This window comes from Fischerella major NIES-592, from assembly GCF_001904645.1.
Taxonomy (GTDB): Bacteria; Cyanobacteriota; Cyanobacteriia; order Cyanobacteriales; family Nostocaceae; genus Fischerella; species Fischerella thermalis.
In genome coordinates, this window is record NZ_MRCA01000008.1 from 115,344 (window position 1) to 223,808 (window position 108,465).

The 108,465-nt window shown below is 41.1% G+C and carries 87 protein-coding genes, 3 tRNA genes and 1 pseudogene (1 of these 91 cut by a window edge); 51 read left to right on the forward strand and 40 right to left on the reverse strand.

The features are described from left to right. Together NIES592_RS15665 and murG are read right to left on the reverse strand one after the other, a co-directional pair. Positions 1 to 440 carry the 5' portion of a hypothetical protein gene (locus NIES592_RS15665; protein WP_062246983.1) on the reverse strand. The gene continues 4 nt to the left of window position 1, outside the view, so only the first 440 of its 444 coding nucleotides appear in the window; it begins with the start codon at positions 438 to 440; the stop codon falls past the left edge of the window. Positions 441 to 500: 60 nt separating this feature from the next. Further along, the gene (murG, locus tag NIES592_RS15670) at positions 501 to 1,574 is read right to left on the reverse strand and encodes an undecaprenyldiphospho-muramoylpentapeptide beta-N-acetylglucosaminyltransferase (protein WP_073556232.1); all 1,074 of its coding nucleotides are present in this window, start codon (positions 1,572 to 1,574) and stop codon (positions 501 to 503) included. A gap of 159 nt (positions 1,575 to 1,733) precedes the next feature. On the opposite strand from murG, the gene NIES592_RS15675 reads away from it, so the two are divergent. From NIES592_RS15675 to NIES592_RS15720, 9 genes are all read left to right on the forward strand, one after another. Further along, positions 1,734 to 2,546, forward strand: coding sequence for a hypothetical protein (locus NIES592_RS15675; protein ID WP_062246986.1), 813 nt, complete (start codon positions 1,734 to 1,736; stop codon positions 2,544 to 2,546). A 378-nt stretch (positions 2,547 to 2,924) separates the two neighbouring features. Further along, on the forward strand, positions 2,925 to 3,707 hold the full coding sequence (locus tag NIES592_RS15680) for an SDR family oxidoreductase (RefSeq protein WP_062246988.1): 783 nt from the start codon (positions 2,925 to 2,927) through the stop codon (positions 3,705 to 3,707). Positions 3,708 to 3,922: 215 nt separating this feature from the next. Next, positions 3,923 to 4,579 carry a DUF1295 domain-containing protein gene (locus NIES592_RS15685; protein ID WP_062246990.1) on the forward strand — a complete coding sequence of 219 codons (657 nt, stop codon included), beginning with the start codon at positions 3,923 to 3,925 and terminating at the stop codon, positions 4,577 to 4,579. A gap of 366 nt (positions 4,580 to 4,945) precedes the next feature. After that, a complete protein-coding gene (locus NIES592_RS15695) occupies positions 4,946 to 5,977 on the forward strand; it encodes a 2-hydroxyacid dehydrogenase (RefSeq protein ID WP_073556233.1) in 1,032 nt (343 codons plus the stop codon). A gap of 181 nt (positions 5,978 to 6,158) precedes the next feature. Next, the gene (gene gatB, locus NIES592_RS15700) at positions 6,159 to 7,634 is read left to right on the forward strand and encodes an Asp-tRNA(Asn)/Glu-tRNA(Gln) amidotransferase subunit GatB (RefSeq protein WP_073556234.1); all 1,476 of its coding nucleotides are present in this window, start codon (positions 6,159 to 6,161) and stop codon (positions 7,632 to 7,634) included. An 837-nt stretch (positions 7,635 to 8,471) separates the two neighbouring features. Then, entirely contained in the window at positions 8,472 to 9,713 is a 1,242-nt protein-coding gene (gene argJ / locus NIES592_RS15710; protein WP_062246996.1) for a bifunctional ornithine acetyltransferase/N-acetylglutamate synthase, read from the forward strand. Positions 9,714 to 10,248: 535 nt separating this feature from the next. Further along, the gene (locus NIES592_RS15715; RefSeq protein ID WP_073556236.1) at positions 10,249 to 10,428 is read left to right on the forward strand and encodes a hypothetical protein; all 180 of its coding nucleotides are present in this window, start codon (positions 10,249 to 10,251) and stop codon (positions 10,426 to 10,428) included. A gap of 435 nt (positions 10,429 to 10,863) precedes the next feature. Next, positions 10,864 to 11,028, forward strand: a complete 165-nt coding sequence (locus NIES592_RS25270) for a hypothetical protein (protein ID WP_178379560.1) — start codon at positions 10,864 to 10,866, stop codon at positions 11,026 to 11,028. A gap of 536 nt (positions 11,029 to 11,564) precedes the next feature. Continuing rightward, positions 11,565 to 13,322 (forward strand): WD40 repeat domain-containing protein, encoded by a 1,758-nt coding sequence (locus NIES592_RS15720; RefSeq protein ID WP_073556237.1) that lies wholly within the window; start codon positions 11,565 to 11,567, stop codon positions 13,320 to 13,322. Between the two features lie 60 nt (positions 13,323 to 13,382). On the opposite strand, the gene NIES592_RS25945 is transcribed toward NIES592_RS15720, so the two are convergent. Continuing rightward, positions 13,383 to 13,517, reverse strand: coding sequence for a hypothetical protein (locus NIES592_RS25945; RefSeq protein WP_256678148.1), 135 nt, complete (start codon positions 13,515 to 13,517; stop codon positions 13,383 to 13,385). Between the two features lie 95 nt (positions 13,518 to 13,612). After that, positions 13,613 to 13,867 (reverse strand): hypothetical protein, encoded by a 255-nt coding sequence (locus tag NIES592_RS15725; protein ID WP_009459160.1) that lies wholly within the window; start codon positions 13,865 to 13,867, stop codon positions 13,613 to 13,615. Between the two features lie 139 nt (positions 13,868 to 14,006). On the opposite strand from NIES592_RS15725, the gene NIES592_RS15730 reads away from it, so the two are divergent. The 3 genes from NIES592_RS15730 to NIES592_RS15740 all read left to right on the forward strand — a co-directional run bounded on the left by NIES592_RS15730 (position 14,007) and on the right by NIES592_RS15740 (position 19,063). Continuing rightward, complete coding sequence (locus tag NIES592_RS15730; protein ID WP_062247002.1) at positions 14,007 to 15,017, forward strand: hypothetical protein; 1,011 nt, start codon at positions 14,007 to 14,009, stop codon at positions 15,015 to 15,017. Between the two features lie 755 nt (positions 15,018 to 15,772). Beyond that, positions 15,773 to 17,041, forward strand: a complete 1,269-nt coding sequence (locus tag NIES592_RS15735; protein ID WP_062247004.1) for a hypothetical protein — start codon at positions 15,773 to 15,775, stop codon at positions 17,039 to 17,041. Between the two features lie 393 nt (positions 17,042 to 17,434). Continuing rightward, positions 17,435 to 19,063 (forward strand): FAD-dependent thymidylate synthase, encoded by a 1,629-nt coding sequence (locus NIES592_RS15740; protein WP_073556282.1) that lies wholly within the window; start codon positions 17,435 to 17,437, stop codon positions 19,061 to 19,063. 105 nt (positions 19,064 to 19,168) lie between these two features. Here NIES592_RS15740 and NIES592_RS15745 read toward each other — a convergent pair whose 3' ends face one another. Together NIES592_RS15745 and NIES592_RS15750 are read right to left on the reverse strand one after the other, a co-directional pair. Next, positions 19,169 to 19,921, reverse strand: a complete 753-nt coding sequence (locus NIES592_RS15745) for an alpha/beta fold hydrolase (RefSeq protein WP_009459156.1) — start codon at positions 19,919 to 19,921, stop codon at positions 19,169 to 19,171. Positions 19,922 to 20,493: 572 nt separating this feature from the next. Then, entirely contained in the window at positions 20,494 to 20,733 is a 240-nt protein-coding gene (locus NIES592_RS15750; protein ID WP_371915104.1) for a hypothetical protein, read from the reverse strand. A 166-nt stretch (positions 20,734 to 20,899) separates the two neighbouring features. On the opposite strand from NIES592_RS15750, the gene NIES592_RS15755 reads away from it, so the two are divergent. Next, positions 20,900 to 22,126, forward strand: a complete 1,227-nt coding sequence (locus NIES592_RS15755) for a damage-control phosphatase ARMT1 family protein (RefSeq protein ID WP_073556238.1) — start codon at positions 20,900 to 20,902, stop codon at positions 22,124 to 22,126. Between the two features lie 288 nt (positions 22,127 to 22,414). After that, on the forward strand, positions 22,415 to 23,752 hold the full coding sequence (locus NIES592_RS15760) for an NAD(P)/FAD-dependent oxidoreductase (protein WP_073556239.1): 1,338 nt from the start codon (positions 22,415 to 22,417) through the stop codon (positions 23,750 to 23,752). 259 nt (positions 23,753 to 24,011) lie between these two features. On the opposite strand, the gene NIES592_RS15765 is transcribed toward NIES592_RS15760, so the two are convergent. Further along, on the reverse strand, positions 24,012 to 24,722 hold the full coding sequence (locus NIES592_RS15765) for a molybdopterin-dependent oxidoreductase (protein WP_073556240.1): 711 nt from the start codon (positions 24,720 to 24,722) through the stop codon (positions 24,012 to 24,014). Positions 24,723 to 24,851: 129 nt separating this feature from the next. Continuing rightward, positions 24,852 to 25,451 (reverse strand): cytochrome b/b6 domain-containing protein, encoded by a 600-nt coding sequence (locus tag NIES592_RS15770; protein WP_073556241.1) that lies wholly within the window; start codon positions 25,449 to 25,451, stop codon positions 24,852 to 24,854. A gap of 443 nt (positions 25,452 to 25,894) precedes the next feature. Between NIES592_RS15770 and NIES592_RS15775 the strand changes: the two genes are divergently transcribed. Next, positions 25,895 to 27,880, forward strand: a complete 1,986-nt coding sequence (locus tag NIES592_RS15775) for an AAA-like domain-containing protein (protein WP_062247013.1) — start codon at positions 25,895 to 25,897, stop codon at positions 27,878 to 27,880. On the opposite strand, the gene NIES592_RS15780 is transcribed toward NIES592_RS15775, so the two are convergent. Together NIES592_RS15780 and NIES592_RS15785 are read right to left on the reverse strand one after the other, a co-directional pair. Beyond that, entirely contained in the window at positions 27,877 to 28,074 is a 198-nt protein-coding gene (locus NIES592_RS15780) for a hypothetical protein (RefSeq protein ID WP_062247015.1), read from the reverse strand. The genes NIES592_RS15775 and NIES592_RS15780 overlap by 4 nt on opposite strands. A 143-nt stretch (positions 28,075 to 28,217) precedes the next feature. Continuing rightward, positions 28,218 to 28,922: an ROK family protein gene (locus NIES592_RS15785; protein WP_073556242.1), complete on the reverse strand. Its 705-nt coding sequence runs from the start codon at positions 28,920 to 28,922 to the stop codon at positions 28,218 to 28,220. Between the two features lie 427 nt (positions 28,923 to 29,349). Between NIES592_RS15785 and NIES592_RS15790 the strand changes: the two genes are divergently transcribed. Further along, positions 29,350 to 30,828 (forward strand): CoA-acylating methylmalonate-semialdehyde dehydrogenase, encoded by a 1,479-nt coding sequence (locus NIES592_RS15790; protein ID WP_073556243.1) that lies wholly within the window; start codon positions 29,350 to 29,352, stop codon positions 30,826 to 30,828. Between the two features lie 99 nt (positions 30,829 to 30,927). Here NIES592_RS15790 and NIES592_RS15795 read toward each other — a convergent pair whose 3' ends face one another. Then, positions 30,928 to 31,419, reverse strand: a complete 492-nt coding sequence (locus NIES592_RS15795) for a hypothetical protein (protein ID WP_009459150.1) — start codon at positions 31,417 to 31,419, stop codon at positions 30,928 to 30,930. Between the two features lie 169 nt (positions 31,420 to 31,588). Between NIES592_RS15795 and NIES592_RS15800 the strand changes: the two genes are divergently transcribed. After that, positions 31,589 to 33,466, forward strand: a complete 1,878-nt coding sequence (locus NIES592_RS15800; protein WP_062247021.1) for a serine/threonine-protein kinase — start codon at positions 31,589 to 31,591, stop codon at positions 33,464 to 33,466. 16 nt (positions 33,467 to 33,482) lie between these two features. Here the strand turns inward: NIES592_RS15800 and NIES592_RS15805 are convergent, their stop codons facing one another. Next, the gene (locus NIES592_RS15805) at positions 33,483 to 34,487 is read right to left on the reverse strand and encodes a sodium:calcium antiporter (protein ID WP_073556244.1); all 1,005 of its coding nucleotides are present in this window, start codon (positions 34,485 to 34,487) and stop codon (positions 33,483 to 33,485) included. Positions 34,488 to 34,904: 417 nt separating this feature from the next. On the opposite strand from NIES592_RS15805, the gene argZ reads away from it, so the two are divergent. Together argZ and NIES592_RS15815 are read left to right on the forward strand one after the other, a co-directional pair. Continuing rightward, entirely contained in the window at positions 34,905 to 37,016 is a 2,112-nt protein-coding gene (gene argZ, locus NIES592_RS15810; RefSeq protein ID WP_073556245.1) for a bifunctional arginine dihydrolase/ornithine cyclodeaminase, read from the forward strand. A gap of 159 nt (positions 37,017 to 37,175) precedes the next feature. Further along, a complete protein-coding gene (locus NIES592_RS15815) occupies positions 37,176 to 37,691 on the forward strand; it encodes a DUF2085 domain-containing protein (protein ID WP_073556246.1) in 516 nt (171 codons plus the stop codon). Between the two features lie 21 nt (positions 37,692 to 37,712). On the opposite strand, the gene NIES592_RS15820 is transcribed toward NIES592_RS15815, so the two are convergent. Both NIES592_RS15820 and NIES592_RS15825 read right to left on the reverse strand, forming a co-directional pair. Beyond that, entirely contained in the window at positions 37,713 to 38,828 is a 1,116-nt protein-coding gene (locus tag NIES592_RS15820) for an ABC transporter permease (protein WP_073556247.1), read from the reverse strand. 54 nt (positions 38,829 to 38,882) lie between these two features. Continuing rightward, positions 38,883 to 39,782: an Npun_R2479 family HD domain-containing metalloprotein gene (locus NIES592_RS15825; RefSeq protein ID WP_009459144.1), complete on the reverse strand. Its 900-nt coding sequence runs from the start codon at positions 39,780 to 39,782 to the stop codon at positions 38,883 to 38,885. A gap of 553 nt (positions 39,783 to 40,335) precedes the next feature. Here NIES592_RS15825 and NIES592_RS15830 point away from each other — a divergent pair. The 5 genes from NIES592_RS15830 (at position 40,336) to NIES592_RS15850 (ending at position 46,210) form a co-directional block, all read left to right on the forward strand. Continuing rightward, positions 40,336 to 41,793 (forward strand): efflux RND transporter periplasmic adaptor subunit, encoded by a 1,458-nt coding sequence (locus NIES592_RS15830; RefSeq protein ID WP_073556248.1) that lies wholly within the window; start codon positions 40,336 to 40,338, stop codon positions 41,791 to 41,793. 152 nt (positions 41,794 to 41,945) lie between these two features. Then, positions 41,946 to 45,149: an efflux RND transporter permease subunit gene (locus tag NIES592_RS15835; protein ID WP_073556249.1), complete on the forward strand. Its 3,204-nt coding sequence runs from the start codon at positions 41,946 to 41,948 to the stop codon at positions 45,147 to 45,149. A gap of 42 nt (positions 45,150 to 45,191) precedes the next feature. Then, a tRNA-Gly gene (locus tag NIES592_RS15840) sits at positions 45,192 to 45,263 on the forward strand. 131 nt (positions 45,264 to 45,394) lie between these two features. Beyond that, on the forward strand, positions 45,395 to 45,865 hold the full coding sequence (locus NIES592_RS15845; protein WP_256678149.1) for a hypothetical protein: 471 nt from the start codon (positions 45,395 to 45,397) through the stop codon (positions 45,863 to 45,865). An 87-nt stretch (positions 45,866 to 45,952) separates the two neighbouring features. Then, a complete protein-coding gene (locus NIES592_RS15850; protein WP_256678150.1) occupies positions 45,953 to 46,210 on the forward strand; it encodes a hypothetical protein in 258 nt (85 codons plus the stop codon). A gap of 180 nt (positions 46,211 to 46,390) precedes the next feature. Here NIES592_RS15850 and NIES592_RS15855 read toward each other — a convergent pair whose 3' ends face one another. Beyond that, the gene (locus tag NIES592_RS15855; protein ID WP_073556250.1) at positions 46,391 to 47,725 is read right to left on the reverse strand and encodes a hypothetical protein; all 1,335 of its coding nucleotides are present in this window, start codon (positions 47,723 to 47,725) and stop codon (positions 46,391 to 46,393) included. A gap of 558 nt (positions 47,726 to 48,283) precedes the next feature. Between NIES592_RS15855 and NIES592_RS15860 the strand changes: the two genes are divergently transcribed. Together NIES592_RS15860 and NIES592_RS15865 are read left to right on the forward strand one after the other, a co-directional pair. After that, entirely contained in the window at positions 48,284 to 49,186 is a 903-nt protein-coding gene (locus tag NIES592_RS15860) for a hypothetical protein (protein WP_073556251.1), read from the forward strand. 195 nt (positions 49,187 to 49,381) lie between these two features. Continuing rightward, positions 49,382 to 50,542, forward strand: a complete 1,161-nt coding sequence (locus NIES592_RS15865) for an NAD(P)/FAD-dependent oxidoreductase (RefSeq protein ID WP_073556252.1) — start codon at positions 49,382 to 49,384, stop codon at positions 50,540 to 50,542. On the opposite strand, the gene NIES592_RS15870 is transcribed toward NIES592_RS15865, so the two are convergent. Then, the gene (locus NIES592_RS15870; protein WP_073556253.1) at positions 50,511 to 50,978 is read right to left on the reverse strand and encodes a hypothetical protein; all 468 of its coding nucleotides are present in this window, start codon (positions 50,976 to 50,978) and stop codon (positions 50,511 to 50,513) included. The genes NIES592_RS15865 and NIES592_RS15870 overlap by 32 nt on opposite strands. Before the next feature lie 266 nt (positions 50,979 to 51,244). Here NIES592_RS15870 and NIES592_RS15875 point away from each other — a divergent pair, with 266 nt between their 5' ends. Beyond that, positions 51,245 to 51,565: a hypothetical protein gene (locus tag NIES592_RS15875; protein ID WP_178379563.1), complete on the forward strand. Its 321-nt coding sequence runs from the start codon at positions 51,245 to 51,247 to the stop codon at positions 51,563 to 51,565. Then, positions 51,547 to 51,915, forward strand: coding sequence for a pentapeptide repeat-containing protein (locus tag NIES592_RS15880; RefSeq protein WP_062247055.1), 369 nt, complete (start codon positions 51,547 to 51,549; stop codon positions 51,913 to 51,915). Before NIES592_RS15875 ends, NIES592_RS15880 begins: the two co-directional genes overlap by 19 nt. 15 nt (positions 51,916 to 51,930) lie before the next feature. On the opposite strand, the gene NIES592_RS25275 is transcribed toward NIES592_RS15880, so the two are convergent. Continuing rightward, positions 51,931 to 52,080, reverse strand: a complete 150-nt coding sequence (locus NIES592_RS25275) for a hypothetical protein (RefSeq protein ID WP_178379561.1) — start codon at positions 52,078 to 52,080, stop codon at positions 51,931 to 51,933. A 359-nt stretch (positions 52,081 to 52,439) separates the two neighbouring features. Here NIES592_RS25275 and NIES592_RS15885 point away from each other — a divergent pair, with 359 nt between their 5' ends. The 4 genes from NIES592_RS15885 (at position 52,440) to NIES592_RS15900 (ending at position 57,906) form a co-directional block, all read left to right on the forward strand. Continuing rightward, positions 52,440 to 54,269, forward strand: coding sequence for an aspartate kinase (locus NIES592_RS15885; protein ID WP_073556255.1), 1,830 nt, complete (start codon positions 52,440 to 52,442; stop codon positions 54,267 to 54,269). A gap of 109 nt (positions 54,270 to 54,378) precedes the next feature. Next, on the forward strand, positions 54,379 to 54,738 hold the full coding sequence (locus tag NIES592_RS15890; RefSeq protein ID WP_062247059.1) for a VOC family protein: 360 nt from the start codon (positions 54,379 to 54,381) through the stop codon (positions 54,736 to 54,738). Positions 54,739 to 54,853: 115 nt separating this feature from the next. Next, positions 54,854 to 56,152 carry a recombinase family protein gene (locus tag NIES592_RS15895; RefSeq protein ID WP_073556256.1) on the forward strand — a complete coding sequence of 433 codons (1,299 nt, stop codon included), beginning with the start codon at positions 54,854 to 54,856 and terminating at the stop codon, positions 56,150 to 56,152. 713 nt (positions 56,153 to 56,865) lie between these two features. Continuing rightward, a complete protein-coding gene (locus NIES592_RS15900) occupies positions 56,866 to 57,906 on the forward strand; it encodes a hypothetical protein (RefSeq protein WP_062247063.1) in 1,041 nt (346 codons plus the stop codon). A 4-nt stretch (positions 57,907 to 57,910) separates the two neighbouring features. On the opposite strand, the gene NIES592_RS15905 is transcribed toward NIES592_RS15900, so the two are convergent. The 4 genes from NIES592_RS15905 to NIES592_RS15920 all read right to left on the reverse strand — a co-directional run bounded on the left by NIES592_RS15905 (position 57,911) and on the right by NIES592_RS15920 (position 61,531). Further along, complete coding sequence (locus NIES592_RS15905; protein WP_073556257.1) at positions 57,911 to 59,077, reverse strand: tyrosine-type recombinase/integrase; 1,167 nt, start codon at positions 59,075 to 59,077, stop codon at positions 57,911 to 57,913. Between the two features lie 168 nt (positions 59,078 to 59,245). Then, positions 59,246 to 59,317, reverse strand: a tRNA-Thr gene (locus NIES592_RS15910). A 64-nt stretch (positions 59,318 to 59,381) separates the two neighbouring features. After that, positions 59,382 to 59,464, reverse strand: a tRNA-Tyr gene (locus NIES592_RS15915). Positions 59,465 to 59,713: 249 nt separating this feature from the next. After that, complete coding sequence (locus tag NIES592_RS15920; RefSeq protein WP_073556258.1) at positions 59,714 to 61,531, reverse strand: ABC transporter ATP-binding protein; 1,818 nt, start codon at positions 61,529 to 61,531, stop codon at positions 59,714 to 59,716. A 307-nt stretch (positions 61,532 to 61,838) separates the two neighbouring features. Between NIES592_RS15920 and NIES592_RS24615 the strand changes: the two are divergent. Continuing rightward, positions 61,839 to 61,970, forward strand: a pseudogene (locus NIES592_RS24615) (DUF2243 domain-containing protein); the annotation flags it as partial. Here the strand turns inward: NIES592_RS24615 and NIES592_RS15930 are convergent. Beyond that, positions 61,971 to 62,708 (reverse strand): DUF6816 family protein, encoded by a 738-nt coding sequence (locus NIES592_RS15930; RefSeq protein WP_084552335.1) that lies wholly within the window; start codon positions 62,706 to 62,708, stop codon positions 61,971 to 61,973. A 773-nt stretch (positions 62,709 to 63,481) separates the two neighbouring features. On the opposite strand from NIES592_RS15930, the gene NIES592_RS15935 reads away from it, so the two are divergent. The 5 genes from NIES592_RS15935 to NIES592_RS15955 all read left to right on the forward strand — a co-directional run bounded on the left by NIES592_RS15935 (position 63,482) and on the right by NIES592_RS15955 (position 66,830). After that, complete coding sequence (locus tag NIES592_RS15935; protein WP_073556259.1) at positions 63,482 to 64,354, forward strand: DUF4388 domain-containing protein; 873 nt, start codon at positions 63,482 to 63,484, stop codon at positions 64,352 to 64,354. Then, positions 64,354 to 64,902 (forward strand): GTP-binding protein, encoded by a 549-nt coding sequence (locus tag NIES592_RS15940; RefSeq protein ID WP_009459117.1) that lies wholly within the window; start codon positions 64,354 to 64,356, stop codon positions 64,900 to 64,902. Before NIES592_RS15935 ends, NIES592_RS15940 begins: the two co-directional genes overlap by 1 nt. A 187-nt stretch (positions 64,903 to 65,089) precedes the next feature. Further along, positions 65,090 to 65,677 (forward strand): roadblock/LC7 domain-containing protein, encoded by a 588-nt coding sequence (locus NIES592_RS15945; protein ID WP_073556260.1) that lies wholly within the window; start codon positions 65,090 to 65,092, stop codon positions 65,675 to 65,677. 100 nt (positions 65,678 to 65,777) lie between these two features. Next, positions 65,778 to 66,254, forward strand: a complete 477-nt coding sequence (locus tag NIES592_RS15950) for a hydrocarbon-binding protein (protein WP_073556261.1) — start codon at positions 65,778 to 65,780, stop codon at positions 66,252 to 66,254. 21 nt (positions 66,255 to 66,275) lie between these two features. Next, the gene (locus tag NIES592_RS15955; protein WP_073556262.1) at positions 66,276 to 66,830 is read left to right on the forward strand and encodes a protoglobin domain-containing protein; all 555 of its coding nucleotides are present in this window, start codon (positions 66,276 to 66,278) and stop codon (positions 66,828 to 66,830) included. 221 nt (positions 66,831 to 67,051) lie between these two features. Here the strand turns inward: NIES592_RS15955 and NIES592_RS15960 are convergent, their stop codons facing one another. The 6 genes from NIES592_RS15960 to ffh all read right to left on the reverse strand — a co-directional run bounded on the left by NIES592_RS15960 (position 67,052) and on the right by ffh (position 72,036). Beyond that, entirely contained in the window at positions 67,052 to 67,462 is a 411-nt protein-coding gene (locus tag NIES592_RS15960; RefSeq protein WP_073556284.1) for a ChuX/HutX family heme-like substrate-binding protein, read from the reverse strand. 82 nt (positions 67,463 to 67,544) lie between these two features. Next, positions 67,545 to 68,498, reverse strand: coding sequence for a PhoH family protein (locus NIES592_RS15965; protein ID WP_016868526.1), 954 nt, complete (start codon positions 68,496 to 68,498; stop codon positions 67,545 to 67,547). A gap of 532 nt (positions 68,499 to 69,030) precedes the next feature. Beyond that, positions 69,031 to 69,207, reverse strand: a complete 177-nt coding sequence (rpsU, locus tag NIES592_RS15970) for a 30S ribosomal protein S21 (RefSeq protein ID WP_009455158.1) — start codon at positions 69,205 to 69,207, stop codon at positions 69,031 to 69,033. Between the two features lie 263 nt (positions 69,208 to 69,470). Further along, a complete protein-coding gene (locus NIES592_RS15975) occupies positions 69,471 to 69,899 on the reverse strand; it encodes a KH domain-containing protein (protein ID WP_199332298.1) in 429 nt (142 codons plus the stop codon). Beyond that, positions 69,862 to 70,122, reverse strand: a complete 261-nt coding sequence (gene rpsP, locus NIES592_RS15980) for a 30S ribosomal protein S16 (RefSeq protein ID WP_009455154.1) — start codon at positions 70,120 to 70,122, stop codon at positions 69,862 to 69,864. The genes NIES592_RS15975 and rpsP overlap by 38 nt, the downstream gene beginning before the upstream one ends. A gap of 453 nt (positions 70,123 to 70,575) precedes the next feature. Beyond that, on the reverse strand, positions 70,576 to 72,036 hold the full coding sequence (gene ffh / locus NIES592_RS15985) for a signal recognition particle protein (RefSeq protein ID WP_062247077.1): 1,461 nt from the start codon (positions 72,034 to 72,036) through the stop codon (positions 70,576 to 70,578). Positions 72,037 to 73,286: 1,250 nt separating this feature from the next. Between ffh and NIES592_RS15990 the strand changes: the two genes are divergently transcribed. After that, positions 73,287 to 74,582: a pentapeptide repeat-containing protein gene (locus tag NIES592_RS15990; RefSeq protein WP_073556263.1), complete on the forward strand. Its 1,296-nt coding sequence runs from the start codon at positions 73,287 to 73,289 to the stop codon at positions 74,580 to 74,582. Between the two features lie 451 nt (positions 74,583 to 75,033). Here the strand turns inward: NIES592_RS15990 and NIES592_RS15995 are convergent, their stop codons facing one another. From NIES592_RS15995 to NIES592_RS16025, 7 genes are all read right to left on the reverse strand, one after another. Next, a complete protein-coding gene (locus NIES592_RS15995; protein ID WP_073556264.1) occupies positions 75,034 to 77,289 on the reverse strand; it encodes a molybdopterin oxidoreductase family protein in 2,256 nt (751 codons plus the stop codon). 503 nt (positions 77,290 to 77,792) lie between these two features. Beyond that, on the reverse strand, positions 77,793 to 79,295 hold the full coding sequence (locus NIES592_RS16000) for a NarK family nitrate/nitrite MFS transporter (RefSeq protein WP_073556265.1): 1,503 nt from the start codon (positions 79,293 to 79,295) through the stop codon (positions 77,793 to 77,795). A gap of 118 nt (positions 79,296 to 79,413) precedes the next feature. Then, a complete protein-coding gene (locus NIES592_RS16005; protein WP_073556266.1) occupies positions 79,414 to 80,262 on the reverse strand; it encodes a nitrate ABC transporter ATP-binding protein in 849 nt (282 codons plus the stop codon). Positions 80,263 to 80,345: 83 nt separating this feature from the next. Further along, the gene (locus tag NIES592_RS16010) at positions 80,346 to 82,331 is read right to left on the reverse strand and encodes an ABC transporter ATP-binding/substrate-binding protein (protein ID WP_073556267.1); all 1,986 of its coding nucleotides are present in this window, start codon (positions 82,329 to 82,331) and stop codon (positions 80,346 to 80,348) included. A 75-nt stretch (positions 82,332 to 82,406) separates the two neighbouring features. Next, positions 82,407 to 83,249, reverse strand: coding sequence for a nitrate ABC transporter permease (ntrB, locus tag NIES592_RS16015; protein WP_073556268.1), 843 nt, complete (start codon positions 83,247 to 83,249; stop codon positions 82,407 to 82,409). Positions 83,250 to 83,637: 388 nt separating this feature from the next. Further along, positions 83,638 to 84,963, reverse strand: coding sequence for a CmpA/NrtA family ABC transporter substrate-binding protein (locus NIES592_RS16020; protein ID WP_073556269.1), 1,326 nt, complete (start codon positions 84,961 to 84,963; stop codon positions 83,638 to 83,640). A 93-nt stretch (positions 84,964 to 85,056) separates the two neighbouring features. Continuing rightward, on the reverse strand, positions 85,057 to 86,658 hold the full coding sequence (locus NIES592_RS16025; protein ID WP_062247088.1) for a ferredoxin--nitrite reductase: 1,602 nt from the start codon (positions 86,656 to 86,658) through the stop codon (positions 85,057 to 85,059). Positions 86,659 to 87,191: 533 nt separating this feature from the next. On the opposite strand from NIES592_RS16025, the gene NIES592_RS16030 reads away from it, so the two are divergent. The 3 genes from NIES592_RS16030 to NIES592_RS16040 all read left to right on the forward strand — a co-directional run bounded on the left by NIES592_RS16030 (position 87,192) and on the right by NIES592_RS16040 (position 90,932). Next, positions 87,192 to 88,406 carry a HEAT repeat domain-containing protein gene (locus tag NIES592_RS16030; protein WP_062247089.1) on the forward strand — a complete coding sequence of 405 codons (1,215 nt, stop codon included), beginning with the start codon at positions 87,192 to 87,194 and terminating at the stop codon, positions 88,404 to 88,406. 337 nt (positions 88,407 to 88,743) lie between these two features. Further along, the gene (locus tag NIES592_RS16035) at positions 88,744 to 89,682 is read left to right on the forward strand and encodes a LysR family transcriptional regulator (RefSeq protein WP_073556270.1); all 939 of its coding nucleotides are present in this window, start codon (positions 88,744 to 88,746) and stop codon (positions 89,680 to 89,682) included. Positions 89,683 to 89,837: 155 nt separating this feature from the next. Next, complete coding sequence (locus tag NIES592_RS16040) at positions 89,838 to 90,932, forward strand: anthranilate phosphoribosyltransferase family protein (RefSeq protein WP_073556271.1); 1,095 nt, start codon at positions 89,838 to 89,840, stop codon at positions 90,930 to 90,932. A 94-nt stretch (positions 90,933 to 91,026) separates the two neighbouring features. Here the strand turns inward: NIES592_RS16040 and NIES592_RS16045 are convergent, their stop codons facing one another. From NIES592_RS16045 to NIES592_RS16055, 3 genes are all read right to left on the reverse strand, one after another. Then, positions 91,027 to 91,926 (reverse strand): MBL fold metallo-hydrolase, encoded by a 900-nt coding sequence (locus NIES592_RS16045; RefSeq protein ID WP_062247092.1) that lies wholly within the window; start codon positions 91,924 to 91,926, stop codon positions 91,027 to 91,029. 11 nt (positions 91,927 to 91,937) lie between these two features. After that, complete coding sequence (gene panD / locus NIES592_RS16050; protein ID WP_073556272.1) at positions 91,938 to 92,321, reverse strand: aspartate 1-decarboxylase; 384 nt, start codon at positions 92,319 to 92,321, stop codon at positions 91,938 to 91,940. A gap of 118 nt (positions 92,322 to 92,439) precedes the next feature. Then, a complete protein-coding gene (locus NIES592_RS16055; RefSeq protein WP_009455110.1) occupies positions 92,440 to 92,952 on the reverse strand; it encodes an inorganic diphosphatase in 513 nt (170 codons plus the stop codon). A gap of 1,281 nt (positions 92,953 to 94,233) precedes the next feature. Here NIES592_RS16055 and NIES592_RS16060 point away from each other — a divergent pair. The 4 genes from NIES592_RS16060 to NIES592_RS16075 all read left to right on the forward strand — a co-directional run bounded on the left by NIES592_RS16060 (position 94,234) and on the right by NIES592_RS16075 (position 98,385). Continuing rightward, entirely contained in the window at positions 94,234 to 94,752 is a 519-nt protein-coding gene (locus NIES592_RS16060; protein ID WP_073556273.1) for a universal stress protein, read from the forward strand. Positions 94,753 to 95,728: 976 nt separating this feature from the next. Further along, positions 95,729 to 96,418 (forward strand): LabA-like NYN domain-containing protein, encoded by a 690-nt coding sequence (locus tag NIES592_RS16065; RefSeq protein ID WP_073556274.1) that lies wholly within the window; start codon positions 95,729 to 95,731, stop codon positions 96,416 to 96,418. A gap of 115 nt (positions 96,419 to 96,533) precedes the next feature. Next, positions 96,534 to 97,244, forward strand: a complete 711-nt coding sequence (locus NIES592_RS16070) for a response regulator transcription factor (RefSeq protein WP_009455104.1) — start codon at positions 96,534 to 96,536, stop codon at positions 97,242 to 97,244. A 7-nt stretch (positions 97,245 to 97,251) separates the two neighbouring features. Beyond that, a complete protein-coding gene (locus tag NIES592_RS16075; RefSeq protein ID WP_073556275.1) occupies positions 97,252 to 98,385 on the forward strand; it encodes a sensor histidine kinase in 1,134 nt (377 codons plus the stop codon). Positions 98,386 to 98,676: 291 nt separating this feature from the next. Here the strand turns inward: NIES592_RS16075 and pdxR are convergent, their stop codons facing one another. Continuing rightward, positions 98,677 to 100,140 (reverse strand): MocR-like pyridoxine biosynthesis transcription factor PdxR, encoded by a 1,464-nt coding sequence (gene pdxR / locus NIES592_RS16080; protein ID WP_073556276.1) that lies wholly within the window; start codon positions 100,138 to 100,140, stop codon positions 98,677 to 98,679. A gap of 224 nt (positions 100,141 to 100,364) precedes the next feature. Between pdxR and NIES592_RS16085 the strand changes: the two genes are divergently transcribed. The 3 genes from NIES592_RS16085 to NIES592_RS16095 all read left to right on the forward strand — a co-directional run bounded on the left by NIES592_RS16085 (position 100,365) and on the right by NIES592_RS16095 (position 102,994). Beyond that, entirely contained in the window at positions 100,365 to 101,042 is a 678-nt protein-coding gene (locus tag NIES592_RS16085; protein WP_073556277.1) for a pyridoxamine 5'-phosphate oxidase family protein, read from the forward strand. A 122-nt stretch (positions 101,043 to 101,164) separates the two neighbouring features. Next, positions 101,165 to 102,193, forward strand: a complete 1,029-nt coding sequence (locus NIES592_RS16090; protein ID WP_073556278.1) for a zinc-dependent alcohol dehydrogenase — start codon at positions 101,165 to 101,167, stop codon at positions 102,191 to 102,193. 189 nt (positions 102,194 to 102,382) lie between these two features. After that, positions 102,383 to 102,994, forward strand: coding sequence for a hypothetical protein (locus tag NIES592_RS16095; protein ID WP_062250583.1), 612 nt, complete (start codon positions 102,383 to 102,385; stop codon positions 102,992 to 102,994). 66 nt (positions 102,995 to 103,060) lie between these two features. Here NIES592_RS16095 and NIES592_RS16100 read toward each other — a convergent pair whose 3' ends face one another. After that, positions 103,061 to 103,408, reverse strand: a complete 348-nt coding sequence (locus tag NIES592_RS16100; RefSeq protein ID WP_009455095.1) for a hypothetical protein — start codon at positions 103,406 to 103,408, stop codon at positions 103,061 to 103,063. A gap of 339 nt (positions 103,409 to 103,747) precedes the next feature. Between NIES592_RS16100 and NIES592_RS16105 the strand changes: the two genes are divergently transcribed. Both NIES592_RS16105 and NIES592_RS16110 read left to right on the forward strand, forming a co-directional pair. Next, positions 103,748 to 107,848: a response regulator gene (locus NIES592_RS16105; RefSeq protein ID WP_073556279.1), complete on the forward strand. Its 4,101-nt coding sequence runs from the start codon at positions 103,748 to 103,750 to the stop codon at positions 107,846 to 107,848. Between the two features lie 112 nt (positions 107,849 to 107,960). Further along, positions 107,961 to 108,341 carry a response regulator gene (locus NIES592_RS16110; RefSeq protein ID WP_073556280.1) on the forward strand — a complete coding sequence of 127 codons (381 nt, stop codon included), beginning with the start codon at positions 107,961 to 107,963 and terminating at the stop codon, positions 108,339 to 108,341. The last annotated feature ends 124 nt before the right edge of the window (positions 108,342 to 108,465 follow it).

The window sequence follows — 108,465 nt, forward strand, 5'->3', positions numbered from 1 at the left end:
TTGGGTTTCCATTTTTCTAAGGATACGTATTCATTCTGGATGATATCTAAAACTTGGATATCACCACTCGGACTTAAGACACGAAACCAATAAATCGTGTCAATGTAATCTACATGATTTTCATATACTTGAACTGTGTAGTAAGGTGCTTCTGGAGTCGGAGAACCATCAACCATCGCTGCAACACGTATTTTTCCCTTTGATAGTCTTTCGATTTCTCTGGCTTTACGTTGTACTTGTGGCAGTTTCCAAACTAAATTGAGGGCTGTTTTTTCGTCAATGGCTTGAGTAGCCTGAGAAATCTTGATAGGTTGAGGGGGTTTTTGCTTAATCTGAAAATGTTTACTGTGATTCTGAGCAATGGTTGAATTACACGTTAACCCGATGAGCAAGGAAGCCATAAAAGGATAACATAGCGATCGCTTGATGAAGCTACCCATAAGCACAGTTGTTTGCTGTTGTTAAAAGTTGGTTTTAATTCGTAACATTTCTATTTTCCTCTATTTTTCTACTATTTCCCGCACTAACTGGGCTAATTTCTCTGCACTATCAGCAGGTGCAATAGTTTTAGCTTTTTCTCCCATTGCTTTTAACTCTTGTGGTGACTGTAACAATCGCAAAACTTCTGTTTGCAATTTCTCAGCTGTCAATTCTTTTTGTTGAAACATCAATGCTGCACCCACTGAAGTGAATACTTGGGCATTATAGGTTTGATGATCTTCCGCTGCAAACGGATAAGGAATTAAAATTGCAGGTGTGCCGCACACTGCTAATTCTGTTAAACTACCTGCACCAGAACGACTGATGGCTAAATTTGCCCGTTGCAGTAACGCCGCCATGTTGTTATGAAAGGGCAGAGAAATATACTGCGGATGTTTTAAATTTTCTGCATCTGGATCTTTATCTCCAGTCAAATGCACAACCCAAGCACCAGCATCAAACCAAGCTGTTGCACACTCACGCACCAACTTGTTAACAGCGACTGCGCCTTGACTACCACCAAAGACGACGATGACAGGTACATTCTCTGGAATACCTAAATCTAGTGATGAGGCGACACCCGGTTCTAAAAATTCCGAACGTACCGGAGTACTAGTGTAAATCGTCTGGGCGCGGGGTAAATACTTCGCAGCAACTGCAAATCCTAATGCTACTGCATTGCACCAAGGTCCGAAAAAGCGGGTGACTTTTCCTGGGAAAGCATTTGCTTCGTGGAGAATCACGGGTATCCCTAGCGATCGCGCCGCAATCACCGCCGGTCCAGCAATATATCCTCCTGTGGTAAATACTCCCTGAAATTGACCATTTTGTAAAATCTTTCTAACTTTAAGAACGGAACCGACAAGTTTACCTAACGTCAGTAGCGATGATATACCAAAACCTTTTTGAAATCCTTCAACAGAAATAGTATTCAATTTATACTGTTGGGGGACAAGCTGAGTTTCTAGCCGATTGGGTACACCTAACCATTCGATTTGATAATCTGGCAATTTTTGCGCCAATGCGATCGCTGGAAATAAGTGTCCACCAGTTCCACTTGCTGCTATCAATAACTTTGTTGCTGCGTCTACCATCTACCCACTACCATGTCAACGCTTAGTTTCACTAAGATAAAACAATTTCCCTACCTTGTTGTAAACTGTTTCGGAAATTAATCTGCAACAGCTTTACATTCATGGGTTTGATTTTAAGATGGAAATTTCTTTTGTAATCAAACTACCAACCTAATACCAATGCGTAGACTGATTCTCCTACTCTCCAAACGCCAATCACGCTTTGCATCCAGCCGTTGGCTAATTTTGCTCCTACTCACTCTCGGTTTTACTGCTGGTTGGAAATGCGCCCAAGCCAGTGCGCCAACAAACGCACCCCCTGAACTCAAAAACCTCTTGACGCAAATTGATACAGCAGCAAACCAGCGTAATGTCAAAGCGGTAATGCAATTCTACAGCCCCAGTTTCAAGCATGGGGATGGATTAAACTATCAAACCATGGAACAAGCTTTGAATGCGCTTTGGAAACAATATCCCCAGCTGAGATACAGTACACAATTGCAATCGTGGAAACCTCAAGGTAATGTGATCATCGCCGACACAGTCACAAAAATAACCAGCCTACCTTCCCCAAACAATAATAACATGGCTCTATCAGCCACAATTACCTCACGACAGCAAGTTTCTGGGGGAAAAATCCTTCGTCAAGACATTTTGTCCGAACGTACCCAAGTTACTTCTGGCAGTAAACCACCCCAAATTGATTTTAAATTGCCACAACAGGTAACAATCGGTCAGCAATATAACTTTGATGCGATCGTCCAAGAACCCTTAGGTGAAGATTATATTTTGGGAACAGCTTTGGAAGAACCAATCCAAGCAAACAAATATCTCAGCCCTACACCCGTAGATTTAGAATTACTTTCATCTGGTGGACTTTTCAAAATTGGTAAAGCACCCATGACTCCTGGTAGTCAATGGGTATCGGCGGTGATTATGCGCGGAGATGGTATGACAATGATCACTCAACGAATGCAAGTGGTGAAAAAATAATTAGTCCATTGTCAATGGTCAATTGTCCAGAGTTTTTACCAATGACCATTGACACATGACACCAGTCCTTTCAACGTGGATAAAAAATCTGGCGTTGCTCAATCTGGTCATGAATTATGTTTGTATACATTTTTGTAGAGACGTAGCATTGCTACGTCTCTACATATCCGTGAATTGTAAATTCATATCTTGATTCAGCAATGCCAAAAATCTGCTTTCATTACCCAGTTTTTCCAGATTCGACTTGGTGTCTTAGTGTCTTGGTGGTTAATAAAGATTTATTTTTTCACCACAAAGACACCAAGACACGAAGAAAACTTATTGCTTAGGTTTACAAAACCAAAGAACTAACCCTTGACCCTTGACAATTGACCAAAAATGCTTTCTCTACAAAATCAAATCGTTCTGATTACCGGCGCCAGTAGTGGTATTGGTGCTGCTTGTGCGACAGTATTCGCTAGTGCTGGGGCAAAATTGATTTTAGCAGCGCGACGTCAGGAACGTTTGCAAGAGTTGGCAGATAGTCTTGTCGAAAAGTACCACAGCACATCTGAACAGATACATTTATTACAGTTAGATGTACGCGATCGCTCTGCTGTAGAATCTGCTATTTCTAGTCTTCCCCCTGCTTGGTCAGAGATTGATATTCTCATCAATAATGCTGGTTTAAGTCGTGGTTTAGATAAACTGCATGAGGGCGAATTTGCAGATTGGGAAGAGATGATTGATACCAATATCAAGGGTTTACTTTACCTCACCCGCTATGTTGTACCTGGGATGGTAAGTCGCGATCGCGGTCATGTGATCAATATTGGTTCGATCGCTGGCTATCAAACTTATCCTGGTGGTAATGTTTACTGTGGTACAAAAGCCGCAGTCAGAGCGATTTCTGAAGGTTTAAAACAAGATTTGTTGGGAACTTCGGTGAAAGTCAGTTCTGTTGATCCCGGTATGGTAGAAACGGAATTTAGCGAAGTGCGCTTTCATGGTAATACAGAACGTGCCAACCAAGTTTACCAAGGAGTAACTCCCCTCACCGCCGCAGATGTCGCTGATGTAGTGTTTTTCTGTGCCACCCGACCATCCCATGTCAATATTAATCAAGTAATCTTGATGCCTGTTGACCAAGCTAGCACAATACTTGTAAATCGTCGTAGATGATCAAAAGGAATCGGGGATCGAGACTGACTTGAAAGTAACCTCACCCCATCCTATCGGACACCCCTCTCCTTACCAAGGAGAGGGGAACTCGGGGTCCCCACTCCCTTGGGGGAGTGGGGATTAGGGGTAGGGGGTGAGGTTTTTCATGACAAAGCTCGTGAAGCTTGTTTCATCGAGACTGCCTTCTGAATTAAGATAACTGGATTGTTATACTCATGGAAAATACTGCTAACGCGGAAAAATCAGGATTGACAGCATTGACGGCGATTAACATAGCCAAGGTTTTGACTATTGTCTTGTTACTAATTTATAGCTTTGTTTTTGGTATCCAAGACTTCCGACAAGTAATATATCTGTGTCTGCATGTCAGCTACTGTCTCTGGTGGTTGCTGGAACAGTGGCTTTTCCCCCAACGGCGACAGATATTTAGTGAACCTGTAGGGATTGGTGGGTTAATCTTGTCCCTCTTATTTGTCGGTGCTTTTTATTCATTACCAGGATACCTAGCATTTACTAATCCTGTTCCCTTATCAGCGATCGCTACTGCTGTCGCATTACCTTTATACATCTTTGGCACTCTTATCAACGCCACCGCCGATATCCAAAAACTGACAGCCAAGCAATACGGTGCAGAATTAGTTCGTGACGAAATCTGGCGCTTTTCCCGCAACATCAATTACTTTGGTGATTTGTTGCGGTATCTGAGTTTTGCAGTTGTAGCTGGTTCTGTTTGGGCTTATTTAGTTCCAGCAGTGATATTAATTATTTATTTGCAGCGTATTTCTCAAAAAGAACAGTCTATGTCTGTCAAGTATACAAACTATGCTGATTATCAGAAATCTAGTAGTCGTTTAATTCCGTTTGTTTGGTAATAATGACCAACCATATCATGTCCGTTTGAAGACTTATTATATCTGTGAAGGTCGGTAATTGGTAATGGGTAATTAGGTAATGGGAAAAACCAAGTAGTTGGAAGTGAGAATTTTTGAGTTTCAAACGAGAATGTTGAGGTTTGAAGGGAGAATATTGAGGATTTGCGGGTGTAATTGCAGCCAAAAATTGTTCCAGTCGATGATTATGGGGATTTGTATGAGTGTTTGGGAAGCGATCGCTCAAAATTTCCCAATCAAAAATCTAAAATGGTATTAATTGGTTTATTTGCTCTTGTGTACACTCTCGTAATAGTAGAGAATCATTGCAGCTGAAAATTTAGGTATTGAGTTCGTCCGATAATTTTTATGAGAGTTGCAGTTTTCAGCACCAAGTCTTATGACCGCGAATTTTTGGATGCAGCAAATGCAACAGCCCAAGCAAATCATGAGTTGGTTTACTTTGACACTAGACTCAACCCGAAAACAGCTTCTCTGGCGGCTGATTTTCCAGCAGTTTGCGCTTTTGTCAATGATGATGTGGGTACTGAAACCTTAAAAATTTTGGCTGCACAGGGTACTCGTTTTATAGCACTACGTTCTACTGGTTTCAACAATGTAGACCTAAAAACAGCCGCAGAATTGGGAATTAAGGTAGCACGAGTCACGGTTTACTCTCCCTTTTCTGTGGCGGAACATGCTGTTGGTTTGGTTTTGATGTTGAATCGCCGCCTGTATCGCGCTTACAACCGAGTGCGGGATGATAATTTTTCCCTAGAAGGGCTACTAGGCTTCGATTTGCATGGTAGCACCGTCGGCATTATTGGTACAGGCAAAATCGGGATGATTTTTGCTCAAATTATGCAGGGATTTGGCTGTCATTTGCTGGGGTATGATGTATATCCCAATCCCAAATTTGAGGCGATCGCTAATGCGCGTTATGTAGAATTACCAGAGTTATTCGCCAAAGCAGATATTATTTCCTTACACTGTCCTCTTACACCCGAAACCTATCATTTAATTGATGCAAATGCGATCGCTCAAATGAAACCTGGTATGATGCTGATTAACACTAGTCGAGGTGGGCTAATAGATACCACAGCAGTAATTGAGGGTATCAAATCTGGCCAGATTGGTCACTTGGGTATTGATGTTTACGAACAAGAAGATGAACTCTTTTTTAGAGATTTATCTGATACTGTGATTCAGGACGACGCTTTTCAACTGTTGCAATCATTTTCTAATGTTGTAATTACAGCCCATCAAGCATTTTTTACCCGTAATGCTTTAACTGATATCTCCACTACCACAATCTCCAACATCACGGATTTTGAGCAGGGTCATCCCCTAAAAAATGAAATTTCCTATCAGCCTCTAGTTTCTACCGCTACTTCTAGTTAAGCCAATTAGATCAACCTTTACCTGTTTATTAATACACAAATTTAGTCTTGCCATGCCAGTAGGGTGCGTTATTGCTTCAGCCTTACACACCCTACACCTATCTAAATAACCGTATTCAAGCACTGTCCATCCCAGTCTAAAATAGTAGCCTGAACAAGAATTAACCATAATTTGTGTTTTTATGACTGCTGCTACAACAGTAAAAACAGAGTACGAAGCAATAATTGGTCTAGAAACCCATTGTCAGCTGAATACCAAAACAAAAATTTTCTCTAGTAGTTCCACAAAATTCGGAGCTGACCCCAATACTAATATTGACCCTGTTTGCATGGGTTTGCCAGGGGTTTTACCTGTACTCAACGAAAAAGTTTTAGAATACGCCGTCAAAGCCGGTTTAGCACTCAACTGTCAAATTGCCAAATACAGCAAGTTTGATCGCAAACAATATTTTTATCCTGACCTTCCCAAAAATTACCAAATTTCTCAATATGATCTACCCATTGCCGAACACGGTTGGTTAGAAATTGAGTTAGTAGACCAAGATGGAAACCCCATCCGTAAAAAAATTGGTATCACCCGTCTGCACATGGAAGAAGATGCAGGAAAATTAGTACACGCCGGTAGCGATCGCCTGTCTGGTTCTTCCTATTCTTTGGTAGACTACAACCGTGCTGGTGTCCCTTTGGTAGAAATTGTCTCAGAACCAGATTTACGTTCTGGACAAGAAGCTGCGGAATACGCCCAAGAATTACGCCGGATCATGCGTTATCTCGGTGTCAGTGATGGCAATATGCAAGAAGGTTCACTGCGTTGTGATGTAAATATTTCTGTGCGTCCCGTCGGTCAACAAAAGTTTGGCACGAAAGTAGAAATTAAAAACATGAACTCGTTCAACGCCATCCAAAAGGCGATTGAATATGAAATTGAACGACAAATCGCAGCCATAGAAGCCGGTGAACGCATTATTCAAGAAACACGCTTGTGGGAAGAAAGCACTCAACGCACAATTAGTATGCGAACTAAAGAAGGTTCTAGCGATTACCGCTACTTCCCAGAACCAGATTTAGCACCCATTGAAGTCTCAGAAGAACAATTACTACAATGGCGAAATGAATTACCGGAACTACCAGCCGAAAAACGCCGTCGCTACGAAGATGAGTTGGGACTTTCAACTTATGATGCGCGAGTTTTGACAGAGGAACGTGCTACTGCTGAGTATTTTGAAGCGGCGATCGCTAGCGGTGCAAACCCCAAAGCAGCTGCAAACTGGATTACTCAAGATATCGCTGCTTACCTCAACAAAAATAAACTCAGTATTACCGAAATTGCTCTTACACCTACCAATCTCGCTGATGTCATCAGTCGGATTGAAAAAGGCAAAATTAGCAACGCCCAAGCTAAAGAAAAATTGCCCGATTTACTAAGTGGTGTTGCTCCCGAAAAAGCTTTTGCAGGTCAAGAGTTAATCACTGACCCCAATGTTTTAGAACCCATCATTGATGAAGTGATTGCTGCAAACCCCAAAGAATTAGAGAAGTACCGCAACGGTAACGTCAATCTCAAAGGTTTCTTTGTCGGACAAGTCCTGAAAAAGACCAACAAACGCGCTGACCCCAAGCTGACTAACCAATTGGTAGAGAAGAAGTTGAATGCTTAGGGATTGGGGAGATGGGAAGATGGGGAGATGGGGAGATGGGGAGATGGGGAGTAATGTAGAGACGCGCCATGGCGCGTCTGGGAGTGTGAGGAGTGTGAGGAGTGTAATATTTCCCTTGTCTCCCTTGTCTCCCGTGTCCCCCTTGTCTCCCGTGTCCCCGATCCCTTTCCTCCAGATACTTTTACAATTTTTTAATAAATCAATTCAAAAAGGGGTGTCACCCCTCATGCCTATAATGCTATACTGTGCTAGTTAGATGCACCCTGATGATCTGGAGAGCTGCCCAAGTGGCTCTCTCTTTTTTTTATGATTAATTTTTACTCAGGTTATTTACTGGGTATCTTTGAAGAATTAAAATGGCAAAACAAACTGTTGTTCTCCCCAATAGTGCATTTACGGAGATTTTTCAGGAAATTTTGATAAAAAACTCAGTAGGGGGTGTTGCCCCACATCCCAGATATGATATATTGTGATAAGTAGATGCACCCTGATGATCTGGAGAGCTGCCCAAAAGGCTCTCTTTTTTTATTTGTTGCGATCGCAGTACGATTTAGCAACCATCAACACAAAATATTTTTCCTTATTACCTTTGCTACATCCAGTCGTTTAACTAGAAACAAAACAAGTTTATTGAGGTGTATTGCCCCTCACCCCAAACATGGTATACTATGCTATATAGATGCACCCTGATGATCTGGAGAGCTGCCCAAGTGGCTCTCTCTTTTTTTTGGTTAGTTGTTGGTGGTTGGTGGTTGTTTGCAATAAGTAACAACCAACAAACAACAAAAGCTTGATATAATCGCCAGTCAACCGGGTAATAGTTGCAAGGGGAAAATCATGGCAGACTGGCATGAAATTACTGGTGGTGTGACTGCACCGAGAGGATATCAGGCAGCTGGGATTAAGGCAGGATTAAAATCTTCGGGGTTGCCAGATTTGGCATTGATTGTATCAGATGTAGAAGCGATCGCCGCCGGAGTATTCACAACCTCTCAAGTGAGGGCGGCGTGTGTAGATTATTGTCGCCAACGTCTACAAGTTAAGCACAGCGCCCGTGCTATTCTCTGCAACGCCGGACAAGCAAATGCTGCTACAGGTGAGCAAGGCTGGCTAGATACCTTAGAATCTGCAATGGCGATCGCTCAAGCCTTGAATATCTCCAGTGACTCTGTGCTACTGGCTTCGACTGGGGTAATTGGTCAGCGCATACCGATGAATAAACTCAAAGCCGCAATTCCCCAACTAGTCGCAGCACTATCAGAAACTGGTTCCGATGCTGCCGCAGGTGCAATTATTACTACAGACTTAGTGCCAAAATCAATCGCCCTAGAAACAACTATCAGCGATCGCCCAGTCAGAATTGGTGGTATTGCCAAAGGTTCTGGCATGATCCATCCAAATATGGCCACAATGCTAGCATTTGTCACCTGTGATGCCGCCGTTTCTCCTCATCTTTGGCAGCAAATGTTAACTAGAGCAGCAGATAAAAGTTTTAATGCGATTACTGTTGATGGCGATACGAGTACTAATGATAGTTTAATCGCCCTTGCCAATGGTGAATCCCGCACCCCAGCAATTACCGAAATGGGACACGAAGCCGAAAAATTAGAAGCGATGTTAACAGCAGTATGCCAGCATTTAGCAAAAGCGATCGCTCGTGATGGTGAAGGTGCAACTTGTTTGATAGAAGTACAAGTCACTGGCACACAGGATGAACAAGCAGCACGTCAAATTGCCAAAACTATTGCAGGCTCATCTTTAGTCAAATCTGCGATTTTTGGCCGTGATCCTAACTGGGGACGCATTGCTGCTGCTGCGGGACGTGCAGGTGTGCCTTTTGAACAAGAGAACCTTAAAATTCAGTTAGGGAATTTTTTAATGATGGAAAATGGTCAACCCCTAGCTTTTGATCGCAAAGCAGCAAGTGAATATCTACAAAAAGCAGCTGCGGGTGCGTATCTCCAGGAAGATACTGTGTTAATTTCTGTAAGTGTTGGTAACGGTCATGCTTCCAGTAAAGCTTGGGGTTGTGATTTAAGTTATGACTATGTGAAAATTAACGCTGAATATACTACTTGAAGATTGGGATTTGTTTCAGTTGCAACCCTCATTGTGGTAAAATTGGAGGATATTTTTATGTTTCAATTCTGATGTTAATTTTAAGCGCGAAGTTTATTTCAGCGCTTAACAAGTGTGGAATTCGTTTTAATTCTTGGCGTTGCACATATTAGGGATAAAGATTGAACCACTAAGTCACGAAGACACCAAGAATAAAATTTTATTTTGTAATAGTAAATACATTCATCCCGTAAATATGCAACGCCCAATCCCTAATAGGGATTTGTGTTAGTTGCAACGGCAGATTGTAATATTTTCTTTTGAGCGATCGCAGTGTCAAGGGTGGGCCGGAAAAATCATCTCAAAAGCTTGACTGGTGAGAGTTTTAGACATTGCGCCAATCTCTGATGAGATGTGAGGAGTTCAAACCCAGAACTGACAAAGCTTTCAAGTATAAAATGTTCCTCTGTGTGTCAAACACCTACAGGTTGGCGCAATTACAGAAACTCAATATTTCCCATTGATGATCATTAATTACGCCTGATGTGAATTGAATATGGAGACGCAATATTCCTTGCGCCTGGTAAAAAACGTTTTTTTAGAAATCGACCACCGATACACACCGATAAACACAGATAACACAGATGGATCTTTCATGGGTGGTTGGATGGTTATTGGTTTGTTGAGTATTTCCCATGATCTATTAGCGCCTTTGTTAATTCACATTAGACGTTAATTATTATCTGATTAAAAAAGCTTTGAAGTTCGCTTTCTGCCAAAATGCCAATTGCTAGGTCAGTGATCCTGTTATTTTCACTCGTTTTTGTAGATGATATTAGATAGATCATTAGGGAGCATCTTATGAAAATTCAAGCGTTTGGGCAGTATGTGGCTAATATCGATAGTGATGGCCGTGGCAGTGGCAGATAAAAAGACTATCAATAATTGGGATGATTTTAAGGCGTTGCATAATTTTGGGATGATAGCGGATAAAATCGCACCCCATCGATTTTGTGGAGACGTTGCAGTGCAATGTCTCTACATATTTTGACAAATTACTGTTGATGATTTTCGTCCCTTCGAGGCTGTAACCCCATTTTAAGAAATTTTTTGTTAACAACTCGATTATATAAGTTCTGAGGCTAATTGCTTACAATATTATGCTTCGCTGTTGGTTATTGGGCATTGGAAAATTATCAGTATCTTAATTACTCATTACCAATTACCCATTACCTACATGGTCGAGATTGCTTTTCATAATCTCAATCGCAAAATGCGATCGCACACCTTTTTTAGCAATATGACGTTTGAGGTAAATATATGCGATCGCGTCTAACTCGCCATTTTCCTCAGCAACTGCTTCTGCGCGAACAGTATTTTCTTTTCCTGGTTCGTTAGAATAAACTGCTATCAGCTAATTTATTCAGTCTGAATTTGTCACCTACGATATCAATATCTGGTGAGTAGTTGTGTCTGTCCATGCATTCCAATAATATGATTGACTAGTTGTTGAACTGTTGGATCTGTATAGCCTAACGTAAATATGCAGTAGCTTTTTGATGAATTATCAGGAAGATGTCTGTGTCCAAATTGACAGATTAAAATTTAACCTTTAAGGGGTGCTATATACCAAGCTTGAATTAAGTTACCTGGAGATACAAATCGTGATTATTTCGGCGGGGAAAATTAACTTGATTGATAAAATCAAGTTATTAGATTCATGGAAAAATAACAAAAAATCTATTTTAAATTCCATAGCTTTACTTATGGAACTTGCTCATTTATGACTTATTCTTCCTTCTAATTTTATTAAATTCTCTGCACAACTAATTGCTGGCGCTATAAGGTTGCAGTACCCTTGCGAGGTTTTCGATGGATTGGATTAGCTTACTCAAAGCTCAACAAGCTGATTTCCTTCAACGGGTGAAAAAAACCAGGACTCATAATGTATCTTTGCTGGAAACTCAAGTCAGAGGTTGCCACACTGAAATCATGGCATTTTCAGGCGAAGCACTGGAAAAAATGTTGACAGTTGCTTGTCAACAAGCAGAAATTCTTGGTAAAAATCCACCTCCTACACCACCTGATTATCCAGAATTTTCCGATTGGAATATACCCTTTTCAGCATACTTTCAGCAGCAAGTAGAAGACTATATCTTGCGAGAGCAAATTGTGGATCAAGTCATGTCTCAACGCTTGGGTAAGTCTGTGAAAAAATTACCACAAGATGCTGTAAAAAGTATGGTTTTAGATGATGAAGGAAATTTACGTGGTGAAAGTAAATTTCCTTATTTATTGGTAGATAATCCCAGAAAGAAAATTCTGGTTTGTGTGGCTGATGGAGAAAGTTTTAATGGTATAAAAAAAGATAAAATTAAATGGTCAGTCACTCAAGAAGATTTAAGAGATTACAGTGTATTAATTTTTGTCTGTTTGTTTTATCCATTTCATGGTGAAAGAGGTTACGAGAAACAAGCGATAGTTACTGGTTTTTTACCAACAAATCAAATTGAATTTAGTGAACCAAAAATTTATGTATCTCCCAGTCACTTGTTGTATGCGGGTGGATTGAGTTGGTATTTAGCAACAGGAATTAGCAAACAAGATACGCCGTCGTTATTTGATGAAATGTTTGTGGTAGAAAAAACTCAAACTGTGCCACCCGAACATCCTCTCAAAGGCGTAATCGGTGATTGGGAATGTTGGCAAACACTCAAAGGGCATAGTAGAGGCATAAACTGTCTTGCCTTCTATCCAGGAAGTGAAAAAAGTGGCAATTCTACTTTAGTAGCCAGTGGAAGTCGCGGAGAAACAAAATTATGGGATTTGACAAAGGGAGAACTAGTAGGTACCTTATCTGAGCATCCCTGGATGTTATCTGGACTAGTAGATGAAGTAAATGCCCTTGCTTTCAGTCCAGACGGTCATACTTTGGTAAGTGCAGGTGCAGATTCCACGATCAAAATGTGGCATGTCGGCGCTAGGGATTTGATCGATATTCTGCACAAACACAATGGCATGGTGCGCTGCGTTACTTTTACTCCAGATGGACGCCTGTTAGCAACAGGAGGAGACGACAGAACAATTTGCTTTTGGGACTTAATGCAACGCCGCGTTATAGTTGCCCTCTCTTTAGATGATACTGCTGCTCATTCTCTAGCTTTGAGCCCAGACGGAGAAATTTTAGTTACAGGCAGTTACCGCAAAATTAAGGTATGGCGAGTTTGCCAACAAGAGGGTAAGACTCCCAATGCTCAATTGTTAAATACTCTGACAGGCCATAGTCATATTGTTTGTTCTTTAGCGATGAGTAGCGATCGCCAAATTCTTGTCAGTGGGAGTCGGGATAAAACCATTAAAGTTTGGCAACTAGAGACAGGGGAATTGTTGCATACTCTCAAAGGACATAGAGATGGAGTTTATGCGATCGCCCTTAGTCCCGATGGACAAATTATTGCCAGTGGTAGTGCTGACAAAACGATTAAACTATGGCACTTACAAACGGGTGAATTACTAGGTACCTTTACTGGGCATCTGCACACAGTAACGGCAGTAGCATTTACTACTTCTGGAGAAATTTTAGTAAGTGGGAGTTTGGATAAGACGATTAAAATTTGGCAACGAAGTTGAACGAGAAGGGGGAAATTAGACAGATGCATCAGCCTTGGAATTTATTCCAAGGCTGGTCTATTATGCCCTGACGGATTGAGCAGATGTTGGCATCATGGATGAATTAATCGGAATCCCTAAGCCTTCTGCCACACGACGACCGTAATTTATAATAGTCGCCGCCCGCGATCGCTTCAAACAAATCGCGGGTTCCATGCATGGTCTGGGTCTTTTCTTTTAACCCGAAGTGCGATCACCCGCTGCCTCAAAATTTGGCTTAGATTTGAGCCTGGGAGATTCAGCCTGTTCTCTCAGGCGGCTAATTCCCCCAATCGCTTATCCACCTCACCTTTGACCTGGGAAATCGCCGCTTCTACTTCCTGTCTCACCATCTCTCTGATATCTACACTCGTAGACACTGTAGACGCAGGTGTGGACGTGCCAAGAATACCCCTGAGCAACCTAGCCGCAGTTTGGTTTAGTGACTCATCCTCGGAAATTTGCAACGCTGACAGTGCTTGAATTTCGAGTTCACTTAGCCGAAACGAGATTACTTTACTAGCCATTGTGTAGACTTATGTATACGTAATTGTATACATAGTAAAGTCTTGTCTACAAAATGTCTACGTTTTTGTAGACAATGTTGTAGACAATTTGTAGACAATAAAATAGAATAATTAGCGATTTCACAAAAGAACAACTATTATGGCTATGGCATTTGCCGAACCCAACCCTAATGAGCCTAATAATCCTGAGTTGCATTCCTCAGCGGATTTTGGGCAAGCAGGGCAACAGGAAAAAACTTCCCTAAGCTCCCCAGATCAATCTCTACAAAATTCCCCGACTTCAGATGAGGCTGCTTCTTTGCTGCAAAGCCTATCTGAGGATGAGCCAGTTAATCAGGATGCTGAGTCACAAATAGATATTGAAGATCCAGGAGCGATATTTCAAGCTGTTGGGATAATTACTGGGGAAGTTAACTTAACTGAGGACGGTAAAAGCACTGTTACTATCGGTCGTTCTCAATACCCACTTTTCTATGTTCCCCGCAAACGCAAAGTATTTGAAGCTCTTCAAAAAGAAATAGAAGCAACAGGAAACCGCAATCAACGTTTAGTTGTTTATCCAAAAGCAATTCATTTTCCACGCAAAGAGCAACCGCATCGCATCGCTTTTCAGCTAGTTGGCTTTGACAGAGGGCGAGTTGAAGAAGCAGTTTCAGGAGAGCTACTAGACCTAGAGTTTAAATTCTCAGGACTATGGCAGTTTATTCCTGTTTGTTCTACTCCTTGCATTTCCGTGTTCCGCAACTTTACTCACGAAAGACTGGAATATATTAAGCAAGCCGAACCTGCCCAAAAAGTAAAATTTATGAAGGCTAGCCATTTACCCTTGCTTTGGAAAGATGCGCCAGTCAGACCCTTTAGATTTAATCCCAAAGCTGCTAAAGAAGACCAAGGCCACCCGGCCTTTGTCACCCTCAAAGCGAAATTTCTGCCAGGGCGTGATGTCTTCGGTTTTGTAGCACTATTAGCTCCACCCCAAGAAACTCCACCCAAATTTCTCAAAGCATCCAAGAAGGATAAAGCTACAGTTCAGCAAGCATCTAAGAAAGACAGACCTAGAGTACAGCAAGCACCTAAACCTAAAAAGGATAATTTCGAGCGCAGCCATCCTCAGCAAAAACCAATTTTGAAGAAAAAACTAGAGTTGTGAAAAAATCTTTATCAAAGTTTCGCTCGTTGACTGATACTTCTTTGATGGAACAAGAAAATCAAATGACTGCGAGATGTAAAGGTATAAACAAGTTCTAGAATGTCACCAAAAAGTAACTTAACTACCCATTTAATGAGCGATGATAGACCGATGAATATAATGCCCAGAATTTTGCCTCAGGAACATTAGTATTCATCACTTATAGATTAAATAGCAACTAAATACCAATTGGAAAAATGATTGCGACAGATGGATAACTCCAAAGCTTATCCAGTAAATGTTTCACAATCTAAAATCCAATTTAGGGTATAACCACTGTCGTCATTGCAATTTCAAAGTTTTAGACAATTAGTAATGACCGACAAATACGACCTACTTTGCCAACGCAAGCTTAGAGCGCGTAGCTATGGCTAGTGTTGATGTTGTTTCGTGTATAGTAGAAAGATTTTATCCCTTTCTCCTTTGAGCTTTTTGCGACTTCTACAAAAAGTTTGATCGGCGATCGCTGATCATTATTCCCTCATAGCGGATGGAGGGGCAATTCCCCTCAAACAGCCTCAAAAACTATCGTTTAGGATTTTATAGAGTATAATTTGATTTTTTAGGAGAAAATCATTGCAGATAAATTTAGAAACAGGTTCAACATGTCCAGTAGTTAAGTATTTTTATACACATAACTAATAAGTATTTATTTATCTACGATCCGTTTCAAGCTGTTTGGTTTATAGGCGAAACAGGAGATTAGGGATATTATTATGACACATAAAATCTCTTTAAGACAGCCCAGGAATATTATTAACGCGCTCGCAGGTTGTTTAACCTTCTTAGCTGCTGTAACAGCGGTCAAAAGCGAAAATCCTAATGCAAAAACACTTGCTTGGATAGTAGCTGTCAGCAGTGCTGCGATCGGCATAGTCAATGAAGCCAGTTCTCATTTCTATGAAGACAATGCCAACAATCAGATAGAAGCTTTTATTAAACCCAAAGATGAGAAAATTGCTGAATTAACCAAGGAAGTAGAGATCAAACTCGGAATTGAGAACCGATTACGGCTAGAGCAGTCAGTTAACAAAAAATTGTTAGATACAGTTGCCAATCTCAAGGCAGAGTTAGAAGTTTATCAAGGTAAAGCAGAAGAAGAAAAGTTATTTGCCGATGCTGTTATAGACAAATTTTTATTCAATATCAAAGAAATTTTAAATTCCCATATAGAACAGTGTATTGAAAAGTTGAAAAAATCAATAGATACCAAACTGAGGCAAATTAAGGATGAAAGAATTATCACTAGATTAAATAAATTTAAGAGCGATCTTGACGTGAAATCTATTCACTATAAAAACTTGATTACACAAATAGAACGCGATGAAAACCTTGGTTTCGTGAATGATACTATCGAAATTTATAGTCGAATTCACGAAGACTTAGCATCTTTGAAAGTTAAATTTATCAGAACATTGAATATTAGCGATCGCTTGAAACTTTACAATGCTGTCAATCAGGAACAAGCCAAAAGCGGGTTAGCTAACATAAGAAATCCAAAGCCTAGCTACGCCCAGGTCTTAGCAAAACTAGAAGAGTCGGAGCGAGTAGCCGCTAAGAATGAGCAATATATAAAAAACGTGATTGCAGAGTTAGAAAAGGCTATGGAGCGGCTAGCTCAGAAAGAAGAGGAAATTAAAGCTCTCAAACGTCCTCAGTATTGGTCTACACCGACTCGTGACGATCAATGGTTAGCAAACATTATTATTGGTTATTTTGAACAGTTAGGAATTATTCTAGACCGCGCTTACAATGATTACGAGCAATGGCAAGCAACTCTATATTTTCACATTGATAGAAATAGACGTTTAATCACAGCAAAAGACCTCAACGAACACTCGCAAAATATAGAACAGCTAGGCTATACACTCAACAGACCCGAATTCAAATTTGATAGTGAATCAGGATTGATGAGTGTTTGGGTACAAATAGCTAGTGATCCTGCTCAGAAAATCATTCCATTCATCAGAATTGCGAGGGATTGATACTCCTTTGGCTAAAATCTTACCGTGGCAGGAACGCGGATTCTCGGTAAGATTCGCATTGTTTACTTATTGAAAGAACTCACCTGCGCCAATGATAAGACCTCTTGCACAAATATTTGAAATACCCCCCTTAGTCCCCCCTTGTTAAGGCAGAAAACAATATATTCACTCCCTCCCCTCAGTAAGGGGAGGGTTGGGGTGGGGTTTTGAGGATTCATGCAAGAGGTTTATTGCATAGTTATTTGACTTCTAAGATGCGATCGCTCATCACCCCACAATCCCGATCTGTTTTAATACGGTCAAAGGTGATCTGGCACTGAACTCAATCGTTAATAATAGTGAAGTGTCCAACAGCGACTAATAGCTGACAGCACTAAACTAAGGTGGTAAATGATGCAAGAATTTTTGGAAGAGTCGCTCACTGAAGAGGAGAGCTTATTACTACAGCCTTTTATCACAAATTCGGATCGTGCTGTCTTTGGTTTGCGGAATTTACCTGAGGTTGTCAAGGGTGCATTGTTCTCCCGCTATAGCCGTAGTGATAAAAGTTTACGGCGTATTCTACTGGATGAGTTTATCAAAGCACCAGAAGCTAGTTTTACTCGCATTGTCGGTGGAGGATCTGACAATAGTGCTGATCAATTAGTGGCGATTCAACAAGCAGAGGCTTTTTACGATCGCGTGTTGATTGGTTATGGTGATGACTCAGTAGCAGAACTAGGAGGCGCACACATTGCTTGTGAAGGAATTAGTAATATTGCAGCAAAAGCTCTTGAAGACAGCCGTTTAGGAATTTCTCCATTAGAAAAGTCAACAAGATATGTTCCTTTTAATCGCAAAATCAACGGACGCTACCGCTACTATCGCGAACCGTCAATTATGGCATCAAGTCATGCACAGCGTTATGAGGCAACATTAGATCATTTATTCGACACTTACACCAATTTAATTGAGCCTTTGTTGAGTTGGGTACAAGAGCGTACCCCTAAAGATAGGACTACTTCCGAGCGAGCATATAACAATGCAACAAAAGCTAAAACTTTGGACTTGTTGCGTGGTTTACTACCAATGGCAACTCTAACTAATGTTGGATTGTTTGGTAACGGACGGGCATTTGAGTATTTGCTAGTCAAGCTTGCTGCTTCACCTCATCCAGAAGTGCGTATTCTTGGGGCTTCTATGCAACAAGAACTAGATCAAATCATACCTTCATTTGTCAAGCGCGCTAAAACTGAACGAGGCGCTCAATATTCCCGTTACATATCAACAAATTGGAACCGTACAAAATATTTGGTACAACAACATTTAGGGCAAATTCAGCCAGCAGCAAGCTCAACTGTGCAGTTAGTCGAGTACGATCCAGATGCTGAGGTCAAGATTGTTGCAGCCATCCTTTATCCTCACACTGATTTGACATGGGAGCAAATTCAAGAATATGTTATTGGTTTATCTACCCAAGAGCGAGTAGAAATTATCAACACCTATGTAGGCGATCGCGAGTCGCGATTTCATCGACCGGGACGTGCTTTTGAGCAGACCTACTACACATTTGATGTACTAGCTGATATTGGTGCGTACCGTGATCTACATCGACATCGTGTTCTCACCCAAGAACGTCAACACTACTGTGTTCGTCATGGGTACGTAATACCAACAGAACTGGAAGAAGCAAACCTTGCCCAAACCTATCGCAAAGCTTTGGAATACGCAGCCGAAACAACCGAGTTGATTAGTCAAGACTTACCAGACGCAGCACAATATGTTGTACCTTTCGCCTATCGAGTGCGCTGGCGAATTAAGTTGAATCTCCGGGAAGTTTATCATCTTGTGGAATTACGAAGTTCGCGACAAGGACATCCTTCCTACCGTACAGTTGCCCAAGAAATATATCAGCAAATAAATGCTGTTCACCCAACATTGGTAGCTAATATGCATTTTGTAGACCTCAATGACTATGCTTTGGAACGATTAGCAGCAGAGCAAAGAATTGATACAAAATTGCAGCAATTAAATCAAAACTAAGCTTCAAGTAGCTAAGTGGATTGGGGGTGGAGTGTGAGGAGAATAAGATAGTAACTAATTCCCCTTTTTTCCCTTGTTCTTGTTGTCTTCCTTTTCCTGTTGTCCCTATTCCACCGATAGGCTCAGTTCGGAATTTTGAGTAGTTTCTGAATTCTGGGTGAAGCGTTGCCAAAAACTCAACATTTGCTCGCCTACCTGTTGCGGATAGAAGTAGTGAAAGAAATGATATCCTTTAGGACATTCCCAGAGTATATCTTCTGGCTTCAACCAGTTCTGCCAGTCTTGCAACTCTGGTGGGCTGACAACTGGATCATTGTTGCTACCACATACGAACATTGGCATAGAAACCCCACCCTTGGGTAAGTGAATCAATCGAAACAGAGAATGGGGTGTGGGAGATTCGTCTAAATCTCTGATCAGAGCAGTCAGTAGCTTTTTGGTATTTGCTGGAGATTGATTGCCAAACAGAGTCCGCACACTGTTTACTAAAACTTGTTCACGACTGAGAGGAAACAAGAGGCGTTGTTGATAATAGTGTGCTTGCCAGGTGTTTGCGCTTTGAGATGCAACAGCCAACAACGATAGCGATCGCACTTTTTGCGGATAGCGACGGGCAAATAATAAAGCGATCGCCCCACTCATACCATGACCAGCCAAATGCACTGGGCGATCATGCGATTTTAAAAAATCGTACAGCAGTGCTACTGCTGCATCTAGGGAACAAGCTTCGTCTTTAGTTTGAAAGTATTCCCATCGTGCCACCACAACATACTTAGATAGGTATTGAAGTAATGGTTTGTCTAAACCCTTCAAACTTGGACTAGCATTTAACCAAAGAACATTACAGAACTCAGACATAAATACCTATTTAGATTTCATCTTAAGAGTTTTGAATTTTGATTTTTTAGTAATACAAATGCGTATTTAAAAAATTTTGGTTGACCAATTTAATTAGGAGTTATGAATTCATTATCAAGATTTTTGTGTATTCTTTCCTGAAATTGAAGTAAAAATATAAAGAAAATATATTTTTATCCTCAACTCTTCGATTGAATTAGATAAGCTCATAATTCTATCTTCGCAATGATTAATCATGAATTAAATTTATATATCTAAATAAATCAACTCATAATTCTGTGTTTAATATTATTCTAAGTCTTAAATTCTGAATTCTGGTTTTCTTACTCAAAATTTAAACTTTTGTACAAATAAAAGTTTCATATTTTGAGACGAATTTAGCTATAAAACACATTTATAAGCAAAAATATTTATATAATTTATTTAATCACGCTTTTACTCGTTATGGCGTGGATTAACTTTCATTATCTTTATTTATTGGTAGTGCAATAGCCTCACTATTTCTCTGTAAAGTTCATCAAGATTCCAAGTTGGACAACCAATGGTTAAATAACCATACCCGTTCAAAACACTCATATAGGAATCCGATTTGATTCATGAACAACTCGTGAGGGTAGGGAATAGGTACTCTTACAACCGATCCTTTGAGCAGTTAAAGCCAATTGCAAATAGGCGATCGCTAAATCACATTTTGCACCTATTTTCTCTAAAATACGAATAACTTCTGAGTGATTAGCAAGAGCTAATTCATATTCTGTTTGCTGTCGATGGATTTTTGCTAAACCATTGAGCATTTTAGCTTTAACTTGCATTTAATGGCTTTCTTCAAAACAATTCGGGAATGGGGAGGCGGGGTGATGGGGAGTAGTAAACAACCACTAACTACTAACTAATTTACAGACCTGCCATGGCACGTCTGGTACAACCACTAACAACTAACAACTATAATACTTTATCAGAAAGAGAAATTTTTTAGTGATGAAATTGCAAATTCCCAAGTTACCACTGCCAGCATCACTCATAGGCTCAGAGGTCGGCACCTTTACTGAGTTTACAGTAACTCAAAGGATGCCTGATATTGCTCGTCGAGTCATCGCGGAAAACAATTTTTCACTCAATATTAATGAAAGTTTAGAAAACTTAGCTAATCAGCTGCCATCAGGATATTTATTACCTTTTGAAGATGATTCTGGAGTTGATGTCGGAGACTGGAAAAAATATTTAGAACCCTACAAAGAACAGCGTTGGATAGATATTCCTTGGTTTTTTGCTGAAACTTATTTTTACAGATTAATTCTCAATATTACCAATTATTTTCAATCTAGTGAATGGCAAGGTGTAGATCCGTTCCATTTACAGAAATCTCAAGGTTTAAAAACATCCCTAGATGCGATAAATACTCTGTGCTATCAAGTAACCCAATGGTTGCAAGAGAGTGAAAAATCAGGAAAAACTAATCAAGGTGTTCTGACTACACTATTATATTTCGCACTTTGGGGCAATCGAGTAGACTTGAGTTTATGGTCAGCATTTGAGAGCGATCGCAGTAATTTTGATATTGAAAATCAAAAAGCTCATATATTAGTAGATGATGCTGGTCTAGTTACAGAATTATTAGTTACTAGTGCGTGTCAACGTGTTGATTTTGTAGTTGATAATGCTGGCTTTGAGTTAATTTGTGATTTATGTTTAGTAGATTTTTTATTAGGTAGTGGTGTCATTGACCAAATCAAGCTGCACTTAAAACCTCACCCTACTTTTGTATCTGACGCCATGATTAAAGATGTGTATGATACAGTCGAGTTTTTAGCAGCATCTAGCCATCAACAAGTAACAAATTTTGCACAAAGGTTACAAGCTTATATTGCATCCGGGAAGTTAATTCTGGGTGACGATTATTTTTGGACATCGCCTCTAGCTTTTTGGGAAATACCCGAATCACTCAAACAAGAGTTAGCTGATGCTGATTTATTGCTAATTAAAGGTGATGCCAATTATCGTAGATTATTGGGAGATAGGCACTGGGATTTTACAACCAATATTGCAGATATTGTGTGTTATTTACCAGTGCCAATTGTGGCTTTACGTACCCTCAAATCAGAAGTAGCAGCAGGTTTACAACCAGAAGTAATTGAAAAAGTATCAAAATCTGATTCTGATTGGTTGACAAATGGACAGTGGGGTGTGGTGCAGTTTATAGAGTAATCAATTAGATTTTTTGGTGTCTTGAAACCTAATTTACGAATCAGAGAATCTCTTCCCTGATCCCCAATCTCTATTTAAAGCTATTTTCAGCTTACTACCTGTCCCTTTCCCTATGCCGAACTCAGGTTAGCTATCTCAATCTAAAGGTAGTTTTGACTACTTTAAACTTGTATAATTAGTTACTTTTACAAAAATTAATATGTAATTAAAAAACAGAATCAAGTGAACAAATTTATAAAAATTTGTTAAGAATAGTGGCAGTACTATCAACCAAAGTAAGTAAATCTTATGGCGAACACAACAGAGACCCAACCACCCCACCAGGTAGTGATTATTGGCGGCGGTTTTGGCGGACTTTATGCCGCAAAATCACTGAATAATGACAATGTTAATGTTACCCTCATCGATAGACGCAATTTTCACCTGTTTCAACCACTTTTGTATCAAGTTGCAACAGGTGCGATATCACCTGCTGATATTTCCTCACCACTGCGTTCAGTGCTAAACAAGAGTAAAAATACAAAAGTGCTATTGGGAGAAGTGAATGATATCGATCCCCAAGGGCAAAAAGTTTTGATGGGTGATGAAACCATACCCTACGATACATTAATTGTGGCTACAGGTGCGAAACATTCCTATTTTGGTAAGGATGAATGGGAATCATTTGCCCCTGGTTTAAAAACAGTAGAAGATGCAATAGAAATGCGTCATCGTATATTTATGGCGTTTGAAGCTGCGGAAAAAGAAACCGATCCGCAACTACGCCGTGCTTGGTTAACATTTGTCATTGTCGGTGGTGGTCCTACAGGCGTGGAATTGGCAGGTGCGATCGCAGAATTAGCCTATCACACAATGAAAGAAGACTTCCGCAACATCGACACCACCGAAGCCCAAGTTATTTTACTTGAAGGTTTAGATCGCATATTGCCACCATTTGCCCCAGAATTATCAGTACAAGCAGAAACATCCCTCCAGAAATTGGGTGTAACAGTACAGACAAAAACCTTAGTGACGAACATCGAAAATGATTTTGTCACCATTAAACAAGGTGAACAAGTATCGCAAATTGCTGCCAAAACAGTATTATGGGCAGCAGGAGTCAAAGCTTCACCACTCGGTCAAGTCTTAGCGCAAAGAACAGGAATAGAATGCGATCGCGCTGGACGAGTTATAGTTGAACCAGATTTGAGTATTAAAGGCTATCCAAATATTTTTGTAATTGGTGACTTAGCTCATTTTGCTCATCAAAACAGTAAACCCTTACCTGGCGTCGCACCCGTAGCAATGCAACAAGGAGAATACGTCGCTTCACTCATCAAACAAAAACTTCAAGGTCAAACATCATTGTCACGATTTTATTATGTTGACAGAGGCAGCTTAGCAGTAATCGGGCAAAACTCAGCCGTTGTAGATTTAGGATTTATCAAATTTACAGGATTTGTAGCTTGGCTATTTTGGTTATTAGTTCATATTTACTTCTTAATTGAATTTGACAACAAACTGATAGTAATGATTCAGTGGGGTTGGAACTACTTCACTCGTAACCGTGGCGCAAGATTGATAACAGGAAAAGAACCCTTAGATAAGTACACACCAGAAAAAACAAGAGAGATGGTGAATGTCTAATATTTAGTGGTTGTAGAGACTTGCCATGGCACGTTTCTACATTTGTTAGTAGTTGGTTGTTGGTTATTTCCAATAACCAATACCCACTCCTAAAACTGTCTTCCTATTTTTTTTAGAATGAAACTTTCAAACTAAAAACTCAACAATAAGTGTTTTTAAATGCAGAGGATACCTGAGAAAAGCAGAGTTTTTACACATTATAATTGACTACAGTTTTATACTCGTTAGTTGGGGATTTAGGTCTATTAATTTTAAGTTTTTAAAGTCCAGCAAACCATTCATAACCTTGATCTTCCCAATAGCCTTTTAAGGGAAATAAATTACTAACTAGAGTAATTTTAGTGATCCATTTACTTTGCTTGTAACCAAGTTTAATAGGTGAAGCTAAACGCAAGGGCGCACCATTCTCTTTTGGTAGAGTTTCACCATTTTTTTGGTACGCTAATAATGTTTGGGGATGCAATGCGGAAGCAATATCCCAACTAGAATAATAGCCATCTGCTGATTGAAAGTAGACATATTTGACATTATTTTGGGGTTGGACAAGGGCTACAATTTCTTGCAGACGTACACCACCCCATTGCACGATCGCCGCCCAACCCTCTACGCACACATGACGAATAATCATCTCAGTCATAGGCAAAGCCTGAATCTCGGCTATGCTCAGGCTAAGGGGATTATTTACCTCACCATCGACAACCAAACGATACTTACTTGGATCAATAACGGGAGTACCTCTAAAGCTATTAATGATCAAAGCTTCTGGTTGAATTTGACTCTTAGAGAATTCTGGTACAGGCTGGTGTGATTTAAATAATAAAGTTTCTACTTTCTGGTTTAACGGTTCAGAAACTTCACCAACAACATCTTCTAATATTGGCACACCACAGCCACTAAGAAGAAAACTGATACCAGATAGTCCAGAAATTTGTAACAACTGACGACGTGATAATTTATGAATTAAAGGCATAATTTATTGATTGTTGATTGTTGATTGTTGGTTGTTAATAGGTAGAGACGCGATTAATCGTGTCTGTACAATAGTGGTTAGTGGTTGGTTTTTCTTCCTTGTCCCCCGTGTCCCCCACCTCCCACTGCGTCACCAAAACATTGAATCTGTTAACTCCGAACCACCTGCTTTTTTTCCCAACCACCCATGAACAATCACGAAAATAATCACGAGTGGTACTGAAGAAAAGTGCATAATTCTCAATCCTTGCCAACTACCAAACATATCAACAATCCAAGGAAATTGAGCAGGTTTATACATACCTATACCTGTAAATATAGCTAAAAGCAGAATAGGAATTATACTTGTATAAACTATGCGATGCCAAGCATAAATAAGGCGTTTAGAATTTTGGGTTTTTTGTAATGCTTTGATGTCATTAGCACCTACAAATCGGTGTCGCCAACGACGGGTGATGAAAACATAAAATCCATACCACAAAAGGTTAATTGAAAATAACCACATCGCTGCAAAATGCCAATGTCTCCCTCCTGCTAGCCAACCACCCAAAGTAAATATCGGTGGAATATGCAAACCTGAACGTCCACCGAAAACAGGGTTAGCATTGTAAATTTGCAGTCCGCTAGTGAGCATAATAAATAGGCTAATGATATTAACCCAATGGAAAATCTTGGCTCCCGTTGCTTGAGTTGGTAACTTTCGATGCTTAGGAGTAACACTTAAAGTCATAAATATTCAGTAATGATGCAGCAAGGAACAAAAAAGAAAGAAAAATAGACTTTTGATAAAGTAACTAAGAGTGCGAAGTGGGTAATGGTTCAAGAATCAAGAGACTTTTAACCGTTCTTCGATACTATTTATCCTTTTTTGTCAGTTTAATTTTTATGCATGTTTGTATATATAGTTTATGACTAGCTAGCTGGAAAAAGCAGAGTCAGAAAAGGCAGGAGTATAAAAAATTTCTTAATTAGCCTGTATACCTTAATTTCATGAGTTATTTTCAAAACATTATTGCTATCTTTGCTGGTAAGAGATTTTTCAATTTGCATAGCTGCTGGTACGATGATAAAAATATCCTCTTGTTTCTAGTAAATTGTAAAATGTTTTAGCACTCCGATAAATATAAAGAAATAATTTTAAGCAAATTTATATACAGTAAGAGTCGATGGCTGATGACTATAGATGAAGTAATACTTCTACTAAAAGCAACCTTGCCCAATGCATTGACACCACTCCAAGAATTAGTATTACGTTCTTCTTGGGAAGAAAAAACTTACACTAACATAGCGTTAGAAGCACACTACGGAGAAGAACGAGTTAGGAAAGTTGCCTCTCATTTATGGCAATTAATGAGTGATTTTTGGAAAGAACCAATTAACAAATCAAACTTTCGCCAAACTCTGGAGCCACGTCAACTCAGTAGAATGCAGCACCAGTTTATTAGAGAATACAATCGTGCTGCTACAGCAATATCCTTAGAATTTCCCACAGGACCAGTATCTCTCGATTCTAGATTTTACATTCCTCGCCCACCAATTGAGGAATTAGCGTACACAGAAATTGCTGAGCCAGGAAGTGTTATCTGCATCAAAGCCCCTAAAAAAATGGGTAAAAGCTCCCTCGTTTTAAGGATTTTGGCTCATGCAACCAATCTTGGCTATAAAATTGTGAGCCTGGACTTTCAACAATCAGATAAAGCAGTATTTGTCAACCTTGATAAATTTTTGCGCTGGTTTTGTGCCAATCTGAGTAGAGAGTTACAGCTAGAACCGAAACTCAATGAGTTTTGGGATGAAGATATGGGTAGTAAAATTAGCTGTTCTTCGTATGTCCAGACATACTTACTACAGTCAATCAAAACTCCCCTAGTTTTGGTATTGAATCAAGTAGATTGGGTGTTTGAGTATCCAGATATTGCCTCAGAATTTTTACCATTATTGCGTTCTTGGTATGAACAGGCAAAACGAGTAGAGATTTGGCAAAAACTCCGCATGGTAATGGTTTACTCTACAGAAATTTTTTTGCCTTTCAAGGTGACTCAATCTCCATTTAATATTGGTTTACCATTGCGGTTACCACCGTTTACAAAAGAGCAAGTGCAGAATTTAGCCCAGTGTCACGGACTAGAGTGGACAGATAACTCTGATGCTGACAAATTAATGGCAATGGTGGGGGGACATCCTTACCTAGTTAGGTTGGCATTGTATCATCTGGTTGGTAAGGGGGGCTTAGAAAACGATTTAGGACAGATATTACAACAAGCACCCACAGACACAGGAATTTATAGAGACTATTTGCATCAGTACATGCTCATGCTGCAACAGGAAACACAACTGGCAAATGCGTTTCGGGAAGTAGTTACAGTTACAGAGCCTGTCAAAATAGAACCGAGGCTGGCATATCAATTACATAGTATGGGGCTTGTGAAATTGGAGGGCGATCGCGTTAGTGTAGCATGTGAATTATTTCGCCTATATTTTCGAGAAAAACTCAATACAAGTAATAGTGACAGTAATTGGCGCGTGGCAGAATTGGAAAAAGAAAACCAAAAATTACGTATTCTTTATAGTATAGATGAATTAACCCAGTTAGCTAATCGCCGTTATTTTCATACATATTTGCAACTTGAATGGCAACGCTCGAAGCGTGAACTTACTCCCCTATCAATGATTTTATGTGATATAGATTATTTCAAAATTTACAATAAAACCTACGGAAATAACGCTGGGGATATTTGTTTGCAGCAAATTGCTCGCACTATCCACGAGAGTATTAAGCATTTTTTGGTAAATAATCATCTCTCCTATGTCAGCACAGCTTTAGGTGCAGAAAATTCTCGCAATCCGAATATAGGTAGCGAAAATAACTCATTATTAGTGGCTCGTTATGGAGGAGAAGAATTTGCGATTTTGCTGGATGTGGATGCAGTTACTGCTGTATACATTGCAGAAAAGATTCGCGAACAAATCAAAGCTTTAGCTATCACCTGTGAATATCCTGGTATTGGTGGTTTGCCAGCTAACGTTTTAACCGTGAGTTTAGGTGTTGCTAGCATGATTCCTGAAGGGAAAAGCGAACCTGAGATTTTAGTTAATACAGCCGAAAAAGCACTTTACCAAGCCAAAAGAAAGGGACGCGATCGCGTTATTCTCGGTTAATCAATTACCCGAAATTCATGACAAGTCAACGACACCAAAATATTTTCATCATCTACTTTAATCAGCCAGCGATCGCTTGGTTTATCATCAGAAAGTTGTTCAGGACAAAAAACAACTCCCATTTTGCCAGCCACATAGGCTGGTTCGAGAATTAATACTCTGGCTCCTACTTGAACATTCTCTGAGTTATGCAATAGCCCTGTTAGTTATGTAAGTAAAATCCGATGTTAATCATAACCTAAAATTAACCTTTTCTTAATCGAAAAGATCTGCTTTTTCTGTTTTTCCGGCATCACAACGTTTGTTGACTATATATCAACAACAGACTGATCAGCAATTAATCGCGCCACAAAGCAATTCCACCCAATAAACCAGTAATATTGGGAATAATTTTTACATTTGTCGGCAACTGAATTTTGATCCTCGTTGCTTCACCGCCACCGATATACAGATAATCATAATTAAATAGATGTTGCAGAGTTGCGATCGCCTTGAGTAAACGCCTGTTCCATTTGTCATTGCCGACTTTTTCTAATGCTACTCTTCCTAGCTGTTGTTCGTAAGTTTCGCCTTTGCGGAAAGGATGATGTCCCATTTCCAAATTTGGCACTAATCTTCCATCCACAAATAAAGCTGAACCAAACCAAGTCCCCAAAGTAATCACCATCTCTACACCCTTACCTTGGATTGCTCCCAAGCCCTGCATATCGGCGTCGTTAACAACTCGTACAGGTTTACCCAAGCGTTGTGATAACACACCTGCCAAATCAAAGCCAATCCAATCTGCGTCTAAATTTACAGCTGTTTGGGTGACACCATTGCGTACCACACCAGGAAAACCCACCGAAACCCGATCAAATTCACCTTGAGTCGAAGCTAAAGTTGCGATCGCACTAATTACAGATAATGGTTTGGCAGGTTGGGGTGTTTCCAAACGTGACCTTTGGGTTAAAGGATTGCCTGTAATATCTAAAACAATGACTTTGACACCACTACCACCAATATCAACTGATAGAGTCCGGATTTGCTGTGTGTTTTCCATTATGATTCATCCTGCTTAGTTCCTATATTGACTGGTGATAATTGTCACTAATATAGGTAAAAATTTCGTTAAGATCTCGTTATTTTCCTCTGTTACCAAAAAGGTAGCTACGTACACCAGAACATATGAAAACTCTTTGTGTCTTGGTGTCTTGGTGGTTCAAGATTTTTTACCACCAAGACCCAAAGTCACCAAGTATTTTCATCCTAGATCCTCATGGGCAATTGCTCACAAGGAGGGATGAAGAAGTGAACGTAGACGCGTAGCGGCTTCCGTAAGGTACACCGATTAACACCGATTAACACCGATGGATTATGGGTTTGCTGTTATGTTAGTGAGAAATATCTCATTACAAACAAGGGAGTTTTGGAAAGACTAAGATATTCATACTCTTGAATTTTTATTTTGGGAATAAAATATCTGGCTAATGACAACAACTATCACATTACCTAATTACATCAACGGTGAATGGTGTGCATCTAATGCTACAGAGTTTCTCGATGTGATTAACCCGGCGACGACAGAAGTATTGGCGAAAGTCCCCCTATCAACTGCATCGGAGGTCAATCAAGCAACGGAAGTCGCCGCCGCAGCTTTTGTCACATGGCGGCGAACTCCACCTACGGAACGGGTACAGTATTTATTTAAACTCAAGAATTTATTAGAAGAAAACTTTGAAGATTTAGCCCGTACTATAACTCAAGAATGTGGAAAGACTTTGGCTGAGTCGAAGGGTGAAATGCGCCGCGCCATTGAAAATGTCGAAGTCGCTTGCGGTATTCCGATGATGATGCAGGGGACAAACCTGGAGGATATCGCCCGGGGAATTGATGAGATGATGATTCGTCAACCACTGGGAGTCTGTGCGGTGATTGGGCCGTTCAATTTTCCGGGGATGATTCCATTTTGGTTTATGCCCTATGCGATCGCTTGCGGGAATACTTATATTGTTAAGCCTTCGGAAAAAGTGCCCTTGACGATGCAAAAAATTTTCCAGTTGTTAGATGAAATTGGCTTACCTAAGGGTGTGATCAATCTGGTGAATGGGGCGAAACAAGCTGTAGATGCTATTTTGGATCATCCCCAAATTCGGGCAATTAGTTTTGTTGGTTCTACGCCTGTAGCTAAGTATATTTATAGTCGGGCAGCAGCAAACGGCAAGCGTGTCCAATGCCAAGGTGGTGCGAAAAATCCGATAATTGTTTTGCCTGATGCAGATATGGAAATGACCAGACGCATTGCGGCTGATAGTGCTTTTGGTTGTGCAGGACAACGTTGTTTGGCAGCATCGATCGCTATAACGGTAGGGGAAGCACGACACACTTTTACAGAAGCGATCGCGGAAACTGCTAAAAAGCGGGTGGTAGGTAATGGTTTGGAACAGGGTGTGGAGATGGGGCCAGTGATTTCTACCCAAAGTAAAGAACGAATTGAAGGGTTAATTCAAAAAGGCGCAGACAGTGGTGCGACGTTGCTAGTAGATGGACGCCAACCAAATATTTTGGGGTATGAGAAGGGGTATTTTGTCCGTCCGACAATTTTGCAAAACGTCGATCCGGCTAGTGAAGTTGCCAAAACCGAAATTTTTGGCCCAGTACTGAGTTTAATCCATGTGAATACTATTGATGAAGCGATCGCTCTCGTCAACAGCGGTCAGTATGGTAACATGGCTTGTTTGTTTACCAGCAGTGGCGCAGCCGCACGAAAGTTTCGTTATGAAGCGGAGGCTGGTAATATCGGTATCAACATCGGAGTAGCCGCACCGATGGCATTTTTCCCTTTTAGTGGTTGGAAAGACAGTTTTTTTGGTGATTTACACGGTCAAGGTAATCACGCAGTTGAGTTTTTTACGCAAACTAAAGTCGTGGTGGAACGCTGGCCGAGTGAATGGTCACGTCAGTTTTAGTGGGGTGTGAGGGGTGTGTAGACGCGTAGCGGCTTCCTGTAAGGGTGGGGTGTGGGGAGAATAAATAGTAACTAATTATTACCTGTTACCTCTTACCCCTTAATTTTCGGGTAAAGAAGCAAACACCTGTTCAACTAACTGCTTGGCTTTGTTATCTAAACGTTGCCAATCCACATCACCCATCTCATCAATTAAACTAGTATCAATCTCAACTACATCATTGTTGGGCAGATTGTAATCAAGGAAACAAACTTGGTAACATAATTCCCATAAATCTACGCTAACTTCTTGCTCTTGACGCTGCAAACACAAATGATATCCTGGATGGGGAATTGGCAGATGAGCTAGTGTTTCCCTGATTTCCACAGCTTTGTCTGGCGTTGCAGCTTCTAGTTCTTGCAGAAGCTTCGTAACCACTGCTTTTGTGTCTTCTGTGGTTTCTGGGGGCCAAATCAGTACATCCTGGTAAGTTCCTTTCCAATCAGATAGATCAAGCAGCTTGCGAATGTTATCAACAACGCGAATGAAAGCAGGTTGCATGAGGAGTTCAGCCTGCTGCCAGGCGACTGAGTTGGTTATTTTAGGCGGCATGGGTATTAAAAAATGTTATTGAAAAATAAATTAACAATGGGTATCTATTCAAAAACAGTTTTTTACGTGCAAATCTTTTCTCAAGATAGCGGATTTTATCGATGAAAAGTTGGAGATATTTATTACCATTCAGCAAAACTGGGTGTTAGCACTGGGGAGGAAAGGGAATATGATTGGCAAGTTACTAGACCATCGATACCAAGTTATCCGCGTTTTGGCAACAGGGGGATTTGGAGAAACCTACATTGCCGAAGATACAAAGCGTCCGGGTAATCCTGTTTGCGTGGTTAAGCATCTCAAGCCACTCAGCACCGATCCTTCATTATTTGACACTGCCAAGCGACTGTTTCACAGTGAAGCCGAAACCTTAGAAAAACTGGGCAATCATGACCAAATACCCAGGCTGTTGGCTTATTTTGACGAGAATCAAGAATTTTATTTGGTACAAGAATTTATTGAAGGACATCCTCTAAATGATGAATTAGTTCCTGATGAAACTTGGACTGAAGGCGAAGTTATTGATTTATTAATAGAAGTTCTCAGTATCCTGGAATTTGTTCACAGCCAAGGGGTAATTCACCGCGATATCAAGCCAGACAACATCATACGTCGTGCCTCTGACAATAAATTAGTTTTAGTAGACTTTGGCGCTGTCAAAAAGTTACGTTCTGCTTCCGAATATGCCCCAGCATTCGGTGGTGGGGGCTTCTCAGCCACAGTGGCGATCGGCACTCCTGGTTACATGCCTACAGAACAAGGGCAAGGTAAACCCCGTCCTAACAGTGATATTTATGCTTTGGGTATTATTGCTATTCAAGCGCTGACGGGAGTAGCACCAATAGATTTACAAGAGGATACTCATACAGGCGAAATTCTTTGGCAGGATTTAGTACCTGTCAACCAAAATTTCGCAGCAGTGTTAAACAAGATGGTACGCTATCATTTTAAAGATCGCTACCAAACCGCCACAGAAGCACTGCAAGCATTGCATTCCCTTGGTATGCATTCTCAGCCTGTAGCCAACCCCAGAAATTCTAGCTACCAACTGATCAAATCTCCATCGGTTCAGTCTCAGCAAAAAACTCTCGCTGTTGCACCTGTAAATCATGCAGTTTTAAAAAAACCAGCAGCCCCCCAGCATACGGCTATTCCCAGAGGTTCTCATAGCCCTGATTTACTACAGCTGTGTATTCTGGTGGTTTTAGCAGGTAGTGCGGCGGCTGTCGCCCCAGCTGTAGTCAAAAATGTCCAAAATTTCACTACTAGTTTTTCTGGGAGTAATGACGCTAGTGCAAATAACTGCTTTGTTGAGATTGGGGCTAACAAAGCCAATCTCCGTTATCAACCCAGTGCGATCGCTAATGGTAATATCCTAGAAACTGTTAGCAGTGGCAAGAAGTTAGAAGTCACCGGCAAGCGGACAAAACGCGGTTGGGTAGAAGTAAAAATCGACCCCAAAAATTCCGCTTGGATATATGGGGATGTTATTAAGAATAAAGAAGAATGGGTTGCTTGTTTGCGAGACAGAGGTCTAACAGTCAAAACAGTAGATGATAATACTGTAATTGCTAGTCGTCCGCTTCCCAGATCAAAACCTGTTGTTGATGTACAAACTTCACCAGCAGAAATATCAGAACCTTCATCATCACCATCACCCAAATTAGATTCAGAGAAAACACAAAATAAAACTTCTCATCAAAGTGCTGCCGAACTTTTACAAGCAGCAAAACAGGAGTATGAAGCCGGAGATTTAGACAGGGCGATCGCACTTGTGAAATCTATACCTTTAAATGCGTCTGATTTTAAAGAAACAGCAGAAATGATTACCCAATGGCAGCAAGATTGGAAAAAATCAGAAGCTTTATTCAATGATATAAATAAGGCACTGGATAATGGGCAATGGGATAAAGTTTTGGCTTACAAAGATCAGCCAGAAAAATTACCTAATATTGAATATTGGCGCAATAAAATTGAACCATTATTTAAACAAGCTGCCGATAATCGGGCTAAAGAAAAAACTACCAATCCTACAGCTACTCCACGGTAAAAATGAGGATGCCCAATTAACTGCGATAAATAACATACATTCCGCCAATGTATAGCAATATCAATGCCATTCCATCCCAGGTAATATATATTCTGGACGGACGTGCAGCACGGTAAATCAGCCCAACGATCGCCACCGAAGTCATCATCATTGCTACAATTGCAGTGAAGATATGCACAGAACTGATGTTTGACCACAAATCCCCTTGTAAGTAAGTTAGGTCATAGATACTTAAGATACCCATATTAAAAATATTCGAGCCAAATATATTTGATACTGCTAAATCGACTGCATTAAGTCGAACTGCTGCGACTCCGGTAACGACTTCCGGTAATGAGGTAGTGGCTGCTAGTAATAATGCTCCAATAAAACTTTGACCTGAGCCTGTGACTGTGGCAATGCGATCGCCCAATGATGCTAGCCACACTCCCAATACCACAATCGCCAATGCTAGCAAAGCAAACATTAGATATGATTGCTGGCGGCTGATATGTTCGTATTGAAAAACTTCCACTTCCTGTTCCAATACTTCTGCACGACGTCGTAACTCAAATTGAGCAATGATGCGGGCGCTAACTAAATACAGTACAAGCAACACAATGCTAGGCATACCAACCCAGCCGAGGATCAAATTGTTGTTTCTTTGAGCTAGCAAGATCCCAACTGCTGCAATACCGAGCAATATAGATCCCAACCCTGCTGCTAGAACATGGCTGATTTGCGCTCGTCGCAACAATGGATCTGGGCCAGTCACAATATCTAACAACGCTAAAATAAACAGGTTAAACAAGCAACTGCCAAATATACCACCTGCTGCCAAATCCGGCGCGTTAAATACAACTACTGCGCTGATACCAACTGCCAACTCTGGTAAGGAAGTGGCACCAGCAAGTAAAATAGCACCTACCCAACTACGTCCTAACCCCGTCTTTTCAGCAATCATATCGGCACTCCGCGATAACCAAGTACCCACGATAATTACTAGTAATACACACACAATAACTTGGATTAGCAGCAGCATTTAAGAATATCTTTTCACTTCCAACATCATATCGTTCAATACTTTCTAGAACACCAATTGAGTTGAGGGACAAGGGAAGGAGGACAAGGAGGACAAGGGAGACAAGGGGGAAACAAAGCTATTTTTTCTTGTATTTCTGATTTTTCTGTACTCAGTTTAGCTGTCTAGCTGCGAGGAATTTTGGCTGTTTAAATGACTAAATACGGATAATACTCATTAATTCTTGATTTTGCTCACTCAATATTTGGGTATTAAAAACTTATCTTGTGTGTCTACGGGTCTATAAAAAAGAAAGAAGCTTTTTGATAGTGTTCAACTATCAAAAGGTATAAATTTAGTATCAATTTTTGCAGAATCGGTTCATCAACAACTAGTATTCAAGAGAGACCACCGCATCTATACGCTTGTGATATTTTTATGACTTCCCAGATTCGCTATTTGATGTGTCCGCCTGACCACTACGATGTGGACTATGTGATTAATCCCTGGATGGAGGGGAATATTCATAAGTCATCGCGCGATCGCGCCGTGCAGCAGTGGCATCAACTTTACCACATTCTCAAAGAACATGCGATCGTAGATTTAGTGCCACCCCAAAAAGGTTGGCCAGATATGGTATTCACGGCTAATGCTGGTCTGGTATTGGGAGATACAGTAGTTTTAAGTCGCTTTTTGCATAAAGAGCGTCAAGGAGAAGAACCGTATTTCAAGCAATGGTTTGAGGAAAACGGCTACAAAGTCTATGAACTACCCAAAGACTTACCGTTTGAAGGAGCAGGTGACGCACTGTTAGATCGGGAAGGACGCTGGTTATGGGCGGGATACGGCTTCCGTTCAGAATTAGATTCTCATCCCTATCTGGCAAAATGGCTGGATATTGAGGTGTTATCCCTACGTTTGATAGACGATCGCTTCTATCACTTAGACACTTGTTTTTGTCCGTTAACAGATGGTTATTTGCTTTACTATCCTGCGGCTTTTGATTCCTACTCCAACCGTCTGATTGAAATGCGAGTAGCACCAGAAAAGCGGATAGCGATTGATGAAGCTGATGCGGTGAATTTCGCCTGCAATGCGGTGAATGTGGATCGTATCGTGATCATGAATAAAGCAAGCAATCCTCTCAAAGAGCGTTTGGCTGATGTCGGTTTTGAAATTATTGAAACGCCGCTGACGGAATTTCTCAAGGCGGGTGGTGCAGCAAAATGTTTGACTCTACGGGTTACAGAACCAGTCAGAGAAGAACTTCATGCTAATGTGTCAGTGGAAAGCCGCATCCTGCGCATGGAAGGACACTTGCTTGATGCTGGTTTAATTAACCGTGCTTTGGATTTAATCGTAGATAACGGCGGTAGCTTCCAAGTTTTGAACTTTAACTTGGGAGAACAAAGACAAAGCACCTCAGCCGCAGAGGTGAAGGTATCTGCACCTTCCCATGAGGTGATGGAAGAAATTATTTCCCAACTCATTGATTTGGGCGCAGTAGACCTACCACAAGATGAACAAGATGTCAAACTAGAGCCTGTTACCATTCCTGGTGTTGCTCCTGATGACTTCTATGTCAGCACGATTTATCCCACCGAGGTGCGGATTAATGGTGAGTGGGTGATAGTACAGAATCAGCGCATGGATGGAGCGATCGCTATTTCCCAAACTCCCCAAGGTTTAGTAGCGCAGTGTAAAATTCTACGAGACTTGGAAGTTGGGGAACAGGTGGTTGTGGATGTGCAAGGTATCCGCACTATTCGCAAAACAGAATCGCGGGAAAAACGCAATGCTGAAGAATTCAGCTTTATGTCCTCAGGGGTTTCCAGCGAACGCCGCGTGGAATTAGTCGTGGAACAGGTGGCTTGGGAATTACGTAAGATTCGCGATGCTGGTGGTAAAGTTGTTGTCACAGCCGGGCCAGTGGTAATTCATACTGGTGGTGGCGAACACCTATCACGGCTGATTCACGAAGGATACATACAGGCACTTTTGGGAGGAAATGCGATCGCTGTCCACGACATCGAACAATCAATCATGGGTACTTCCCTTGGTGTCGATATGAAGCGGGGTGTAGCAGTTCGCGGTGGACACCGCCACCATTTGAAGGTCATCAATACAATTCGGCGTTACGGTAGTATTGCCAAAGCTGTAGAAGCTGGAATCATTAAGAGTGGCGTCATGTATGAGTGCGTGAAAAATAATGTGCCTTTCTGTTTAGCAGGTTCAATTCGGGATGATGGCCCCTTACCTGATACCGAAATGGATTTGATTAAAGCACAAGCAAAATACGCCGAACTACTCAAAGGTGCAGAGATGATTTTGATGTTGTCATCAATGCTGCATTCTATTGGTGTAGGTAATATGACGCCTGCGGGTGTGAAGATGGTGTGTGTCGATATCAACCCAGCAGTGGTGACAAAGTTAAGCGACAGGGGCTCAGTTGAATCAGTCGGTGTGGTCACAGATGTCGGATTATTCCTGAGTTTGTTGACTAAGCAGTTGGATAAATTGACAAGTCCTTACACCGCCAAGATGGGGTAGGAAAGTAGGGAAAGGAGAAGGGGAAAAGGAAAAGGTGATTAGCTTTTGCCTTTAATTTTTCCCCTATTTTTTATTCTTTAAACTGGACAGTTTTGTATTTGTTAAGTTTTATGATAAAAACGAACCGCGAAGGACACGAAGGACTCGAAGGAAAGAGAGATGCAAGGAGTTGTTTTTGGTAGAAGCTTCAGGATTAATTGGGTAAGTTTTATTGCTGATTTTCTATTGTTGGGGATGGTGGTAGGGCCACTGGCTGCGCCTTTTCTGGCAGCTTCTGGGTTGTTGATTTTACCTGGAATTGCGGAAATTATTTATTTTATGGGTCGTCATGTATGCCCACAACCGGAAATGGGGATGATGTTAGCATCACCGTTTCTCATGGCTGTATGTATGCGTTGCTACGGGACAGTAACTGGTTTATTGCTGACTAGATTGTTACTTGGGGTGACTGGTGGTCAAGGTTTTTACTGGCTGTACCAATATGGTTGGAGTGGTGCAGCACTTGCTAGTGTGTTAATGATGGCTTATCCATTGGAGTTAGCTGCCGAGGTGTTGGGGTGGTGGAGTTTTAACAATTATGTTGTAACTTTGTTTGGGTTGGTTACAGGTTTGGCATGGGGTTTGTTTACAATGCCGCTATTACATCGGTCAAAACAGTTAACAGTTAGCTGGTAACTGATAACTGATAACTGTTTCTCACCTTTCCAAACTGCGAGGATCAAGGGCATCTCTGAGTCCGTCACCCAGCAAGTTGAACGCTAAAACTGTCAAGACAATTACCAACGCTGGTGGCCAGATCAACCAGGGTTGTAGTACTAAGATGGAAGCATTAGTTGCCAGGGAAAGCATATTCCCCCAAGAAGGATCTGGTTGCTGAATTCCTAGTCCAATCAAACTTAGTACGGCTTCTGCGCCGATAAAACTGGGAACTGCCAGGGTGGCAGAGATGATAATATAGGTTGCGGTTTGGGGTAAAACGTGGCGAGTGATGATATAAAATGGCTTAGCACCCATCGCCCGTGCTGCTTGCACAAATTCACGTTCTTTGATGGATAAGACTTGACCACGAATCACTCGCGCTAACCCAGCCCAACTAATAAACGACGTAATACATACAATTAACAAAAATCGCTGCGTACTGCTTAATCCTGGTGGTAATACTGCACCCAAGGTGACTAATAAATATATGCTGGGAAACGTCATCAGTACTTCGGCTAAGCGCATGATCACAGCATCAATCCAGCCACCGAAATAACCAGAAATACCGCCAATAATCATCCCTAGAGGAAAAGTCAGGGCTACTCCGACAATCCCAATAAATAAACTGATACGACCTCCATGCAATAAGCGACTAAATTGATCGCGTCCTTGATCGTCAGTACCCAGCAGGTTGATTTTAGCTTCGCCAGTAGTACCAAATAAATGCCAATTTAAAGGAATTCCCGCAAAAATAGTCACCTCATCCCAGTTGGGAGGTAAGGGTAAGCTCAACCGTAAAAGGTGGTATTCTGGACCTTGCACAAATAAACGCAAAGGCGAAGGTTTTGTTTTATCTACAATCAGTTCGCGATCGCCCGTTTCTAAATTTGTGTCTCCTTGAGTTGTAGGATAAACATGAGGCCCAATAAACTGCCCTGAAGTCGAAAACCAGTAAATTCTGGTCGGCGGCAACAGGGAACCACTTGCTTGCGGAATATAAGGGTCATAGGGAGCAACAAAATCAGCAGCAATTACTGCTACATAAAATACTAAGAGCAAAATTGCCCCAAATCGCGCCAAAGGATTTTTCTTTAATCTTTGCCACCAGTTCATAGTTAGTCAATGGTCAATGGTAAATGGTCAATAGTCAATGGTCTATTTAAAATACTATGGACTCTTGACTATGGACTCTTGACTGTTGACTATATCAACAAAATATAACTTTTCATCTTGAGGAACTTCATGTTCCACGACAAAAACATTGGAGTGAAGATTGGCAATAATTTGTTTGCCTTGCTGTGTCAGAGTCAGGTAACGTAGTGCTTCTCGGATATAGGGGTAAACTCCATGCCAGTAGAACTTGGCGTAATTTTTGCGTAAATCGGCAGGTGTTTGATACCCTAAAACCTTATTCATCCCTGTTTCTTCAAATTCGTAAAACAAAGAAGTAATTTTTTTCAAATAGCGGGGGTCACTTAATTGTCCGATTAAATCAGCTGCACGAACCAAACCTGCATAGCTACTTGTGCATTGATGATCCTCAGCAGCAGGTACGGGAAAGCGAGTCAATTCAATATTGGTTTTAATAACTTCCGAATCTATTAATTTGTGACCGCCAAAACGTTCATCAATAAAAAGTTTGGCTCTATCCACATGATAAGGTGTTAAGCTGGCGTCAGAAGCTCCAGGGGGAAGAGAAATCATTCTGTTATCTTTACCTGTAGCATACAAGCCTTCTTCCTCACGGTCTTCTCGGCACACTCCTTTAACATAGCCAATATCATGACATAGTAAGGAGATAATAAAGTGCAACCAGTCTTCACTGGAAACACCTCCTTCGCGAATGTGTTTGCCGCGTAAAATTTCTTGTCCTACCAACGTAACGAGAATTGAATGTTCTACATTGTGATACAGGGCGTCGCTGTTGGCAATGTTTTCTAAAGCCATGTTCCCCGCCCAAGCAATTATGTCTTGATAATCGGTTTTTAAGCAGCCATAGGTACGACGGTAGCCTTCTCGAATTTGCCTTACAAAGGCATCTATTAATATTTCTGTAGCATTGAACATACTAGTTACTCATATTATAATGTCCGCTGGAACACTTACTATTATCCGTCGGGGTCGGTAATTGGTGATGGGTAATGGGTAATGGGTAATTGGTGATCATGAGTTATTTTTTCAACATGCCCAATGCTCAAGATCCAAGCTTTATATCATAAGCAATTAGTCGGACAACTAAATTATTTACGCGTTGATATCAAACTAGCCAAACACCTGGGCATTATACGAAATTCAGCGCAATGCTTGTGTCTCCTTGTAGTTATTATCACTGCTTAATCTGAGATGATGGCAAGCTTTTTTTTGACTTTACATAATCAACATTTATTGGTCTACCAACAGACAGGTTATGCTTTCCACAAGATGCAAAACTGTATACTTGTATATTAAATTACTATATTTTGCATATATACCCTACAGGGACGTACTGCTATTAATCACCCATTTTTTACTTTGGCAAAATATAGAAAAAATAGGTCATAGTAAATATACATTAACTTACTTAAAACTTTTTTAAGCACAACTGCTTAGTGATAATCAGGCAGGAAGTGGAGGCAAGACAGTGGGCAAGGAGAGTTATTCGGAACTGGGGACAGAACAGTCAGTGAAAGTTGAAGATGCTGACTGGGAAGGGAAAAAACTGAAGAGGCGAAGTCCTTGGCTGCTACCGTTGTTACTTGGTACTGGCTTGGGAGTGGCGATCGCTTTTTTGGGGATGGGTGTTGTAAGTAACCGTCAGACTCCCAGCAAAAATGCTGTTACAAAATCTACACGGCAAGTTGCCCCAACCATGACAGTTACCGTAGTCTCAGCAGAAGCTAACAGTATAGCCCGCACTCTCAGCACCACTGGTACAGTGGCAGCACGAGATTTAATCCCAGTTTTACCACAGACAAACGGTCTACAAATCAAACAGGTACTAGTTAATGAAGGAGATACAGTCAAAGCCGGTCAATTACTGGCAGTTTTGAATGATTCCCTACTGCAAGCCCAAATTAGCCAAGCAAAAGCAGATATAGAATCGAGACAAGCAGATGTGGCTTCTAATCAGGCAAATCTGGAAGCTAAAAAAGCGGATGTTGCTTCCTTTGAAGCAGTAGTGCAACAAAAACGAGCAGATTTAGCGCAAGCCAAGGCGAAGTTAGAAGAAGCACAAAGAAATTATCAGCGCTATCAACGACTTGCTAACGATGGTGCGATCAGCAAGCAAGAATTGGAAACACGGGAGACTACCTTGAAAACTGCCAAAGAAGCAGTCAGGGTAGCCGAAGAAAATGTTCGCAGTGCCGAAGCAGATGTCAGCAGTGCCCAAGCAAATATTAACAGCGCCCAAGCAGGCATTAACAGCGCCCAAGCCAATGTTAGAAGTAATGCTGCCAAACTCCAACAGTTGAAAACTCAACTGGCACAAACTCTGGTGCGTGCGCCTGTATCGGGAACAATTGCCGAGAAACTGGCTAGAGTCGGGGATGTCACTGGTGTACCACCCCAAACTCAAGTTGGAAATGTGGTGGGTGGGACACAAAAATTGTTTTCTATTATTCGGGAAGGCAAGTTGGAACTCCAAGCAGAAGTTCCAGCTGTGCAACTACCACAGGTAAAAGTTGGTGCAGCAGTAGAAGTTACCTCGGATGCTGATAAACGCGTACGTTTACAAGGACAGGTACGAGAAATTGAACCGATAGTTAACGACCAAAGCCGGAAAGCAACAGTAAAAATTGACCTACCACCGACAAACTTGTTAAAACCAGGAATGTTTGCCCGGGCAGCAGTCACAACTAATACAACCACAGGTGTGGTAGTGCCACAAAAAGCAATCCTACCCCAACCCGATGGAAGTGCGATCGCATTCACCTTATTGGGTGAAGACACGGTTCGCGCTCAAAAAGTAGAACTAGGGGAAATCCTCAACGGTGGCAAAGTGGAAATCAAAGCTGGTTTGCAAACAGGCGATCGCGTCGTAGTTGACGGTGCTGGATATCTCAAAGATGGTGACAAAGTCCGAGTAGTTGGTAGTTAGTGGTTAGTAGCAATAGGGAATGGGTAATGGGAAAAATATTAACCACCAACCACTATTGTACAAACGCGAGGAACATCGCGTCTCTACCCACTACCTACTAACTACTAACTACTAACTACTAACCACTAACTACTAACTATCAACAATAATCTATGTCCTTCAATATTTCTGCTTGGTCAATTAAAAAACCTGTCCCCACAATAGTTTTATTTTTAATTTTGACTCTGGTTGGTTGGTTCTCATTTAATTCTTTGGGAATTGATATCAACCCCAATATTGATTTACCAACAGTGCGGGTTACAGTTACGCAACCAGGGGCGGGACCTGCGGAACTAGAGTTCCAAGTCACCAAAAAAATTGAGGATGCGATCGCCAGTTTAGGCAACATTGATGAACTGCGATCCACTGTCACCGATGGTAATTCCACGACCACAATTACCTTTGTCTTAGGTACAAATACAGACCGAGCTACGAATGATGTTCGCAATGCTGTATCACAAATTCGGCAAAATCTACCCCAAGACATCAACGACCCCATAGTTGAACGTGTAGATTTTTCCGGTGGACCAATCATGTCCTACGCGGTGAAATCTGACCAACGTTCCGTAGAAGAACTGAGTTACTTAGTTGACCAAACCATTAGCCGCGCTTTGCTAGCCGTCAGAGGAGTAGCCCAAGTTAAGCGTGTGGGGGGAGTTGACCGCGAAGTCCGAGTCAACCTCGACCCAGACCGTTTACAATCTTTGGGGATTACCGCTACTCAGGTCAACGATCAAATTCGCGCCCTGAATATCAACCTACCAGGGGGACGCGCCGAAGTTGGTGGTAGCGAACAAAGTATCCGTACCTTAGGTAGTGCTAAGAGTGTGGATGTGTTGAAAACCTATGAAATTCTCCTACCTAATGGTGGTTCTGTTCCCTTATCTAGTTTGGGAACTGTAGAAGATAGCTACGCTGAAGTTCGACAAACCGCACGCCTAGATAATAAACCTGTGGTAGCCTTCCAGGTGTTGCGTAGTACCGGCAGCGTCATGGTGACTGTAGAGGAAGGAGTCAAAGCAGCCATCAAGGAGCTAGAGAAAACACTGCCCTCTGACGTCAAGCTGGAATTAATTTTTACCAGAGCAGATTTTGTCCGGCAATCCTACAAAAGTACGATAGAGGAGCTAATTCAGGCTTCTGTACTTGCAGTCATAGTCATACTTTTATTCTTACGTGATTGGCGGGCAACATTAATTACAGCAGTAGCTTTACCCCTGTCCATGATTCCTACCTTTGCTGTGCAGTATGCCTTGGGTTACACCCTCAACAGCATGACCTTATTGGCATTAGCATTAGCAGTAGGTAACTTAGTCGATGATGCTGTTGTAGAAATTGAAAACATGGAACGGCACATGGCAATGGGCAAATCCTCTTGGCAAGCTGCTTTTGACTCATCCGATGAAGTAGGTTTAGCAGTAATTGCCAGTGCAGCAACTATCATCGCTGTATTTCTACCCGTCGCCTTCATGGGTGGTATTCCGGGTCAGTTTTTCCAACCCTTTGGTGTTACCGTTGCTGTTTCCACCATTTTCTCTACCTTGGTAGCGCGGATGGTGACACCAATGATGGGGGCGTATTTGTTGAAGGATAAGCAAGGAAAGCAACTCCATGGTGGGGAGGTGGGGAGATTGGGAACTCGGGAGAATTTAATCCTAAGTTCTCCCCATAACCCCGTCCCTATCTCGTCCCGTCGTCGCTTTCAACCCTACAAATCCCTTCTGCAATGGTCGTTACGTCATAAATTGACGACTTTGGGGATTGCCTTGGCTTTCTTTATTGGTAGTGTAATGCTAGTTCCCTTTATTCCCAAGGGATTAGTAGATGGGGGTGACATCGGTATTTCCACCGTGAATGTAGAATTACCTCCCGGTTCTACCTTGGCTGATACCAATAAGGTAGTTACCCAACTTACCAATATCATCAACAAAAATCCACTAGTAGAATCAGTGTTTGCCTCAGAACAGGTGAACTCGGCAACCCTTTCTGTTAAGCTCAAGTCTAAAGAAGCAGGACGAAAGATTTCTCAATTAGAGTTTGAACAACAGATACGTCCCCAGTTTCAACAAGTCCCGGGAGCTAAAATCAGTTTTGAAAGTGCAGGGGCGGTTGGTGGTCGTAAAGATTTAACTATACTGCTGCAAAGTGAAAATCCTGAAGCACTGAATCAAGCTGCTGAGGCAGTAGAAAAGCAAATGCGGACTGTTCCCGGATTGGTGGAAGTATCTTCATCTGCAAGTTTGGTAAAACCAGAAATTGTCATCGTTCCCGATCCGCAACGCGCCGCAGATTTGGGTGTAACTGTGCAAGCAATTGCCCGTACTGCTTCTCTGGGAACAATTGGAGATAATGATGCCAATTTAGCTAAGTTTAATTTGAGCGATCGCCAAATTCCGATTCGTGTCCAAATTGACCCCAAAGCGCGAGAAGATATCAACACGATCAAAAATCTCCAAGTCCCGACTCAAAACGGTAGTTTGGTTCCTCTAGTCTCTGTAGCAGATATCAGCTTTGGTAGTGGTCCTGCAACCATCAATCGCTATGATCGTTCCCGCCAAGTTTCTCTAGAAGCTAACTTGCAAGGTATTTCCTTGGGGGATGCGCTACAAGCTGTGACTGCACTACCTGCTTTAAAAAACTTGCCACCGGGAGTCAAACTGCAAAACTCTGGTGATGCCAAAATCATGGCAGAAATTTTTGGTCGCTTTGGTGGTGCATTGGCACTGGCGTTAATGTTTATTTATGCAATTCTGGTGCTGCTATATAACAACTTCTTGCATCCTGTCACGATCATGGCAGCATTGCCTTTCTGTTTAGGAGGTACACTCATAGGTTTGCTGATAGCCCAAAAAGCCTTGGGATTATATGCTCTGATTGGTATTGTGTTGCTGTTGGGGATTGTGACCAAAAACTCAATTCTGTTGGTAGATTACACGATTATTAACCTACAAGAAGGGAAAACTCAGCGTCAGGCGTTGATAGAAGCTGGTGTCTCGCGTCTGCGCCCAATTATGATGACTTCTCTAGCAACTATTGCTGGTACGCTTCCCCTGGCTTTGGGTGTGGGTGCGGGTGCAGAATATCGTCAACCGATGGGGATTGCGATTTTGGGAGGCTTCACAACTTCTACTTTGCTGACACTCCTGGTTGTTCCGGTGCTGTTCAGCTACATTGATAATTTCCAAACCTGGATGATCAATACAGTTAAGTATGGCTTTGGGAAAAAACCTCCGCGTTCAGTAGTGGTTGAGGATGAAGTGGTAATTATGCCATCTTCCAGCGAAGATCCACCACATCAGTACTCAATCAGAAAATAGTAGTATAATGGCATTTAGCTTGATTTATGCTAAATGCTAGGCGCGGGTGTAATTCAGTGGTAGAATGTCACCTTCCCAAGGTGAACGTCGTGGGTTCGAGTCCCATCACCCGCTTTTGTTGTTCAAACGCCAAGGTTGGTAGACTGTGCGTAAGTCCTAAGTTTGATCGGAAGCGATCGCACCTTTAGTACCTTTTGTATATATGGTTGAACCGAAATTAAGTCAAGCTGGTTGAGATACAGAACTTGATACTAAAACGTTTTATTCGTGCCACATCAGATGAAAGCAAGAGTGATTCTCAATGGTTGGAAACTTTGGTGATGATTGTGGCGGATAAACCTGCGGAATCGTGGACAGATGATGATGCGATCGCCTTTGAGATGAACTTAGCGGATTTGGTGCGACGATTTAAAAATTTGGAAGCTTTACAAAAGGAAGTCGCCGCCAAAGGAGAAGGTTTTGAAGCCCAACGGATTACTATGACTCGTCCTGATGGTCAGGAAATCCATCAAATGGTATGGGTAGATCATGGGAGAGAATCACAGGTTGAGCAGATTGTTGACGAAATTCTAGCGAAATTACCTGATGATCAGCAGTTACGACAGGCGATTTTGGCAAAGTTGAGTGAACGGATTTTAGATCCTGATTTGGTAGATGGCGTTACGCGGACTGAGGAAAAGCGAACTGATGAAATAACGGGGAAAAAGTTTGGCTAAAAGAAGCATTATGATCGGGAAATAGAACAAATAAAATACCCGACTTCTCAAAGAAGTTGGGTATCTGACTCTCGCGATTTTGGAGCAGTGACAATGTTAGGTTTACTAGCAAAGTTGAGTCAATGGGAAGAATTAACAAGTCACTCAGCATTACAAAACGTTGATTATGACCAAATTTTACTCATGAATGGGATTAGCTGGGATATATATGAGACATTATTAAAAAGTTGCCAAAATACTTCTCATTATCGCTTTAAATATTTAGAAGGTACTTTAGAAATAATGTCACCTAGCCGTCGCCATGAAGTAGATAAAAAGATTATTGCTTTATTGTTGGAAACATAATAGTACACTTGTTTGGCGTTTTGTTATTAATATCTGAATAGAATTTAAAGCGGTGAAGATAATTATTTTAGAAATCGAACACCGTGCAAGGCGATGCACACAGATAGATTATCGGTGTGTATCTGTGTTTATCTGTGTTCGATATTTTAAACCTAATTTTTGTCGTTGTAGGTTTAATGCTTACAGTGTTTGAAAGCCTTTTGCTGCTTTCTTTTGTCCCTTGCTTTTAGGTTTAGATTTATGGACTTCTCCTAAAGCCTCTTGGAATAAATTATGTAGATGTACAGGTACGCTAGCTATTTCTGGTAATTCTGGTTCTAGAGGTTTATCGTATTCTTGCAAAAGTGCATCTAAGTCATTTTTCAAGTTAAAGTCTGGACGCTGTAGGACTGTTTGCAATATTTTTTCTAATGAATTTGGATACTCTGTTGCTAGGCGATACCAGATAAAAGCATTGATATTTTTACTCTCTAAATAGTGGAGAATTAGCTTTTCGGCTCCTTCAATACTCTGCCAATCTTCTGCCACTAAAATAGTCTTGATTTTAGTGTAGGTTGGTAAAAACATCTGTCCCCAACGGGGATGAGAAAAAGCTGTCACTGCTTCTGCTTTTTTGAGTTCAGCAGGCAACTCTACCTTTGATGCTACCATTTTGGCTGTGGTAGTTTTGCTCTTCAACAATTGTGATACTACTTTCGAGTCAGCACCCAAATCTGCTGCTGCGGTTTCAATTTCCTCTTCATCAACCCCTGCTTCTTGAGCAATTTCTGCAAGAGATTTTGAGGAATCAATTCCTGCTGCGGCTAAACTTTTTTCTGTACTTATTTCCTGGAGTTCAGCGATTTTTTTGTTGAGTTGGTAGCCTGGCATTGTGACTTCATCACTACCAAAAAACTCAACAAATTGTTCATGATATCTTACTACCGACTGCCAAGCTTCTTCTAATAAATCGGGTGCATCACTGTAAAGATGGTTTTTGTAATTTTCTTTAAAATTACCAATAGCCACCGCTAACTTTGGTTTACCTAATTTCCCCATTTGTGTATAGGGGCCAGAAAATGTCCAGTAGGATTCTGTGACAGGAGAAATACGAGTCAGTAAAATCTCTCCTTCTTTTAACCGCGACATTTCCCGTTGTATTTTAGCATTATTGAATTTTACAATGTAGTTTTTAGCTGTCAGCCAGTTCATCAACTCAAAGCCATCATCCAATACTTTAACGATCGCAAATAAACCCATAAAACTACGATGCCAACTATCGAGCAATTGGCGATCGCTTTCCGATAATTCCGGATGAGATTGGATAAACAGATCCAGCGGTGAATTGTCCCCCACTTTACCTTCTATGGCAAAACTGTCTATTGATAACTCTTGTTGGATAATATCACCAGAACCACGACGCAACTGCTTTGCTGCATAACTTTCCAACGCTTGTGCTAGTTCATCGTCTGCATCCAAAATAAAATCAATTAACGCTTGCTTGAGTTGGTGCGATCGCTCTAATAGTGCATCCACAGTTTCATCTCTCGGTTTCAACTTTTGTAGATTATAGGTTGCCGAAAGCTGGATGGATCTAACTATTGGCTTAATTTCTCAAATGGCGATCGCACATAAATTTTGCCTAACTTAAGAGTAAATACTTAGTGCCTTTGTGTCTTTGTGGTGAAAAATTTCAACCACTAAGACTCCAAGACACAAAGAATTTTCCTACCTTTATCTCTCGAGAAGCCAAGCTGCGAACAACTACAGGCTTGCTAGACGAAATAAACTGAGATTACAGCAGTATTTACCTAAAATTTACAATTTTGTTGCGTTTTTTGGTTGAAAATTCACATTAAATTACGTATCATGGCTTACCTATTGAGTTACTGTGCTTACACAACTTTAATTTCAAAATATCTTTACTAAACTTAGAGTCTACATAGACAAGCATTAATTTTTACTTAAAAAGTAAAAGTCGCCAAAGGATTTTGAGAATTTGCGAAATTAAACCATTGCACGTAGTAGTATTGGTTATTACTCAAAAATTCAGGAAAATTAACTAAGATTCCAAAAGGAATTAAAGAGGAAAATATGAAGCGATATCTGGGATTTGCTAAGCAATGTTTAATGGTAATTACTCCAATGATAGCTAGTTCTATCTTAGCAACCCCACCTAGCCAAGCAGCTACTCTAGCTTTTGCCCAAGAAGAATTAAATTTTACCAATTTTAGTGAAAGTTTTGGAATCATTGACAGACAAAATCAGGCTAACACCAATGCCTCTACTTTTAGTGAAGATGCAACAGTATTAACTCTCAATCAACAAGTACAAACAGATTTCACGTTTACTCCGCCACAAGCATACACTAAAGTGGGTTTGAGTCTTGCTAGTGGTCAAGGTACAAGTTATTTAGGAACAGCAGATACTCTGGGGAAAATTATTGGTAATTTTGACATTGATGCTGGAGAGTTGTTTTCTTTTGATTTCACAGCTTCTTTAAATTTAGGAACATCAATAGATGACCCCCTAACAGAAAGTGCCAGATCAATTGGAGATATTTCATTTTTGTTATTTGATACGAGTGATATTGACCCAGCAAATATCTCAGATTTGATTGCTGCTGTGATCTCTGGCAATCAAAGTATTGGCATAAGTCCTTTAGATTACTTTTTACTCACTGGCAATGTCAATACTGCTGGAAATGATGATTTTCTCGCATATCAAAACAGCCAAAATATTAGCTTTTTGAATGAATTTCAAGAATCTGATTTTGTGGGAAACGAAGAACTAGCTAGAGCTATTATTAATGGCTCTTATAAACGCTCTTTTGAGAATAAAACAAATCTCACTTTAGTAGCAGTAAGAAAAAGCCAAGTAAAAGTAGCAGCACCTGAACCTTCAACCTATTTGGGTTCAGCTTTATTTTTTATCTTAGCTGCCATTGCTCTGAAAGCAAAACGTAGGGGAAATAAGCCAGTAAATATTATGAAATAAAAAATATATAGACCTTCTCCTTTAGATCAATTACAACTTTATCGGTGTGCATCTGTGTACATCTGTGTTCGTTTTTTCCTATAATCTCAAGGGCGCACTTAACATCTCGCCCTTAAATAAATTTGGGGGCAATAACTTAAGTTGACTAAAGTCGGCTTATCCTTGGATTAAGTCATCTTTAGTTGTAACGAAACGATGAAAACCTACGATTGGATTGTGATTGGTGCGGGTTTTACGGGTGCTGCACTTGCCTATGAACTAGTCAGAACAGGCTTTTCAGTACTTTTGTTAGAACAAGATGCTACCTTAGGCAATGCCACTCGCTATAGTTATGGTGGTTTAGCTTTTTGGTCTGGTACAACTCCCCTCACGCGTCAGTTGTGTGATGAGGGAATAGCACGTTATCGCATTCTGGCGCAAGAGTTAGACACTGATATTGAATTTCGGGAGTTGGATTTATTATTAACCATCGCTAATGATAGCGATCCAGAAGTAGCTGCGGCGTCCTATAGTCATTTTGCGATTCCTCCCAAGTTACTTAGTGTTGATCAAGCATGGGAGATGGAACCATTATTAAATAAAAAAGCGATCGCAGGCGCTTTAACTGTCAAACACGGTCATATTAACCCAGAAAAAACAGCACAAGCTTACATTCAAGCATTTCTGCGGCTTGGAGGTGAAATGGAAATTACCCAAGTACAGAACTTCACCTCAAACCATGCTTCAGCTACTATCAAAACAACTACAAAAACTTATCACAGCGCTAACCTTATCGTCTGTGCTGGCGGATTTTCTCGACAATTACTAAAAGCAGCCGGTATTCCCATACGTTTGTATTTCACCCATGCAGAGATGATCCAAACTCCACCCGTAGAAGTGCAATTGCGTACCTTAGTAATGCCGGCTCATCTGCAACGCTTTCAATTGGAAGCAGAATCTAGCAGAGTTGATGAATTATGGAATGAACCCGGAAATGAACCAGCAGCACCAATTTTAGATGCGGGTGCAATTCAGTTTCAAGATCGTAGTATACGCTTGGGTCAAATTAGCCGTGTTCTCACCGAGCCAAATGCTGAGATAGATGGAAAAATAAGTGAAAGCTGGCTGAGGCGGAGTATAGGAGAAATATTACCAGTATTGTCTAGTTTACCAGGAACTTGGCATCATTGTTTAGTGGCATTTAGTAGCGATCGCCTTCCGGTAATCGGTGCTATTCCCGAATATCATGGAATCTACATATTTTCTGGATTTAGCAACCCCTTAGTAATTGTCCCACCTTTAGCTCAACGCTTTACGAATTATTTAAGTGGCAAAGAAGACGAAATTATTTGCCAATTATCTCCTGTTCGCTTTTAATCTCCGATTTAGCTAAAAGTTCTGTGGCTTCTTGCAAAAGTTCCTGTTGTTCCTTGTGAATTTCAGCTAGCCGTTGGCAAATCTCTTCTAATCTTTGTTGCTTTTGAATGTGCATCAGTTGAGAGTTTGCTGCTGGTAAAACAGGTAAATCATGGTCGTATTTCTGAGAATTAGTTAACTTTTTGATTGCCACACTACCAATTTGATTAAATGATAAAAAACTAAACTTAACAACAGCTAAAATTAACTTCAAAGGAATTTGTAATATAGATTTACTAACTACTTCAACCAAACGCCCAATTGCTTGCATAATACTGGCAAGTATAGCTAGGACAAATAATAGAATGATGAAACTGATAATTGGGTGATTAGCTGCCCAAGCAATAATTTGTGCTAGTTGAAAAACAGAACGGTTCTGACTCAGCCAATCATTCATAGTTGGTTGTTGGTTGTTAGTTGTTAGTTGTTAGTTGTTGTAGAGACGTGCCATGGCGCGTCTCTACATTAGTTAGTAGGGTCAGGTTTTGGTAGATATTTATAAGTGGCTAAACAGAATTAATTACAACACATTGTTTCGCTGTTAAGAATTCCCTACCTTTTTATACTAGTACTAATCCAAATTTCAATTCATACTCACATGCGATCGCCACAACTCATTGGTAGAGTGGTAAATAGAAGCTTGATACTGGATGAGTAAAAATGATGACGCTAGAAGAATTCAAGCAATTAATAGAAAAACAGCAAAAATGCCGCGATTCCTTACCAAAACCCCTACAAGCTTTGTGGTTTGACTATAAAGGTAATTGGGATAGAGCGCATGAAATCGTTCAAAATGCCAATGATCTTGATAGTGCTTGGGTTCATGCATACTTGCATAGAAAAGAAGGTGATTTGAGCAATGCCCGTTACTGGTATAGACGTAGTAGTAAGCCGGAATTTCACGCTGGACTTGATCAAGAATGGGAACAAATTGCTTCTGATTTACTGATGAAGGTGAAACAATTATGGATGCCGATGAATTAATACGGCGTTACGCTGCTGGAGAAAGAGATTTTACTGCTGTCAATTTAGCAGGAGCTAAGTTGATAGGAGCAAACCTAGTTGGCATCAATTTGTATGCAGCAGACTTGAGTGGTGCTAACCTGGCTAAAGCTAAACTATGGGGTTCTAATTTAGGTGGAGCAAACCTAGCCAAAGCAAACTTAACCAGAGCTAACCTCAGTGGTGCAAAATTGATCGAAGCGAATCTACGCGGAGCTAAACTACGCTATACCAAACTATTTGGAGCAAATTTAACAGGAGCTTGTTACGACGACAGCACCAAATTTTCCTATGACTTTAATCCAGAAATTAGAAATATGCGAAAAATGTAATCTTTGTAATCAGTTTCAAGTAATATTTGGAGATGCAGCAGTATAGTATGCATAAGGTAACTTTAATTTCACTAGGTCATTGATATTTGTTAAAACTAATTGCATTGCAGCTTTACTTGATTCCCCAGAAATCTCTTGTATATATTCAGCAACTGTCGCCAACATATCTATACTTCTAGGAGCTATATTAAGCTGTAAGTATTGAAATGAATTTTTCTTGGTGTCTTAGTGTCTTAGTGGTGAAAAAGATAATCTTTGAACCACCAAGACACTAAAACACAAAGTATTTAATAAGTTATAAAATATACCAAAAAATCCACTTGATTGATTTGAGCCATAATCCTTTGTAGGGCATAAGCTAACTGTGTTTCTCCAGCAACTATTATCAAAGAAGTTTAAATTTGACATTTTTTGTGTCAGCTAATTCTGATAAGTTGTTAAATTAATATACTTCCAGAGCCTTACCAACTTACTCATGCAGTGCGGGTGTTGATAAAGCAAGCAAAATTCATTTAGTAAAAGTTATGTCGCTCATAGTTCAGAAATTCGGTGGTACATCTGTCGGTTCCGTTGAACGCATTGTCTGTGTTGCACAACGCGTTTCTAACACTGCAAAAGCAGGAAATTCCATAGTGGTGGTGGTTTCGGCGATGGGCAAAACCACTGATGGACTCGTAAAATTAGCTGCGGAAATCTCTAAAAATCCTTGCCGTCGGGAAATGGATATGTTGCTTTCTACAGGTGAGCAGGTATCTATTGCTCTAGTGAGTATGGCATTGCAAGAGCTAGGACAACCAGCAATTTCTCTGACTGGCGCTCAGGTAGGAATTGTCACCGAAGCTGAACACACCCGGGCTCGGATTTTACATATTCAAACAGAAAGGCTCACCAAGCATCTCCAAGAAGGCAAAGTTGTTGTTGTTGCTGGTTTTCAAGGTATTAGCAGAACCGATGCATTAGAAATTACTACCTTAGGAAGAGGCGGTTCAGATACTTCTGCTGTGGCGATCGCAGCTGCTCTAAAGGCAGATTTTTGTGAAATTTATACCGATGTGCCAGGAATTCTCACTACCGATCCCCGTCTAGTTCCTGAGGCGCAGTTGATGAGCGAAATCACCTGCGATGAAATGCTAGAACTCGCCAGTTTAGGGGCAAAAGTCTTGCATCCGCGCGCTGTGGAAATTGCCCGTAACTACGGTGTACCTTTGGTTGTACGTTCTAGCTGGACAGATGATCCCGGCACTTGGGTAACTTCACCCCCAGTCAAGGAGCGATCGCTGATCAATTTAGAAATTGCACGTCCGGTAGATAGTGTTGAATCTGATACTGACCAAGCCAAGGTAGCCTTATTACGTGTTCCCGATCGACCAGGTGTAGCAGCACGGCTATTTGGAGAAATTGCTCGTCAGGATGTAGATGTAGATTTGATTATCCAATCAATTCATGAAGGTAATACAAACGACATCGCTTTTACCGTATTTACACCAATATTACCAAAAGCCGAAGCCGTAGCTGCTGCCATTGCTCCTGTTCTCCGCAGTCACAAGAGTAGCCCAAATGAAGAAGCTGAGGTGATGGTGCAGCAAAATATAGCTAAAGTCAGTATTGCTGGTGCAGGAATGATCGGACGTCCCGGAGTCGCCGCCAAAATGTTCGCCACCCTAGCAGCAGCAGGCGTGAATATCCAAATGATTTCTACCAGTGAAATTAAAGTCAGCTGCGTAATTGCTGCCCAAGAATGCGATCGCGCCGTCGCCGCCCTTAAGGAAGCGTTCGATTTAGACACTCCTCACACCCCTCACACTCCACCCTTACGGGAAGCCGCTACGCGTCTACACACCCCTCACACTCCCGTACGCGGTGTCGCCCTCGATATGAACCAAGCACGTCTAGCGATTCGCCAAGTTCAAGATCGTCCAGGAACAGCAGGAAAACTGTTTGGACTTTTGGCAGACAACAATATTAGTGTGGACATGATCATTCAGTCCCAACGCTGTCATATAGTTAATGGTGTGCCGATGCGCGATATTGCTTTTACTGTGGCGCGGATGGATGCAGAAGCAGCACAGAAAATGTTGCAAGCCAAAGCAGACGAATATGGTTGGGGTGAAGTAGCCTTAGATCAAGCGATCGCCAAAGTCAGTATCGTTGGTGCTGGCATGGTAGGACAACCAGGCGTTGCTGCAAAAATGTTTGAAGCCCTAGCGCAGCATAATATTAACATTCAAATGATAGCCACTTCAGAAATCAAAATTAGTTGTGTAGTCGCCCAAGAAGAAGGTGTGAAGGCACTACAAGTTATTCATGCAGCATTTGGACTAGCAGGTAGCGAGAAATTTATTGTACCTGCGTAGAGGGGATCTGGAGGTGGGGTGATAGGGAGTGTGATATTTCCCTTGTCCCCCTTGTCTCCCTTGTCCCCTTTGTCCCCCTATCCCCTATCCCCTATCCCCTATCCCCTATATGCAGATTACCCAGTGTCTTCATACAGCCATTCTTGTAACTGACTTAGAACGTTCCGAACATTTTTATGGCACTGTGTTGGGATTACCCAAGGTAGAACGTCCGATGAAATTCCCTGGCACTTGGTATCAAGTTGGCGAGTATCAAATTCACCTGATCGTAGCGCCCAGCGTGCAGGATGAAGCCAAAAATGAAAAATGGGGACGCAATCCCCACGTTGCTTTTTTAGTTTCCGACTTAGATGCCGCTAAACAGCAGCTATTAAATTATAACTGTCTAATACAACCCAGTGCTTCTGGTCGCCCTGCTGTTTTTACCCAAGATCCGGATGGAAATGTGATTGAGTTGAGTCAGGGGTGAGGGCTGTGAGGAGTAGTAAACTACTAACTACTAAACACTAACTACTAACCGATGTAGAGACGTGCGATGGCATGTCTGGTACAACAACCAACAACCAACAACCAACTCTTATTTGATGAGAATTGTTGCTTACACCTACAGCGATCCTTTACTAGAAACTGCTGCCGATCCTCAGACTTGGGGATGGGATATAGATAGAGTGTATCAAGATTTAGGACAGCGCACGGAGTTACAAAAGTTACTAATTGACTGTCAAAACGATCCGCCTGATTATGTCCTTGTCCGCCGTCTAGACGAATTGGGGGATAACGTTGAGGAAGTGAGCGATCGCCTTTCGCAAATCGAAGCAATGGGGATAACGCTGGTTGCAGTGGAGCAAGGTTACAATTCTGCTGAGAAATCTCCTAATCTTCATGCTAATTTGTTGCAATTGCTACATCAAATTCAAAGACAGCAACACAGTCGCCGTATCCGTCAAGGTCACGCCCGCAACCGTTTAGATGCTGCTCCCCCTCCTGGAAAAGCGCCCTATGGTTATCGTAGAGGTAAAGATAAGTACATTCTTGACCGTAGTACTTCTCCTGTAGTGAAAGATTTTTTTGAACAGTTTCTGCTTTATGGTTCCCTGCGGGGAGCAGTGCGTTATCTCGCGAAAAAATACGGTAAAAAAATTTCTGTTACCACAGGACGTCGCTGGTTGACTAATCCAGTTTATCGTGGCAATACTGCTTATCAAAATGGAGAAATTCTTGCCAATACCCACCCCCCTATCCTTTCTCAGGAAGAAGCAGCGCAAGTTGACAGGCTTTTACGTCGTAACAGTCGTTTACCATCGCGGACTGCGAGTGCGCCGCGTTCTCTAGCAGGGTTGGTTGTCTGTGGCGAATGTCAATCACCTATGGGTGTTGCTCGCGTTACTATTCGCAACCAAGACAAAGAGTATCTCTATTTACGTCCAATTAGCTGTATAAAACAGCCCAAGTGTCGGGCTATTCCTTATCAAGAAGTATTAGATCATACTATTCAAGCTGTTTGCCGGGATTTACCTATAGCGGTGGACAACATGAATTCTCCTCAATTGGATGCAGTTAAGGATAGCTTAGGAGATGCGATCGCTCGTCAGCAAGAAATACTCACACAATTACCAGCTTTAGTCGAAACTGGGGTACTAGATGCAGAAACAGCCAAATTCAGAGCATACAAACTCCGCACAGAAATATCTACACTGCAAGCAAAGTTAGCAACTTTACCACCAGTAAACTTGCGTTCTGTTGCAGTAGCAGTTTCCATCCCTCAATTTTGGTTGGATTTATCCGAAGCAGAACGACGATTTTATTTTCGCGAATTCATTCGTCAAGTAAAAATTATTCGTCAACCGCAAAAGTGGGACTTACAAGTAATTTTTATTTTTTGAGTGTTGATTTTTATCCCACATTCCCCAGGAAGTTCAAAAATATCGGGTAATTTTAGAATTATTGTAGGGCAAGATTTTCAGGTGTTTATTTGGTCAGGCGATCGCAACTCAAAAATCCAACATCAAACAGAAACTTAATTGAGGTCAAAGGTAGTAACGAATACTTCTTTAATAAGTCAGGGATCTGGGTATTTGGATTTTTAACATCAAATAGGACTGCTATATCATAAGAAATAATTTCTTGTTTTTATATAACTATAAGCTAATTAAATTAAAATATTTTAATAAAAACTTAATAACGTATGATAATGTTCTTTTAACAAGAACTAACTTTTATTAGCAGAAAAGCCAATGATCAGTCAATTCAAGAACTTTTTGTCTTTTCAAAGAAACTTAAATAGCTAGTTATTAGGTTCTATGTCATTAAATTATAACATGAGTTTTGCCAAGCGGAATTTGCGAAACTAACGAGTTTTTCATACAGGTTAATATATAGCCATTGGAAAATCATTTCATTTCCAATAAGAGTTTTGTTATCCAAGGTGCAAGCTGCGATCGCTAATTAATTAAATTAGCATCCCGAGATCAAAAACTTATAGAAAGACCAGTAATTTCCATTTCTAATTCCGAATTCTTGAATTTCGGAACCTGTCAAAATAGCTTGACAAATCTATGAGGCAGTAATTGACTCTCTGTGCTTGAATCCACTGATTATGATACGCATATTTACAACAACATTAGTTACTTTAGTCCTGCTAAGTGCTGAGGTATCGCCTGCTTGGTCAAAAATTGCATCTAATGCAACCATAGCCCTAAATTCTGTCACCCATATGGATGCAAAGCTGTCTCAGGCTGTGGGACAAAATATCACCTGTGAAGGACAATTAAATATTGCAGATATCAGTTGGAAACAAGGACAACCCCTGATAAATTTTGAGAGTAAACCTCCGGGTAAAAAACACCTGAATGATGCACCAGCTACATGGGTAAGTAATAAAGATGGCAGTATTTCTTACATCTCGGGAGGAGAAACGACAACGACAGTAACGTTTTTCTCTGATGGCAAATGTTCCCTACATGTCAAAAGCACAAATGGAAGCGTGACAATGGAGGAAAAAGGACAGAAAGTCACCACTGGACAAAGTGATATTATCTGTGATGGACAGGGCTATACTGCATACATACAGTGGCAGCAAGGACAACCCTACATGACTTTGCAGGGTCAGCCTCCAAACACAAAAAACTTGCAAAATTCCCTAGCTACGCGGTTAAGCAATATTGATGGTAGTATCTCATATAAATCAGAGGGTGAAACTGTAACTACTGTGAGATTTTTTTCTGATGGTAGATGCACTCTCAAGCTGGTAAATTCTCGTGGTGGCGTGATTCAGCAGACAGGACAAATTCTTGCCACAACTCAGCCAAATAATGCTGAAGTCAACGAAGAAACCTTGCTAGCATTTCAAACCAATACTCAAACCGTCAGAGTCTTCCGTCGCAATGGACAACTATTGATGAACCTCTACAATAAACAGAACCCTAGTTTGAGTGTTTATAATATTCCCACACATATAGCTCCCAAGAGAAGTTCTGATGATAATTGGACAAGCTATCTAGGTAAAGGAAATTTCGATTATTACGCCCGATTTAATCCTAATGGTGCTACAGAAATCGAACTTCGTACTCAAGATACTGTTGTGCAGCGAGAAGATGGATATAGTGCTACTGGTATTGCCTATAGTTCCACTCAATGATCAGCTACAACGGTTTTATTTGTTCTAAAAAATTAGAATCTAGATACTTTTTTTCAATCATCTCCACAGAATTATCACACCACTTTGCAACTACAGCAGTAGGGACACCCTTAGCAATTTGTTCAGAAATAAAAGTATCACGGCATGAGTAAGGAGTTGTTTTACGTCCTGCGATCGGGTCAACGATTTTATCCCAAGCGCGGCGAGAAAAGTTTCTGTAATGAATTGACAATCCTTCGGGAGAAAGAAAAACTAATGACTCTGGTTCAGGATTTTTCGGCTTAATTTCTAATAATAATTGCTGTAGTCGTTGATTACAGTTAAAAACGCGCTTTTTATTATTTTTAGAACCATTCACTCTCACTCTTTCACCATTTCCTACCTGAACTAATGCACTTTCAAAATAAATCCTAGAGCAATCTGATGTAATATGCTTCCATTGCAGACCAATTGCTTCTGATGGTCTGCATCCTGTTAAAAACAAAAACTCTACAAATGGTGCATAGTGACTATAGCCGATACCTTTTGTTGGTTTGTGATTTTTAAAAGCGTGAATAATCTTTTCTTTTTCTGCTTCGCTGAATGCATTCGGTTGTGAATCCTCTTGCCATTTATGCTTGGGAAGTTCTTTATACATTCCTTCAAAAGGATTAAAAGCAACTAAACCATGTTTCATACCCCACTTACAAGCAGCTGAAAGATACATAAGTACATCTTTAGCTTGGGAATTAGTAGTTTGTTGTAACAGCGAAATCCTAATTTTGACGCCTTCGTCTAATGATTGATAAGGACAGCGTTTTATGTGTTTTTCAAGAACAGATAGTTTATCTAGGGTTCTAGGTTTTAAAGTTTGACGCTTGCAGTCAATATACCTATCCCATAATTCCGATATTGTTAATACTGTGTATGGTTCCTCTGGTTTAACTATAGATAAATGTCTGTGAGGTTTGTACTTAGCCAGTGTTTCATCAAAGCATCCAGTTCTAATATCTTGTTCTATTTGATGTACTTTTTGTTCTGCGATCTGTCGATTTTCGGGAGTGTCAGCTAAACTAAGCCCCAAGTACTTTTGTTTGCCACTGTAAAGTTCTCTAGGTAATCTAATCCTTAAGCGATCGCGGAAAGATTCAATACCAACTGAACCTCTGGTAGCTTTCTGTGTTACATCCATGTGAAATTTTGACTATCCTAAGGTGTACTCTATTATAGTCAAATGATAGTCAAAAGACAAGACTGATATTCAAAAAATAGTCATAATTAATAGCATCCCTTTCATATATAAAAACTGAAACCCTTGATATTCAAGAGTTTCAGGTAAAAGATTATAGTAAAAGTAAAAAGCCCGTGACGAGGATTGAACTCGTGACCTCACCCTTACCAAGGGTGTGCTCTACCACTGAGCTACACGGGCAAAATTTATGTAACTAAAAATGTAAAACTAAATATTTAATTTTACATTTTTAATTTTTGAGAGGTGGGCCGGGCTGGATTTGAACCAGCGTAGGCGCTAGCCAACGGATTTACAGTCCGTCTCCATTAACCACTCGGACACCGACCCGTGAGACCCACGATTAAAAATATTAGCACAAGCTTTTAGAATTTCCAAGCTTTTTTTCAAAAAAATTAGGTTGGTCAATTGCCATTGGTCATTGGTCATTAGTCAAGAGAAAGATGGAGAGGTGGGGAAGTGTGATGGAGAGTGTGAGGAGTGTGGGGAGTATTAAAACAACTAACTACTAACCAATGTAGAGACGTGCCATGGTACGTCTGGTACAACCACCAACCACCAACCATCAACAATCAACCACTAACTCAGTAATTCACCGGTCTCTTGTAGTGCGTGTAAGCGATGGTAAATACCACCATGACGCAGAAGTTCTTCGTGATTACCTACTTCTATGATTTTGCCTTGATCTAAAACCACAATCTGATCTGCTTCCCGGACTGTACTCAGGCGGTGGGCAATCACAATCGTAGTACGAGTTCCTTGGAGCGATCGCATCGCCAATTGAATCGAACGTTCCGACTCATAATCTAAGCTAGAAGTAGCTTCGTCAAAAATCAACACATCTGGTTCTACTAGTAACGCCCTAGCAATTCCCAGGCGCTGTCTTTGTCCACCAGATAACCTTACACCTCTTTCCCCTACAACAGTGTAATAACCTTGGGGTAGATGTTGGATGACTTCATCAAGTCTGGCAATTTTACAGGCTTCTTCAACTTGGTCAAAGGTGACATCTGGTCTACCATACTTGAGATTATCCAAGACAGTTCCGTTAAATACATCTACTTCTTGGTGAACTATCGCTAGTCTCCGGCGATAATTCCCCACATCCAGAGTACGAATATCTTGACCATCAATCAGAATTTGACCTTGATTTGGTTCAAAATAGCGCAATAGTAATTTCACCAAAGTAGATTTACCCGAACCAGACCTTCCTACCAATGCCACTGTTTGATATGGTTCAATCAAGAGATTGATGTCTTGTAAAACTGGACGCTGAGGTTCGTAGCCAAAACTAACGTGGGAAAACTCTACTTTTCCTGTAAATTGATAAGCAGAATCTGGTTGTCGTTTTTCTAAAAGACCAACCGCATCAACTCCTGATGGTTCTTGTAGAAACTCGTGAAACCGCACCATAGAACTGTAGCGACGGGCAAAAATTTCCGCTAACACGCTAATTGGTTCCAACTCCGCATAAGCCATGCTGGAAAGAGTTAGAGTCATGATAAAGTGACCAAGAGAAATCCTACCAGCTACAGTTTCCACTAGCGTCAAACCTAAGATTGTGAACACACAAAACTGAATCACAGTTCTTTGCCACGTATTCAGCCTCACGTAACCTTTGTGGATACGATAATCCACAACAGTTAATTCACGTTCTAAACGGACTTTTTGCCGTTCTAATTCTTTTGCTTCTGTGGCAAATGCTTTTACTGTTTTAATGTTACTGATAATTTCCGAAGTCCGACTTTCCGTTCCTTCAGAGTACTTATCCAAGCGGTTATCATGCCAAACTAGGCGCTTTAACTTTCTCAAGGTAAAACCAAGAATAACCACAAAGGAAATTAAATACAAAATCGCGATTCGCCACTCCACAAACCAGATAAATACAAAAATTCCTAACACCCTAAACAGCTTGGGAATCATCTGTCCGGCAATTTCGGGATAAGTCCAAGTGTGGTTGGCGACACCTCTAGCTACTCGTCCAGCAATGCGTCCAGGGTTATTTTCGTCATAAAATTCCAAGGGTAAAGTGAGAATCTTTTCAATCGCTTTTTGATGTTGATCTCGACGCGCCCTTAAGGCAATATCCCAATGAAACCAATTAGCTAACCAAGGTTGTGTCGGCGCTCTCACCACGGTCACAAGAAAAATTAAACCCAGCAATACACCCAAAGATAGAAATTGATTGACTGGGTAATTGATAACGTTTGCAACTGTGGCGATCGCTGTTATCAGTGGCTTATCTAACGGTTGATTAGACAACACATTTAAAATTTGCCCGATCGCATAGGGTACGACCAAATCGATAATCTCGTAAACACTGGTAGTTGCAATACTGAAAATACTTAGCCCCCAGTAAGGACGAAAGTAATTGAGAATATCTCTAAAGTTAGCCATGATGCACACTGTCCAAGAGCATGAGCCTTTAGCTCCGGAAGTTTATACTACATTTATATTACATTGTAGTCAAGAGGCAAATTATTAAATTATCACCCCAAACGAACGCGCAAAAGGGATGTTCGGTAGGACGGGGTGAGATAGCCCTTTTAAGTTAAGATTATCTATTTTTCTTGGTGTCTTAGTGTCTTAGTGGTGAAAAAATTATTTTATTAACCACCAAGACACCAAGACACGAAGGTAAAAAACTTAAATCTTTTCTCCAGGCAGAAGATCGCGCTTCAAAACGTTTTATATTTTAGTAAAACTCGGTATTCATCATGTGAAACCAGGGGTGCATCAATTAGCCTGGGATTTGGGATTTTTAGGTAGCTGTGTGTTGCTGATTGTGGTTGGTTGGATAATGTTACAAGGCTCACCACAAACAACTGACAAGTAACTATCGAAAAAATTCCAAGCGATACCTATACAAAGCAACTGGATGAGAACCAGCTTTAAAATAATCTGGATCTTGTGGCGAAAGGTAAACAGCAGTAACTTGATCACCTTCTATGGCTGGGTTGGAAGTAGATAATTTGCGGTAAGCGGTGGTAGATTCTACAGAGTTGAAATAGGGACGTCCACCACCTTTAAATATTTGTTGAAAAACTTCGGTTGTTATAAACCTACCATCGGATGTTGTTTCTGTAGCGCGTGCAGAAACAATTGAAACTAGCTGACGTTCATGACGTAGAAATGTTATCTGGCGATTGGGTGAATCTGGATCTACTTTGACGGAGATTACAGCTGTATCGCCTAAATAAGCCCGTGCCAAATTTAACCCGTTAAACGCTCTATCTGCTACTACTGCTGATTTAGTATCAGCAACAGGTGTGCTTTCTCGTAGAAATCGTACTTGAAACCTCAGAGGCTGATTTAGATACTGACGATTTCCCTCAAACCCAGGAGTGACAATATCAGGAGCTAAAGGTGCAACCATATCTACAAGGGTGCTAACCAGTTGCCAATCACCCGCCATCCAGTCAGGATATATTAAATCTCCCACAGCAGGTTTTGTGGAAGTAATTTTTTCCCAAACAGGGAAATTATCTAAACGTTTGGCTAACTCTTCTGCTTTTGCATCTCCACTCCACAGCAAGAATAAAAAAATCAAGCAAAAACCCCAGATTTTCCTCATGTTAACTATCAAGACTATTGTTTGCAAAATGTAAATTTTTCTGGATTAAAAGCTCATCTAATTAGAAATTATGTTGCAATTTCGTTACTAAATTTAGCTATCAAATCAATAAACTCAATAAAAACATTACCTGATTACAAAAATACTGAAGAGTTTTTAGCCTTCAAAGCCTATTTTTCTGCTTAGAGAAGCTGATTTGGCTAGACATGTGTTTTTTCCACATAATTTTGTCTAAAATTCATCTAAATTGATGCTTTTTGCTTGATACTAGCATCCATGAAGAGCTTGAGAATTAGAATCAGGTAAGTTTAAAGTTTTAATTTATACTTGTAAATAAACGCTTTTAGTGTTATTACTGAAGCTACATCAATAATAAATAGTTTAATTAGTAAAATTACTCATTCTAATAAGCGAATTCTATATTTATGCTTCTGAATGATGTGACAATAAAAATGTAAATAATTTTGCAAAATAGCAATCAACCTTGATTGTTGCTAAAAAGTTGTTAGAGTAAGATGTCAATTGAGAACTGGGAAATTAAAATTATTAGCCTACAGTGCTGAGTTGGAGTTTATAACTTAAATTACCAATTATTTTATGAACTCCTTCTAATTTGTTTTGGTCATTGCTTTAATTTCTAAACAAAATAATTAGCTCAACTTTGTAGGTGTTTATCATTGTTGAATAGTAGTCAGTTAAAACCGACAGGGTATTCAGTTATTTATTAGGGTGTAATCTTTCATAAATTACTTTATTTATGTTTGGATGAACTAATGAACCTCTCTAGTTCCTTCACTGACTTTTCTTTGGCTGAGTTATTTCAAATAATTGACAAAGGCAGAAAATCTGGGTGTTTAAGTGTATGTACTTTACCAGATATTCATAGTCCTGAATCAAAATCACAATACTATTACATCTGGTTTAAACAGGGACGTGTAGTTGCAGCAGCAAACCGCTTAAATGGTCAGGGTTTAGTCTACAAAATTGCTCAAAGAAAGTGGTTAAATCAGTCACTTATAGAACAATATCGACAAACATTTTCCACGGACAAGCCCCTTGGTTTATATCTAAAAGCACAAGGATTACTGAATACTGAGCAATTAAATTTATTATTTGCAAGTCAACTGCATCAGGTGCGACAGTTATTTGAAATTCAAAAAGGTGTGTTTAAACTCGATAGCAAAGCACCTTTACCTGCTCAAGAAATGACAGGTTTAAGTTTGAGAGCGACAGAACTGGCTCTCATGGCTTTAAGAACAATAAAGAACTGGAAAATATTAGCTGATGCACTCCCAGATGCGAGTTCTGCTATACGCAGTATTGCCCAAGGTAAACCACAAATTCATTTACATGCTTTAGAGTGGCAAGTGTGGGAATTCGCTAATGGTAGTGTTGCTTTAAGTGCGATCGCATCTCAAATTAATCAACCAATAGCTTTAGTTCAGCAAGCAGCTTTTCGGTTAATTTTAGCTTGTTTAGTAGAAGAAGTTCCCTTGATGGCATCAACACCAGAACTGAGTGATTATCCTGTAGATTTAAACTTAGTTAATTCCTTGGAATCACGACAGTCTCCAGTCATGGAAACAATCAAGATCAGTACTTTATTTTTACAAAATCTAGTTGGCTTTTTGAGGAGTAATAATTGATGGAAATCCTACGCATTGTAGTCACTGGAGGCGTAGGTGCAGGTAAAACAAGCTTTATTCGTACCATCAGTGAAATCGAAACGGTAGATACCGATAGAAAAGCAACTGATGAAATCGCACTCCTGAAAGAAAAAACTACAGTTGCATTAGATTTTGGGCGATTGACTATTGCACCCAACCAATCACTACATCTTTATGGCACACCTGGACAAGTACGCTTTGATTTTATGTGGGACATCTTAATTCAAAAAGCCCATGCCTACATTTTGCTAATTGATGCACACCGTCCAGAACATCTGCGCTATAGTCGAAAAATTCTTCAGTTTATGAAGCATCGGGTACAAATACCATGTTTAATAGGGTTAACTCATACTGATTGCCCTGAAGCTTGGCCGATGGAAGATATAGCCTTAACTTTAGGGTTACTGGATGAAAATAACAGATTACCGATAATATCTGTTAATCCTACGGAAGCTGCTTCTGTAAAAAAAAGTTTAATTGCCTTGCTGGAAGAATTTGCCAAATATTACCAGTATTCTACGGAATAACAAGTTTGATGTTTGTAACAAACTTCTAAACAGAATGTAAAAGATAAAACAAGTAACAATTTTTTATCCTGTTATCGGGAATTTTCCTTGTTACTTATATTTGAGTTGTCTCAATTCTTGGAGTCAGCTATTGGCCGCAGATGATGCGATCGCCATCACGCTATTCATAGTCTGCTGTTTAACCGCTATGCTTCTGGGCTACTTACTAAAACTACTCACCAGGGGATTTCAAGCAAAATCCTCTGTGTCGCCAGAATCACACTTGTTAACAAAAGCACATTTACCAGAATCAACAATTGCGGAAAATACAGCACACTTGTTACCAGTGGTAACGGTAGACTCTGTGTTCACTACAACTACCCAGAAGACTCATACATTTGTATTAAATATTGTGGAGGACAAATTCATGATTAACGTCTCAATGTTGCAAGACGAACTGCAAAACTTTGTTTCCGGAACCTCTGATATTCAGGGTGCGGCTTTAGTAAGTCCAGATGGCTTGGCTTTGGCTTCTGTGTTACCAGGTGGGATGGATGAAGAACGAACTGCTGCTATGTCTGCATCTATGCTGTCCTTGGGTGAACGGATTGGTCGTGAACTAGTTCGTGGGAATGTAGAACGTATTGTTGTGGAAGGAGAAAAAGGCTACGGCGTCCTAGTTGCTTGTGGGAGTGATGCAGTTTTATTAGTACTTGCTGGTGCAGGAGTCAAACAAGGCTTACTGTTTCTAGAAGTCAAACGTGCTGTGGCAAGAATTTCGCCTCTGTTAGCCTGACTAAAAACACAAAACAATCCATACACAAGTGTTTGGATTACCGATTTTATATCTTAAGATTCCTATCTCAAATTGCATTGAATTTACAGGAGCATCACAGATGTTACGTCCTATCTTAGGGGATTTTAGCAGTATTATCTGTTTCAAGGCAGCAATTACAGGTATGGAAGAGGCTTTGGGCGAAAAAGCAACTGCGATCGCTTTAACTGCGGCAGGTCGTTATCGTGGCAAAACCTTAGCTCAAGAATTAAACCTAGCAAACTCGTCGATGTCCTTAGAGGAACTAGCCGACAAACTCGATCATGTTTTCGGTAAAGATGGCACTCGTCTGTGTATAGTCGAGAAAATTGTCCAAGAAGATAATGAGGTAATCAAGTTATATACATCAGAAACCTTATGTTCTGCTGATGAACCCCAAGGTTCACAGCGTAAATGTACTTATACCCTTGGTGCTATTTGGGGTGTACTAGAAGAAACTTTTAATCAACGCCTGCAAGGCAAGCATACTGAATCTATATTGCGTGGTGGCAATTATGATGTATTTGAGTTTACCAAATTATCATATTTAGTTGTTTAGTTGTTAAAGGAGAAGTTGATAATGCCTTTAGAAACACTCGCCTTTTTGTCTACCCTAGAACAGCGTGTAGGCTTAACAGATGAGAACAAAGCCACACTGAAGTCCCAAGCCGACTGGGGTTTACAAATTGCTCCCGAAATGGCTGACCATTTTTATGCCTACCTGGGGCGTGATGCGGAAATGAGTGCAATTTTGCATGATGGAAACGGGCGTATTCATCGCTTGCGTGAAACCTTTATTCAATGGTTTCACGAAATGTTTACAGGTATGGATGACTGGGGCCAAGCTTATGCTGATCGCCGTTGGAAAATCGGTTTAGTTCATGTCCGTATAGGGATTGGACCTCAGCACGTTGTTCCAGCAATGGCGACAGTAATTCACGAAGTAGAAAAGCGCCTACAAGTTGATGGTCAAAACCAAGCCCTCAAAGAAGCCCTCAGCCGCATCTGCATGATTGATTTAGCATTTATTGAGCAAGCTTATGTAGAGGTATCATCAGATGCTGTTCTTAGAGAAACTGGTTGGACTCAAGGTTTGTTTAGGCGTTTAATTGCTACTGGCGCGCGCTCTATGTAAGTCTAACAAATACCTTGCTTATCTAATTGGGTTAACTATTGATTAGTAGTTTGCAAAAACTCCTACCTGTGTTTAGCACAAATAAGTTACAGGGCGCATTCTCCACATACCCTGCACTACCATAAATCAAACTTAATTTTTTGTTGGGCTGCTGACAATGGCTCGATCTTTGCTTGCACTTGCTCTACAAACAACAAACAACTATCAACAAACAACAACTATTAACTAATCTCTGCCAAGGGTGCAGGCTGCCAAACTTCTCCATACTTTTCCCGGAGAGTGTACCAAGCTTCTACTTGCCCCGGTTCATACTCACCCGGCTTACCCCACTGTAAAAATAGACTCAAAGCAGGTTCCTGTTTATCGTCGATAAATCTGATTGCATAGGTGGTGAAATTACCCCGCTTCGCTTCACCCGTTTCAAATTTCACTTGAGTAATCTTGTCCATGTTTAAGTGAAATTCAAAACCTTCTGTATGCATATTTGCGTATTTACCCTTAGGTAGCTCTGCATAAAACAACTTTTCAATTTTGCCCCGTGCTTCCAATACTGCGGCGCTGCTAGTGACAATTAAACGCAAAGTTCCCAAAGTTTCGCAAGCTTCCAAAAATTCTTTTAATGTATTTTTCATTTGTCCTTTTTCCTTGTTGATTGTTGATTGTTGATTGTTGGTTGTTATTTTTTCCAAACAACAACCAACTACCAACTAATCTCTACTTTTCATACTGTTCGTATGCATTCACAATACGTTGAACTAGGGCATGACGCACAACATCTTTTTGGCTAAATTCACAAAAAGCGATTCCTTCCACGTGCCTCAAAATCTTGATTGCCATTGTCAACCCAGATTCTTGATGTAATGGTAAATCGACTTGTGTTATGTCACCTGTGATGACCATACGGGAGTTAAAACCCAAGCGAGTCAACACCATTTTCATCTGGGAAGTTGTAGTATTTTGGGCTTCATCCACAATCACAAAGGCATTATTGAGTGTGCGCCCCCGCATGTAAGCTAAAGGAGCAACTTCAATTACACCTCTTTCCATCAATGATGGTACTTTTTCTGGGTCGATAAATTCATTGATGGCATCGTAAAGTGGACGCAGATAGGGATTGACTTTTTGTTGCAAGTCTCCTGGCAAAAAACCAAGTTTTTCACCTGCTTCAACAGCAGGGCGAGTGAGAATTAGCTTTTCATACTGATTAGCCAGAAGTGCTTGTACTGCTATAACTACCGCCAGGAAGGTCTTACCTGTACCAGCCGGTCCGGTACAGAAAATCATGTCGTGCTTGTGTAGGGCTTGGATATATTGTTTTTGCCGAAAAGTTTTAGCGCGGACTTCTTCGCCTCGACGAGTTTTTGCCAGGACATCTTTTTGCAAGTCTCGCAGTTCATCTTCTCTATGGGTGTCTAAAGCTTGACGAGCAGTGAGAATATCAGCACTAGAAACAATATTACCTTTGCTCCACAGATATTCGAGCGATCGCACTAATCGAGAAGCTAAATCAACTTGTTTGTCTGTTCCAGAAATATGTAGTTCCTGTCCTCGCAGCACCAGCCTGGCCCCTGTTTGCTTAGACAGAGTTTTGAGATTTTCTTCTCCTTGTCCAGCCAGAGTGATTGCACTTGCGATATTCGGCAGTTCAATTGTTAAGGCATCTGCCATAGTTTTACTGTATTACCAATAGCTTATATTTGCAGAAATTATTGTTCTAATAAGTATCATGTCCACTGAAACACTTATGTTATGCGTCGGCGTCGGTAATGGGTAATCGGTAATGGGTACTCTCTGCCCTCTGATTTGAAAGTAACCTCACCCCGTCCGATCGGACACCCCTCTCCTTAGCAAGGAGAGGGGTAGGGGGTGAGGTTTTCATGGCAAAGCTCGTGAAATTTTTTCATCGCAACTGCCCTCTGCCTTTCCCGAAGGGTAGATAAAAAATAATTTACTTTGTTTAAGTTCTACTTTTATAATTATCAATTTCTTAGTTCTTTCTAACTTAGAATTTCCAATCTTCTGGTTCTAAAGGGCTAATAAAATCTACAAAACCCCACCCCTGTCTAGGGGTTTTTAGGGGTGGGAAAGTCAAGCATCTCTACTTTTGTAGGTTTGGCTACAACAAGTGTTTGCAAACCTTCAATCAAGCTGTCAACTTTGTAGTTAATTGCTAACTACAGACTGCTGAAAGCTTTTAGTTTTAGTAGCGACTACCTTTACGTGCAGCCTCCTCTTTACGCTTACGACGCAGACTAGGTTTTTCGTATCTTTCGCGACGCTTGACTTCAGATAAAATTCCAGCTTTTTGAATTTTCTTTTTAAAGCGTCTTAGTGCCGAGTCAATCGACTCATTTTCACCTAAACGGACTTCAGCCACTCTCTGGTTTCACCTCCTTACAGAGATTATCTGAGTCACTTACTCCATTTGTACACCACAAGTAATATCTACTAGTGGCAGAGTTTGATTTGTAAAGTACCCACAACCAAACCTTGTGGTTATAGTTGGGTTCTCCTGTCTCATTGGCAGATGCCATGTTGGGTACACTCATGATCGAGTAACCGGATTTGATTCCGGGGTCATGGTCTTAGTCTGCCTTTGTGCTTTGTTGATTTTTAACCCCATTTTTTCCGTAGTTTAGACTAGCGGGAACGAGATTTAATCACAGGACGGCTTCCGTTAGTGCGTCTTTCTCTTGATTTCGAGGGCAATCGCTCTTCTCCCTCTTCTTCAAAAGCTGCGCTCTCTCGACCAACACCATTGCTGCCATATATATCTAAGTATACTGAGTGACCAGCAGCTTCAGCAGCAGCAGCAATGACTGTACGAATCGCCTGGATATTGCGTCCTCCCCTACCAAACACTTTACCTTTGTCTGTGCTTTCAAAAGCGATGCGAATCCAAGCCCGCTTGCGGGTGTGATACATTTCACAATCGACGCTCAAAGACTCAGGAGATTCTAAAAACGGCTGCATTAAAAAACGTACTAACCCAACGTAGTCAGGACTTACTGTTGGGGATTTTGTAACAAACTTAGGAAGCGGCTTTTGCACTGACCTGTTCAAAGACATTGGCTTTCTGTAGGATGCGACGCACGGTGTCAGTTGGTTGGGCACCTTGTTGTAGTCGCTTGACGATCCCGGGAACATCCAGTCGTACTTCATCGGTTCTGGGGTTATAGTATCCCAGTTCTTCCAGGGGACGACCATCGCGGCGAGCAAGGCTGTTAATAGCAATTATGCGATAGCTCGCTTCCCGCTTTTTACCGTATCGCTTCAAGCGCAGTTTAATCATGATTGAGGGACTATTCTCCTATTGTTAGCAATGAGTTGGCAGATAGTTAATAAGGATTTGGGTCAGGGGTAAGGGGTATGGGAAGTAGGGAGAATAGGAAGAGTAGGGAGAGTAGGGAGAGTAGGGAAGAAAATACCTTTTGATCTTCTTCCACTTCTCCTACCCCTCACACTTTTCCCACTCCCCCACTTCTTCATCTTCCAATTTCTCCACCATCAAGTTTTTCTTTTGTCCTTTAACCTTGTACCCGACTCTTGCAAAAGTGACTTTTACAAGAAATTTAATTTGTTCATCAGTTTGTGTTAGTTCCTCTTTTAAAGAAGATCATAACTTGCATACTGAAATGCTAATTTTAGCACTTGCACGAGCTTAACTGCTATTAGTCAATTGTCATGTGTCATTTGTTGTTTGTCAAAAACCAATGACTAATAACTAATAGTTAATGACCATTGACTATAAAGTACCAAAACCTTTCTTCTTTTTGTCCTTCTTGGGCTTCTTTTTGGCACTAGCACCGCCACTATAACCCCGCCATCCGGGAGGAGTAGGACGATTGCCACCGGCAGCTAGAGGATTGCCCATACCGCCGCCAAACATTCCCGGCATCCCAGGAAAGCTACCCTGACCCATTTGCTGCATAAGAGAACGCATCTTTTGGAAGTCACTTACTAGCTTACTAACATCGGCTTCTTTATACCCACTTCCACCCGCAATCCGCCGTCGTCGGCTAGGTGAACTAGCCAATAAATCTGGATTTTTGCGTTCTTCTTGGGTCATGGAATTGATCATTGCTTCACAGCGTTTGAGCTGAGTTTCTCCTTGCTGCAACTGATCACTGCTAAGTTTGTTCATCCCTGGAATTAACTTCAGGATGCCGCCCAAAGAACCCATGTTTTTCAACAAACGTAGTTGCTTGAGAAAGTCGGTAAAGTCGAACTTGGCCGCAAGAATTTTTTCTTGCATTTTCTCGGCATCAGCCAAGTCAAACTCTTCTTGGGCTTTTTCCACCAAAGTAAGAACATCGCCCATACCCAGAATTCGCGAAGCCATGCGATCGGGATAAAATGGTTGCAGAGCCTCAACTTTCTCGCCAACACCAACAAACTTAATTGGCGCTCCTGAGATTCTGCGTACTGATAACGCTGCCCCTCCACGACTATCACCATCCAGCTTGGTGAGAATTGCACCAGTAATGCCAATTTGTTCGTGAAAAGTACGAGTCAAATTAGCTGCTTCTTGACCAGTCATCGCGTCCACAACCAAGAGGGTTTCGTGGGGTTGGACGACTTCTTTGATCCGAGCTAGTTCTGCCATCATATCTGCGTCTATTTGCAGACGTCCAGCAGTATCAATAATTACAGTATCGAATTTTTCGGCTCTGCCGCGCTCTACACCCAAACGAGCTATTTCTACAGGATCAGCGTCACTTCCTATCTCAAACACTGGTACGTCAATTTGTTTACCCAGTGTTACCAACTGCTCGATCGCTGCTGGACGATAAACGTCTGTTGCTACCATCAAGCAAGTACGATCAATTTTACGTAGGTGTAAAGCCAGCTTAGCAGTCGCAGTGGTTTTACCAGTTCCCTGCAACCCAGCCATTAAAACTATCGTGGGTGGATTTTGCGCTTGTACCAGGGGTACATTTGTTTCCCCCATGACCTGCACCAACTCATCGTAAACAATTTTGATGAACTGTTGGTCAGGACGCACGCCAGCAATAACCTCGGCTCCCTGTGCCTTAGCTTCAACTTCGCTAATAAATTCTTTAACTACCTGGAGATTGACATCTGCCTCCAACAGGGCGCGGCGGACTTCCCGTAAAGCATCCTGAATATTAGATTGGGATATTTTGTCTTGTCCCCGCAGTTTTTTCCAAGCAGCTTCTAAACGGTCAGCAAGTGCATCAAACATAGCAATTAATTTTTTTTACAGGTAGTTAGCTAGTGATATAACAGTTATCAGTTATTCAGTAAAGAGTGCATCGTCGTTTGGATTTAAGTCCCTGAAAAATTAGTCGAAAGCTTTGCTGACAGGTTTAAATCCTCGACTATAGATCTGTTCACTGATAACTGTTCACTGTTCACTGGTGTATGGGCTTTTGCCTGAGACAGACTTTAGCCAATTCTAAATCACAAGACCAGAAATTCTGGTAGATTTTTGAAGGTGCTATTTACCAGCTTAGTAGTTTTGCTCTCCAAGTGTTGCCATAAAATACCCATGTACTTGGATGTAGAGATAATGAAATTTATACTTAGAATATTTTTTACTTCAATATTTTTGAGAATAATCAAAACTGGATTAAGCACAAAACATTATAAGTAAGCTCTTGTGTTGTCATCAAATTATTGTGTAAACCTAAATTATATCTCTTCCCTTGTGAGATGGAGCTAATTCTGAAGTTTTTTATTTTGCTCTCATTGATGGGTCTCAATTTAAATTTATTATGTAAATGAGCGTTTTCAACACATAGCTATTTAGAGCTATTTGTCAGATAAGTTTTTAGATATCGAAATTTGAAGGCAAAATAACACTTACTATATTGTAGTTTTTTAAAAGACAAATACTGAGACAGCAAGAGCTAACTTACCATTATTTGGCAGTATAGCAATATTACTATACTTCTATATAATCGATTATATAACTTTGAATCAATATCAAGCTGGACAGTCATACGATAAATCACACAGCGATCGCACAAAAATCTCTTCCCCGGTGCCTATGCTTAAGGTAAATGGTTTAGATTAATAATTTTATAGTATCTTGATTTTTAGTACAAATTAGCCTACACAGGCTAAATAAAATACAAAATTGTATCGACAAAAAATAATTTTTGCCTATTGACATCTGGAAAGTTTCAGATAAAAGTGTAAAAATTATTACTGCTTATCATGGGTTAAATTCTATCAATTTATTCTTAATTCATTCTGGTTTGCCGATCTAGAAGGCATATTCTGATTAATTTTTGAATTAAGTAATAGATTTTATCAATTTTTTTACTCTTAAATTTTAATTGGTAAACATAGCCTTTATTTTCTAAAATTATACTATTTTAGTATAAAAGGTTGTGAATATTCATACGAAATAAACATTTATATTTTCACTCATAGTTATCTTTGAGATTAATTTTAGTTTCTTTTCAGTAAATAATGGAGGATGTTAGCATGACTATAGCCAATCCAAAAAAGATTAATTTTAGTAGAAAAGCCAAATCAAAATTAATTTTAACGGTTTTGCAAATGACTTTAGTTAGCTTAGGTTTTCTAGTGATGCTGCTGATCACAAATGGTGAACCATGGATATTTGTAATAATTTTGAGTTTTATATTAGCCAGTTTTTTTGTTGTTTTTAATCAAAAAAAATTGTTAAATAATTCAACAGAAAAAATATTAAAATCTTTTGGGATTAATTTGTTGGTTAATAACAGTAATGGTAAGAATTTGAAAATCAACCAAAATCAAGAAATTTATGTGAACCAAAATATACTTCAAAAAAAATTCAATCAGGAAATAATAGGACAAGATTTAAATACTGCAAGCTTAATTCTTGCTAACCTAAGCCATGCTGAATTGGTGGGCGTTAATCTTAGCAATGCCTACCTGAATGGAGCGAATCTCAGTGGTGCTAACCTCAGTGAGGCTAATCTTAACTACGCTAACCTCAGTGATGCTAATCTTAGCGGTACAAACCTTTCGAGTGTTCAATTAGTAAGTGCTAATCTTAGTAGCGTTCAACTAATAGGTGCAGATCTCAGCAATGCGAATCTTGAACATACCAATCTTAGTAGTGCCGACTTGAGCTATGCTGAATTAGTGGGTGTAAACCTCAGCAGTGCTAACCTTAGTGATGCTCGGTTTATGAGTGCAAATCTTACTAAAGCTAATCTAAGTGGTGTGTATTTGTGGAATGGTAATTTGAACAACGCTAAATTGGTAAATACAGACTTAAGTAATGCTTACATGAGCAGTGCTAAGTTAAATCATGCCAATCTTAGCTATGCTGTTCTCAAAAATGCTCAGTTGAGTGGAGCCAAACTGAGAAATGCCAACCTGAAGAATGCCAACCTCTATGGTACCCAGTTATTAGGTGCTAGATTAGATCATGCCAACTTAGAAGATGCGAATTTAGAAGGTGCAAATTTAGAAGGTGCTGACTTGCGTGGAGCTAATTTGAGTGGTGCAAACTTAAAGTCTGTGAAAATTAACCAGGCAACAAAGTTAGATTATAAATGGCGTTTAGTTTGGGAAATTTTAAATCATAAAAATAAGCACACAGATTTAAGAAATGCCGATTTTGAGGATGCAAATCTCCAAGGTGCTGACTTGAGAAATACTGATTTGAGTAATGTCAAATTTACACGGGCGAAAGTAGATAATGCTCTGTTTGGCTATAATCAGGGACTTTCTTTGGAGATGAAGCTAGAGTTAAAACTACGAGGGGCTGTGTTTGAAGATGAGTAAAAGGCGATCGCTTCTTTGGTGAGAGTTTTTGTCAACCAGCGTGTTTGTTTCTGCCATGACTAGCAATATCTCAGGGCGGTTTCATAAAATTTTGTCTACAATTTTGTAGTAGAGACGTAGCATTGCTACGTCTCTACGTCTGGTCACACCCGTAAATTGTAAATTCATATTTTGATTCAGCAGCGCCAGAAAATTTTAATTAATTCCTTTCATCCAGACATATTTATGTTAATAACCGCAAAGGACACAAAGAACACAAAGAGTTTAATTAGTAAGAATTGGTGATTTATATTGTCGTATGAAACCACCCTGCTTTTTCTTATCCCCGACCTTCAATCTCTATTTTCTACTGAGCAAGGCTAAAATTTAGGCTTTATTGTGGTGTTCAGACCATTTGCGAACTTAAAGTGAACTAATAAACACCGTACCCATAAGAGTCGGTGTTTTTAATTTAGATTTTTGCAGCGATTGACACTTTGGTGTTAACTGTTAACTCAGCCGTAACTGGTATTAACTGCACTGCACAGGCTTTTAATTCTGGTTGTAGAGAATCAGGGCAAGATTCAGGATGGGTGAGGGCATTAGCTTCGGCGTTGTCTGCCCACAGTGCCCCCCAATGCATGGGGACAAACACTGTACCAGGGGCGATCGCTTTGGTGATTTTGGCGGGGAAGAAAGTTTTAGAACGGCGCGATCGCACTTCCACTAATTGGTTATCACTAATTCCTAATCTAGCGGCATCACGGGGATGAATTTCGATAAATGGTTCGGGGTGCATTTGCCGAGTTTTTTCAATTCGACCGGTACGTGTCAGGGTGTGCCAATGTCCGTAAAGTCTACCAGTGGTAAGCACAAAAGGATAATCAGGATCTGGTGGTTCTGCTAGTCCCCGCGAGTGATATGCCCCAAATCTAGCGCGTCCGTCGGGGGTGTGAAAGCGGAGGTTGGTGTAGAGACGCTTTGATTTTGGATTTTGGATTTTGGATTTTGGATTATTAAATTGTTCCTCAGATATTTCAATCTCTGACTGTTGACTATTAACCTCCAATCCAGAATCGGGATGGGGCCATTGAGTCGGGCCTTGGAATCGCAATTGCTCATGACTTAAGCCTGTCATATCGCAGGGGCGATCGCGGGTTAATTTGACAAACTCTGCAAAAACTTCGGCGGAGTTAGCAAAGGCAAATTCCCCAACAAAACCCAATCTCCGCCCAACTTCAGCAAAGATTTCCCAATCTGCTTTCGCTTCCCCTGGTGGTCGGCGAAATGCTGGACACAGGGTAACTGTACGTTCAGAATTGGTCATGACGCCAGTTTTCTCACTCCATTGGGCAGCAGGTAGGAGGACATGAGCATAACTAGCAGTTTCTGTGGGGTAATAGGCGTCTTGGTAAATAGTAAAAGGCGATCGCATCAACGCTGCTTTGGTTCGTTCCAAATCTGGCATACTCACCGCCGGATTGGTAGCAGCGATCCATAGCAAACCTACAATTCCATCTTCCAAGCCAGTAATCATATCCCAAGCCGTCATACCGGGATGGGGTGAAATTTGCCCCCGCTTTAGTCCCCACACTTCTTCCACTTCCGCGCGGTGCTGGGGATTTTTCACCAAGCGATAACCAGGTAACAAATGGGCTAATCCTCCCGCTTCTCTACCTCCCATGGCGTTGGGTTGACCTGTGAGGGAGAATGGCCCCGCCCCTGGCTTGCCAATCTGTCCGGTCATCAAGTGCAGATTAATAATTGTTCTAACCTTGGCTGTACCTTCGGAAGATTGATTCACACCCATTGACCACAAGGACAGGACACGTTGTGATTCTCCCCAGTACCTAGCTGCTGTTTCCAAATCTTTAATATCAATCCCGCAGCGGTCAGCTACTATTTCTGGAGAATAATGACGGATTACCTCAGCATAGGCGGGGAAGTTGCTGGTACAGTCATCAATAAACCCGACATCAATGTAGTTCCAGCGCATCAACAAGTGAGCAATGCCATTCAACAAGTCGATATCTGTACCAGGACGAATCGCTAAATGTAAATCAGCAGCTTCTGCGGTTGGGGTACGACGAGGATCAACCACAATCATTTTCACCTTACGGTTCCTTTTGTGGTACTTTTCCAGTCGGTTGAAAATGATGGGGTGACATTCAGCTGTGTTGGTACCAATTAAAAACGCACAGTCAGTTAACTCTAAGTCTTCGTAGCAGCAGGGAGGCCCATCCGCACCAAAGCTTTGGATGTAACCAGCTACAGCACTAGACATGCACAAGCGGGAGTTAGCATCAAAATTATTGCTACCCAAGCATCCTTTCAACAGTTTCTGGGCTATGTAGTAGTCTTCGGTTTGAAACTGACCAGAACCATACATGCATATCGCTTCTGGCCCCTGAGTGAAACGCACAGTTTGAATGCGTTTGGTGATCAAATCAAAAGCTTCATCCCAACTCACGCGCCGAAACTTCTGATCTAGCGAGTCACGCACCATTGGATAATGCAGTCTGTTTTTATCTAGAGACTCAGCGATCGTTGCACCTTTAACGCAAACCATGCCTTGACTAGATGGATGGGCTTTATCACCCCGCACCCGCCAAATTGGGTTCCCTTGACTATCTCGATGAGTTGCTTTGCCAGGTTGGGCTGGAGGTGAAACTTCTAGACCACAGCCAACACCACAGTAAGGACAGAGTGTTTTAGTAACTTCAGTCATATATAATTACACAGTTTTGACTGATTTTTTAAATATTGAAATTCCAGGTTAATAGAATAAGAATTCAGCTAAATTTGGTGTTTTTAAACCATATAAATATCAACTAAATACCCGTCAGAAAATATTTGAATTTAGCATGGATAAAAACTATTAATTTGAGTTATCATAAACTCATGATTCAGTTTATCTATATTTGGATAAACTACTACAATAAGTCTTTATAACTATTAGATATCAATTCAAAAAAAGAAAATGTTTATTTTGATACATTTTTAATATTTGTCTGAACATTTTTTCTATTTACTAGATAGTTTTCATTTATAAACATGACTCACACACACTCTAATAATTCTTGGCGTCTTGGCGTCTTGGCGGTTAAATTAAGTTAACTTTTTTGGTGTAAGTCCCAATAAAAATTCTATTTAAGTTATGAACATTGAGAGGCACATATCCCGACTTCTCTAAGAAGTCGGGTATCCGACTTCGCGGAGTGAAAAATAATGCTATTCTTCTGTGAAGATTGTAGACCTTTGAGTTGTTGTTTCTGCTAACTCACCTTCATAGGCACCAGCAAAAGAATCTTTGGGTTCTTTGAGGAAAAAGCCACACATAAAAGCACACATCATTGCAGCTATACCCATTGTAGAAAACAGTGTTGAGGCGTCAGTTAAGCTAAAAATCGTCAGATAAACAACCCCACCAAAATTACCGTAAGCGCCTACATTACCTGCGATTTGTCCTGTGGCTTCTTTTTTAATTAGAGGTGCAATACTATAGGTTGCGCCACAGCCAGCTTGAGCAAAATAAGCAGCAAACATAGTCACAGCGATCGCTAAAGGAATCGGCCAGCTACTGTTAATAAAATGTGCCATCAAATAACCGACAGCAATTCCGCCGCTAATGATTGTCATCGTCCATTTCCGAGAGCCAAACTTATCAGAAATTAAGCCACCACTGGGACGAGAAATTAAATTCAAAAATGGGTAGGCAGCGGCAATCATCCCAGCGACCACATGCTCCAAACCAAAGGTTTTTTCAAAGAAAGCAGGTAGGATGGAAACTACAGCAAGTTCAGAGCCAAAATTGGTAACGTAAGTGAACTCTAGTAATGCTACTTGTCTAAATTGATAACGTTCTGAAGGAGCATAAGTTTTCTTGCCAATTAAAAGTTCTTTATTGACTTGATAAGCTTTGTAAGTTTGGTAAGCAAACAATCCTGCTAACAGCAACCAAACCAAATACATTTGGCTTTGAGTTAAAAAGTGAATATTCTTTTGTGCCAAGCGCCAAGCTAATAAACCGAGAGCAAAAATTAAACCAAAATTGGAGATAATCAGCGCCCAAAAGCTTTTGACACTGGTTACTTCCAAAGCACCATTTTTCTTGGGACGCTTGTAGACTTTACCAACAGGCGTATCTTGAACACTGTTGTAATAAATTAGACCGTAAATTGCAGCAATGATACCTGTAAGAGCGATCGCAAATCGCCAATTAGAAGCACCACCATTCATAAAACTGGCAGCAACTGCAATTGTTGGTAAAGTAAACTCTGCTCCAAAAGCGCCAAAATTACCCCAACCACCGTAAATGCCTTGGGCAATACCAATTTCTTTGGGGGGGAACCATTCCGACACCATGCGGATACCCACCACAAATCCAGCGCCAACAATACCCATCAACAAACGACTAATGACTAGATGGTCAAAATTCTGTGATAGTGCCGTCGCCAAACAAGGAACAGAGGCAAAGATGAGTAGTAAAGAATAGGTAATTCTCGGGCCAAAACGATCCAGCAGCATACCAATAATAATGCGTGCTGGAATAGTTAAAGCGAGGTTACAGATACCCAAAGTTTTGACTTGCTCTGGTGTCAGGTTTAGCTGTTTGCCAATGGTTGTTGCAAAGGGAGCAAAGTTAAACCAGCATACAAAAGTGAGAAAGAAAGCAAACCAAGTCAAATGTAAGATGCGGTAGCGACCGTTGAATGAAAATAATCCTTTTAGCATAAGGTGTTGATTGTTGCTGGTTGTTGGTTAGTGGTTGGTGGTTAGTGGTTATTCACTAATCCTCATACTCCTCATACCCCTCACACTCCCCCCATCTCCTCACCTCAATCCCCGATCCCTACTCTTCAGGATGAGCGCAGCGACGATACAGGAAATCTAGGGCGTAGTTCCGCAAGTTATAGTATTGGGGGTCTTCCATAATGCGGCGACGATTGCGGGGACGGGCAAAAGGAATATTGAGGACTTCACCAATTCTGGCAGCTGGGCCGTTAGTCATCATTACTAGCCTGTCTGCTAAAAACAATGCCTCATCAATGTCATGAGTAATCATCAGGACTGTGACGCGATGTTCACGCCAAATTTGCAGCAATTCTTCTTGCAATTCTTCTCTGGTGATGGCATCTAATGCCCCAAAGGGTTCATCCAGAATCAAAACTTGGGGACGGATAGAAAGGGCGCGGGCGATCGCGACTCGCTGCTTCATCCCACCAGAAATTTGACTGGGTTTCTTGTCAGCGGCTTCTGTCAATCCCACCATTGCCAAATGTTCTTTGACAATCGCTCGTTTTTCTGCCTGAGTTTTGCGAGGAAATACGGTATCTACAGCCAGATAAATGTTATCAAAGACACTCAACCAAGGTAGCAAACAGTAATTTTGGAATACCATCATCCGGTCTGGACCTGGTTCAGTGATGGGGTTGTTTTGTAGCATTACTACACCATCAGTGGGGGTATTGAAACCAGAGACCATGTTCAGTAGTGTTGATTTCCCACAGCCAGAGTGACCGATAATACAAACAAATTCACCCTCACGTACCTTCAGGTTCACTCCATCTAATACGGTGTAAGGCCCATCAGCAGTGGGATAGATTTTGTTTACACCTTCAATGACGAGAAAGTCTTCTGCTTTGTGAGTTTGCAGTTGACTGATTTGAATTTCGCTGTTAGTTCCATTTACTGTTTGCATGATGATTGTTGTTAGTTGGTTGTTAGTGGTTGTTTGTTTTTAGCCTTCCCGATCCCCGGTCCTTGATCCCCGATCCCCAATCACTAAATAAATACTTCTTCAACACGGATTTGACGTTTGATTTCCAGGCTTTGGAGATATTCAAGCGGCTTTGAAGGGTTAAAAACTTTACCATCAAATAAGTGGATGGGGTCATCTTCACCGATATCGAGTAAACCTAAGTCGCGGGCAGCAGCACCAAATATGTCTGTACGGCAAACTCTTTCAATTACTTCTACCCAGTTTTTGGGAAAAGGCACTAAGCCCCAACGTGCCATTTGAGTCACCATCCACAACAATTCAGTACGGTTGGGATAGTTGGTTTGATTAAGATAAAACTGGTTGTATCCTGCTAGTTCCTGGGGTTGTGTACCATCGCCGCGATCGTAGGGATCGATGAAACCAGGACGGACGTAGACTGGATCAATCTCAAGGTACTGAGGACGACAAATTAATTGCAAAATCTCTTCACGGTTGCGAAGATCATCACAGTATTTGCAGGCTTCTAACAGTGCTTTGACTAAGGCAAGGTAAGTTTCTGGGTACTTCTGCGCCCAATCTTCCCGTACTCCCAGGACTTTTTTCGGCTGTCCTGACCAAATTTCTAGGGCAGTAGCAGCAACAAAGCCCACATCTTCATGCACTGCTAGGTAGTTCCAAGGTTCTCCAGCACAATAACCGTCAATCTTTCCGGCTTTGAGTTGGGAAACCATTTGGGTTGGTGGTACTACCGTGAGGCTGACATCTCTGTCAGGATCTATACCGCCAGATGCTAGCCAGTAGCGCAAAATCAAGTTCACCATTGACGTTGGATGCACAATTCCCAAGGTGAGAATTGTGTCGGGAGAGGCGTTAATTGCGGCTTTTAAGTCTGCGAGGCTTCTGACGCCTTCGTTGTACAATTTCTTGCTGAAGGTGATGGCGTTAGCATTGCGGGAGAGATTGAGAGCATTGACTACGGGAATTGGTGTTTTGCCAGCAGCGCCCAAAGTGAGGGCAAGGGGCATTCCAGCCACCATCTGGGCGGCGTCTAATCTGCCAGTAGTAATACCTTGGGCGATTTCTTGCCAATTGGGTTCCCGGCTGAGGGTAATTTGTTCTAACCCGTAATCAGCAAAAAAGCCTTTCTCTTTTGCCACGATTAAAGGTGCAGCATCAGTTAGGGGCAGAAATCCAATTTCTAAATTGATTTTTTCTAAACCATTACGAGAGATGATCGTAGGTGCTTGAAATTGAATTTTGCGTTTCTTGGCTTGCTTTTGCTGGTTGAGGAAGTAAATCATCTCATTCCGCAGATTGTAGTAGCTGGGATGATTGACTACTTCCAAGCGTTGACGGGGACGGGGGATAGGCACTTCCAGAATTTGTCCGATGTGTGCTTCTGGCCCGTTGGTAAGCATGACGACGCGATCGCTCAACAATAAAGCTTCATCGACATCGTGCGTCACCATCACACAGGTAACGTTGTGTTCATTACAGATTTTCATCAGTTGCTCTTGCAAACCACCCCGTGTGAGCGCATCCAACGCTCCAAAAGGTTCATCTAGCAGTAACAACTTGGGACGAATAGCCAAAGCACGAGCGATCGCAACTCGCTGTTTCATCCCACCCGATAATTCACTCGGACGTTTTTTCGCCGCCGGACGCAATCCTACCATATCGATGTGTTGTTCGATGATGGCGTGGCGAGCGGCTTTGGACTTATTTTGATAAACTTCATCTACTGCTAAGGCGATGTTTTCTCGCACTGTCAACCAAGGTAGCAGTGAATAATTTTGAAATACTACCATCCGGTCTGGCCCCGGATCTCTCACTTCCCTTCCTTCCAAGGTCACACCGCCTACACTGGCTTGATCTAGACCTGCAATGATATTGAGCAAGGTAGATTTACCACAACCAGAGTGTCCAATTAGAGAAATAAATTCCCCTTGTCGGATTTTCAGATCAATATTTTTCAGGGCGATATACCTACCACCATTGGGGAGGTGAAATACGCGATCGACGTGGTCAATTTCAACAAAAGTAGTCATTGTTAGTTGTTGGTTATTAGTTGTTGGTTGTTTGGTGTTAGTTAATTTTTTTGACTACTAATTATTTACGAATCATTACTTTTGTTCTTCGGGTACAACTTTGCTGGCGACAAAACCAACTAATCTATCTAGCATCAAGCCAACTAAACCAACATAAACTAACGCTAAGATAATTTCGCTTAAATTGGTTTCAGTAGTAGTGTTGTAAGCATCCCAAATAAATGAACCAATGCCGACACCACCTACTAACATTTCTGCTGCCACAATTGCTAGCCATGATAAACCAATGCCAATTCTTAAGCCTGTGAAGATATAAGGAACAGTGGCAGGAAAGACTATTTTTAGGAAATACTTTGGTCCTTTGAGTCGTAAAACTCTGGCAACATTGATGTAATCTTGGGGAATTTGTTGTACCCCGACTGTGGTGTTAATCAAAATTGGCCAAATCGACGTAATGAAAATTACGAAAATTGCTGAGGGATTAGCTTGTTGAAATGCTGCTAAAGAAATTGGTAGCCATGCTAAGGGTGGTACAGTCCGTAACACTTGGAAGATGGGGTCTACGGCTGAATAGAGTAATTTATTGGCACCGATTAAAATTCCTAAAACAATTCCTACAATTGCTGCTAGAGAAAAGCCCAAACCAACTCTTCCTAAGCTATTTAATATTTGCCAGCCTAAGCCTTTATCGCTTTCACCATTATCAAAAAATGGATGAATGATAAAAGGATCCCAAGTTTCCGAGAAGGTTTCTATTGGTCCGGGTAATTTAAAATTAGGATTTAAACAAAGTATTTGCCAAATGACTAGAAAGATAATTAGTGCTACCGCTGGCGGTACAACTTTTTTCAAAATTATTTTAGAAATCTGCTTGCGGGGATTTTTTCTAATCGTGCGGCTTCCAAGGGTAGCTGTCATTTTCTAATTTCTCCGATTGCGCTCCAAGTTGACTTGATATAAGTTTTTGCAGTTATGAAAAAGGGACTAGTTTTCTAGCTAGACTCTTATGGGTAATTGCCTACAACCAGGAAATAAATTGAACGAACACCGATGAACACGGATGTAGACGTGCCCAAGCGTGGCTTTTAGGGTACACTGATGGATTTTGGATTGGCTGTTAGGTTAGTTTCTGAGGTGCGATCGCTATTTTTAAGACAGCTAGATTCTTATGGGTAATTGCCTAGAATAAGGGGAAATGTTGAACGAACACTCATGGAACACCGATAAACACAGATGGATTATGAGTTTGCTGTTAAGTTGATCTCTAATCCCCAATCCCCGATTTTCTAGCCTCTAAACTAAATTACTAGACCTTCTTGATTTTTAAACTGCTCAAGTATGCTTCTGGTTTATCTGGATCGAACTTGACGCCATCAAAGAATGTCTCAACTCCACGAGAAACGTTGGTGGGAATTTCGGAATCAGCTACACCAATTGCTTTGGCGGCTTTTTTCCACAAGTCTTCTTTGTTAACTTGGTCTACAATTTCTTTAACTTTGGTATCTTTTGGCAAATAGCCCCAGCGAATTTCTTCTGTTAAAAACCAAATATCATGGCTTTTGTAAGGGTAGGAGGCATTATCTGCCCAGAATTTCATCCGGTGTGAGAAGTTTTGTTGGGTGCGTCCATCACCGTAATCAATGTTGCCTTTGGAGCGTTCGAGAATATCTGCAACTGCAACGTTAAAATATTTGCGGTCGGAGCAGATTTTGCACATTTCTTCTTTATTTTCGTCGCGATCGCACCACTGCTGGGCTTCCATAATTGCCATTAATAATGCTTGTGTGGCATTGGGATTTTTGTCAACCCAATCTTTGCGCATCGCAAAGGCTTTTTCTGGATGATCTTTCCACAATTCGCCTGTAACTAGGGCTGTGTAACCTAATTTTTGGCTGACCAATTGAGCATTCCAAGGTTCTCCCACGCAGAAAGCGTCAACGGTACCAACTTTCATATTTGCCACCATTTGTGGTGGTGGTACGGGTTCTAAAACTACATCTTGATCAGGATTGATTCCGCCTGCTGCTAGCCAGTAGCGCATCCACAAATCATGAGTACCGCCAGGAAAGGTCATAGCAACCTTCATCGCTTGTTTGTTGGCTTTGGCTTGATCAGCGGCTTGTTTCAGTGCTTTGCTTTGTAAGCCGACTTTCAAATCTTTCAATTTGTTGGCAACAGAGATACCCTGACCATTAGTGTTTAGTCGTGCCAAGATATACATTGGCACTTTATCGTTGATGGTCATCAGGTAAGGCATGGGACTGAGGATGTGCGCGCCATCAATACCATCGCCAGCTGAACCGATTTTTAAGTTGTCACGGGTGACAGGCCAGGATTTTTGCTTCACCACCTCGACATCTGTCATTCCGTACTTGGCAAAGAAACCTTTTTCCTTGGCAATAATTAGGGGTGCAGCATCAGTTAGGGGTATGAAGCCTAACTTTGCTTTAGTTGTTTCGACTTTGGGAGCGTTAGCTACTGTAGAAACATTTGCTGCTGTGGTTGCACTTGGTTTGTCGCCACCTGTTGTTGCTGACTGGGAACCACCAGAGGAGCAACCGTGAGCCAGGATCGAAGCAGCTGCCGCAGTACTTGCTGTGAGAATAAATTTTCTTCTGGAAAGATTGCTCATTCGTTTGTTTTGTTGTTAGGTGTTTGTTGTTTGTTGTTTGTGGTTGTTTGTGAATTAGTAATCGGTATTTTTTCCATTACCAATTACCCACTATTAATGAGTGACTAAGGCTTCTTGCCTGGGTTTGGCTCCGAAATGCTGAATCAATAAGTCTCGCAATACTGGTTGCAAGTCTTCGCAAGGAATACCTTTTTGGACACAAGTTCCCAGATGTGCTTCTTTGCCGACTTTCCCGCCCATGTAGATGTCAACGCCTTCTACAGCTTTGCCGTTTTTCCGGGCTTTGGTTCCCATCAAGCCGATGTCTGCTACTTGGGGTTGTCCGCAGGAGTTGGGGCAACCAGTCCAATGAATTCGCACCGGACGAGTTAGTTCTAAATCCTCTTCTAAGGCTTTGATGATGTTCAAGGCGCGGTTTTTGGTTTCAATGAGGGCAAAGTTGCAAAATTGAGCGCCTGTACAGGAAACGAGCGATCGCCTTAGTGGTTGGGGATCAATACTGAATTTCTCTAGTAATGGTTCTGCTAAAAATAACACTAAGCGGGAATCAGGAATATTGGGGATAATAACGTTCTGCTCTACGGTCAACCTGATTTCACCGTTACCGTACACATCCGCTAAACGTGCAATTTCAAACATGTCTTCGGCTGTCAACCGACCAACGGGAATGTGTAATCCTACGTAGTTTAATTCTGGTTGTTTTTGTTTGTATACGCCGATATGGTCGCGTTTTTCCCAATCAATTTCGTCTTTAGGTGCTGCTGGTAACAACGGCTTACCCAAGCGCTGTTCGACTTCTGAGCGAAATTTCTGTAAACCCCATTCGTCGATTAACCACATCAGCCGCGATTTTTGACGGTTGGCACGTAAGCCGCGATCGCGGAAAACTTCTAAGACGGCTCTACATACGGCAACTACATCTGCTGGTGAAACCCAAGCATCCAGGGGAATGGCAGCTTCACAGCGTTTAGCAGAAAAGAATCCACCCACTAAGATATTAAATCCAAAGACTTTGCTGCTGGAGTTATAGGGAGTTGGGGTGAAATCTTTTTCCCCATCTTCACGGAAGGCAGGTACAAAAGCTAAATCGTTAATCTCTGCGTGAACAGAATTATCCCGTCCTCCGGTGATGGCAATATTAAACTTCCGTGGTAGATTAGTAAACTCTGGGTTACCTTGGCCTTTGTTGGTAAGCATGTCTTGAATTTGTTGCACCAACTCGCGCGTGTCGAACAACTCATCAGCATCTAATCCTGCCACGGGATCACCAGTAATGTTGCGGACGTTGTCCATTCCTGACTGCACACTGGTTAAGCCCACTAGATGAAATTTATGAAAAATTTCTGGTAAATCCTCAATCCGAATGCCTCGTAATTGAATATTCTGCCTAGTAGTAATGTCAGCACTGCCGTCATCACCGTAACGCTGCACTACTTCAGCTAGTACTCGCATTTGAGCGGCTGTGACGATACCATTTGGCATCCGCATGCGCATCATAAATTTGCCTGGAGTAACTGGGCGAAAAAATACCCCCACCCACTTCAAGCGATGATCGCGATCGGTTTCGTCCATTGCCTCCCACCCAATAGAGGCAAATTTCTCTATCTCTGCCTTGACGGCGAGTCCATCTTTTTCTGCCTTAAATTTCTCGAATTTATTGAGGCTGGCCGTGACGGTAGTTACTGCTTCTGTCATGATTAGTTATTAATCATCAGTCATTTAGATATTGGGCATTAGTTGTCGGTCATTAGCCTGACACTAATGACAAAGAACAAATGACAAGGGACTTAGATATTTGATCAGTTGGTCAATTCTTCCGGGATACTGAATCTTAATATTGATTCACATGCATTCAGGTTAAAGTTGTAAACACATAAAAATCGTATAGTTTGTTACGAAATATCTGCAAAAATGCACATTATGTATCAAAAATATGCATTTAGTGCATTAAATATCAGCGATAAATCGCCGGAAAACCCTTAAATGATTGTGATTGCAAGTATTTTGTTGTCTGTTGATTGTTGTTTGTTGATTGTTGTACGCTGCGAGAAAGAGAAAGCAACAATTGCCAAGGATTAGAATCCTTGATTCATAGCCAAAGTCGTCTGAAGACGACTCAATCAAGTACCACCAACTACTGCAATCAGTTATCAGATAATTCCCAAGGTGTCACTTGGTACTGTCCACTATTAACTAAATTTCCAACCAGTAACCACTAATTACCAACAGTGAATCATATCAACCAGCTTTTATTGCAAGCACAAGCAGCACAAGGTACTGCTGACTGGCAGTTGTTAATTCAATACCTGCATGAGTTAGTTCTAGAAAAGAAACCAAAAAACCCAGAAATACAAGAAAACCAAGCAGAACTGCTAAAGCTAGCACTTTCAGTTCTGGTAGTGGGGGATTTTCAGCAACGCTGGGAAATAGTCAAGGTGATTCAGCATCTGGGAGCGATCGCTATTCCCCCATTAATAGAGATATTGACAGATGAAGAGGCGGAAGAAGAACTGCGCTGGTATGCAGCACGCCTTTTGGGAGAATTTCAGCACCCTGATGCCATTTCTGCCCTAGTAGAATTACTGAAAACAGAAGATGACGAAGACCTCAGAGCAATGGCAGTATCCGCCCTGGGACAAATGGGTACACTTGCAATTGCTGCTTTGACAGAACTTTTGAGAGATAACACCACACGTTTGTTGGCAGTGCGATCGCTATCCCTGATCCGTCATCAAGAAGTGATTACACCTTTATTGAGTGTAGTAGAAGATACTTCAGTAGCCGTCCGCGCTACTGCAATTGAAGCTCTTGGTAGCTTTCATGATCAACGTGTACCACCAGTACTGATACGGGCTTTGGATGATATTGCTGCACCGGTGCGGCGAGAAGCTATACAGGGTTTGAGCTTCCGCCCAGAATTACGCGACACATTAGATTTAGTTACCAAAATGCAACCCAAACTCTACGACTTTAATCTGGAGGTTTGTTGTACTGCCGCAGTTGCTTTATCGCGTATAGGTGGTGACGATGCTGCTAAGTATTTATTTCAGGTACTAATGTCACCCCATACACCAGGAAAATTACAAATGGAATGTATCCGCGCTTTAAGCTGGATGGAAACGCCTTCTAGTTTGGAACACCTCTGCGCAGCACTTAACCAACTAGAATCAGTAGCCCTATGTCAGGAGATTGTAACTGTTCTGGGACGCATCAAACAACCACAGTTAACGCCAATTGCAACGGAGATATTATTAGCAATACTGCAAAAACAGCACCCAGCACTGGACAATGCCGCATTTAAAGGAGTCCTCGCTTTATCGTTAGGACATTTAGGCAGAATCGAAGCAAAAGAAGCTTTAATTGCCCTGACGAAAGATGCTGATGAACTAGTGAGACTACATGCGATCGCAGCCCTGAGAAATCTTGAGGTGAGAAGAGAGTAAGGAGTGTGGGGAGACAAGGGGGACGACTTGGGGGAACTCACCGGTCCCCTCTGGGGATTAGGGGCGAAGGGGGACGACTTGGGAGAAGATTAACCACTAACCAATGTACCAGACGTGCCATGGCATGTCTCTACAACAATCAACAACCAACAAACAACTACTAACCACTAACTACTAACCACTAACCACTTACTACCAACTATTCACGTAAATAAGTAAACACAAAAATTGTTGTTTTGATTGCTAAAAGTCATTAGATGTAACAAACTCTACTAAAATGTTGCTACAAATACGTTAAGTTAGTTAAGGCCATAAATGTAATACAGGCTACACCAACATGCGACTAGAGCAGTTGCAAGCCTTCCTGGCGATCGCGGACACCGGTAGCTTTCAAGGGGCAGCAAGAAAATGTAGTGTTACCCAATCGACTATCAGTCGCCAAATCCAGGCACTGGAAGCAGATTTGGGGTTGGAGTTATTTCACAGAACTGGTCAAGCAAAGCTAACACTAGCTGGTGAACGCCTGTTACCCCGCGCCCGCAAAATTTGCCAAGAGTGGCAAACAGCCACCCAAGAGATAACGGATTTAGTAGCAGGAAAGCAACCTGAATTGTGTGTAGCTGTGATTCACTCACTGTGTGCTTACTACTTGCCACCAGTATTGCAACAATTTTGTCACGATTATCCTGAGGTGCAACTGCGGGTAACATCCTTGGGTAGCGATCGGGCTTTAAAAGTCCTGAAAGATGGGCTAGTAGATATGGCAATTGTCATGAATAATCGCTTTTTAACTGCCGGGAAAGAAATGGTGGTAGAAGTTTTATATGATGAACCGATAGAAGTTCTTGTCGGGGCCAATCACCCTTTAGCCCAGTATGAACGCATTCCTTGGTCAGAATTAGTTCGTTATCCGCAAGTTGTATTCAAAGATGGTTATGGAATGCAACGTCTAGTCCAAGATCGGTTTGAACGCCTGCAAGCTAAACTCCAGGCAGTTTTAGAAGTCAACACTTTGGATGCTTTCCGGGGAGTAGTGCGTCAGGGAGAATTAGTAGCTTTACTACCCAATTCAGCATTGGTAGAAGCACGTAAAGACGTAACCCTTGCGGTTCGTCCCCTAGCTAATAATAGTTCTGCTGACAACTCTAATTTGACTCGCCGAGTTGTGATGGTGACAACTCAAGACCGTTTGCAAATTCCTCCTATTAAGCATTTTTGGCAGTTAGTGAGGGAAAATGTACCACCACAAGTTATTTTAGAGCGATCGGCTTGTTAATTGATAGTAGTTAGTAGGGGCGAAGCAATTGTAAGAAAATATTTAGTTTTGAATTCAAGATATTCATACAAATGCTTCGCCCGTACAGTAGTTAGTTGTTGACTTTATAACCACTAACCACTACCCACTATCCACTAACCACTAACTTTTGACCTATGAACAATACATTTCGGGACTTACTGAAAAAGGTAGGCAGTGGTAATCATACGGGAGAAAACTTGACTCGTGAGGAAGCTGCTACAGCAACTAGGATGATGCTGCTGGGTGAAGCGACACCAGCCCAAATCGGGGCTTTTTTAATTGCCCACCGCATTAAACGTCCTACGGGAGAAGAACTAGCAGGGATGCTAGATGCTTATGATCAACTAGGGCCAAAACTAGCATCTATATCTTCTGTGCGACCAGTGATGGTTTTGGGTATACCCTATGATGGCAGAACCCGCACAGCACCAATTAGCCCAATCACAGCTTTATTGTTAGCTACTGCTGGACAACCAGTGGTGATGCATGGGGGCGATCGCTTACCAACCAAATATGGTTTACCTTTGGTAGAAATTTGGCAGGGTTTGGGGGTAGATTGGACTGGGTTAACTTTGGAAAAAACTCAGCAGGTGCTTGAGCAAACGGGAATTGGCTTTGTCTACGCTCCTCAGCATTTTCCTTTAACCCGAAGTATTTGGGAGTACCGTGACCAGTTAGGTAAGCGCCCACCTTTTGCCACAATGGAATTAATTTGGTGCCCTTATGCTGGCAATGCTCATATTGTGGCGGGGTTTGTCCATCCTCCCACAGAAGCTATGTTTCAAGACGCTTTAGCCAGGCGGGGAGTAACTAATTTTACAACTGTAAAAGGATTAGAAGGTAGTTGTGATTTACCACGCGATCGCACTGCTATTATTGGCTTGCTAACACCTGCAACTAGCAATGAAATAGCAAGATTACATTTGGTTCCCCGTGACTACGGCTTTACTAGCAAAAATGTACCCCTGGGTACTACGGTCGAACTAGTATCAGATATGCAAGCTGTACTCAAAGGTATACCTTCTGAACTGATGGAAACAGCTTTATGGAACGGTGGGTTTTACTTGTGGCGTTCTGGTATTTGTTCAGATATGCTAGCAGGTATCGCAAAAGCCGAAGAATTACTGAGAACTGGTGCAGTAGCAGCCAAACTTCAAGAAGTTACTCAAAGCATTTGTAACTTGAACCCCACAGTCTATAATTCAAGGCTACTAACCATTGACTCTTGAGTGTTAAGTGATAATTCCGAGCAGGGTAAAACCTTCAAGATTTATCTGTAGAACCAATCCAAAGTCCAAAATCTAAAATCCTATTAACGGATGACTATTGACCAACAACTAAAATTAACCCTTCACGCGCAATTAAGGCTTCTGGAAAAATAGATGCAATTTCTATTTGCACCTGATCAAGCCAATCGTCGCTATCGTCTGGGTGATGGTGAGAAAATACTATTTGCTTGATGTTAGCTGTAATAGCTAAATCTACAGCAGTTTGCCAGTGTGAATAATGAGAGTCAGTTTTGTGGAATGTGAAAGGAGCGCTGATATTAGTAATTAGCAAATCAACATCTTTTACTAAATGTGTGATGCTTTCTTGCTCAGCTGCATCAATTTCCTTTTGTAAATCAGTGACATAGGCAACACTATAATTCTGCCAACTGATTTTATAACCCATTGACTTTTGGGTTTTATTAATTAGTGCTGTTGTAATCGTGACATCATCTAGCTTTACTACCTTACCTGGGTTTAAGTTGTGAAACTGCAATTCCGATTGCATCACCTGTAAAGGATAAGGAAAGTGGGGTAACAGCATCTGATCATATAGACATTGCTTTATTGAAGCTCCATTTGAGGCTGCTGTTCCATAGATATGAAAACAATTTTCCGGAACAAATGCTGGGGCAAAGAATGGGAATCCTTGGATACGATTTGATTGGGAATTAGTAAAAAATAAATGAGCTTCTATTGGTTGCTGTTGTTTTAGCCAACTTTTACCTAGTACACGTAAACCAGTACCTCCATCAAAAATGAGGTGTTTGTTGGCTAATTGCATCTCTACACAGGCGGTATTACCACCATAACGACTGGTATTGCTGTCTGGGGTGGGAATTAAGCCCCGTACACCCCAAAATTGCACTACGAATTTTTGCTCATGGTTAGGAACTTGAGTAGCTTGCTTTTGGTTTACGTAGCTCTGGGGGGACGACAGCTCAAAATTTGACATGTTTTTTGCGATTAGGTCTTACTGAGCAGGTCATCATAGTAGCGAATTTCCAAAATACGATTTTTTTCGTCCACAATGACAACAGTCGGAGAGTAAGTTTTTAACTCTTCTGTAGTAAACTGCCCGTAAGACATTATAATCAAGCGATCGCCTGTAATGCCTAGACGTGCTGCTGCACCATTGAGCTCAATCGCTCCAGAATTTGCCGGAGCTGGGATCGCATAAGTAGTAAAGCGCTGGCCATTAGTAATGTTCACTACTTGTACCTGCTCATAAGGTAAGATACCAGCTTTTTCCATCAAGATGCGATCAATACTGACACTACCTATATAGTTGAGATTCGCTGCTGTCAGAGTACAGTTGTGAATTTTTGCGAGAAGAAGGGTGCGATGCATTACCTGTGAGGATTGGAGGAAGTAGGACAAGGGAAGGGAGAGGGGGAAGACAAGGAAGAGGGGAAGACAAGGGAGAAATATTGCTTCCTTGTCTTCCTTCCTCCTTCCCCGATCACCTTTACTTTTTACCAGCTTGAATGCATTTTTCAACTAGGGGCATAACTTGATCAACATCATGCCAACCAAGAATTTCTGTCACTTTTTTTTCAAGATTTTTATAAGTACGGAAAAACTCTGCTATTTCTTCTAACCGATGTGGGGCTATGTCTTTAATCGATTTGACGTTGGCATAGCGAGGATCTTTGTCAGGCACACAAAGGATTTTTTCATCGCGATCGCCTCCGTCGATCATTTCTAACATACCAATGGGTCGTGCAGCAATTATACACCCTGGGAAGGTAGGTTCGTCCATAATCACCATACCATCAAGTGGGTCTCCATCATCAGCTAAAGTGTTGGGAACAAAGCCATAATCATATGGATACTGCACTGATGAGTAAAGCACCCTATCTAAAGCAAAAGCTTGTAGCTCTTTATCGTACTCGTATTTATTTTTACTTCCACCCGTAATTTCAATCAGAACGTTAATTAGACCTGGCTTAGGCTGGGGGGGAATAAGGGATAAGTCCACAACAAAACTCCTGAGTTAATAGTCAAACATGGGCGGAGCCTTGGTTGGCTCCCCGTGTAGAATTTTAGGGCCAAGAGGGACATATCCCAATAGGGAAAAAGGATCAAACTTTCAAAGATCAGGGAGAACTCTGAAGAAACAGAGATGCGCCGGTGTAAGAGTGTAGGGGAGGAAAAAGTTTTTAATTCCTGAGTAGCCGGTGGTGTGTCGCCAGAGCGCCTGCTCTTAATTGGGAAGGGGGAATAAGATTTATTCTCTTCTCTGTTCCCAATGAAGCTGTTCTCTACCCAAAAGGGCTTTTTTATGGAGCAACAGTAGAAGGAGTTAAATTTTTCACTAATAGCTTAGATGATGATCTGTGCTTTTCCCAGTTCAGCACAGGCATTTTTTGCCAGCAATGACGACAAAACCAATATATTTCAGAGCCGCGTATATGTAATAAAAGGGGACCGGAACAACAAGGACAGTAATTCATAATTCTTTTGAAACTTTTTAAATTAAATGTGTTTATTGCAAATCAAAACAAATTATTGATTAAGTAAATTGGTGTGAATAAATACGACTTGGCGATTTGACTGTTACTAGTGAAATTTTGTGCAGAAGAAATTAAATTCGGCAAAAGTTGGGGAATAATCCTAAAGGTAGCTTGTGGACAAATTGCTCTCCTGTTAGTTTTAGTTTATTTGTCGGTTATTAAACAAAGTAATTATTTACATTTGTTCATGAAAATTAACTTTGTTTACACCAATTTGACTTGATTGATTTCCAAACAGAAAATTGTTTATCTATTTACAATGATCACCTAATGTAAGGATTTAGTGATATTTTTTTAAGATATTTCTAAATTATGTAATTTTTCTCAAGCTTACCGCAAGTGTTTATTTTTTTAATGTAAACATAAATAAATTTTTGTATTCCACTATCTAATTGCAACCTCAATTTACATCATTCTTCATAAAAACGTCATATTCATTTTCTATAATTACAAATATGAGAATAAAAATTGCATATTTTATCTCAATAAGTGTAAATAAAGTTTAAGCAATTAGACAGAATTAACTACACAGATTATTTCTAAGAGTGCCTATTGCCTGTGTCCACGAATGAACTTAATTTTGTCAAACTACTTACTATAACGTGGAATTAAGTTCTAAATGATATTTTGCACCAGTTGTAATCAGCCGTGAAATAAATTTCCGGCTTAAAGCTAAAACCTCTTAGGAACGGGTTCAAATTTATAGCTCAGGTTTATACGCGCCTTTTGACTAAGGAATAATTAGTATGTTTTATAAAATTTTGGTTGGCATAGATAATTCTGAAATTGGACAATGCGTTTTTGATGAAGCTGTTGCTTTAGCACAAAAACTAAACGCTAGTCTGATGTTACTTCACGTTCTTGATCCTTTTGATGAGCGTTACCCCAGTTCTATAGCTTTACACACAGACAGTCTCTATCCCAGTTTTCGTCCGGAGGCTGTAAATTACTACATGAGCCGCTGGGAAACACTCAAACAAGAAGGTATAGAATTTTTAAAGATTTTTTATGATCAAGCGATCGCCAAAGGTGTAACAACTGAATATACCCAAAATTTTGGTGAACCAGGTAGAGTGATTTGTGAAGTAGCTCAAAATTGGAAAGCTGACTTAATTATGATTGGTCGGCGAGGTCGTCGGGGTATCAGTGAGTTTTTCCTTGGTAGTGTAAGCAATTATGTTCTGCATCACGCTCCCTGCTCTGTTTTGACCGTACAAGGATTAATTCATGTAATTGAACCAAATAAGCTAACTACCAAAACTTAAGTAGATTGGTAATTGGTAATGGGTAATGGTAATGGGTAGTTGTTATTTTGCCTCATAATCCATTACCTGTGTGCCATTGCTCTTGATAGATATTTATAACATTTCAAGATATTTAGCATTAGAATAATTTATTTTTACTTTTATAACAATGTTGATTAAATTACAACATAGCAGTAATAAATAGAGTATTGTATAAGTTTCAAAAATAATCGTTTCGATATTTAAATTTTAGCTTTTTTGTGAGCCATAACTTACTAAGCTACTGTAATAATTTGGTTGATAGTAAGCTTTTTATTGCTTATTTTTAGCATTTAGGTGCTAAAGACCAATTCAAAAACTGATGTATTTTTTAATAAATTTTTTAATAAGGAGATAAAGAAATTCAATAGACTGCTTAAAGGAACTAATCAATATCAGGTAGTCAATATCAGGTAGAAATTCTTGTTGCAATTGAAACTCGTAACAGGTCTCTACTCAAATGGAAACAACAGGTACGAGATTTCATATTGGTAGGCGGAATTTATTCCCAGCTATTCGGAGAAGTTATTGGGACTGGTGCAAGATGAGAAGTTAAAACAGGAATTTTTGTAAATACATATCCTATTTTCAATAAATTTCAGATAACTTTGATTTATCAGTAGCTTTTTAAATTGATATTGTCCAGACGATGTGGGGATATAGCAATATATTAGTATTCATTTGTTGCATACTTAACTAAAACGATTGACATTAATTTCTTTTAATGTCAGCCATTTATTTTGATAAGCCAGATGATGCCATGAAGCGAAGAGTAATAGCCTAGTTAAAATAGGATTATGTGCTGATGACTCACTTAATTCTCTCCCAAAGAGTATGCTGCCTGTAAGGAGTCCACATATGAATAGATATGCTTTGCTGTCACAGTCACAAATCAGTAAAGTGTTTGTGTTGACAAATTTTAGGAAAAACTTTCCAGATTTAAAATCAAGAGGTATCAATGAATTTTACTACTTTTAGCAAACAGACAAACTCATATAAATTACTTAAACAAAGACCGCAATGGCAGGGAGAGAATGTAATGGACACCAGTATTGAAACTGAAGATCTAATTATGCCAGATTCTTCAGCAGATACAGTCATTTCCAGTCACTCAAATCGCGGTCGTGTGGCTATTTTTATTGATGGTTCAAGTCTATTTTATACAGCTTTACAACTTGGAATTGAGATAGACTATGCCAAACTACTTTGTTGCTTAACTGAGAATGCAAAACTATTGCGTGCATTCTTCTACACCGGTGTGGATCGCAATAATGACAAACAGCAGGGTTTTCTGTTGTGGATGCGTCGTAATGGTTATCGGGTAGTTACCAAAGAATTAGTCCAGTTTCCCGATGGTTCTAAAAAAGCCAATCTAGATGTAGAAATGGCTGTAGATATGATCAATTTAGTTCCCTACTACGATACTGCGGTTTTAGTGAGTGGGGATGGAGATTTAGCCTATGCTGTGAACGCGATCGCTTACAAAGGAGTACGAGTAGAAATTGTGAGCGTCCGATCAATGACCAGTGATAGTCTAATCGATGTTGCTGACTGCTTTATTGACTTAGATACAATCAAACAACACATTCAAAAAGACTCTAATTCTGGTTACAACTACCGTCCTCTATCAAACACCAGCCTACAATAAAAATTTCCTGATCAATTCATCCTCATCTATACTGGTATCTTGCCAGAGCAGTAGATATTTTCTGGAGTAAACTGCTCTTAATTTACTCTGTGCATTTTACTCGCCTCTTACTCAAATGGATATTTTAATCGTTGAGGATGAACCGGAAATTGCTCAGTTGATCCAACATTCTCTAGAAAAAGAAGGATTTGTTTGTCGCATCTGTCGCGATGGGAACACCGCTTTGCGGATGTTTCAAGAGCAACCACCAGACTTAATTATTCTGGATTTAATGATTCCTGGCTTAGATGGGCTAGAAGTTTGTGCCAGAATTCGCCAAAAACCAGGGGTAAAAGATCCTTATATATTGATGCTCACAGCCAAAGGCGAGGAAATAGACCGTGTGATTGGCTTATCTACTGGTGCTGATGATTATATGGTGAAACCCTTTAGCCCCAGAGAGCTAGTTGCCAGAGTGCGCGCTCTTTTGCGGCGTAGTCTGCGGGGTGGGGGTCAACATCAAATTTATCGTACGCAACATTTTACAGTAGATGTAGAACAGCGTACTATCAGTCGTCAGATAGATTCTCAGCCACCAGAAATTCTAGAGTTAACAGCTCTAGAATTTAATTTGTTAAGTACTTTTATCAGCAGTCCTGGTCGAGTTTGGAACCGCAGCCAGCTAATTGACAAGCTTTGGGGTGATAACTTTTATGGTGATGAACGGGTGGTAGATACTCACATAGCGCGGTTGCGGAAAAAAATAGAGCCAGATCCTGCTAATCCCACTTTTGTTAAAACTGTTGTAGGCATAGGCTACAAATTTGAAGACTCTCATGTAGTGTGAAGTTTAAATGATTAACAAGGGTCGGCGATCAACAAAGTCCTTACCTTTGGCAACTCGCTTATTTTTCTCCCACTTGGTAGTGATGATTGTGGGGGTACTTACCCTTGTAATCATCAGCAAACTTTCTTCTCCACGTTTTTTTGTCCTGCACTTACAGCAACTAGAAAAACGAGGTTACAGATTATTTAATGTCCGTACAGAATTAGTTGACGGATTTGAAGGTGCGTGGAGACGCAGTACTATCTGGTCAGTGATAGTCGGTGGTACAGCAGCAGGAGGATTAAGCTTCTGGGTTTCTAGGCGGATTATGCAAGGTTTGACCGAGATGGAAAAAGTTACCCAGGAGTTCGCCACAGGTAGACTAAATGCTCGCCTACCGATGTCCGACATTCCAGAACTTAACAGACTGGGGACAAGTTTTAATCGTATGGCAGCCAGCTTAGAAGGGGTAGAAACGCGGCGGCGGGAATTAATAGGAGATATGACTCATGAATTGCGGACACCCCTGACAGTGGTACGCGGTTATTTGGAGGAACTAGCTGATGGGAGTATAGAACCTTCCCCAGAAATTTATCTACGGTTAGTTAGAGAAACTAAGCGCTTAGAACGTTTAGTCAATGATTTGCAAGAACTTTCCAAGGCAGAAGCTGGTTATTTGCCAATTAATATCCAGCCTGTAAATATACGTCCTTTATTAGAGTCATTAGTAACTAAGTTTGCCGATCAATTACTTGAAGATGGCCCGGTTCTGCAACTAGAATCTCCACCCCAGCTACCTTTCGTCTTAGCAGATATTGATCGGACAGAACAGGTGTTGGTAAATTTAATTGGCAATGCAGTACGCTACACAAATCAAGGCAAAATTACTATCAAGGCTTGGGTTGATGGCTCAAAACTCTGGATAGCAGTCATTGATACAGGTATGGGAATAGCACCAGGAGATTTACCCCATATATTTGAACGTTTCTGGCGAGCTGACAAATCTCGCGATCGCCATTCTGGTGGTACTGGTATCGGTTTAACCATCTCCCGCCGCTTGGTAGAGCTACAAGGCGGCTATATGGAAGTAGAAAGTGAACTAGGACAAGGTAGCACTTTTCGTTTTTGTCTGCCTTTATCTTCAAATTCAGCCCAGAGTTGAGAGGAGTGGGAGATGGGGTGATGGGGTGATGAAGAAAGCGAGTGAATAGCACAATGACCAATAATTAAGATGGCTTCTTCAGTGTTTAGTTGCGTGCTGCATTATCAGAAATTCAATACAAGAAATTGACATAGCACAGTCATAGCTAGTTCATATCAGACTGATAGTTATAAATTATTATGTCTATGATTTTTATGGCTGCATTTTTAGTGAGTTTACTAACTTTATCTGGTTGGGCTGCGATCGCCTACTTATTTCCCAACAATGATTCTCACGATTAAATGGGATTAACTATGCAACAAGAACTTTAGCCAATCTGCAAATTCCCTCTCGGATTTGTTGCTGTGTCAGTTCCGAGTAACCAAAAATAAATTCGCCTGTCACATTCCCTCTGAGATATTGGGGTTGAGCAGATATCATTCCCACACCCAAGGATGCAGCACCCTCAATAATCTCCTCATCCGTGAGTTGCGTGTGTAGTTTCACCATTAAATGCAGCCCAGCCTTCTCGCCTAAAATTGTTACTCGTTCCCCAAAGCGATCGCTTAAGGCTTCTACTAAAACTTGGCGACACTGATCATAGTGCTTACGCATTTTTCTAATATGTCTTTCTAAATGCCCTTCTTCAATAAAATTAGTCAAAACACACTGCTCTAACAATGGTAAGTGTCTATCGCTCAACCACTTAGCACGAGCAAATATTGGCACAAAACTCTTGGGTAAGACTAAGTAACCAATTCGCAGTGAAGGAAACAGTACCTTAGAGAAAGTACCCATGTACAGCACACAATCGCTTTTATCCAAGCCTTGTAGGGCTGGTATTGGTCTATCACCATAGCGATATTCACTGTCATAATCATCCTCAATAATCATAGCCCCATGAGAATGCGCCCAAGCTAGTAACTCTAGTCGCCGAGACAGAGATAGTATTGCTCCTGTGGGAAACTGATGAGAAGGAGTCACGTAAACAAGCTTAATGTGTTCATCCCTATAGTTGTCTAACTCCCTCACTATCAAACCTGACTCATCCACAGCTACTGGTAGAAGCTTTGCACCTTGGGTTAAAAAGATACGGCGTGCGCTAAGATAACCAGGATCTTCTAAAGCAACAGCATCACCAGGATCAATTAACAAGCGCATCACCAAATATAATGCTTGTTGAGTGCCATTAGTAATCAAAACTTGCTCAGGTTCGCATTGCACGGCACGGGAGTGGGACAGGTAACGAGCGATCGCTTGCCGTAGCGGTTGATATCCCAAGGCGTCTGTCGCATAATCTAACCAATGACAATGGGAGCGACAGTGACGAGACAGTAATTTCCGCCACAGTTGCATGGGAAATAATTCCAAAGCAGGTCGTCCATAACGGAAGTTAATAGGGGCATCAGTTTCTGTAGTTATAGATACATCATTTTCAATCAAACTGACGGCATACTTAGATAGCGATCCTTGCCCAAAAGTCTGCTTGTAGCAAGACTCAATCGGGGTGGAATTTAGCAGATCGTCGGGGAGTTGATCGCAGATATATGTGCCAGAACCAACAATAGTTTTGATATAGCCTTCGCTGAGCAGTTGCTCATAGCAAGTAGTCACCGTAGTACGAGAAATACCCAAGGACTTGGAGAGCTTTCGCGTGGATGGAATACGTTGATTAGGTAGCAGGCGTCCGTTGAGTATTGCTTTACGTATTTCCTCGTATAATTGCTGATGTAATGGCACATCTATATGACTGTCGAGTGCGATCGCTAAATCCATACTCTAGTTTTGTGTGATATTTAATACTAATTTTGCATAATTAGCCTGGTTTCAAAGTTCTGGAATAGTCTATGAATCTAGGCTTTTAATCCAAAATCCAAAATCTAAAATCCAAAATTGGTATAATATAAGTAGACTGATAATACAACACAAAAGTGGCTCTTGTAGTAGACCACTTGAACAATTAAGCTGACAGTATACGCTATAGAAACAAGCTTTTGATCATGAGTAATAGTAGTGAAAATGTGTTGCCTGTGACGCAACGCACTAAAATCAAGCGCGTCCCCCAACGTGGACAGTACGAACGTCAAGTTATCTATGACATTTTAGATGAAGGTTTGGTGTGCCATGTCGGGTTTGCTGTAGATGGTCAACCATTTGTGATTCCTACAGCTTATGGCAGGGTGGGAGACAGACTTTATATTCATGGTTCTCCTGCAAGTAGGATGTTGCGATCGCTCCAAAATGCCATCGAAGTCTGCGTTACCGTAACGCTACTTGATGGATTAGTGCTGGCACGGTCTGCTTTTCACCACTCGATGAACTATAGGTCAGTAGTGATATTTGGTACAGCAACAACTGTAGAAAGTTCTGAAGAAAAGCTAGCAGCGCTGCACACTTTTACTGAACATGTGATGTCGGGACGATGGGCAGAGGTGCGCCCACCTAGTCTTCAAGAACTGCAAGGAACTTTAGTATTATCTCTGCTACTCGATGAAGCATCAGCAAAGGTACGGACAGGTCCGCCACTCGATGATGAGGCAGATTACAGTTTGTCTGTATGGGCTGGTGTGTTGCCATTGCAACAGAAAGCTGGAGTAGCAATTCCAGATCCTCATTTGCACTCGGGTATTAGTCTACCTGACTATGTGCAGAACTATACTCGTACGCATTCAAAGTAAGAGCAATGACTAATCATTCTGAGCAGGGAACAGTTTAATAGCCCATGAAGAATGACAAAGGACAAATGACGTGACCCTGATTTTGATAAAATCAGTTGGAGCTTATTAGTGGGTTATAAGCTGTGCTAGCAGCCTTACTTTACGGTAAAGAAAATTTACGCTTGGAAACAGTTGCTGACCCTACTCCCAAAAAAGGAGAGGTAGTGATCCAAGTGGGAGCGGCGACAACTTGTGGTACAGATTTAAAAGTGTGGCGTCGCGGCGGTCATGCCAAGATGCTGAAACCTCCTACTCTCTTTGGTCATGAAGCTGCTGGGCAAATCGTTGCCATTGGTGAAGGTGTCACAGGTTGGCAAATAGGCGATCGCGTGGTTGCTAATAATTCGGCTCCATGCATGAATTGTTTTTTTTGTCAACGTCAAGAGTATTCTCTGTGTCCAAATTTGACGTGGAATAACGGTACTTTTGCAGAATATCTCAGAATTCCTGCGCCGATTGTAGAGCATAATTTATTGCCAATACCAGAAGATTTACCTTATGAATTGGCAGCGATGACAGAACCTCTAGCTTGTGTCCTACATGGGGCAGCTCGTTCCAACGTCAAGCCTGGAGATCGGGTGGTAGTTTTGGGAGATGGGGCGATCGGGCTGATGTTTGTAGCTAAGTTGACTCATGATTTAGGGGCGGAAGTACTGTTATTCGGTGGTAATGACGACAGGCTAAAAATTGGTCAAAAACTTGGTGCAGCCCAGACGTTTAATTATCGACAGTTACCAGATATACCTACCTTAGTCAAAGAATTTACAGATGGTTGGGGTGCAGATGTAGTCATTGAAGCAACGGGTTTACCCAGTGTTTGGGAAACAGCGATCGCCTGCGCCCGTCCTGGTGCAACTGTGAATTTATTCGGCGGTTGTCCACGAGACACGACAATTACCGTCAACACAGAACAACTCCACTACAGCGAACTTACCCTCAAAGGAGTATTTCATAATACCCCTGAGTTTGTCAGGGCAGCGTTATCATTAATTGCTAGTCGCAGAATTCCTTTTGAGTTGTTAATTAGCGAACAGCGTCCTTTGCAAGATTTGGAAGCTGTGTTTTGTGATATGCGATCGCGCAAAGTGATTAAAGTCGCGATGATTCCGTAGGATTACTTATAAATAAATCAAGACAGCAGGGGAAAAATAAAATCACTCAAAGGCGGCGGTTCATCCGACTCCTTCAAAGGGCGGGATGAACCATGATCCACCGCCTTTGGTAATGGGCTAATTACCTATTACCACTCCTTCAAGGTGTGGGATGAGTTTAGTCCTTTTAATAAAGGTTGGTATAAAGAAATGCTAAAAAATTCCCTACTGAAAGTTTTGATACTGCCTTTTTCTCTCGTCCCCTATCTCTGTGGGGGAACATTTTTTGCTGACCAAGCCAAGGCTTTGCCAGGACAAACGACAGAAGAAGTAGGTGCTTGGATTCAAGCACACCCTACCCTGCGTCCCAATATTAACGAGAAATTTTTTATACAGAAAAGCGATACAGCAGCCCAGCGATTCACTTTTCAAGCATCGGTATTTGCTCCTGGAAAAGTGGAGTTTATCAAAGACCGTAGTCGCATTCGGAGTGAGAGACTGAGCATGTATGATGCCATTAATGGCATGAGTTTTGAGCGCCTGGAAGAATCATTGCGAGTGTTATATGGCTTGGATATTTACCAAGACTTTAGACGCGCTCAGGTAATCTACGAATATCCTAGTCAAAGTACCGTTAACTCGGCTCGTTTTGCCAAAACTCCCATCCGAGAAGCTTTGCGGGGAGAATTACGTGTAGGCGATCGCTACGCATACTGGGTAGAAATTGCCCAACCAAAGAACGGTAAGGCTTTTACTGGTCAAATTACTGTTTTACTCAAATCTGATTTGAATAAACTAGAAGCGCAGTTGAAAAGTAGATAGTAGTTAGTAGTTAGTAGTTAGTTGTTGATTTTTGACCACTAACCACTAACCCCTAACCCCTAACCATTAATGTAAATTTTGCCATTTACCAGAAAAGATACTTTCAGTGGCGATCGCTATTCTCAATAAATCTTCTTTCAGCAGAGGGGGCCAGTCAACCCCTGCTTTGCGTCCTGCTGCAAACAGCATTTGAGTTTTGATGGTGAGTTGATATAAAGCGTAGGCGAGTTCTCGTTCAATAGTAGTGGCTTCTTTGAGACCTTCAAACACTACTTTCAACGCCAGTAAAGTTGAGGTGATCTGACCGGGAACTGGTGGTTTCCCCTGCTGCAAGCGGCTGAGTAGCGCATCGGGGTTTTCTTCAGAGGCGATTGTTTGATCTATGAGAAATTTGCAAGCAGTTTCGTAGTTCATACCATTGCTGAGTCACCGCGTCAGTTTTAACTAGGGCTATTTAAACATTTTTTACTTCTAACAACACATATAGCTGTCACTAGACAGGGTGAAATCGTTCAAATTTTGCATCTATTTGTCTGCAGACACTAAATTTGTGGCGATCGCTGTGCATTCCAATAGGAGTACGTTATGGAATTTGTATTTAAACTTATAAACTAAATTAGACTTTTGTAAAGCGCGATTAACTCTTTTTGATATATTTTTTAAGATCACATTGATGCTTATTTTTTTGACTTAGATTTTAACTATTTGCATCCATAAGCTTTTGTTTTCATTAATATAATTAAATTCTTTACAATGAAGATATTAATTGTCGAGGATGATGAGCTTGTTGCCCATGTACTTGCTGCTGTCCTTACGAATTACAATTATGCTGTGGAAGAAGCCTTTAATGGTCAAGCAGCTTGGGATTTAATACAAACTTTTGATTATGATCTAATTCTCTTAGACGTGATCTTGCCGGAGATAGACGGTATTACACTGTGTCGGCAAATTAGAGCGCATGGCTTGCAAATGCCAATTCTGTTGTTGACGGGTTGCGATAGCAGTCATGAAAAGGCAATTGGTTTAGATGCTGGCGCAGATGACTACCTCGTCAAACCCTTTGATGAAGAAGAATTAGTGGCTCGGATCAGAGCGTTGTTACGTCGCGGAGGAGCAATATCGCAACCAGTTTTAGAATGGGGTAATTTACGGCTTGATCCTACTAGTTGTGAAGTTACTTATGCTGGGGAATTGCTGCCATTAACTCCCAAGGAATATGCCTTGCTAGAGCTATTTTTGCGAAATAGTCGCCGAGTTTTTAGCTGTGGCATGATTTTAGAGCATCTCTGGTCTTATGACGATATACCAGGAGAAGAGGCTGTTCGTACCCATATCAAAGGATTACGGCACAAATTAAAAGCCGTGGGTGCGCCTGGGGATCTAATTGAAACAGTCTATGGTATAGGTTATCGGTTGAAACCACGTAGGGAAGAGGTGGGGCTAGGAGGACAAGAGGACACGGGGAATACAGATGAAAAATTCTCCGCGTCGTCTATTACAGTCCCGTCTTCTCAACAGACACTTGCAGCTGTGACTGGAGTGTGGAATAAATATAAAGCTAGGGTAGAAGAACAAGTAGGATTGCTCGAGCAAGCTGCTGAGGATGCCAAGCGTAAAAGATTGAATCAAAAGCTCAGAAAACAGGCTCTTCAAGAAGCACATACCCTTGCTGGCTCATTGGGTACTTTTAGTTTTGCTGTTGGTTCCCAACTAGCACATAGAATTGAGCAGTTGCTAAAAGCTAATAAAACTCTGAGTGAAGATGATACTACTCAGCTGCTGAGTTGGGTACAGCAATTACGTCAGGAAATTGCAGGTAATAAGCAAGATGCAGAATTTACACTCCATTGTGAAGATGATCATCCTTTGTTGTTGGTGGTAGATTGCGATCGCACTTTCACAGAACAAATTCAACAGGAAGCTGCTAACAAAAATTTACAGGTGGCGATCGCTACTGATACTGCAACTGCCAGAACTATACTGTATCAAAACCATCCTAGTATTGTTCTGCTAGACCCAGATGTTTCTTCAGATCATGAAGACAGTTTTAGCCTGCTAGCAGAATTACACCAACGCAAACCCCCCGTACCAGTAATAGTTTTAACTAAAGACAGTGACTTTAGCAATCGTTTACAAGTTGTTCGCAATGGTGGACACACCTTTTTACCCAAGCCAATGTCTGCTAACCAAGTGTTAGAAGCAGTCAATCAAGTGTTGCAAGAGTCTCCCCATGCAGAAGCCCACATACTTGCTGTAGACGATGATCCAAAAATAGGAGCTTTATTACAAAAATTACTACTGCCTTGGGGAATCAAAGTTACATATTTGCAAAATACCCTGCATTTTTGGGAAACTCTGGAAGCAGTCACACCAGATTTACTGATTCTTGATATCGAAATGCCAGGGATAAATGGTATAGAACTTTGCCAAGTAGTACGCAATGATCCCCAATGGAGTGAATTACCAATCTTATTTCTCACTGTTCATAACGATGCTGGTATTGTTAATCAGGTTTTTGCAGTCGGTGCAGATGACTTTGTGAGCAAACCCATCGTCGGGCCAGAACTCGTGACTAGGATTGTCAATCGTCTAGAACGGGTTAGCTTACGACGGATGCGAGAAATTTACCAAGGAGGAAACACACAAGCAGAGACGCAACTCAACACCCGCCTGCGTCAACAAGCGACGATAGAACAAGAATTGCGCCAAGCTAAAGAAGAATTAGAACTACGAGTAGCAGAACGTACAGCCGAGCTAACTAGAATTAATCAACAACTCCAGTCTGAACTCAACGAACGCCAACGCACACAAGAAGAACTGCGGAACTCCCAAGCGATGTTTGCTGGTATAGTATCGATCGCAGATGATGCAATTATTTCTATTGATGGTAGTCAAAAGATTACTCTGTTTAACCAAGGAGCAGAGAAAATTTTTGGTTACACTAGTCAAGAAGTTTTGGGACAGCCCCTAGATTTATTAATTCCATCGCAATATATCCAGGCGCATCGACAGTATGTAGCAGACTTTGGTAGATCTACAAAAGTTGCCCGCAGGATGGGAGAACGTCGGGAAATTTACGGGCGGCGCAAAGATGGAACAGAGTTTCCCGCAGAGGCTTCTATTTCTAAGTTAAAACTAGGTCAAGAAATAGTGTATACGGTTTACTTGCAAGATGTAAGCGATCGCAAGCAAGTAGAACGGATGAAAGATGAATTTGTTTCTGTTGTCAGTCACGAACTCCGCACACCCCTAACTTCGATTCATGGTTCCTTGGGGATGTTAGCCAGTGGTTTAATCAAACCAGATTCAGAACAAGGGAAACGCTTGCTGCAAATTGCTGTGGATAGTACCGACCGTCTTGTCAGGCTGATCAACGACATCCTTGATATCGAGCGCATTGAATCAGGTAAAGTCAAAATGGAAAAACAAACCTGCAATGTCGCTGATTTGATCGCCCAAGCAATCAATGTCATGCAACCCCTAGCTGATAAAGCTAAGGTAACTCTCTCGGTTTCTAGCTTATCTCAACAGCTATGGGCAGATCCTGATCGGATTGTACAAACTCTAACCAACTTACTCAGTAACGCCATCAAATTTTCTACTGCTGGTTCTACAGTTTGGTTAAGCGCAGAGTTGGTGAGTGGGGAAGACTTCACCCCACCACCCCTACCCTACGGGAAGCCCTTCGGGTTCGCAGTTGCTCATGGGGGAAACCCCCAAGACCGCCCTGTCTCACCGCTTGCGCGTCTACACCCCATCACCCCATCACCCCACTTTCCTAATTGCCATATCTTATTTACAGTCCGTGACACCGGGCGCGGTATCCCGTCTGATAAATTAGAGAGTATTTTTGAGCGCTTTCAACAGGTGGATTCTTCAGATTCTCGCAATCATGAGGGTACTGGTTTGGGTTTGGCGATTTGTAGAAGTATTGTCCAGCAACATGGTGGTGAAATTTGGGTAGATAGTCAGCTGAATGAGGGTAGTACTTTTTACTTTACACTACCTATATTGCAGGATGCTCATATTAATCAATTAGAATACCGTGACAGTGATCATGTACCTTTGGTGCTTGTCTGTGATGATGATCCTGAGATTCGCAGCCAGTTACAAAATCTTCTGGAAAAACGTCACTATCGGGTAGTTACAGTCGCTAATGGTGAAGAAGCGATCGCGGTTGCGTCTTCAAGCCATCCAGATGTGATTTTACTAGATTTACTCATGCCCGGTATGAATGGCTGGGAAACAATGACAGTTCTTAAACAACGGGTTGATACTCAAGATATTCCAGTTATTATTTGCAGTGTTTGCACACCTACTGATAACAGCAAACCAAATCAAGATTTTGTTAATTGGGTTAGTAAGCCTTTAGAAGAAAGCTTGTTATTTGAGTCGTTACGACAAGCACTCACAAATTCTGCTAAACAAATCCGTGTGTTATTGGTTGAGGATGATCCCGAGTTGGCGGAAGTTTTGCAAACTCTGTTTAAACTTCATGATATTAATATTGTTCATGCCAAAACAGGTAAAGAAGCAATTCGTCTCAGTCAAAAGGTGAAGCCTGATTTGCTGATTCTGGATTTAGTTTTGCCTGAAGGTGATGGATTTACGGTTGTGGAATGGCTACAGCAACACAACCAACTTTGCAAGATTCCTCTGATGATTTATTCGGCCAAACAATTGCAAGAGTCTGAGAGAAAACGACTAAAGCTAGGACATACAGAATTTCTGGAAAAAGGACAAGTAACCCCCCAAGAATTTGAACATCGAGTGATGCAATTATTGCACAAAATTACACAATCAAATTCGGAGATAATAAGTCAGAATACTTGTACTTCTGTCTCTATGGAATAGTATGCCTTGGGTGTTTGGAAACGCAGAGGAGCGCAGAGTTAGCGCACTAGGTAGCGGAGTCTTTTTTAGGGATTATTCGCTCTGACTAATTATAGGAAACAAGAGGATAAGAATGAAAACTAAGAAAGTGTTGGTAATTGATAATGAAGAATATATTCAAGAAGTTGCGAAAGTTTGTTTAGAAACAGTGGCAGGGTGGCAAGTGTTGACAGCAGGTTCTGGGAAAGAAGGTATCAGTAAAGCTGAGAACTATCAACCAGATGCAATTCTGTTAGATGTAATGATGCCAGATATGGATGGACTGACTACTTTTGAGAGACTAAAAGAAAATCAAATCACAAAAGCGATCCCGGTAATTTTATTAACTGCAAAGATCCAAGCTTCTGACCGTCGCCGTTATGCTCAGTTGGGTATAAAAGCAGCGATCGCTAAACCGTTTAATCCTCTAGAGTTAGCCCCTCAGGTAGCGTCAGCTTTGGGTTGGAACCTGTAAAAATTACATATCATACATCGTTCCTAATTCACGCCTGATGTGAATTGAATATGGAGACGCAATATTCTTGGCGCCTGGTAAAAAACGTTTTTTTAGAAATCGACCACCGATACACACCGATAAA

Coding starts and splice junctions, on each gene's coding strand:
- murG (WP_073556232.1), bottom strand. CDS start 1,574: ATGGTAGACGCAGCAACAAAGTTATTGATAGCAGCAAGTGGAACTGGT.
- NIES592_RS15675 (WP_062246986.1), top strand. CDS start 1,734: ATGCGTAGACTGATTCTCCTACTCTCCAAACGCCAATCACGCTTTGCA.
- NIES592_RS15680 (WP_062246988.1), top strand. CDS start 2,925: ATGCTTTCTCTACAAAATCAAATCGTTCTGATTACCGGCGCCAGTAGT.
- NIES592_RS15685 (WP_062246990.1), top strand. CDS start 3,923: ATGGAAAATACTGCTAACGCGGAAAAATCAGGATTGACAGCATTGACG.
- NIES592_RS15695 (WP_073556233.1), top strand. CDS start 4,946: ATGAGAGTTGCAGTTTTCAGCACCAAGTCTTATGACCGCGAATTTTTG.
- gatB (WP_073556234.1), top strand. CDS start 6,159: ATGACTGCTGCTACAACAGTAAAAACAGAGTACGAAGCAATAATTGGT.
- argJ (WP_062246996.1), top strand. CDS start 8,472: ATGGCAGACTGGCATGAAATTACTGGTGGTGTGACTGCACCGAGAGGA.
- NIES592_RS15715 (WP_073556236.1), top strand. CDS start 10,249: ATGGAGACGCAATATTCCTTGCGCCTGGTAAAAAACGTTTTTTTAGAA.
- NIES592_RS15720 (WP_073556237.1), top strand. CDS start 11,565: ATGGATTGGATTAGCTTACTCAAAGCTCAACAAGCTGATTTCCTTCAA.
- NIES592_RS25945 (WP_256678148.1), bottom strand. CDS start 13,517: ATGGAACCCGCGATTTGTTTGAAGCGATCGCGGGCGGCGACTATTATA.
- NIES592_RS15725 (WP_009459160.1), bottom strand. CDS start 13,867: ATGGCTAGTAAAGTAATCTCGTTTCGGCTAAGTGAACTCGAAATTCAA.
- NIES592_RS15730 (WP_062247002.1), top strand. CDS start 14,007: ATGGCTATGGCATTTGCCGAACCCAACCCTAATGAGCCTAATAATCCT.
- NIES592_RS15735 (WP_062247004.1), top strand. CDS start 15,773: ATGACACATAAAATCTCTTTAAGACAGCCCAGGAATATTATTAACGCG.
- NIES592_RS15740 (WP_073556282.1), top strand. CDS start 17,435: ATGCAAGAATTTTTGGAAGAGTCGCTCACTGAAGAGGAGAGCTTATTA.
- NIES592_RS15745 (WP_009459156.1), bottom strand. CDS start 19,921: ATGTCTGAGTTCTGTAATGTTCTTTGGTTAAATGCTAGTCCAAGTTTG.
- NIES592_RS15750 (WP_371915104.1), bottom strand. CDS start 20,733: ATGCAAGTTAAAGCTAAAATGCTCAATGGTTTAGCAAAAATCCATCGA.
- NIES592_RS15755 (WP_073556238.1), top strand. CDS start 20,900: ATGAAATTGCAAATTCCCAAGTTACCACTGCCAGCATCACTCATAGGC.
- NIES592_RS15760 (WP_073556239.1), top strand. CDS start 22,415: ATGGCGAACACAACAGAGACCCAACCACCCCACCAGGTAGTGATTATT.
- NIES592_RS15765 (WP_073556240.1), bottom strand. CDS start 24,722: ATGCCTTTAATTCATAAATTATCACGTCGTCAGTTGTTACAAATTTCT.
- NIES592_RS15770 (WP_073556241.1), bottom strand. CDS start 25,451: ATGACTTTAAGTGTTACTCCTAAGCATCGAAAGTTACCAACTCAAGCA.
- NIES592_RS15775 (WP_062247013.1), top strand. CDS start 25,895: ATGACTATAGATGAAGTAATACTTCTACTAAAAGCAACCTTGCCCAAT.
- NIES592_RS15785 (WP_073556242.1), bottom strand. CDS start 28,922: ATGGAAAACACACAGCAAATCCGGACTCTATCAGTTGATATTGGTGGT.
- NIES592_RS15790 (WP_073556243.1), top strand. CDS start 29,350: ATGACAACAACTATCACATTACCTAATTACATCAACGGTGAATGGTGT.
- NIES592_RS15795 (WP_009459150.1), bottom strand. CDS start 31,419: ATGCCGCCTAAAATAACCAACTCAGTCGCCTGGCAGCAGGCTGAACTC.
- NIES592_RS15800 (WP_062247021.1), top strand. CDS start 31,589: ATGATTGGCAAGTTACTAGACCATCGATACCAAGTTATCCGCGTTTTG.
- NIES592_RS15805 (WP_073556244.1), bottom strand. CDS start 34,487: ATGCTGCTGCTAATCCAAGTTATTGTGTGTGTATTACTAGTAATTATC.
- argZ (WP_073556245.1), top strand. CDS start 34,905: ATGACTTCCCAGATTCGCTATTTGATGTGTCCGCCTGACCACTACGAT.
- NIES592_RS15815 (WP_073556246.1), top strand. CDS start 37,176: ATGCAAGGAGTTGTTTTTGGTAGAAGCTTCAGGATTAATTGGGTAAGT.
- NIES592_RS15820 (WP_073556247.1), bottom strand. CDS start 38,828: ATGAACTGGTGGCAAAGATTAAAGAAAAATCCTTTGGCGCGATTTGGG.
- NIES592_RS15825 (WP_009459144.1), bottom strand. CDS start 39,782: ATGTTCAATGCTACAGAAATATTAATAGATGCCTTTGTAAGGCAAATT.
- NIES592_RS15835 (WP_073556249.1), top strand. CDS start 41,946: ATGTCCTTCAATATTTCTGCTTGGTCAATTAAAAAACCTGTCCCCACA.
- NIES592_RS15860 (WP_073556251.1), top strand. CDS start 48,284: ATGAAGCGATATCTGGGATTTGCTAAGCAATGTTTAATGGTAATTACT.
- NIES592_RS15865 (WP_073556252.1), top strand. CDS start 49,382: ATGAAAACCTACGATTGGATTGTGATTGGTGCGGGTTTTACGGGTGCT.
- NIES592_RS15870 (WP_073556253.1), bottom strand. CDS start 50,978: ATGAATGATTGGCTGAGTCAGAACCGTTCTGTTTTTCAACTAGCACAA.
- NIES592_RS15875 (WP_178379563.1), top strand. CDS start 51,245: ATGACGCTAGAAGAATTCAAGCAATTAATAGAAAAACAGCAAAAATGC.
- NIES592_RS15880 (WP_062247055.1), top strand. CDS start 51,547: ATGGATGCCGATGAATTAATACGGCGTTACGCTGCTGGAGAAAGAGAT.
- NIES592_RS25275 (WP_178379561.1), bottom strand. CDS start 52,080: ATGTTGGCGACAGTTGCTGAATATATACAAGAGATTTCTGGGGAATCA.
- NIES592_RS15885 (WP_073556255.1), top strand. CDS start 52,440: ATGTCGCTCATAGTTCAGAAATTCGGTGGTACATCTGTCGGTTCCGTT.
- NIES592_RS15890 (WP_062247059.1), top strand. CDS start 54,379: ATGCAGATTACCCAGTGTCTTCATACAGCCATTCTTGTAACTGACTTA.
- NIES592_RS15895 (WP_073556256.1), top strand. CDS start 54,854: ATGAGAATTGTTGCTTACACCTACAGCGATCCTTTACTAGAAACTGCT.
- NIES592_RS15900 (WP_062247063.1), top strand. CDS start 56,866: ATGATACGCATATTTACAACAACATTAGTTACTTTAGTCCTGCTAAGT.
- NIES592_RS15905 (WP_073556257.1), bottom strand. CDS start 59,077: ATGGATGTAACACAGAAAGCTACCAGAGGTTCAGTTGGTATTGAATCT.
- NIES592_RS15920 (WP_073556258.1), bottom strand. CDS start 61,531: ATGGCTAACTTTAGAGATATTCTCAATTACTTTCGTCCTTACTGGGGG.
- NIES592_RS15930 (WP_084552335.1), bottom strand. CDS start 62,708: ATGAGGAAAATCTGGGGTTTTTGCTTGATTTTTTTATTCTTGCTGTGG.
- NIES592_RS15935 (WP_073556259.1), top strand. CDS start 63,482: ATGAACCTCTCTAGTTCCTTCACTGACTTTTCTTTGGCTGAGTTATTT.
- NIES592_RS15940 (WP_009459117.1), top strand. CDS start 64,354: ATGGAAATCCTACGCATTGTAGTCACTGGAGGCGTAGGTGCAGGTAAA.
- NIES592_RS15945 (WP_073556260.1), top strand. CDS start 65,090: ATGCTTCTGGGCTACTTACTAAAACTACTCACCAGGGGATTTCAAGCA.
- NIES592_RS15950 (WP_073556261.1), top strand. CDS start 65,778: ATGTTACGTCCTATCTTAGGGGATTTTAGCAGTATTATCTGTTTCAAG.
- NIES592_RS15955 (WP_073556262.1), top strand. CDS start 66,276: ATGCCTTTAGAAACACTCGCCTTTTTGTCTACCCTAGAACAGCGTGTA.
- NIES592_RS15960 (WP_073556284.1), bottom strand. CDS start 67,462: ATGAAAAATACATTAAAAGAATTTTTGGAAGCTTGCGAAACTTTGGGA.
- NIES592_RS15965 (WP_016868526.1), bottom strand. CDS start 68,498: ATGGCAGATGCCTTAACAATTGAACTGCCGAATATCGCAAGTGCAATC.
- NIES592_RS15975 (WP_199332298.1), bottom strand. CDS start 69,899: ATGTCTTTGAACAGGTCAGTGCAAAAGCCGCTTCCTAAGTTTGTTACA.
- rpsP (WP_009455154.1), bottom strand. CDS start 70,122: ATGATTAAACTGCGCTTGAAGCGATACGGTAAAAAGCGGGAAGCGAGC.
- ffh (WP_062247077.1), bottom strand. CDS start 72,036: ATGTTTGATGCACTTGCTGACCGTTTAGAAGCTGCTTGGAAAAAACTG.
- NIES592_RS15990 (WP_073556263.1), top strand. CDS start 73,287: ATGACTATAGCCAATCCAAAAAAGATTAATTTTAGTAGAAAAGCCAAA.
- NIES592_RS15995 (WP_073556264.1), bottom strand. CDS start 77,289: ATGACTGAAGTTACTAAAACACTCTGTCCTTACTGTGGTGTTGGCTGT.
- NIES592_RS16000 (WP_073556265.1), bottom strand. CDS start 79,295: ATGCTAAAAGGATTATTTTCATTCAACGGTCGCTACCGCATCTTACAT.
- NIES592_RS16005 (WP_073556266.1), bottom strand. CDS start 80,262: ATGCAAACAGTAAATGGAACTAACAGCGAAATTCAAATCAGTCAACTG.
- NIES592_RS16010 (WP_073556267.1), bottom strand. CDS start 82,331: ATGACTACTTTTGTTGAAATTGACCACGTCGATCGCGTATTTCACCTC.
- ntrB (WP_073556268.1), bottom strand. CDS start 83,249: ATGACAGCTACCCTTGGAAGCCGCACGATTAGAAAAAATCCCCGCAAG.
- NIES592_RS16020 (WP_073556269.1), bottom strand. CDS start 84,963: ATGAGCAATCTTTCCAGAAGAAAATTTATTCTCACAGCAAGTACTGCG.
- NIES592_RS16025 (WP_062247088.1), bottom strand. CDS start 86,658: ATGACAGAAGCAGTAACTACCGTCACGGCCAGCCTCAATAAATTCGAG.
- NIES592_RS16035 (WP_073556270.1), top strand. CDS start 88,744: ATGCGACTAGAGCAGTTGCAAGCCTTCCTGGCGATCGCGGACACCGGT.
- NIES592_RS16040 (WP_073556271.1), top strand. CDS start 89,838: ATGAACAATACATTTCGGGACTTACTGAAAAAGGTAGGCAGTGGTAAT.
- NIES592_RS16045 (WP_062247092.1), bottom strand. CDS start 91,926: ATGTCAAATTTTGAGCTGTCGTCCCCCCAGAGCTACGTAAACCAAAAG.
- panD (WP_073556272.1), bottom strand. CDS start 92,321: ATGCATCGCACCCTTCTTCTCGCAAAAATTCACAACTGTACTCTGACA.
- NIES592_RS16060 (WP_073556273.1), top strand. CDS start 94,234: ATGTTTTATAAAATTTTGGTTGGCATAGATAATTCTGAAATTGGACAA.
- NIES592_RS16065 (WP_073556274.1), top strand. CDS start 95,729: ATGAATTTTACTACTTTTAGCAAACAGACAAACTCATATAAATTACTT.
- NIES592_RS16070 (WP_009455104.1), top strand. CDS start 96,534: ATGGATATTTTAATCGTTGAGGATGAACCGGAAATTGCTCAGTTGATC.
- NIES592_RS16075 (WP_073556275.1), top strand. CDS start 97,252: ATGATTAACAAGGGTCGGCGATCAACAAAGTCCTTACCTTTGGCAACT.
- pdxR (WP_073556276.1), bottom strand. CDS start 100,140: ATGGATTTAGCGATCGCACTCGACAGTCATATAGATGTGCCATTACAT.
- NIES592_RS16085 (WP_073556277.1), top strand. CDS start 100,365: ATGAGTAATAGTAGTGAAAATGTGTTGCCTGTGACGCAACGCACTAAA.
- NIES592_RS16095 (WP_062250583.1), top strand. CDS start 102,383: ATGCTAAAAAATTCCCTACTGAAAGTTTTGATACTGCCTTTTTCTCTC.
- NIES592_RS16100 (WP_009455095.1), bottom strand. CDS start 103,408: ATGAACTACGAAACTGCTTGCAAATTTCTCATAGATCAAACAATCGCC.
- NIES592_RS16105 (WP_073556279.1), top strand. CDS start 103,748: ATGAAGATATTAATTGTCGAGGATGATGAGCTTGTTGCCCATGTACTT.
- NIES592_RS16110 (WP_073556280.1), top strand. CDS start 107,961: ATGAAAACTAAGAAAGTGTTGGTAATTGATAATGAAGAATATATTCAA.